Source organism: Pseudomonas sp. NY8896, assembly GCF_039634505.1.
In genome coordinates this window covers 3,557,421-3,672,763 of record NZ_CP132350.1, presented here as the reverse complement: position 1 = coordinate 3,672,763, position 115,343 = coordinate 3,557,421, and the positions used below count along the sequence as shown (strand labels likewise).

100 protein-coding genes and 4 pseudogenes (2 of these 104 cut by a window edge) are annotated in these 115,343 nt (G+C 62.5%); 59 read left to right on the top strand and 45 right to left on the bottom strand.

The features are described from left to right. The 5 genes from Q9451_RS16430 to Q9451_RS16410 all read right to left on the bottom strand — a co-directional run. Positions 1-768: the start of a TonB-dependent receptor gene (locus Q9451_RS16430; RefSeq protein WP_345960686.1), read on the bottom strand. It extends 1,293 nt beyond the left edge of the window; 768 of the gene's 2,061 nt are visible here — the first part of the coding sequence; its start codon is at positions 766-768; its stop codon lies beyond the left edge, outside the window. A 103-nt stretch (positions 769-871) separates the two neighbouring features. Next, a complete protein-coding gene (locus Q9451_RS16425; RefSeq protein WP_012272381.1) occupies positions 872-2,221 on the bottom strand; it encodes an aromatic acid/H+ symport family MFS transporter in 1,350 nt (449 codons plus the stop codon). 34 nt (positions 2,222-2,255) lie between these two features. After that, on the bottom strand, positions 2,256-2,579 hold the full coding sequence (locus tag Q9451_RS16420; RefSeq protein ID WP_012272382.1) for an NIPSNAP family protein: 324 nt from the start codon (positions 2,577-2,579) through the stop codon (positions 2,256-2,258). Continuing rightward, positions 2,579-4,297 (bottom strand): FAD-dependent oxidoreductase, encoded by a 1,719-nt coding sequence (locus Q9451_RS16415; RefSeq protein WP_012272383.1) that lies wholly within the window; start codon positions 4,295-4,297, stop codon positions 2,579-2,581. Before Q9451_RS16415 ends, Q9451_RS16420 begins: the two co-directional genes overlap by 1 nt. Next, the gene (locus Q9451_RS16410; protein ID WP_012272384.1) at positions 4,294-5,121 is read right to left on the bottom strand and encodes an SDR family oxidoreductase; all 828 of its coding nucleotides are present in this window, start codon (positions 5,119-5,121) and stop codon (positions 4,294-4,296) included. The genes Q9451_RS16415 and Q9451_RS16410 overlap by 4 nt, the downstream gene beginning before the upstream one ends. Positions 5,122-5,298: 177 nt before the next feature. On the opposite strand from Q9451_RS16410, the gene Q9451_RS16405 reads away from it, so the two are divergent. Continuing rightward, a complete protein-coding gene (locus tag Q9451_RS16405) occupies positions 5,299-6,171 on the top strand; it encodes a helix-turn-helix domain-containing protein (protein WP_012272385.1) in 873 nt (290 codons plus the stop codon). 26 nt (positions 6,172-6,197) lie between these two features. On the opposite strand, the gene Q9451_RS16400 is transcribed toward Q9451_RS16405, so the two are convergent. The 13 genes and pseudogenes from Q9451_RS16400 to tre1 form a co-directional block, all read right to left on the bottom strand. Beyond that, on the bottom strand, positions 6,198-6,971 hold the full coding sequence (locus tag Q9451_RS16400) for a helix-turn-helix domain-containing protein (protein WP_012272386.1): 774 nt from the start codon (positions 6,969-6,971) through the stop codon (positions 6,198-6,200). Between the two features lie 65 nt (positions 6,972-7,036). Further along, positions 7,037-8,494 (bottom strand): amidase, encoded by a 1,458-nt coding sequence (locus Q9451_RS16395; protein WP_012272387.1) that lies wholly within the window; start codon positions 8,492-8,494, stop codon positions 7,037-7,039. Further along, on the bottom strand, positions 8,491-9,801 hold the full coding sequence (locus Q9451_RS16390; protein WP_345960685.1) for a citrate-proton symporter: 1,311 nt from the start codon (positions 9,799-9,801) through the stop codon (positions 8,491-8,493). The genes Q9451_RS16395 and Q9451_RS16390 overlap by 4 nt, the downstream gene beginning before the upstream one ends. Before the next feature lie 83 nt (positions 9,802-9,884). Beyond that, entirely contained in the window at positions 9,885-11,060 is a 1,176-nt protein-coding gene (locus Q9451_RS16385; RefSeq protein ID WP_012272389.1) for a M20 aminoacylase family protein, read from the bottom strand. Between the two features lie 197 nt (positions 11,061-11,257). Next, a pseudogene (locus Q9451_RS16380) lies at positions 11,258-11,665 on the bottom strand (hypothetical protein); the annotation flags it as partial. Between the two features lie 849 nt (positions 11,666-12,514). Further along, positions 12,515-13,661: pseudogene (locus Q9451_RS16375) on the bottom strand (hypothetical protein); the annotation flags it as partial. Between the two features lie 147 nt (positions 13,662-13,808). Beyond that, on the bottom strand, positions 13,809-14,528 hold the full coding sequence (locus Q9451_RS16370) for a hypothetical protein (protein WP_012272390.1): 720 nt from the start codon (positions 14,526-14,528) through the stop codon (positions 13,809-13,811). Positions 14,529-14,539: 11 nt separating this feature from the next. Continuing rightward, complete coding sequence (locus Q9451_RS16365) at positions 14,540-14,782, bottom strand: GH-E family nuclease (protein ID WP_069942597.1); 243 nt, start codon at positions 14,780-14,782, stop codon at positions 14,540-14,542. A 174-nt stretch (positions 14,783-14,956) separates the two neighbouring features. After that, positions 14,957-15,760: pseudogene (locus Q9451_RS16360) on the bottom strand (PAAR domain-containing protein); the annotation flags it as partial. Continuing rightward, positions 15,757-16,350, bottom strand: coding sequence for a DcrB-related protein (locus tag Q9451_RS16355; protein ID WP_012272392.1), 594 nt, complete (start codon positions 16,348-16,350; stop codon positions 15,757-15,759). The pseudogene Q9451_RS16360 and the gene Q9451_RS16355, both read right to left, overlap by 4 nt. Before the next feature lie 21 nt (positions 16,351-16,371). After that, a complete protein-coding gene (gene tssI / locus Q9451_RS16350; RefSeq protein WP_012272393.1) occupies positions 16,372-18,213 on the bottom strand; it encodes a type VI secretion system tip protein VgrG in 1,842 nt (613 codons plus the stop codon). A 192-nt stretch (positions 18,214-18,405) separates the two neighbouring features. Beyond that, positions 18,406-19,521 carry an ADP-ribosylarginine hydrolase Tri1 gene (gene tri1 / locus Q9451_RS16345; RefSeq protein WP_012272394.1) on the bottom strand — a complete coding sequence of 372 codons (1,116 nt, stop codon included), beginning with the start codon at positions 19,519-19,521 and terminating at the stop codon, positions 18,406-18,408. Further along, the gene (gene tre1, locus Q9451_RS16340) at positions 19,518-21,005 is read right to left on the bottom strand and encodes an NAD(+)--protein-arginine ADP-ribosyltransferase Tre1 (RefSeq protein ID WP_012272395.1); all 1,488 of its coding nucleotides are present in this window, start codon (positions 21,003-21,005) and stop codon (positions 19,518-19,520) included. The genes tri1 and tre1 overlap by 4 nt, the downstream gene beginning before the upstream one ends. Before the next feature lie 907 nt (positions 21,006-21,912). On the opposite strand from tre1, the gene Q9451_RS16335 reads away from it, so the two are divergent. The 19 genes from Q9451_RS16335 to Q9451_RS16245 all read left to right on the top strand — a co-directional run bounded on the left by Q9451_RS16335 (position 21,913) and on the right by Q9451_RS16245 (position 49,315). After that, complete coding sequence (locus Q9451_RS16335; RefSeq protein ID WP_012272396.1) at positions 21,913-22,662, top strand: hypothetical protein; 750 nt, start codon at positions 21,913-21,915, stop codon at positions 22,660-22,662. A 64-nt stretch (positions 22,663-22,726) separates the two neighbouring features. Further along, on the top strand, positions 22,727-23,266 hold the full coding sequence (gene tssB, locus Q9451_RS16330) for a type VI secretion system contractile sheath small subunit (RefSeq protein WP_012272397.1): 540 nt from the start codon (positions 22,727-22,729) through the stop codon (positions 23,264-23,266). Between the two features lie 14 nt (positions 23,267-23,280). Next, positions 23,281-24,783 carry a type VI secretion system contractile sheath large subunit gene (gene tssC, locus Q9451_RS16325; protein WP_012272398.1) on the top strand — a complete coding sequence of 501 codons (1,503 nt, stop codon included), beginning with the start codon at positions 23,281-23,283 and terminating at the stop codon, positions 24,781-24,783. A 26-nt stretch (positions 24,784-24,809) separates the two neighbouring features. After that, positions 24,810-25,292, top strand: a complete 483-nt coding sequence (tssE, locus tag Q9451_RS16320; protein WP_012272399.1) for a type VI secretion system baseplate subunit TssE — start codon at positions 24,810-24,812, stop codon at positions 25,290-25,292. Then, positions 25,292-27,112: a type VI secretion system baseplate subunit TssF gene (gene tssF / locus Q9451_RS16315; RefSeq protein ID WP_012272400.1), complete on the top strand. Its 1,821-nt coding sequence runs from the start codon at positions 25,292-25,294 to the stop codon at positions 27,110-27,112. Before tssE ends, tssF begins: the two co-directional genes overlap by 1 nt. Beyond that, positions 27,076-28,146, top strand: a complete 1,071-nt coding sequence (tssG, locus tag Q9451_RS16310) for a type VI secretion system baseplate subunit TssG (protein ID WP_012272401.1) — start codon at positions 27,076-27,078, stop codon at positions 28,144-28,146. Before tssF ends, tssG begins: the two co-directional genes overlap by 37 nt. After that, positions 28,143-30,740 (top strand): type VI secretion system ATPase TssH, encoded by a 2,598-nt coding sequence (gene tssH, locus Q9451_RS16305; RefSeq protein ID WP_012272402.1) that lies wholly within the window; start codon positions 28,143-28,145, stop codon positions 30,738-30,740. The genes tssG and tssH overlap by 4 nt, the downstream gene beginning before the upstream one ends. 24 nt (positions 30,741-30,764) lie before the next feature. Then, entirely contained in the window at positions 30,765-31,487 is a 723-nt protein-coding gene (gene tssJ / locus Q9451_RS16300; RefSeq protein WP_012272403.1) for a type VI secretion system lipoprotein TssJ, read from the top strand. After that, positions 31,484-32,827 carry a type VI secretion system baseplate subunit TssK gene (gene tssK / locus Q9451_RS16295; protein WP_012272404.1) on the top strand — a complete coding sequence of 448 codons (1,344 nt, stop codon included), beginning with the start codon at positions 31,484-31,486 and terminating at the stop codon, positions 32,825-32,827. The genes tssJ and tssK overlap by 4 nt, the downstream gene beginning before the upstream one ends. Then, positions 32,824-33,540, top strand: a complete 717-nt coding sequence (gene icmH / locus Q9451_RS16290; RefSeq protein WP_012272405.1) for a type IVB secretion system protein IcmH/DotU — start codon at positions 32,824-32,826, stop codon at positions 33,538-33,540. Before tssK ends, icmH begins: the two co-directional genes overlap by 4 nt. 30 nt (positions 33,541-33,570) lie before the next feature. Further along, positions 33,571-37,368 (top strand): type VI secretion protein IcmF/TssM N-terminal domain-containing protein, encoded by a 3,798-nt coding sequence (locus Q9451_RS16285; protein ID WP_012272406.1) that lies wholly within the window; start codon positions 33,571-33,573, stop codon positions 37,366-37,368. Beyond that, positions 37,365-38,273, top strand: coding sequence for a type VI secretion system-associated protein TagF (gene tagF, locus Q9451_RS16280; RefSeq protein WP_012272407.1), 909 nt, complete (start codon positions 37,365-37,367; stop codon positions 38,271-38,273). The genes Q9451_RS16285 and tagF overlap by 4 nt, the downstream gene beginning before the upstream one ends. Then, entirely contained in the window at positions 38,270-40,765 is a 2,496-nt protein-coding gene (gene tssM / locus Q9451_RS16275; RefSeq protein WP_012272408.1) for a type VI secretion system membrane subunit TssM, read from the top strand. The genes tagF and tssM overlap by 4 nt, the downstream gene beginning before the upstream one ends. Before the next feature lie 143 nt (positions 40,766-40,908). After that, on the top strand, positions 40,909-41,427 hold the full coding sequence (locus Q9451_RS16270) for a type VI secretion system tube protein Hcp (RefSeq protein WP_012272409.1): 519 nt from the start codon (positions 40,909-40,911) through the stop codon (positions 41,425-41,427). Positions 41,428-41,511: 84 nt separating this feature from the next. After that, positions 41,512-42,609, top strand: coding sequence for a type VI secretion system protein TssA (tssA, locus tag Q9451_RS16265; protein ID WP_012272410.1), 1,098 nt, complete (start codon positions 41,512-41,514; stop codon positions 42,607-42,609). A 114-nt stretch (positions 42,610-42,723) separates the two neighbouring features. Continuing rightward, on the top strand, positions 42,724-45,240 hold the full coding sequence (locus tag Q9451_RS16260) for an excinuclease ABC subunit UvrA (RefSeq protein WP_012272411.1): 2,517 nt from the start codon (positions 42,724-42,726) through the stop codon (positions 45,238-45,240). 87 nt (positions 45,241-45,327) lie between these two features. Next, positions 45,328-45,834: a sigma-70 family RNA polymerase sigma factor gene (locus Q9451_RS16255; RefSeq protein WP_012272412.1), complete on the top strand. Its 507-nt coding sequence runs from the start codon at positions 45,328-45,330 to the stop codon at positions 45,832-45,834. Next, complete coding sequence (locus Q9451_RS16250) at positions 45,834-46,796, top strand: FecR domain-containing protein (protein ID WP_012272413.1); 963 nt, start codon at positions 45,834-45,836, stop codon at positions 46,794-46,796. The genes Q9451_RS16255 and Q9451_RS16250 overlap by 1 nt, the downstream gene beginning before the upstream one ends. 101 nt (positions 46,797-46,897) lie before the next feature. After that, positions 46,898-49,315: a TonB-dependent receptor gene (locus Q9451_RS16245; protein ID WP_012272414.1), complete on the top strand. Its 2,418-nt coding sequence runs from the start codon at positions 46,898-46,900 to the stop codon at positions 49,313-49,315. 116 nt (positions 49,316-49,431) lie between these two features. Here Q9451_RS16245 and Q9451_RS16240 read toward each other — a convergent pair whose 3' ends face one another. Next, positions 49,432-50,307 carry an AEC family transporter gene (locus Q9451_RS16240; protein WP_012272415.1) on the bottom strand — a complete coding sequence of 292 codons (876 nt, stop codon included), beginning with the start codon at positions 50,305-50,307 and terminating at the stop codon, positions 49,432-49,434. A 426-nt stretch (positions 50,308-50,733) separates the two neighbouring features. On the opposite strand from Q9451_RS16240, the gene Q9451_RS16235 reads away from it, so the two are divergent. The 15 genes from Q9451_RS16235 (at position 50,734) to Q9451_RS16165 (ending at position 68,333) form a co-directional block, all read left to right on the top strand. Next, the gene (locus Q9451_RS16235; RefSeq protein ID WP_012272416.1) at positions 50,734-52,029 is read left to right on the top strand and encodes an MFS transporter; all 1,296 of its coding nucleotides are present in this window, start codon (positions 50,734-50,736) and stop codon (positions 52,027-52,029) included. 112 nt (positions 52,030-52,141) lie between these two features. Further along, positions 52,142-52,450, top strand: coding sequence for a hypothetical protein (locus tag Q9451_RS16230; RefSeq protein ID WP_012272417.1), 309 nt, complete (start codon positions 52,142-52,144; stop codon positions 52,448-52,450). A 48-nt stretch (positions 52,451-52,498) separates the two neighbouring features. Next, positions 52,499-53,050 carry a YbhB/YbcL family Raf kinase inhibitor-like protein gene (locus tag Q9451_RS16225; protein WP_012272418.1) on the top strand — a complete coding sequence of 184 codons (552 nt, stop codon included), beginning with the start codon at positions 52,499-52,501 and terminating at the stop codon, positions 53,048-53,050. A 554-nt stretch (positions 53,051-53,604) separates the two neighbouring features. After that, positions 53,605-54,666, top strand: coding sequence for a 3-deoxy-7-phosphoheptulonate synthase (locus tag Q9451_RS16220; RefSeq protein ID WP_012272419.1), 1,062 nt, complete (start codon positions 53,605-53,607; stop codon positions 54,664-54,666). Between the two features lie 78 nt (positions 54,667-54,744). After that, the gene (locus Q9451_RS16215) at positions 54,745-55,026 is read left to right on the top strand and encodes a peptidylprolyl isomerase (RefSeq protein ID WP_003258780.1); all 282 of its coding nucleotides are present in this window, start codon (positions 54,745-54,747) and stop codon (positions 55,024-55,026) included. An 11-nt stretch (positions 55,027-55,037) separates the two neighbouring features. Continuing rightward, positions 55,038-56,966 carry an extracellular solute-binding protein gene (locus tag Q9451_RS16210; RefSeq protein ID WP_171577249.1) on the top strand — a complete coding sequence of 643 codons (1,929 nt, stop codon included), beginning with the start codon at positions 55,038-55,040 and terminating at the stop codon, positions 56,964-56,966. Then, a complete protein-coding gene (gene yejB / locus Q9451_RS16205) occupies positions 56,963-58,021 on the top strand; it encodes a microcin C ABC transporter permease YejB (protein WP_012272421.1) in 1,059 nt (352 codons plus the stop codon). The genes Q9451_RS16210 and yejB overlap by 4 nt, the downstream gene beginning before the upstream one ends. Continuing rightward, complete coding sequence (locus Q9451_RS16200) at positions 58,021-59,037, top strand: ABC transporter permease (protein ID WP_012272422.1); 1,017 nt, start codon at positions 58,021-58,023, stop codon at positions 59,035-59,037. The genes yejB and Q9451_RS16200 overlap by 1 nt, the downstream gene beginning before the upstream one ends. A 19-nt stretch (positions 59,038-59,056) precedes the next feature. Then, complete coding sequence (locus Q9451_RS16195; RefSeq protein WP_012272423.1) at positions 59,057-60,445, top strand: sigma 54-interacting transcriptional regulator; 1,389 nt, start codon at positions 59,057-59,059, stop codon at positions 60,443-60,445. A gap of 269 nt (positions 60,446-60,714) precedes the next feature. Further along, positions 60,715-62,106: a GntP family permease gene (locus Q9451_RS16190; protein ID WP_012272424.1), complete on the top strand. Its 1,392-nt coding sequence runs from the start codon at positions 60,715-60,717 to the stop codon at positions 62,104-62,106. A 10-nt stretch (positions 62,107-62,116) separates the two neighbouring features. Further along, positions 62,117-62,887 carry a 3-hydroxybutyrate dehydrogenase gene (gene hbdH, locus Q9451_RS16185; RefSeq protein ID WP_012272425.1) on the top strand — a complete coding sequence of 257 codons (771 nt, stop codon included), beginning with the start codon at positions 62,117-62,119 and terminating at the stop codon, positions 62,885-62,887. Positions 62,888-62,942: 55 nt separating this feature from the next. Then, positions 62,943-63,422, top strand: coding sequence for a serine protease inhibitor ecotin (gene eco / locus Q9451_RS16180; RefSeq protein ID WP_012272426.1), 480 nt, complete (start codon positions 62,943-62,945; stop codon positions 63,420-63,422). Positions 63,423-63,489: 67 nt separating this feature from the next. After that, the gene (locus Q9451_RS16175) at positions 63,490-65,448 is read left to right on the top strand and encodes an acetoacetate--CoA ligase (protein WP_012272427.1); all 1,959 of its coding nucleotides are present in this window, start codon (positions 63,490-63,492) and stop codon (positions 65,446-65,448) included. 32 nt (positions 65,449-65,480) lie between these two features. Continuing rightward, the gene (locus Q9451_RS16170) at positions 65,481-65,756 is read left to right on the top strand and encodes a peptidylprolyl isomerase (protein WP_012272428.1); all 276 of its coding nucleotides are present in this window, start codon (positions 65,481-65,483) and stop codon (positions 65,754-65,756) included. Between the two features lie 120 nt (positions 65,757-65,876). Continuing rightward, a complete protein-coding gene (locus Q9451_RS16165) occupies positions 65,877-68,333 on the top strand; it encodes an autotransporter outer membrane beta-barrel domain-containing protein (RefSeq protein ID WP_012272429.1) in 2,457 nt (818 codons plus the stop codon). Here Q9451_RS16165 and Q9451_RS16160 read toward each other — a convergent pair. After that, positions 68,330-68,953, bottom strand: coding sequence for a LysE family translocator (locus tag Q9451_RS16160; protein ID WP_012272430.1), 624 nt, complete (start codon positions 68,951-68,953; stop codon positions 68,330-68,332). The genes Q9451_RS16165 and Q9451_RS16160 overlap by 4 nt on opposite strands. 131 nt (positions 68,954-69,084) lie before the next feature. On the opposite strand from Q9451_RS16160, the gene Q9451_RS16155 reads away from it, so the two are divergent. Both Q9451_RS16155 and Q9451_RS16150 read left to right on the top strand, forming a co-directional pair. After that, positions 69,085-69,894: an AraC family transcriptional regulator gene (locus Q9451_RS16155; RefSeq protein WP_345960664.1), complete on the top strand. Its 810-nt coding sequence runs from the start codon at positions 69,085-69,087 to the stop codon at positions 69,892-69,894. 115 nt (positions 69,895-70,009) lie between these two features. Next, positions 70,010-70,624, top strand: a complete 615-nt coding sequence (locus Q9451_RS16150) for a LysE family translocator (RefSeq protein ID WP_012272432.1) — start codon at positions 70,010-70,012, stop codon at positions 70,622-70,624. On the opposite strand, the gene Q9451_RS16145 is transcribed toward Q9451_RS16150, so the two are convergent. Then, positions 70,572-71,297: a metallophosphoesterase gene (locus Q9451_RS16145; RefSeq protein ID WP_012272433.1), complete on the bottom strand. Its 726-nt coding sequence runs from the start codon at positions 71,295-71,297 to the stop codon at positions 70,572-70,574. The genes Q9451_RS16150 and Q9451_RS16145 overlap by 53 nt on opposite strands. A 75-nt stretch (positions 71,298-71,372) precedes the next feature. On the opposite strand from Q9451_RS16145, the gene Q9451_RS16140 reads away from it, so the two are divergent. From Q9451_RS16140 to Q9451_RS16130, 3 genes are all read left to right on the top strand, one after another. Continuing rightward, positions 71,373-71,888 (top strand): DUF3016 domain-containing protein, encoded by a 516-nt coding sequence (locus Q9451_RS16140; protein WP_012272434.1) that lies wholly within the window; start codon positions 71,373-71,375, stop codon positions 71,886-71,888. Between the two features lie 75 nt (positions 71,889-71,963). Continuing rightward, positions 71,964-72,707 (top strand): carbon-nitrogen hydrolase family protein, encoded by a 744-nt coding sequence (locus Q9451_RS16135; RefSeq protein ID WP_012272435.1) that lies wholly within the window; start codon positions 71,964-71,966, stop codon positions 72,705-72,707. Continuing rightward, entirely contained in the window at positions 72,704-72,946 is a 243-nt protein-coding gene (locus tag Q9451_RS16130; protein WP_012272436.1) for a hypothetical protein, read from the top strand. The genes Q9451_RS16135 and Q9451_RS16130 overlap by 4 nt, the downstream gene beginning before the upstream one ends. 4 nt (positions 72,947-72,950) lie before the next feature. On the opposite strand, the gene Q9451_RS16125 is transcribed toward Q9451_RS16130, so the two are convergent. The 9 genes from Q9451_RS16125 to Q9451_RS16085 all read right to left on the bottom strand — a co-directional run bounded on the left by Q9451_RS16125 (position 72,951) and on the right by Q9451_RS16085 (position 85,412). Beyond that, positions 72,951-73,451 (bottom strand): methylated-DNA--[protein]-cysteine S-methyltransferase, encoded by a 501-nt coding sequence (locus tag Q9451_RS16125; RefSeq protein WP_012272437.1) that lies wholly within the window; start codon positions 73,449-73,451, stop codon positions 72,951-72,953. A 70-nt stretch (positions 73,452-73,521) separates the two neighbouring features. After that, complete coding sequence (locus tag Q9451_RS16120) at positions 73,522-74,322, bottom strand: LPS biosynthesis protein (protein ID WP_041166498.1); 801 nt, start codon at positions 74,320-74,322, stop codon at positions 73,522-73,524. Positions 74,323-74,485: 163 nt separating this feature from the next. Continuing rightward, on the bottom strand, positions 74,486-76,126 hold the full coding sequence (locus tag Q9451_RS16115) for a fatty acid--CoA ligase (protein ID WP_012272439.1): 1,641 nt from the start codon (positions 76,124-76,126) through the stop codon (positions 74,486-74,488). Positions 76,127-76,137: 11 nt separating this feature from the next. After that, positions 76,138-77,916 carry an acyl-CoA dehydrogenase C-terminal domain-containing protein gene (locus Q9451_RS16110; RefSeq protein WP_012272440.1) on the bottom strand — a complete coding sequence of 593 codons (1,779 nt, stop codon included), beginning with the start codon at positions 77,914-77,916 and terminating at the stop codon, positions 76,138-76,140. Then, complete coding sequence (locus Q9451_RS16105; RefSeq protein WP_012272441.1) at positions 77,909-80,374, bottom strand: MMPL family transporter; 2,466 nt, start codon at positions 80,372-80,374, stop codon at positions 77,909-77,911. Before Q9451_RS16105 ends, Q9451_RS16110 begins: the two co-directional genes overlap by 8 nt. Positions 80,375-80,389: 15 nt before the next feature. Beyond that, on the bottom strand, positions 80,390-81,385 hold the full coding sequence (locus Q9451_RS16100; RefSeq protein WP_012272442.1) for a YCF48-related protein: 996 nt from the start codon (positions 81,383-81,385) through the stop codon (positions 80,390-80,392). Positions 81,386-81,406: 21 nt separating this feature from the next. Further along, complete coding sequence (locus Q9451_RS16095) at positions 81,407-82,765, bottom strand: DUF1329 domain-containing protein (RefSeq protein ID WP_012272443.1); 1,359 nt, start codon at positions 82,763-82,765, stop codon at positions 81,407-81,409. A gap of 38 nt (positions 82,766-82,803) precedes the next feature. Then, positions 82,804-84,759, bottom strand: coding sequence for a DUF1302 domain-containing protein (locus tag Q9451_RS16090; protein WP_012272444.1), 1,956 nt, complete (start codon positions 84,757-84,759; stop codon positions 82,804-82,806). A gap of 74 nt (positions 84,760-84,833) precedes the next feature. Then, positions 84,834-85,412, bottom strand: coding sequence for an alpha/beta hydrolase (locus Q9451_RS16085; protein ID WP_012272445.1), 579 nt, complete (start codon positions 85,410-85,412; stop codon positions 84,834-84,836). Positions 85,413-85,605: 193 nt separating this feature from the next. Here Q9451_RS16085 and Q9451_RS16080 point away from each other — a divergent pair, with 193 nt between their 5' ends. After that, the gene (locus Q9451_RS16080; protein ID WP_012272446.1) at positions 85,606-86,613 is read left to right on the top strand and encodes an AraC family transcriptional regulator; all 1,008 of its coding nucleotides are present in this window, start codon (positions 85,606-85,608) and stop codon (positions 86,611-86,613) included. Positions 86,614-86,637: 24 nt separating this feature from the next. Here the strand turns inward: Q9451_RS16080 and Q9451_RS16075 are convergent, their stop codons facing one another. The 7 genes from Q9451_RS16075 to Q9451_RS16045 all read right to left on the bottom strand — a co-directional run bounded on the left by Q9451_RS16075 (position 86,638) and on the right by Q9451_RS16045 (position 92,602). Continuing rightward, positions 86,638-86,961, bottom strand: coding sequence for a Rieske 2Fe-2S domain-containing protein (locus tag Q9451_RS16075; RefSeq protein WP_012272447.1), 324 nt, complete (start codon positions 86,959-86,961; stop codon positions 86,638-86,640). Next, on the bottom strand, positions 86,958-87,611 hold the full coding sequence (locus Q9451_RS16070) for a DsbA family protein (protein ID WP_012272448.1): 654 nt from the start codon (positions 87,609-87,611) through the stop codon (positions 86,958-86,960). The genes Q9451_RS16075 and Q9451_RS16070 overlap by 4 nt, the downstream gene beginning before the upstream one ends. A 4-nt stretch (positions 87,612-87,615) precedes the next feature. After that, the gene (locus Q9451_RS16065; RefSeq protein ID WP_012272449.1) at positions 87,616-88,896 is read right to left on the bottom strand and encodes an MFS transporter; all 1,281 of its coding nucleotides are present in this window, start codon (positions 88,894-88,896) and stop codon (positions 87,616-87,618) included. 192 nt (positions 88,897-89,088) lie between these two features. Then, positions 89,089-90,141 carry a 3-keto-5-aminohexanoate cleavage protein gene (locus Q9451_RS16060; protein WP_012272450.1) on the bottom strand — a complete coding sequence of 351 codons (1,053 nt, stop codon included), beginning with the start codon at positions 90,139-90,141 and terminating at the stop codon, positions 89,089-89,091. Positions 90,142-90,186: 45 nt separating this feature from the next. Beyond that, positions 90,187-91,035 carry a TauD/TfdA family dioxygenase gene (locus Q9451_RS16055; protein ID WP_012272451.1) on the bottom strand — a complete coding sequence of 283 codons (849 nt, stop codon included), beginning with the start codon at positions 91,033-91,035 and terminating at the stop codon, positions 90,187-90,189. A gap of 13 nt (positions 91,036-91,048) precedes the next feature. Further along, positions 91,049-92,029: a quinone oxidoreductase gene (locus Q9451_RS16050; protein ID WP_012272452.1), complete on the bottom strand. Its 981-nt coding sequence runs from the start codon at positions 92,027-92,029 to the stop codon at positions 91,049-91,051. A gap of 156 nt (positions 92,030-92,185) precedes the next feature. Continuing rightward, the gene (locus tag Q9451_RS16045) at positions 92,186-92,602 is read right to left on the bottom strand and encodes a MerR family transcriptional regulator (RefSeq protein WP_012272453.1); all 417 of its coding nucleotides are present in this window, start codon (positions 92,600-92,602) and stop codon (positions 92,186-92,188) included. Between the two features lie 112 nt (positions 92,603-92,714). Here Q9451_RS16045 and Q9451_RS16040 point away from each other — a divergent pair, with 112 nt between their 5' ends. Both Q9451_RS16040 and osmE read left to right on the top strand, forming a co-directional pair. Then, positions 92,715-93,950 carry an NADH:flavin oxidoreductase/NADH oxidase family protein gene (locus Q9451_RS16040; protein WP_012272454.1) on the top strand — a complete coding sequence of 412 codons (1,236 nt, stop codon included), beginning with the start codon at positions 92,715-92,717 and terminating at the stop codon, positions 93,948-93,950. 65 nt (positions 93,951-94,015) lie between these two features. After that, entirely contained in the window at positions 94,016-94,372 is a 357-nt protein-coding gene (gene osmE, locus Q9451_RS16035; RefSeq protein WP_012272455.1) for an osmotically-inducible lipoprotein OsmE, read from the top strand. Position 94,373: 1 nt separating this feature from the next. Here the strand turns inward: osmE and Q9451_RS16030 are convergent, their stop codons facing one another. Continuing rightward, positions 94,374-94,733: a hypothetical protein gene (locus Q9451_RS16030; protein WP_060493086.1), complete on the bottom strand. Its 360-nt coding sequence runs from the start codon at positions 94,731-94,733 to the stop codon at positions 94,374-94,376. A 259-nt stretch (positions 94,734-94,992) separates the two neighbouring features. Here Q9451_RS16030 and Q9451_RS16025 point away from each other — a divergent pair, with 259 nt between their 5' ends. From Q9451_RS16025 to Q9451_RS16015, 3 genes are all read left to right on the top strand, one after another. After that, positions 94,993-95,307 (top strand): hypothetical protein, encoded by a 315-nt coding sequence (locus Q9451_RS16025; RefSeq protein WP_012272457.1) that lies wholly within the window; start codon positions 94,993-94,995, stop codon positions 95,305-95,307. Positions 95,308-95,418: 111 nt separating this feature from the next. Next, positions 95,419-95,619, top strand: coding sequence for a hypothetical protein (locus tag Q9451_RS16020; RefSeq protein WP_012272458.1), 201 nt, complete (start codon positions 95,419-95,421; stop codon positions 95,617-95,619). Positions 95,620-95,722: 103 nt separating this feature from the next. Then, on the top strand, positions 95,723-95,938 hold the full coding sequence (locus Q9451_RS16015; RefSeq protein WP_012272459.1) for a hypothetical protein: 216 nt from the start codon (positions 95,723-95,725) through the stop codon (positions 95,936-95,938). Between the two features lie 238 nt (positions 95,939-96,176). Here Q9451_RS16015 and Q9451_RS16010 read toward each other — a convergent pair whose 3' ends face one another. The 5 genes from Q9451_RS16010 to Q9451_RS15990 all read right to left on the bottom strand — a co-directional run bounded on the left by Q9451_RS16010 (position 96,177) and on the right by Q9451_RS15990 (position 98,594). Then, positions 96,177-96,485, bottom strand: a complete 309-nt coding sequence (locus Q9451_RS16010) for a hypothetical protein (RefSeq protein WP_041166499.1) — start codon at positions 96,483-96,485, stop codon at positions 96,177-96,179. Between the two features lie 94 nt (positions 96,486-96,579). Then, positions 96,580-97,101 (bottom strand): DapH/DapD/GlmU-related protein, encoded by a 522-nt coding sequence (locus tag Q9451_RS16005; RefSeq protein ID WP_223296379.1) that lies wholly within the window; start codon positions 97,099-97,101, stop codon positions 96,580-96,582. Positions 97,102-97,263: 162 nt separating this feature from the next. Then, entirely contained in the window at positions 97,264-97,632 is a 369-nt protein-coding gene (locus Q9451_RS16000; protein WP_012272463.1) for a hypothetical protein, read from the bottom strand. Positions 97,633-97,789: 157 nt separating this feature from the next. Continuing rightward, the gene (locus tag Q9451_RS15995; RefSeq protein ID WP_171577247.1) at positions 97,790-97,930 is read right to left on the bottom strand and encodes a hypothetical protein; all 141 of its coding nucleotides are present in this window, start codon (positions 97,928-97,930) and stop codon (positions 97,790-97,792) included. A gap of 376 nt (positions 97,931-98,306) precedes the next feature. Continuing rightward, positions 98,307-98,594: a hypothetical protein gene (locus Q9451_RS15990; RefSeq protein WP_012272465.1), complete on the bottom strand. Its 288-nt coding sequence runs from the start codon at positions 98,592-98,594 to the stop codon at positions 98,307-98,309. A 244-nt stretch (positions 98,595-98,838) separates the two neighbouring features. On the opposite strand from Q9451_RS15990, the gene Q9451_RS15985 reads away from it, so the two are divergent. The 4 genes and pseudogenes from Q9451_RS15985 (at position 98,839) to Q9451_RS15970 (ending at position 102,775) form a co-directional block, all read left to right on the top strand. Continuing rightward, on the top strand, positions 98,839-99,528 hold the full coding sequence (locus Q9451_RS15985; protein WP_012272466.1) for an SOS response-associated peptidase family protein: 690 nt from the start codon (positions 98,839-98,841) through the stop codon (positions 99,526-99,528). Between the two features lie 5 nt (positions 99,529-99,533). Beyond that, positions 99,534-99,778: pseudogene (locus Q9451_RS15980) on the top strand (site-specific integrase); the annotation flags it as partial. Positions 99,779-99,798: 20 nt separating this feature from the next. Further along, positions 99,799-101,385: an ABC-F family ATPase gene (locus Q9451_RS15975; RefSeq protein ID WP_012272468.1), complete on the top strand. Its 1,587-nt coding sequence runs from the start codon at positions 99,799-99,801 to the stop codon at positions 101,383-101,385. Between the two features lie 196 nt (positions 101,386-101,581). Then, positions 101,582-102,775, top strand: coding sequence for an MFS transporter (locus Q9451_RS15970; protein WP_012272469.1), 1,194 nt, complete (start codon positions 101,582-101,584; stop codon positions 102,773-102,775). Here the strand turns inward: Q9451_RS15970 and Q9451_RS15965 are convergent. Then, the gene (locus tag Q9451_RS15965; protein ID WP_012272470.1) at positions 102,737-103,783 is read right to left on the bottom strand and encodes a dienelactone hydrolase; all 1,047 of its coding nucleotides are present in this window, start codon (positions 103,781-103,783) and stop codon (positions 102,737-102,739) included. The two genes, Q9451_RS15970 and Q9451_RS15965, sit on opposite strands and share 39 nt — an antisense overlap. 199 nt (positions 103,784-103,982) lie before the next feature. Between Q9451_RS15965 and yghU the strand changes: the two genes are divergently transcribed. The 6 genes from yghU (at position 103,983) to Q9451_RS15935 (ending at position 111,000) form a co-directional block, all read left to right on the top strand. Beyond that, entirely contained in the window at positions 103,983-104,822 is an 840-nt protein-coding gene (yghU, locus tag Q9451_RS15960; RefSeq protein ID WP_012272471.1) for a glutathione-dependent disulfide-bond oxidoreductase, read from the top strand. Positions 104,823-104,962: 140 nt separating this feature from the next. Continuing rightward, a complete protein-coding gene (locus Q9451_RS15955; protein WP_345960635.1) occupies positions 104,963-106,666 on the top strand; it encodes an amidase in 1,704 nt (567 codons plus the stop codon). Positions 106,667-106,850: 184 nt separating this feature from the next. Next, the gene (locus Q9451_RS15950; protein ID WP_012272473.1) at positions 106,851-107,525 is read left to right on the top strand and encodes a PAS domain-containing protein; all 675 of its coding nucleotides are present in this window, start codon (positions 106,851-106,853) and stop codon (positions 107,523-107,525) included. Next, positions 107,522-108,439, top strand: coding sequence for a pyridoxal-phosphate dependent enzyme (locus tag Q9451_RS15945; RefSeq protein WP_012272474.1), 918 nt, complete (start codon positions 107,522-107,524; stop codon positions 108,437-108,439). The genes Q9451_RS15950 and Q9451_RS15945 overlap by 4 nt, the downstream gene beginning before the upstream one ends. Before the next feature lie 185 nt (positions 108,440-108,624). Next, positions 108,625-109,722 (top strand): carboxynorspermidine decarboxylase, encoded by a 1,098-nt coding sequence (locus Q9451_RS15940; RefSeq protein WP_012272475.1) that lies wholly within the window; start codon positions 108,625-108,627, stop codon positions 109,720-109,722. A 33-nt stretch (positions 109,723-109,755) separates the two neighbouring features. After that, positions 109,756-111,000 carry a saccharopine dehydrogenase family protein gene (locus tag Q9451_RS15935; RefSeq protein WP_016394970.1) on the top strand — a complete coding sequence of 415 codons (1,245 nt, stop codon included), beginning with the start codon at positions 109,756-109,758 and terminating at the stop codon, positions 110,998-111,000. 57 nt (positions 111,001-111,057) lie between these two features. On the opposite strand, the gene Q9451_RS15930 is transcribed toward Q9451_RS15935, so the two are convergent. After that, positions 111,058-112,104, bottom strand: coding sequence for a class I SAM-dependent methyltransferase (locus Q9451_RS15930; protein ID WP_012272476.1), 1,047 nt, complete (start codon positions 112,102-112,104; stop codon positions 111,058-111,060). Positions 112,105-112,348: 244 nt separating this feature from the next. On the opposite strand from Q9451_RS15930, the gene Q9451_RS15925 reads away from it, so the two are divergent. The 3 genes in view from Q9451_RS15925 to Q9451_RS15915 are tightly spaced (at most 34 nt apart) and all read left to right on the top strand, a layout consistent with a single transcriptional unit that may run on beyond the window. Continuing rightward, positions 112,349-113,686, top strand: coding sequence for a UDP-glucose/GDP-mannose dehydrogenase family protein (locus Q9451_RS15925; RefSeq protein WP_345960630.1), 1,338 nt, complete (start codon positions 112,349-112,351; stop codon positions 113,684-113,686). Continuing rightward, a complete protein-coding gene (locus tag Q9451_RS15920; RefSeq protein WP_012272478.1) occupies positions 113,674-114,648 on the top strand; it encodes an NAD-dependent epimerase/dehydratase family protein in 975 nt (324 codons plus the stop codon). Before Q9451_RS15925 ends, Q9451_RS15920 begins: the two co-directional genes overlap by 13 nt. Positions 114,649-114,682: 34 nt before the next feature. After that, positions 114,683-115,343 carry the 5' portion of a glycosyltransferase family 2 protein gene (locus Q9451_RS15915; protein WP_012272479.1) on the top strand. The gene runs 83 nt beyond the window's last position, so the window shows 661 of its 744 coding nt (coding positions 1-661); it begins with the start codon at positions 114,683-114,685; its stop codon lies off the right edge, out of view.

The following is a 115,343-nucleotide window of genomic DNA, read 5'->3' as shown; positions in this document are numbered from 1 at the left end:
CCCCTTGCGGCTTTCACCGTGGGCGTAGGTCAGCAGGATGTCGAGGTCGTCGCTGGGCAGGATCAGCAACTTGCCACGGGCATTGGCGGTACGGGTGGGGTTGGCATCGTCATGCAGGGTGGTGTTGTCGATGTAGCCATCGCCTTCCTGATAGTCCACGGCAATGCGGCCAGCGACCTTGTTGTCGACCAACGCACCGCCACCGGCCACGGCCGCCCCGCGTTCGCCGTAATTCCCCATGTTGGTCTGCGCCGAAAAGCTGGGGTCGAAGGTTGGGTTACGGGTCTGGATCACCACCGCACCCGCCAAGGAGTTGCGGCCCTGGGTCGTGGATTGCGGACCGAGAAACACTTCAACCTGCTCGGTATCCCATAGCGGCATGGGGCTCAAGGTCAAGGCGCGGTTGGGTTGTACAGCGCCGTCGACAAACACCGACACCGCACCATTGAGTGTGGCAGGGCCCTGGTCTTCGAAGCCGGATACGGGTACGCCGCGGATCCCCCAGTTTTCATTGCCAGACTGGTTGTACACACCGGGCGTGCGCGCAAACACATCGACCAGGTTGTGGTCTTCCTTCTCGCGCAGTTGCTTGTCGGTGATCACGACTACACTCGACTGGGTCTGCTCCAGGGTGCGGTTGATCTTTTCCCCGGTCACCGTGATCTGTTCCAGCTCCACCGCCCCAACCGGTGCTGCTGCCCAGGCATTGTTTGCCAGGCACAGGGCCGAGCCCACTGCCAGTGCCAGTGTACTTTTCTTGACGTCCACGCCCCGCTCCTTCGACAGATTGCTGTTGTTATTTGCCGTATGCCTGCACGTTCCTCCCTGCAGGCGGAGCGGAGTCTGGAGTAAAGGTAATGGGAAGTAAATACTATTGGTAATACGTCGCATTTGTGACAGGTGAAGCCCTGCTCACATGCCACCCTTGCAGCAATACGGCCAAAGCCGCCAACCCGGCAGGGACCAGTAATGATGCAAACACTTGTGCAAAACTCCAGCCCAACGCCAGCATCTGAGCCCCGGCGAAGGCGCTGAGCACGGCGCCGATGCGCCCAATGCCGCTCATCCAGCTGGCCCCGGTCGCCCGCGCTTGCGTAGGGTAAAAGGCCGCCGCCAATGCATTCATGCCAACACTCGCGCCGTTCAGCCCAAAGCCCACAGCGCAGGCTATGGCGCACAGCCAGGCGAAATCCCCCACCACTTGGCCAATCGTGAAGATAACCGCGCCACTGAACAGAAACGTCAGCATCAACACCCGCTGCGGATTGCAACGGTCCATGGCCCAACCCACTGAAATCGCCCCCACCGGGCCGCCTATCTGGAAACAGGCCGTGACAATGGCCGCTTCCGAGACCGAAAAACCACCGCCCTCCTTCACCAGCGTCGGCAGCCAGCCGCTGAACAGATAGACCAGAAACAGCGCCAACACATAGCCCGCCCAGAGCATGCAGGTACCAAAGCGATAGCGCGGTGAGAGGATGGTGCCGATGGCTCCACCTGCAGCCGGGGCGTTGCCGGGCATGACAAAGGTGGTGTCGGCGTTGACATGCTCAGGTGCCAAGCGGCGGACAATGGCCATAATGCGCTTGCGCTCTGCACCTTTGCTGACCAGGAACGTTACCGATTCCGGCAGGCGCCAATACAGCAACGGCAGGACCAGCAGCGGCAACACCCCACCCAGCACCAGAACACTGCGCCACCCCAGGTTGGGGATCATCCAGGCGCTGACGAACCCACCCATCGCCGCCCCCAGGGAGAACCCGCAGAACGCCAGGGTAATCAGCAGTGAGCGGCTGCGTGCTGGGGCGTATTCACTGACCAAGGTGCTGGCATTGGGCATGGCCGCCCCCAGGCCCAGGCCCGTGAGAAAGCGCAGCGCAACCAAGGTTTCCAAGTTGGGTGAAAAGGCCGAGGCCAAGGTCCAGATGCCGAACAGCAGCACGCTGTACAGCAGCACCGCCTTGCGCCCGTAGCGGTCCGCCAGGGGCCCGGCAATCAGCGCGCCAAGCGCCAGGCCGATCAGCGCGGCGCTCAAAACCGGGCCCAGGCTTTGCGCACCCAGGTGCCAATCGCTTTTCAGTTGTGGGGCAATGAAGCCGATGATGGCGACGTCCAGGCCATCCAACGCAATGATGAGAAAGCCGAGGAACACCACCCATTTCTGGTAGCGGCCGATGGGTTGCTGGTCGATCAGTTGGCGCACGTCGAGCGTGTTGTTCATGGGTATCACCTGTTGTTGTTTTTATGACGGTGTTTCAGCCCAGGCTGGGCAAGCGCACAGGCCTTATGATCCGTGTCTCCTGCGCTACCACAAGGTCGCGGGTGGCATGCAGATAGGCAGCAAAGTCCGGGTCGGCATCCCGCGCCGCGCTGCGCTTTTCAAAATCATCGAGGCTGTCATAGCCCCACAAGTGCACCACCTGGTTCAACGGGCCGATGCTGCTGGTGTAGAACGCCAGGGGTGCGCCTAGGTGGCGCAGCAGGATCGGCATCGCCAACTGGTCGAAGGCTTCGAGAAAGGCCGCCATGCAACGCGGGCGAATGGTGTAGATGCGGTGGTCGACTACAGGCTTGTCCATCACGCCACCTCCCGCGCTTTGCCCGCAGCCGCCAGGCCCTGCTCGACACCCGCCAGATGGCGCCCGGTGATGTAGCCAAAGGTCATGATCGGCCCCAGGGTGATGCCGGCACCGGGGTAGTTGCCGCCCATGATGCTGGCTCGGTCGTTACCCACCGCGTACAGGCCGTCGATGGCCTGCCCATCGGCCGCCAATACTTCACCGACCACGCTGGTGCGTAGCCCGTCGAAGGTGCCCAGGTCGCCCATGATCACCTTCACGGCAAAGTACGGCCCTTCGCCCACCGGCGCCACGCACGGGTTGGGCTGTTGCTGCGGGTCGGCCAGGTAGCGATTGAAGCTGGTGCTGCCGCGACCGAACTGGCGGTCTTCGCCCTGCACCGCGCCAAGGTTGTATTCGCGCACGGTCTGCTGCAGCCCTTGCGCGTCGATACCGGCCTTGCCCGCCAGCTCGGCCAGGGTCTTGCCCTTGAGCAGGTAACCATTACGCAACAAGGGCCCCAACGGCATCGGTGCAGGCTTGGCAAAGCCCAGGCCATACTTGGCCAGGGTGCGGCGGTCGCACACCAGCCACATGGCGGTTTCTGCCTGACCGGCGCAGGCTTCGATCAATGCTGTGCCCACGTCATGGTAAGAATTCGACTCGTTGGTGAAACGCTGCCCCGAACGCAGCACGCCGATCACACCTGGCTTGTAGCGGTCGAGCAAATGCGGAAAGGCAATGTGCCGCCCGCCAGCCACTGGCACCTTCGATACCGGCATCCAGGCGGCTGCTGCCTGCAGGCGGATATCGACCTTGGCCCCCAACGCCTCGGCCATGCGCGCACCGTCACCGGTATTGCCCGCCGGCACCGGCGAAAAATGCTCGCCGCCACGCCGCACATGCGGGTAGGCCTGGCGCAGCCGTTGCAAATCATGGGAGAAACCGCCACAGGCCAGTACCACCCCACGCCGGGCCTGAATGCGCTGCTCGCTGTCAGCCTGCCCGACCAATGCCCCTGTCACTCGACCCTCTTCATGCAGCAGTTGCCGCGCCGGTGTACCTGTGAGAATCGGGATGCCCAGGTCCAGTGCCGAGCGTACCAGCCGCGCTGCCAGGGCATTGCCGCTGGTGACCTGGGTGCCACGTCGGTACAGGGCAAGCTCCTTCAAATGGGTTATCAGGCGCTTGGCCACATACACGAACGAAGTCAGCGAGCGGGTGACATTGAAGAAATGCTTGAGGTCGGCATTCGACGAATTGAACATCATGCCAATGAACGTGATGGTCTTCAGCGGCGGGCGCAGGCGCGCCATGTCCGGCCCCAGGCCACGAATGTCGTAAGGAGCGGCCAGTATCGAGCGGCCCACATCGACACCGCCCTCCACCTGTGGGTGGTAATCGGGGTACAGCGTGGGCACGAACTTGACCGCCGTTTCGCGCTCGAAAAACGCCACCATCTGCGGCGCGTAGCGCAAGAAGGCTTCCACCCCCGCCGCATCGAAACAGGCACCGGCTTCGTTGCGCAGGTAGGTCATGGCCGCTGCATGGCTGTCCTCGGCCCCGTGCGGGTTGCCCGGCACCCACAACACGCCACCGGAAAACGCCGTGGTGCCACCAAAGCAGTCGTCCTTTTCAATGACGATGACATCCAGGCCAAGCTTTTTCGCCGTGATGGCTGTCGCCAGGCCGCCAGCCCCCGCACCGATCACCAGTACATCGCAGCTACGCGTATTCATTGGCCAGCCCCCTCGAAGCCCGGGCGCGGGATCAATGCCATGGGCATGCACTCCAGCCCGCCATCCACGGTCAGCTCGGCGCCGTTGATATAGTCGGCGCGGCGGCTGGCCAGAAACAGCACGGCCTCGGCGATATCCAGCGGCTCACCAATGCGACGGTTGGCGGTCATGGCGCTACGCTGGCGTTCCACCTGCGGGTCGGCATAGAACGCCGCCGACAAGGGCGTGCGGATCAAGCCCGGGCACACGGCGTTGCTGCGCACACCCCGCGGCCCCCACTCCACGGCAAGCTGCCGCGACAGCATGCTCACGCCAGCCTTGGCCGCGCTGTAGGCACCGCTGTTGGGTTGCGGGTAATGGGCGGCAATCGAGGCTACATGCACGATGCGGCCCTGGCCGCGAGCCAGCATCGAGCGGCCGAAGGCCTGGGCACACAACAGGTAGCCGCTGAGGTTGACCGCCAGCACCTGGTTCCATTGCTCCAGGCTCAGCGTGTCCAGCGCGCCGGGGCGCAGCACGCTGGCATTGTTGACCAGCACATCGCAGCGCCCATGCAGTGCCTGCACCTGGGCAGCCGCTTGCCCCACGCTGGCCGGGTCGGCAATGTCACAGGCCAGGGCGCTGACTTCGCCCGTGCTGTGCTCACCCAAGGTGGCCGCCAGTTCGCGGCATTTGTCCAGGTCGCGGTCCAGCAGCACCACGTGGGCCTGCTGCTCCACCAAGGCTGCGGCCAGCGCGGCACCAATGCCGCCGGCGGCGCCGGTTACCACGCATACGGCCGAGTCCAGGCCCAGCCACTGAGAGGCAATCTTATTGTTGTTCATGCTGTTCTCCAGAGTGTCGCTTGTTCTGGACAACAGCCTATGGCCGGCAGGCCCATCGGCAGAATGGACAAAACCTGCAACCAGCCCCACATTCCCGTCATTTTTTCCTTTGTGCCCTGAAGCCTGCGTACAGCTGTGGCACAGTGATCAGGTACCGAACAGAACAATTACAACAACATGAACAAAATCCCCAATTACGCCCTGTACGGTGAAACCGCACAGCCGGTGTGGCACGAAGCCCTGCACGTGGAGCAGATTTCCCAGCGCTCTGGCGCGCACAACTGGGAAATCGCCGCACACCGTCACGAAGGCTTGCTGCAGCTGCTGTACCTGCAAAGCGGTGGCGGTGAAGTGCTGTTCGACAGTGACCGGTTGCAGGTTCATGCGCCTTGCGTGGTGTATGTGCCGGCGCAAGTGGTGCATGGCTTTCATTGGGCCGGCCAGGTCGAGGGCCAGGTGATCACTGCCGCGCAACACCCGCTGGAGAGCATCGCCCAGGTGCTGGCGCCCAACCTGCTGGTGCAACTTCGCAAACCGCAGGTGGTCGCCCTGCCGAAATGGGCCGCTGATGAAGACCCGTTGCTGCCACTGTGCCGGGCCCTGCGCGAGGAATACCACAACCGCGCCCGCGAGCATGTGGCCAGCAGCATGGCGCTATTGCTGACGCTGATGATCCAGGTGCTGCGCCATGAGCCGCACTTGCCCCAGGGAGAGCAGCGCCCGGTGTCCAGGCGCAGCCAGCAGTTGACCGCTTTTCGCGAGCTGGTGGACCTGCACTACCGCGCGCACAGGCCACTGGCAGACTACGCCGCCGAACTGGGCATGACCCTGGCGACGTTGGGGCGGTTATGCCAGGAGCACCTGGGCATGACCCCCATGAACGTGATCAATGCCCGCCAGGTGCTGGAGGCCAAGCGCATGCTTGGGCATTCGAGCCTGAGTGTGAAAGAGATCGCCCACGAACTGGGGTTTGCCGATGTGGGGTATTTCAGCCGGTTCTTTCGCAAGCAGGCTGGGGTGAGCCCGAGTGCTTTCCGTGAAGGCCATTGACACCTGCAGGGCCGGTGCAGGAACGATCAAACAGCCAAGGCCCGCTGCACCTCGCCGACGGTGGTCGCCAGGCTGCTCAAGTGTAAATTCAATACCCGCTCCACCGGCGCCTGGTCCAGCGGCCAGTGCAAGGCAATGCTCCCGGCAAGGCGCCCTTCGGCATGCACCGGCAAGGCAATGGCGCGGATCAGGAACGGCAGGCGCACCGGGTACTCCCAGTGCCCCTCGGTCCGCTGACCAAAGCCCTTGTGGGCTTCTTCTTCAATATCGCGCAGCAACGTGTCGTCACCCAGCCGCGCATGGGCCGCCAGGCGCTGCACTTCGTCCTCCGCCAGCTCACCCAGGCAGGCCCGCCCCATCGCCGAATGGAACAGGCTGGCATGGTGCCCGACGATCTGGCAGGTGTGCGGGTAACGCTTGCGCAACACCTGGGGAATGGCGCTTTCCATCACTTCCAGCCGCTGGCCGTCGAAGCACGACAGGTCCGCTACCAGCCCAGTGCGTTCACTCAGCTCCAGCAGCATGGGCGCGGCGCTTTCCACCAGGCGCCGCTTGAAGCGCAACTGGCGGTCACCGAACAGCCGCCGCGCGCACAGCCGGTAGCGCCTGTCGCTCAGGCCACGGTACACCCAGCCTTGCTCCTGCAGGGTGGCAAGCATGCGCGACACCGTGGCCTTGGGCAGCGCCGTCAGGTAATGCAGTTCTTCCAGGCCCAGTGCCTGGTGTTCGCCCAGCAGGTCGACAATGGCCAGCGCCCGCTCCACCGAACGCACGCCGCCGCTGTCTGCCGTGATGCCCATGGGTATGACCTCCTTGTAGCGGGATGGTCAGGATAGCCAGCAAGAACCGCGCCTGCCCAGTGCTGTCATGAACCCTGCAGGCATTGTGGCGGGCAACGCTGCACCCAGCGGGTGAGCTGCTCATGGGCATATGCCAGCTGCAACACGGCATGGTCCGCCTGCGCCGGGCCTATGATCTGCAGGCCCATGGGCAGGCCGCCAGCATTGAACCCGACCGGCACGCTGATGCTCGGCAAGCCGGCCAGGGTTGGCCCGATCACCACCTCCATCCAACGGTGATAGGTGTCCATCGCCCGCCCGCCGACCGCCGTCGGCCATGGCTGGCGTGCATCGAAAGGGAACACCTGGGCCGAGGGCAACAGCAGGAAATCGTAACGTTCGAACAGCTTGGCCAAGGCGCGGTACCAATCGCTGCGGTCCAACGAGGCCTGGTACAGCGCCGCCGCACTCATCTGCAAGCCACCTTCTACCTCCCACTGGGCTTCGGGCTTGAGCAGTGCGCGCTTGGCTGGGTCGGCATAGGCCGCGCCGAGGTTGCCGTGCACCAGGAAGTGGCGATGGCTCAGCCAGCATTGCCACAAGCGTGCCAGGTCGAATGCCGGCTGGCAGGCCTCGACCTGGCAGCCCAGTTCGGCAAAGTCGGCCAGCGCCGACTCGCACAGGCTCATCACCCCGTCATCCATCGGCAGGTAACCGTTGTAGTCGCCCAGCCAGCCGACCCGCACACCTCGGAAGTCGCGCTGCAAGGCGTCGGTGAAATCGCGCCGGCCTTCGCTTAACGACAGCGGCACCCGCGCGTCGACGCCAGCCTGTATCGACAACAACCGCGCTACATCGACCACACTGCGGCCCATCGGCCCCTCGGTGGCCAGCTGCTGCACGAACAACTCCGGCGCCGGCCCATGCGGCACCCGGCCTTGTGACGGGCGCAGGCCGAACACGTTGTTGAACGCCGCCGGGTTGCGCAGCGAGCCCATCATGTCGCTGCCGTCGGCCACCGGCAGCAAGCGCATGGCCAGTGCCGCAGCCGCCCCGCCGCTGCTGCCACCGGCCACCCGCCCTGAGTCGTAGGCATTGGTAGTGGTGCCAAACAGGCTGTTGTAGGTTTGCGAGCCGAGGCCGAACTCAGGCACGTTGCTCTTGCCCACGATCAGCGCCCCGCTAGCCCGCACCCGCGCCACGCTGATCGCATCCTGCTCGGGCACCTGCTCGGCGAACAGCGGCGAACCCAGGGTGGTGCGCAGCCCGGCGGTGGCGGCCAGGTCCTTGATCGCCTGCGGCATGCCATGCATCCAGCCGCGCGAGTGGCCACGGGCACGTTCGCGGTCGCGCTCGTCGGCCTCGGCCAGCAGCACCTCGGCCGGGCGCAGCGATACCAGCGCATTGACCTGCGGGTTGAAGCGTTCGATATGCGCAAGGTAAGCCTGCATCACCTCCCGGCACGACAGCTGGCCGCCATGAATGGCCTGGGACAATGCCTCTGCATCGAGGGCAACGATGGGGTCGATGGCTAGCGGCTTCACGGTTTTACTCCAAGGTTGAAAGTGGCAGGCTGGCCCGCTCGGGGTGCTTCTTTCAGGCAGTAGGTAGCCAACAGCGTCAGCAGGCAGGCGAACAGCACGTAGAACGATGGCGCCACCGGGGTTCCCAGCACTTTGCTCAGCCAGGTCAAGATCAACGGGGCAAAGCCGCCGAACACCATTACCGCTACGTTATAGGCCACCGACACGCCAGTGGAACGCACCTCGACCGGGAACTGCTCGGCCAAGGCGGTAGGTGCCGGGCCAAAGAAGCCGCCAATGGCGGTGCACAGCAGCAGTTGCATGACCAGCAGCCGCTCCACGGAGGGCGCGGCGGCCACCCACACATACAGCGGGTAGACCATCACGAAGAACGCCAGGGTGAAGGCCATCAGCACCGGGCGCCGACCCAACCGGTCAGACAGCGCGCCAGACAACGGAATCACCACGGTCATCAGCCCGACCGCGAGCATCTGTACCAGCAGCACCTGGTCCAGCGGCAGCCCAAGGTTTTTGTGGGCGAAGGTCGGCATGTTCACCAACACCACGTAGAACGACACCGTCGCGCCACAGGCCAGGCCCATCGACACCAGCAGGCTACGCCGATGTTCACGCAGTACCTGCCACAGGCTGGGCGACTGCCCCTTGGCCTGGCGGCGCGCCTCGACGAACTCTTCGGGCTCTTCCATGTGTTTGCGAATCCACAGCCCCACCGGGCCGATCAGCAGGCCCAGCACGAAGGGAATACGCCAGCCCCAGCTGTCCAGCGCTTCAGGCGTGCACAGGTGAGTAACCAGGGCCACCATGGCCGCGCCGGAGAACACCGCCAGGCACTGCCCTACCAATTGCCACGAGCCATATAGCCCCTTGCGGTGGGCCGGCGCGCTTTCCACCAGAAACGCCGTAGCGCTGGCATACTCGCCACCCGTGGCAAAGCCCTGCAGCATGCGCGCGACCACGATCAACAGCGGCGCCGCCATGCCGATGGCCAGGTAGTCGGGGGCAAAGGCGATCATCGCGATCGACACGGTCATCAGGCGGATGATCATCTGCATGGCCGCCTTGCGGCCCTTGCGATCGGAATACATGCCCAACAACACGCCACCCACCGGGCGCATGAAAAAGCCGACGCCGAAGGTGGCCAAGGCCATCAGCAGCGAAGCGTATTCATCGTCGGACGGGAAAAACTGCCGGGCAATGATACTGGCCAAAAAGCCGTACACGATAAAGTCATACCATTCCAGGGCATTGCCGATAACGGCGGCGACCACTTGCCGGGTACGCGACACGCCGGTGCTCGAAGTCTGCATAGGGAACACTCCACACAATGATTGGGTGATCGCCCAGGCGCGGGCGCGCCCAGGTTCCAGCGGCAGTCGTCAAAAAAGGCCGATCAGGCGGGCGCGAGCCAGCGCTCTGCCAGCGCGCCCCAGTAGGCGGCGCCGGTCAGCAGAATGTCGTCGTTGAAGTCATAGGCCGGGTTGTGCACCATCGGCCGCGATACCCCATTGCCAATGAACAGGTAGGCGCCCGGGCAGCGCTGCAGCATCCAGGCGAAGTCTTCACTGCCCATCAGCTTGCGGGTGTTGCCATCCACCGCCTCGGCACCGAGCAGCTCTACCCCTACCTGCGTGGCGAAGGCATTTTCCGCTGCATGGTTGACCAGCACCGGGTAAGCCGGGCGGTGTTCGATACTGGCGCGGCAGCCAAAGCTTTCGGCCTGGCTGACGATGATCGCCCGCACCCGTTCCAGGGTCTGCGCCCGTACTTCGGCGTTCAGCGCGCGCAGGCTCAGGCGCAGTAGCGCCTGTTGCGGGATCACGTTGGCCGCTTCGCCAGCCTGCAACGCACCGACGGTGACCACCGCCGCCTCCTGCGCATCGATATTGCGCGCCACCACGGTTTGCAGCGCCATCACCACACTGGCCGCTGCCACCAGCGGGTCGACGGTCAGGTGCGGCATCGAGCCATGGCCGCCCACCCCGTCGAGGGTCACCGTGAGCAGGTCTTGCGAGGCCATCATCGGCCCCTCGCGAAAGCCAAGGTGCCCGGCCGGCAGCCCAGGCATGTTGTGCATGCCGAACAGTGCATCGCAGGGGAAGCGTTCCAGCAGGCCGTCGGCCAGCATTGCCTCGGCGCCACCCTGGCCCTCTTCGGCCGGCTGGAAGATCAGCGTCAGCGTGCCGTCGAACTGCCGGGTCGCCGCCAGGTAGCGCGCCGCGCCCAGCAGCATGGTGGTGTGCCCGTCATGGCCACAGGCGTGCATGCAGCCTTGATGCTGGCTGCTGTAGGCCGCGCCCGTTGCTTCGTGGATGGGCAACGCGTCCATGTCGGCGCGCAGGCCCAGGCGGCGTGGGCTGCTGCCATTGCGCAGCACGCCGACCACACCGGTTTTGCCGATGCCGGTGTGTACTTCATAGCCCCATTCCAGGAGCAGCCGGGCGACCAGCGCCGAAGTGCGGCTTTCTTCGAACCCCAGTTCCGGGTGGGCATGGATATCGTGACGGATCGCGTGCAGGTCGCTGGCCACATCGTTCAGCCAGGCCAGAATGTGCTGATGTCGGGACATGTAGAGTCTCCTCGCGCGGGTGGTTTCCCGTTCTTGTTGTTCGCCTTGAGGTCACGACGGGTGAGGCAGGTCGTGCTTGGCTGACAGATAAGCGCGAGTGACGAGGGATAACAAACGAATGTGGTTCCACCCAGCGGAACCAGTCGCGGAGGCGGGAAGTGGTGTGAGCAATGGAGTGGTCAAATTTCCGGGGCTTAGTAGCTGAAACACCGGGGCAGGTTGTCCACCCGCACCTCTTCGCTCAGCCGGTCCGACACGTCGTAGGCAAAGCTGTAGGTGGCGTTGTTCTCGTTGACCAGTGCGGTCAGGCGGACGGCCTTGTCGTACTCGTCCTGCTAACGCTCCACCTGGGCCAGGGTGTTCCACCACAGGTGCTTGGACTTGTCGGTCGCATCGATGATGGTGTGTGGCAGGCCGTCGTCGCTGTTCAGGTACTCGGTGATCTGGCCCAGTGCATCGATTTCGGCGAGCAGGTTGCCCTTGTCGTCGTAGCGTGCCTGCCAGGTGCTGCTATCCAGATAACTGACCTTGGTCACCAGCGTGGTCAGGTGGTGATAGTCATAGGCAGTCTTGCACCCCAACGGGTCGCCGTTATGATTTATCACGGCGGTCAGCTGGCCGTGTTCGTAGTAGAGATACTGCGCGAGTGTCTCGACCGCCTCATTGTTGACCAGCCGTTTGATGTCGGTCAGGCGCCCCTGCGGGTTGTCATAATGCAGGTGCGCACGGAGGCCGCCGGTAGCGCTTAACCTTGGGTTCCACCTTGAGTAGGTGTGGTTCATGGCTCGCACTAAATATTTTCGCAAAATAACTAAAAATTACGCCCGAAAGTTCTCGTTTGACTCTGAATTCTCCAAAAATATTGACATCCACGAATCCATTACATCCCAAACATCGATTCCTTTCGTAGGAGTATCTGGCTTTTCATGCCACCAAATAAACGCCTCACCCTTAAATGCCCCCTCACCTATAGCCAAGTAATCACCAGCCCCGCTAGAAAATACGCCTAACATATCGGGAAGCGCTGGATACTCTTCGTCACACAGGTCCTTTATTTGAACGAAATCCTCCAGTCTCGATGGACCCATGGTACAACCGATGTAAAAACCAAAGCCATTATGCAGCTTTGAGTAAAACTGCTTAAAATCCGCAGGCAGGTCAGGACAGTCATCTAAACTCGAACTTTCAATACCTACTGGAGCGCCCCCCATATAGAAGCACAAATCACCACCATCGACGTAAACATACATAAGATACGGCTTATCACTTACGGCCAAAACAGTGCCTAGCACGCACTTATCAAGCCACGCGCTTACCCATGGTAACTTTTCAGAAAAATCGACCCACTCCGCCGGGATATGTTTTTTTTCATCATCTAAAAAACCAAAGCCAAGCCACTGCTTGGGAAATTTTACTTCAAGGGGCACGTCACAAGATGCGAAATACACATCATAGCCATTTAACTCAGTCACAATACGCTGCTTTAAAGACTCAGACCAATTCATTCCCACCCTCCTTAACAGTTTGCCATTGACCAGCGTCTCCGCTCGCACCAGCCGGTTTTCGCAGTCATAGCTGAAATGCTGCAACTTGCTGTGCCCCGAGCGCTTCTCGATCAGGTTGCCCCACGGGTCGTAGCGGTACTCCTGATCGCGCCACTGCCTGATCCGGTTGTCCTTGACCTTGTCAAACTGCCGCGCAGAAGTCCAGGCGGTTCGCCGCCGCGTCATAACGAAACTCTTCACTGCCGATCAGTGAACCGGTATCGCGGCTGCGCAACTGGCCGTTGGCTTCGTACTCGTACTTGATCTCGCCATGCAGTTTGTCGAGCGTGCGCACCAGTTCTCCTGCTGGGTCGTACTGGTAACGCCGGTGGATCGGGTTATACGCGTGCTCCACCAGCAGCGACGTATTGATGCCGGTGTTGTGTACCTGGGAAAGCTTGTCAGCGGGTAGCGTCGAGGCAAACTGCCAGGCCTTGCGCCCCATGGTGTCATAACCAAAGCAACTGGTGAGCTTGCCCTGGGTGCGGTACACCTCGCGATGCAGGTCGTCACGCTCCATGTCGCTGATCACCTGGCCGTCCAGGTTCAACTGGTGCAGATGCCCGCTGCCGTAATACAGGTGGTTGACCTGACGGCCATCTGGCAGGGTCAGCGTGGTCAGGTTGCTGAGTGGGTCGTACGCATAGCCGAGCGTGCCGTCGGGCGTAATCTCTTGGGTCAGCCTGCCCAGCAGATCGTAGGCATATTCAAGCTTTTCCTCAGTCACCCCAAGCTGCTTGCCGACAGTGCTGGGCTTGCGCTCGATGCTCAATAAACGGTCGCCATCGTCATAGGTGAACTGCTGCTGGGTGTCGCGATTGAGCTTGCTGATCAAGCGGCCGATAGCATCGCGCTCGAACAGCGTGTGACGCTCTGGACCTTCAGCGTTTTCGCCATAGCCAATCTCATCCAGCCGCGTGAGGTGGCCGCCAACGTTGTAGCTGAAACGCCGGGTCAGGTTATCCACCCGCACCTCTTCGCTCAGCCGGTCCGACACGTCGTAGGCAAAGCTGTAGGTGGCGTTGTCTTCTTAGACCAGTGCGATCAGGCCCAAGGCATTGGCGAGTTTTCGGCTGTTGATGACAACGCTGGGTGAGACCTTGGTAATTGCCCCAGTAGAGGTCGCATCGAACTTAAAGCAAACGAGTCAACTAGAGTGGGAATACCCACCCCAGAATTCGGCCAAATCGAACATCAACACTGATCAAGCGAAAGCGAAAATTTTAACTTCATCAAGCAGACCTTTAATTGGCAATGGCTGCTCATCCTTTCTATCTCTAATCAAGACATACTCACCTTCGCCGGGAGAGATAATCTCAATGATTTCATCGGACCAATTAGTCACTTCAATAAAACCACTAGAAACTCCGTTAAGAGCGTCAATTTCCCTCAATAAATCTAGCCACTTGAGGAATGCCCCGGCCTCATCGGTACCACCACCGGTTTTGGGATTATCAAAATAAACCCGAAGTTTAGGGCAAGGCTGCCTCTGCCAATTTAATGTTGGCACGTAATGCAGACGCAACTCTTTGAACTCTTCAACAGTCTCGCGCCCGGAAAATTCGCACCTAAAGATTGGCAAGCATAAAAAAAGATCATCTCTAACCACCCCATCATTACCTTTCAGGTAACCATGGAAATTGCTAGGAACAACGATTACATGAGTGAAGCCTCTTTCAGATGAGCACAACTCAAATATTGAGGGAGATACTCGACTTACCTCTGGCGCAATAGAATTTAAAACATTGAGCGCTAGCGAATCTTTTATCTCGTCTTGAGAAACAACAATCAAATCTAGATCATCGGATGATTTTAACCAATAATTGTATGTATAATCCCGCATTTCATCCTGAAAAAAGCAAACGCCACCAACAAGATCTCTAACGGAATCGTATTCTTCAAGTAGATCATTTCGTGATATCATAGCAATATGCCTCACTCGTAGTTTGGACCAACGTCTTGCCTATATCTAACCCCGCTAGCCCCCATCTTGGCACCCTCGGAACTGTTAGCGGAGCGTAACTTCAGGCTCATATTGCCGGTATCATTATAGAAGTCATTTCTCTCAGCTCGAGTTGAATTATAGCCGACTTCATTCCAATGCTCAACAACAGGTTTGTTATGCTCTATGGTCAACCTCGGGTCGTTCCTGTATACCTTATCACCATCCGCAGTCATTACTTTTCCAGCATGTTTTCCACTTTGGATTGTATTAGCATCTAAAACTTCTTCTTTTACACCTGCTCGATAGCCACTGGGGTATTCTGTCTTCCTATTAAGCCTGGCGCCATCTGTTGACTTTATAAATCTACCATCTGGCCCACGCACAGGCCTGGACATGGGTGGAGCTTCAACATCTGGCTTAGATCTAGGAACAATTTTTACATTTCCTAAGTTTGAGCCAAAGCCTTGGACTTTAATTTCATAGCGAGCATCAAACGCCTTCCCGCCCTTGGCGCCGATCCCCCCTCCAAGCAGAGCACCACCAAACGCCATCAACTTCTGGCCGTCGGAGCCCTCTCCAAACAGCTCGCCGCCGGCCCAATGCCCTGCCATGCCACCCGCTATACCACCCACCAACCCTGCGACCACCAAAACAGGACTTGCCAGCACAAATGCACTTGCCAGTCCCACCCCCATGACTGCACGCTCCAACCAGACAGGGACCTCCGGGTCAATGGCATCCGTCGTCTCGGTGCCCCCACCTATATATACATTGGGAGAGCCCGCACTTATTTTCGCGTCGCAAACTGTTCTGTCACCTACTCGAGCCGCAGGCTGACCATTTATATATACCGAATCGCTGCCCTGAGCTAATATCTTAGGGATCCCGGGATGATCAGAGCACTCGGCATTATCCAGATGCGCCCTCGCAGCAGGTTTCCCATTTATATAAACGTTGCCCGACCCTGATCGTATTTGTCCCGTTTCACTACAGGCGAACGATAAGCTACCAATCAGTTGACCAATTCCAGCACCAGTAGCGGCTCCCGCGCCCACCATCGCAGCGAGGGCTACCGCCCCAAGCCCGCCGGTGCCAACCACAGCAATACCGATGAGCACTGCACCTGCACCAATCGCCAAACCAGCAAGTAATCCGCCTAAGGCGCTAGAGTGCTCGATTGGATCGTCTAATCTCGCGGCAGCCGCAGTCATGCCGACTCGACCTGTTGCGCATCCCCCTCTCTCGCAGGCGGAAGGCGCAATTGAAGACTATCAACTAAAGTATTGAAAGCACTACGCTCATCTTCTGTCATGCCTTTGGCATTGTTACTCGTACCGGTAATCTGCATGAGCAAAGGGCGCTTGTGCTCATCGTGATGCAGAAAAATCAGCTGTACTTGATGAACCGGTTGGCCTTGTTGCCGCCAGCGAAACTCTACACGCCGCGCCTCCAACCCAGCCACCTCTACCGGGGTAACCGGCTCGATCCACTGAACATGGGACAACGTCTTTTTCAATTCACCCAGCAGTTGTTGTGCAAGCGTCTCCAAGTCTGCATCCTGCTCCGCAGGCGAACGCCCAACAACGAGCGAGAACGGGCTTGGCCCTATATCCGTCAATGTAAAAACATGAAAAGTCTTGTCTTTTAAGTTCTCTGGACGAACGAAGCTCAATTCATTTGTAAGAAAGCGCTCCGGCGGAGGAGGTTCTACATTGAGAGCGCCCTCTTCCAGACGCTCACGTTCAACGCGCTCTTCGCGCTCGCGTCGCTCAGCTAATCGGTCGTAGATATTACCGCGCATGGGACCTTTCCTTGTCGCTAATCAAGACTTGTTCAGATTAATTATCGTGCTGCCTGCAACGTCCACAGTGATACCTGACAGGGTAATCGTGCCATCCGACTTCATCTCCAGCTTGCTGTTTCCGACCTCAAGCGTAATAGACGTTGCCGCCTTAATTTTCACCGCCCCTTGATCCACGGTCACAAAGTACGACCCCTCTTCCACCGCAATGCTGGTTTCCAGCTTGATCGTCTCGGAATGCTTACCTTCGACATTGATCGTTCGATTGCCACCCACCTTGAGACTCTCATCTGCCTCAACCTCGGTATCCAGGTTGCGCTCAGCATGCATGATGATTTGCTCGGCGCCGGCCTTGTCTTCGAAGCGGAAGAAGTTGGCATTCGACCCTTTGCCTTTGGTAGAGCGCGTCAGGAACCCACTCTGGGTCTTGTTCGCCGGCAGTGCCCACGGCGGGGTGTTGCTGCTGTTGTACAGGCTGCCCATGATCAACGGGCGGTCCGGGTTGCCGTCGAGGAACACTACCACCACTTCATCGCCCACACGCGGGATCTGGATGCTGCCGAAGCCGCCACTGGCGCCGGATTGGGCGACGCGTACCCAGCACGAACTGTGGTCGTTGTGCTGGCCTTTACGGTCCCAGTGAAACTGGATTTTCACCCGCCCCAGTTCGTCGGTGAATATCTCTTCGCCGGGTGGGCCAACGATGATGGCAGTCTGCGGGCCGGCGATGGTCGGCCGGGGAGTGCTCAGTTGCGGGCGGAACGGGATCTTCTTGCGCACGCAACTGAACGTGTTGAAATAGCTCGCCTGTTGGCCGCTGAGGTAGTTGTTGTGGCCTTCGCTTTCCACGCTCATCAGCAGGAACTGTCGGTCCTCTACGGCGCCTTGATCGTGGCTGTAGTGCTGCAGCAGTTCGAAGGTATAGCCGGGCTTCATGGCGCGGCAATTACTGGCGCCTTCGAACTTTTTGCCGCGCAGCTCCAGCGCTTCGATACGTAGGCGCAGCAGGGTTTCGCCTTCATCGTAGGTGCCGTGGGTGTACTGACCGGGGAAGTCGTAGATCTCGAAGTTCTCGACATCGCCCTGCTTGTTCACGCTGTTCAGCGCCACCGGCAGGCGGTTGTTGGGCTGGCGGTAATCGAAGGTCTGCGTGGCCATCTTGCCGGACTGCAGCTGGCGGTTGCCGCTCCACTGGGTGATGGAGTCGGCGGTCTCGGTAACCGAGGCGCTGTGGAAACGGATTTGCGGCTGCTCGGGGATGTCCACCAGTGTGCTGGAGTCATCGCAGATGATCATGGTGTGGCCTTCTGCGGTGTGCTCGAAGTAATAGAACATCCCCTCTTCCTCCAGCAGGCGCTGGACGAAATTGAAGTCGGTTTCGCGGTACTGGGTGATGTAGGTGTAGCGCTTCTGCGGGCGGGTCAGGCGGAACTCGTGGCGGGAGAAAGCCGGACACAGGGCGAATACCTCGGTGACCACTTCCTCGACCGTGTTGCCTTGGAAGATCCGCGTGTCGAAGCGGTTCTTCAGCATCGAAAACCAGGGGTTGAGGGTGGCGGTGTAACGGGCCATGCCGCCATCGCTGCCAATGCTGGCAAAGCGCGTAAGGTAACCGGTGATGTGGCGTGGAGCACCTTCGGCCAACTCGATCTCGATGCTCACGTGCTGGCCCATCATGGATTTAAGCGGCACGCCAGAGTCTTCGCAGATCAGCAGCAGTTCGTAGTTGAACGCCCGCGAAAGGCCCTCGACGCCCTTGAAGGTTTCCAGCAACAGTTCCTGCTCAGGGTTGGCCAGGTTGTGAAACTTGAACAGCCGGCGGTTCTGCGGCGATAGCAGCGCGGAGGCCAGTTCCATGATCATGCGAAATCTCCTTGAAAACAGGGCCAGCACGCGCTTGCGATGCTTAGCTACAACTTTGTTCATGCGGGATGCCAGGCAGGCGCACCGCGATTTCATGCGACCGACAGCACCCGAAAAAGTGCCGCGGCGCGTTGACAGAAACGCGACAACTGTCACGCTTTTGCACGTCAGGGCAATTTCCTGAGCCTGCCGTTATCGCTTCCCGTACAACAGTGCATCCAGTTCATCCACCTGCGGTGCGCGGTCGAACAGTTCCTGTGCCAGCTTCTGGATATGCTGCGACCAGGCGACCTTCTCCACCCACTCCGGTGGCATGCCTGACACACCGTACAGCGCGCCAGCCAGCTGGCCGGCTGTGGCCGCGACGCTGTCAGCATCATCGGCAAGGTTGGCGGCCAGAAGAATCGCGTCATGGAAGTTGTTGCTGTTCCATACAGCCCACAGGGCTGCCTCCAGCGTGTCGACCACATAACCAGAAGAGCGGATCTGATCGCGGCTCTTCTGTTTGTACTCGCCAGCATTGATGATCATCGGGCGCGGACGCAGCGAGCGCACCGCAGGTGCAAGGGTTTCTTCCTTGTCTGCACCGTTCAGTGCCAGATGCAGTTGTGCGGCGAGCAACTGGCAACAGTTCACCGCTTCATCGGCGTTATGGGTCACGCTGCTCTGCGTGACGCTTTCCCACCAACTCGCAGACAGTGAATGTCGACGAAAGATGGCCGTGGGCGCGAGGCGTATGATCGAGCCATTACCTGCAGTGGACGGGTCGTAGTTGCCTTGCCAACCGATGCCTTCGCGCAACCAGCCTTCAAGCGCGTTACGTGTAGCGTTGCCGATGTCGAAACAACGGCCATTGACACTGTTTTCCCCGTGTCGATACCAGCGCACCAAGGCATTTGCGTAGGTGGCGTAGTCGAACTTGCCCTGGCTTACATACGTATCCGCCAAGCAAAGCGCCATGCTAGTGTCATCGGTCCACTCGCCGGCAGCAAGCCTGAATGGCCCGCCACCGACCATGTCGTTCACATGCTCCCGGTCGCGCGGCAGGAACTCGAGCGTGGTGCCTACCGCATCGCCAATGGCCAGGCCCAGCAACGCGCCTTTGGCGCGGTCCAGTGCCTGTTCTGGCGTCAAGGTACAGGCCCTGGACTGCAACCAGCGCGGCTTGCTCGCCGGCTCTGCTGGGGCGTCTGCCCGCACGTTGTAGTCCATCCTCTGCTGCAGCTGCCGGGAGGGCTCCGGCGACAGGTGCGCGTAGCGCTCGACGTAGTCGGACAGCAATGCGTTTGGGCTTCTTAGATCGATCATGGGATTTCTTTGAGAATAAATTGAGTGACGGAGCCATTGTCGACCCTGTCGACAACATTGAAGCGCGTGCCTGGCCCAAACAATACCTCAGCTTCCCTGTGGCCAGACAGAAAGCTGATATCTTTGCCAGTCACGCCCTGCAAGGTCATCTTCACATTACCGTTGAATGCCAGGGCACGGTCTGCAGAAGTACTCAGGAACGCTGCATCACTGGTTGGCAGACCGACTTGCATCCTCGACATGACATCCTCCGGCAACGTAGTACCGCGGAAGGTATCCCCCAACGTGTAGGACGGTAGCTTTGCGAGGCCTTCGTTGGCATGCGTGACGAAGGCCTCCATCTGCGGGCTAAGCGGGGTCTGCCCGCGCAGCGCCGGGTTGATCCACTGATAGCCTTCGTTGGTGGTGTAGCCATGCAGCGCGCCGATCTGATCGTCCGTGAGCAAGGCTGAACGCTTAGGGTCGGTGAAGTCGGCGATGCGCCTGCCCGTGGATATCCAGCGGTCTGCAGTCTGATTGCCCACGGCTTCTCGCAAAGACATGACTGCCGGTTTTGCTACAGGCTTCGGTGCCGAGGCTTTTTCCGGTTGACGAGCGGGCTGCAGCGGCTCAGGTTTCTTGACGGGGGTGGGGCCCTTGATCTGCAGGTCTGGGTGAGCCAGCAGCTTGGCTTCGTTCTTGGCAAGCCAGGCACCAAACTGCTTGTTGGCAATGTCGGCCTGCAGCTTGGCACTGCGCGTGGCAATGTTCTCCATGCTGCCCATGATGCCGGCCTTCATCTGTCCGCGCAGCAGGTAGGTGACGATGGCCATCAGTAACAACAACACCAGCTGTTCCTGCCCGCGGGCCAGCTGCCGCGCGGCGCGTTCGGTTCGCTCCTGGATAACGGCCACCGACCCTCCAGTAGGGTCCAGCCCGGCAGGCTTGACGCCTTCTTCGGCATTCCAGGCCGTAGCGATACCCTCCTGAAGAGTGGCCAGGCAAACCGGCAGCCCTTTGATGAAGTATTCGGCGATCGCCGACAGGCCCAACGCAAGAAGGATCAGGTTACCGACCTCCAGACCGATGCCCGCCCCTGCCACGGCGCCGGGCGCCGCGCCGACGCCAAAGGCCAAAGCACCGATCGCACCGCCTGCAGCAGAGCCCACGGCAATACTCCCACCGAGGATCATCGACACTTCCTTCACCAGTTGCAGCAGCACCGGCAAAATCTGTTCGATACCGATCGAAGCCCATTTGCGCTTGAGGTCTTCCTGGAAGATCGGATACGACATCGCCAGTGCCTGTTGCACATTGTCGATGCGATGGCCACCCAGGTAGCCATAGGCTTGGCCGGCGCCATCACTAACGCGCCGAGAGAAACCGTGCCAGCTGTCATTGGCGCTCTGCAGCCCCTGGTGGATGCTCTGGTTCACCGCGCTGAATTTCTGATCGAGGCTGCGCTCGATGTCACTCCAGCTAGGGACGTTAGCTAAAAGGTCCATTTTCTAGATCACAGTCCGTTGAAGAATGGCGTAATTGACACACACCTTGGCGAGCCTGAAGGAAACACAACTGAGCCAACTGATAGCGTATGCCTGCTACGCGAAGTCTGCCGCGTGAGCACCGATTCGAGGGCGTCCGTAATCATGTCAATGCATCCTGCATCAAGCTGGAAATCGCCCAATGAAAACGTGCTTGACAGAGGCTGTCAAATGATGGCCTTGCGCTATAGGGCCATGGAGCTAACGTCAAAATGCCTTTACCAAATGGCGTATTACGGGTTGTTGGAGCAGTAGACGCGTCCGCGATTAAGTAAGTCGGATTGTGTCCGTTGGGTTGGAGAACGCGTATTACGTGGCCATTCAGTCCGGTCGCGGCGTGAAGATCCAACGCCCCGATTGAATGTCGCCGCACAGCCTCGACAGCTATGAACGCCTCTCGCCTCTAGTTCAACAGGTTGACGGGCGATAGCATTACTTCACAGGTGCCTCTGGCCACGCCATATTCCGTCGCACTGCCATCATTCCACCTTGCCTTGTCATCACCCCGCCAAGCACTCGGTCGCCGCAAAAAATGGGACCTGATTCACTTTTTGAAAAATATTTTTGCCGCTAATTTTCATCGATATCCGGCCCCACTCGCCCCCCTGATTTAGGGCTTGAACCGCCGTTTTCCGCGCCCAGGACACCCCGCCAATATCACAGCGCCATTATTGCGCCGCATCACAATACGGGCAATAAATCGCCCCCCTCGCCGGAACTTCTTGTGCAGCGAGGTGCCCTACTCGGCATTGCTGGCAACACAATATTCATGTGCCAGCACTCAAATTTACCGCCGCCGAAGGCTCTATTTCAGGTCCGCGCCATTGGCGTTTCAGGACGATCAAGCAGGCACATGGACGATGCACCGATGACCCAGACATTCGATGTCGAAGCACTGATCAAGCTGCGTAGCCAGACGCGGGCGATCTCCGATGCGCTGAAGGCGCAGGCGGCGGATTACCTTGCCACCGTGGCGCCGCTGATCCGTCCACAAACCCTGTTTGGCGAATACTTGCAAGGCGCCCAGCGCAGCAGCGGGCGCGAAACGCAGGGCCATTTCCAGTCCCTGATCGAACTCTTCGATCGCATCGGCTCGGCCGCGCCGTTTCAGCTGGTCAACGAACTGGAAGTGCCGCTGAACCTGATCAGCACCACCCCCGAACTGTTCCCGCTGGAGTACGACAAGGCCCTGGCACAGAGCGGCCAGGTCATCCGCATCACCAGCCCGACGCGCTGGGTGGTGGGCTTCCACGCCTTTGAACTGGCGCGGTTTCGCAACGTCATCAAAGACCCCAACCGCAGCAGCGCCGAGCTGTACCGCTTCGTGGTGCACTATCTGGTGCTGTTCTACTGCCTGAGCAAGTCGCCAGGCCTTGGCCGGCTGTTCGACGGCCTGCGCTACAGCCTGAGCTTCGAGCGCCTCAAGGGCTTTGGTGACCTGCCGTTCTGCGTCATCAGCTCACCGGTGCGTTCGGAACTTCCCGACGACTCGGTCATCCGTAGCAGCACGCAAATTGCCGGCAATACCAGCTTCGAAGAGCTGGTGGGCCGCGACAACATTCTGGAAATGAACGACGACATCCGTCAGCGCCTGCTGCTGACGATCGAAGGCCTGTAACCCGCAACGCCCCTTACCGGGCCGCGCAATGATTCGCAGCGAACTGCTCGCACTGGAGAACACGATGGCGAAGAAGGAAAGCACTCAGCACAAACTCGACCGCGTCCGCGCGCCTCGGGTCCATATCACCTACGACGTGGACATCGGCGATGCCATCGAGAAAAAGGAGCTGCCCTTCGTCGTCGGCGTACTGGGCGACTTTTCCGGCAACCCGCTGGAGCCGCTGCCCAAGCTCAAGGACCGCAAGTTCGTCTTCATCGACCGCGACAACTTCAACGGTGTGCTCAAGGGTATCAAGCCACGCCTGACCTACCGCGTCGACAACACCCTGGCCAAGAACGGCACCCAGCTGGGCGTGGAACTGAACTTCAACAGCCTCGAAGACTTCGAGCCACAGAACGTGGTCAAGCAGGTGGAGCCACTGCGCAAGCTGCTGGAAGTGCGCAACAAACTGGCCGACCTGCGCAACAAGATGGGCGGCAACGACAAGCTCGAAGAGCTGCTGATGGACGTGCTGCAAAACACCGAAAAGCTCAAGACCCTGGGCAAGGAATTCGGCCGTGAAGCCGAAGTGAAAGACCCATCCAGCAGCGATCGCGCCTGAGCAGGAGCCTTAACATGACCGACAAGCAAACCGCACCGCAACAGGCCGGCGAACTGGTCGAAGTGGAAAACTTCGCCCCACAGCCCTCGCTGCTGGACAGCATCATTTCGCAAAGCCGCGTGGCCCGTTCCGACACCGAGCGCAACCGCACCCGCGACCTGATCGGCGAACTGGTGAACCAGGTGCTCGAAGGCGAAATGACCCCGAGCAAGGACCTGATCGCCGTGCTCGATTCGCGTATCGCCGAAATCGACGCGATGCTCTCCGAGCAGATGAACGAAATCATGCACGCTCGCGAGTTCCAGCAGCTGGAAGCTTCCTGGCGTGGCCTGAAGTACCAGGTAGACCAGACCGAAACCAGCACCACGCTGAAGATTCACCTGCTCAATGCCTCGAAGAAAGACCTGGTACGTGACCTGAAGGCCGCCAGCGAATTCGACCAGAGCGCACTGTTCAAGAAAGTCTACGAAGAAGAATACGGCACCTTCGGTGGTGCGCCGTTCGGCATGCTGATCGGCGACTACGAGTTCAACCGCAACCCCGAAGACATGTACCTGCTGGAAGAGATCTCGCACGTGGCCGCAGCGGCGCACGCGCCGTTCATCTCCGCCGCCTCCCCTGAACTGTTCGGCTGGGACTCGTTCACCGAGATGTCCGGCCCGCGTGACCTGGCGAAGATCTTCGACACCGTCGAATACGCCAAGTGGAAGTCGTTCCGCGCATCGGAAGACTCCCGCTACGTCGGCCTCACCCTGCCCCACGTGCTCGGCCGCCTGCCGTATGGCCCCGATACCACGCCGGTGGAGGAATTCAACTTCGTCGAAAGCGTCGACGGCCGCGACCACAACAAGTACCTGTGGATGAACGCCGCCTATGCCCTTGGCACCCGCGTCACCGATGCCTTCGCCCGCTACGGCTGGTGCGTGGCCATCCGCGGCGTGGAAGGGGGCGGCCTGGTCGAAGGCCTGCCGACCCACACCTTCAACACCGACGATGGCGAAATCGCCCTCAAGTGCCCTACCGAAATCGCCATTACCGACCGCCGCGAAAAAGAGCTGTCGGACCTGGGCTTCATCCCTCTGGTGCACTGCAAGGGCACCGACTATGCCGCCTTCTTCGGCACCCAGTCGGCGCAGAAGCAAAAGCAGTACAACACCGACATCGCCAATGCCAATGCACGCCTGTCGGCCCAACTGCAATACATCTTCGCCACCTCGCGTATCGCCCACTACATGAAGGCGATCATGCGCGACAAGATCGGCAGCTTCGCCTCGCGCATGGACGTGGAGCGCTTCCTCAACCAGTGGCTGGCCAGCTATGTGCTGCTCGACGATACCGCCAGCCAGGAAGCCAAGGCCAAGTTCCCGCTGCGTGAGGCCCGCGCCGAGGTGTTCGAGGTGCCAGGCAAGCCAGGCGTGTACAAGGCCGTCACGTACCTGCGCCCGCACTACCAACTGGACGAACTGACCGCCTCGCTGCGGCTGGTCGCCGAGCTGCCACAAGGCGCGCGCGGCTGACAGCCCGCTGTGTACAGGGATGACACATGAGTAACCAGGCCCGCCTGCTGCCCTCGCTGCTCGACCGACTGCTGGACGACCGTCCCTATCAGTCGGCCGAGCCGGCCGCGCAGCGTACCTGCTCGCTGGCCGAGTACAAGGCCAGCATCGTCCGCGACCTGGAAGTGCTGGTGAATACCCGCCAATCGCTGGTCGCCGAGGCGCTCGACGGTTTCAGCCAACTCGGTGGTTCCATCCTTGAATACGGCATGCCTGACTTCATCAGCCGCAGCGTGCTCGACCCACACGATCGTCGTCTTATTCAGCAGCAGCTGGAGCGTGCGATAAGCACCGGCGACCGGCGCTTTCGCCGGGTCCGTGTGCAGCTCTTGGCCCAGCAGGACGGCCACCGCATGTTGACCTTCCGCGTGGACGCCGTGTTGCGTCTGCAGGACATCAGCCGCCAGGTGTCGTTCGACGCCGTGCTGCAGGTCAACACCCAGGAATACAAAGTGCAGAACCTCAACTGATGCTCGACGAACTGCTGCCCTACTACGAAAAGGAACTGTCGCACCTGCGCTTCCTCGGCCAGGAGTTTGCTGCGCAGTACCCGAAAATCGCTTCTCGTTTGCTGATCGAGGGCGACAACTGCGAGGACCCGCATACCGAGCGCCTGATCGAGGCGTTCTCGTTCCTTTCTGCGCGGGTGCACAAGAAGCTCGATGACGAGTTCCCGGAAATCGTCGAATCCTTCCTCGAGGTGCTGTACCCGCATTACCTGCGCCCGACCCCGTCCATGTCGATTGCCGAGTTGAGCCTGGGCAGGCATGAGAAAGTCACCGAGGCATACCACGTGGCGCGCCATACCGAAATGCATGCCAATGCCGTCGAGGGCGTGGTGTGCAAGTTCCGCACCTGTTACCCCGTAGAGCTGTGGCCGATTGCCGTGCAACAGGCCTCGTTCGCCGAAATGGAACGCTCGGCATTCAATGGCCACAGCGCCGACCTGGTCGCACGCCTGCGTATCCGCCTGACCGCCACAGGTGATGCCCTGTTCGGGCAGATGGAAATGGACCGCCTGCGGTTTTTCCTCGACGGCGAAGCCACGCTGATGCTGCATCTATATGAGTTGCTGTTCAACAACCTGGCCAAGGCCACCCTGAGCTTCCACGACGAGGGCCGCAGCCGTGAAGTCGCGCTGCCAGCCGGTGCGCTAAAGGCCGTGGGTTTTACCCGTGACGAAGGCCTGGTGGATTACTCCGAGCGCTCGTTCCTGGGCTACCGGCTGCTGCACGAGTATTTCACCTTCCCCGACAAATTCATGTTCTTCGACCTCAGTGGTTTTGCACGCATCCTGCAAGGCAAGGCTATCGAGCAGGTCGAGATCAATTTCTATTTTTCCGACTACGACCTCAGCGAGCGCCTGGCGCGGCTGACGCAGAACATCGGGCGCAACAATTTCAAGCTCAACTGCACGCCAATCATCAATCTGTTCCGCCAGCAGGCCGAGCCGATCAAGCTGACCCACACCCAGCACGAGTACCCGGTCACGCCTGATACCCGGCTGCACAACGCTGCCGAAGTGGTGTCGATCGACCGCGTGCGCCGGGTGCGCAAACTTGGCGGCATCGACCAGGTCACCACCTGCCTGCCGTTTTTCGAGCCCCGTGGCGAACAGGACCCGCACAGCAGCTTCTGGGTCGCCCGTCGGCGCAATCAGGGTGACGCCACGGCCATGAGCATCCGCGTGGTCGACCGTGACCTGGAGCTGATCGGCGCCAGCAGCGACACCCTCAGCATCGGCCTCACCTGCAGCAACCGCGATGTGCCGCTGATGCTGCCGTTCGGTGGCGAGCGTGGCGATTTCAACATTCCCGCCAACTCGGTAATCAAGGACATCCGCTGCCTGCGCAAGCCCACTGCCACCGTGCGCGTGCCCTTGGGAAAAGGCTTGATCTGGCGGCTGATCGCGCACCTGTCGCTGAACCATATGTCGCTGGTCAGCCAAGGCCGCGAAGTGCTGCTGGAACTGCTGTCGCTCTACAACTACCGCAACGTGTCGGCCATCCGCAAACAGATCAATGGCATCAAGGCCATCAGCAGCGAGCCAGTGGTTGCGCGCATCGGCCATCCGCGGCCGAATTTTGTGCGGGGCGTAGGCATTACCCTCACCCTCGACGAGCACCAATACACCGGCAGCGGCGTGTTCCTGTTCGGCATGGTGCTGGACCACTTCTTCGGCCAGTACTGCTCGATGAACAGCTTCACCCAACTGACCCTGCGTACCCAACAACGAGAAAAGAGAATCGTCCAATGGCCAGCACGCACTGGCGATCAGCCCCTGGTCTGATCGATCAGGCCCGAGCCGAGCCGCACCGATTCGAATTCTTTCAATTGGTGCGCCTGCTCCGCCTGCACTACAGCCGCACCGGTCGCATGGACCTGGCAACCCGGCCCCATGAAGACCCGCTGCGTTTCCGCACCCAGTTGTCGCTAGCATTTCCGGCCAGCGAGGTCAGCGACCTGCACTTTGAGCGCGAAGGCAAGCTATCGCCGGCTGGCCTGCCACTGTCGGAAGTGCAGGTTACCTTCATGGGCCTGGTCGGGCCGTCGGGCGTGCTGCCGCGCCCGTATACCGAGTTGCTGCTCGAGCGCCATGTGCAATACCGCGACGATGCCGCCCATGCGTTTCTCGACATCTTCTCGCACCGTATGACCACGCTGTTCTACGAGGCCTGGCAAAAATACAAGTTCCATATCGAGCACGAGCGCAATGGCACCTCGGGTTTCGATGGCTACCTGCTCAACCTGGCGGGCTTCGGGCCGCGCGCGCAAAAACTGAAGTTCGAAGAACAACCGTCAGTATTGCGTCGTGAGCTGTTCAGCTATTTTGCCGGCCTGCTCAGCCAGAAGCCGCGCAATGCGCTGAACCTCGAACGGATGCTCGGCTTCTATTTCTCGTTGCCGATCCACGTCAAGCAGTTCGCCGGTCGTTGGTTGCACCTGCCGCCTGAACAGCGCACCCAGCTTGGGCGGCGCAACGCCCAGCTCGGCCAAAGCGCCGTAGCGGGCAAGCGAACCTGGGATTACCAATCGTGCATTCGCATCGAGCTGGGCCCACTGAGCCTGGCCGATTACCAGCGTTTTCAGCCGGGCACCGAGTGCTATCGCAAGCTGGTCGAGTTGGTGCGCTTCTATATAGGTGCCGGGCTGGACTTCGAAATCGCCCCGCGCCTCAAGCGCGAGGCAGTGCCACGCGCCCAGCTCGGCCGCAAAGGCAATGTCGCCTTGGGCTGGCTGGGCTGGCTCAAACGCCCTGGCCGTGACGCGGAGCCTTCGCGTTGCGCCGTTTTCCACATTCCTTACGATGGGGTCGCCTTGTGAACCTGAAGTCTCTGTTCGCCAAGCTAAACGAAACCAGCCGCACGGCCACCGAAAGCGCGGCGGCCCTGTGCCTGTCGGAGCATCACTACGATGTCGAGGTTGAGCACCTGCTGCTGCAACTGCTCGACAGCAGTGACAATGACCTGGCACCGATCCTGCGCCACTATGAGGTCGTCACCGAGCGCCTGCAGGCGCAACTGGTCACCGCCCTGGGCACCTTCAAGAAAGGCAATACCCGTACCCCAGCGCTGTCGCCGCACATCACCCGCATGATCGAGCAGGCCTGGTTGCTGGCATCGATCGAGTATGGCGTTGGCCAAGTACGCAGCGGCCACTTGCTGCAAGCCCTGCTTGATGATGCCGAACTGCGCCGAGTGGTGATGGCTTCGGCACCGGAGCTGGAAAAGATCAATGCCAATGACCTGCGCCTGAACCTTGCCGCACTGGTCGAAGGTAGCGCCGAGTCGCGGCAGGCCAGCCCCCTGGCCAGCCCCGCAGCACCGATTGCCAGCAGCACTAAAGCTGGGGGCAAGACCCCAGCGCTGGACCAGTACACCGTCAACCTTACCCAAAGTGCCCGCGAAGGCCGCATTGACCCAGTCCTGGGCCGCGAGTTCGAAGTGCGGCAAATGGTCGACATCCTCACCCGTCGCCGGCAAAACAACCCGATTCTCACCGGTGAAGCCGGGGTCGGCAAAACCGCCGTGGTCGAGGGCCTGGCCCTGAGAATCGCCCAGGGCGATGTACCAGCGGTGCTCAAGGATGTGGCCCTGCACACCCTTGACCTGGGCCTGCTGCAGGCGGGCGCCGGGGTAAAGGGCGAGTTCGAAAACCGCCTGAAAGCGGTCATCGAAGAGGTCAAGCGCAGCCTGCACCCAATCATCCTGTTCATCGACGAAGCCCACACCCTGATCGGTTCTGGCGGCCAGGCCGGGCAGAACGATGCCGCCAACCTGCTCAAGCCGGCCCTTGCCCGTGGCGAACTGCGCACCATCGCCGCCACCACCTGGGCCGAATACAAGAAGTACTTCGAGAAAGACGCCGCCCTCGCCCGCCGCTTTCAGGTAGTAAAGGTCGAAGAACCTGATGAAGACAAAGCCATTCACATGCTGCGCGGGCTACTGGGCAAGATGCGCGAGCACCACAAGGTGGCGGTGATGGACGAAGCGCTGGTACAAGCGGTGCGCCTGTCCAACCGCTACATCACCGGCCGCCAGCTGCCCGACAAAGCCGTTAGCGTGCTCGACACCGCCTGCGCCCGCATCGCCCTGGCGCAGTCGTCGCAGCCAGGCTTGCTGGAAGACTGCCGTCGGCAGATCGACAACCTGCAGGCAGAAATCGCCGTTCTTGGCCACGAAGCGGGCAAAGGCCATGACCATGCCCGTCGCCTAGGCGAGCTGCAGGCCGCGTTGCAGACCGAACAGCAGCGCGAGCAGCAGCTCATCGCGCAGTGGCAACAGGAGCTGGAACTGGTCGAGCAACTCAAGGCACTGGATGCCGCCAACGACACCGACGCCGAGCAGCTCAATACCCTGCGCGCCGAACTGGCCCGTGTGCAAGGTGACCAGCCACTGGTCCACGCCCTGGTCGACAGCGGCGCCATTGCCCAGGTCATCAGCGGCTGGACCGGCATCCCGCTGGGCAAGATGCTGCGCGACGAAATCGATACCGTACAGCGCCTGCCGGCCCTGCTGGGCGAGCGCGTACTGGGCCAGGACCATGCCCTGCAGGAAATCGGCAAACGCATCAAGATTTCCCGTGCGCGCATGGAAGACCCCAACAAACCCATCGGCGTGTTCCTGCTGCTCGGCCCCAGCGGCGTCGGCAAGACCGAAACTGCCCTGGCCCTGGCCGATACGCTGTACGGCGGCGAGCGCAACCTGATCACCATCAACATGTCCGAGTACCAGGAGGCCCACACCGTGTCGAGCCTCAAAGGCTCGCCCCCCGGCTACGTCGGTTACGGCGAAGGCGGCGTGCTGACCGAGGCGGTACGCCGCAAACCCTACAGCGTGGTGCTGCTGGACGAGGTGGAAAAAGCCCACCCCGACGTACTCGAACTGTTTTTCCAGGTCTTCGACAAGGGCGTGCTGGACGACGGTGAAGGCCGCGAGATCAACTTCCGCAACACAGTGATCATCCTCACCTCCAACACCGGCACCGAACGCATCATGCAAACCTGCCTGAATGCCACCGAGCTGCCAACGCCAGAGGCCATCGTCGAAGGCCTGCGCAACGAGCTCAACCAAGTGTTCAAGCCGGCGTTTCTCGGCCGCCTGAACATCGTGCCGTTCTACCCGGTGCAGGACCAGATCCTCGAGCGCATCGTCGCCCTCAAGCTCGAGCGTATCGCCAAGCGCTTCGCCCGCAACCACCAGGCCGAGTTGGGCTACGACGAGGCGCTGGTCAAAGCCATCGCCGCCCGTTGCACCGAGGTCGACAGCGGCGCACGCAACATCGACAACATCCTGTCGCAAACCCTGATGCCCGAGCTCGCCCAGCGTGTGCTCGAACGCATGGCCCAGGACACACCGATCGAGCGCCTTGTGATCGAACTGGGCAGCGATGGCGATTTCGCCTATCGCCTGGCCTGACCAGTACCCGGAGGTTTAGCCGTCATGCAACACAAGCACATCGCCTTCAAGCGCCTGACCACCGCCGCCCTGCTGCTGGCGCTGGCGGGCTGCGGGGTCACCGACCGTATCGGCAAACGCATGGAGGACAGCTGGGCGGCCGACATGCTGGCTGACAGCGAGAAGGTCATCCTGACCTCCGACGGCGGCAACCAGCTCAACCCCGATACCGAGGGCAAGCCGCTGTCGGTGGTGATGCGCGTGTACCAGCTGACCGACCTTGAGCGCTTCGCCGCAACCGATGCCGAAACCCTGTGGGATACCCCGGAAAAGGCACTGGGCAATACCCTGGTGGAAGCCCGCGAGATCACCCTGCTACCGGGCATTGGCCAGATCGACCAGTGGCCTCTGGCCAATAGCGCTCGCTACGTCGGCGTGGCGGCGTTCTTCCGTGATGAACAAGGCGCACGCTGGAAAGTCGCCTTCGACGCAAACTCGCTGCGCAAGGACGGCATCTGGTTCTCATCCGACGGGCTGCGGGTACTGGTGGATAAAACCGAAATCAGTGCCATGCGGGGCGTGGATGTGCTGAACAAACCCCCGACTGCCGACCAGCTCGCGGCGGCGCAGAAGGCCAAGGATGCCGCCCCGACGCTCACCGACAAGGTGCAGGACGCGGTCATCCAAAAAGCCAGCGACGCCGCCAGCCAGTCGGCCAGCAACGCCATGGATTCAACCTTCAACTCTTTAGTGGATAGCGTCAAATGAGCAAGCAGAGCCGGGTGATGTGGTCGGAAGGCATGTTCCTGCTGCCCCAGCACTTCCAGTACCAGGACGAGTTCCACCAGCACCAGTTGGCTGAGGCGACCCTGCGCAGTACTCCTTTCCATTGGGGTGTACAGGCGCTGCAGGTGGACGAAGACGCCCTGGCCAACGGTTCGCTGCAGCTCAAGCGCCTGAAGCTGGTGTTCCCTGATGGCAGCCTGTACGACGCTCCGCAGCACGATCCGCTGCCGGCCGCGCGTGACCTCAAGGACCTGCTCAAGGCCAACGACCTGAAGGTTTATGCCGCGCTCAAGCTGCCCGAGCCATTCGGCCTCAATTACGTCGAGGATGGCCACGAGCACAAGGCCGCACGGCGCTTTCGCAAGCAGTTCGACACCCTGCCCGACCTTAATGAAGGTGAGCTGGAGAACGAGATCACCAGCCTGCGCCTGAACGTGGTCATGCTGGTCGACGGCGACAGCCTCGATGGCTACAGCTACTGCCCGCTGGCGAAGCTGACACGCAACAGCATGGGCGGCTTCAACCTCGACCCGCATTTCGTCCACCCTACCCTGCACCTGGGCAGCCACGAAACCATCACCAGCCTCGGCAAACGCCTGCTCGGTGCCCTGCAGGCCAAGAGCAAGGCGCTGTCCGGCCGACGCCGCGAGCGCGCCGACCAGATCGCCGAGTTCGGCTCCAGCGACGTCACCTTGTTCTGGCTGTTGAACACGGTCAACCGTGCCCACCCGCAATTGGCGCATCTGCTGGCCCATCCGCGCCTGCACCCGGAGCGCCTGTACCTGTTCCTCGCCGACCTGGCCGGCGGGCTCCTGACCTTCACCCTGGACACCCAGCTCAGCGACATCCCCGAGTACGACCACCAGGACCCTGCGGCATCGCTGGTGAAACTGGACGAAATGATCCGCGTAATGCTCGACAACGTGGTGCCCAACCAGTGCATCGTCATCAACCTGACCCAGACCAAACCGTCCCATTGGCAAGGCCAGCTGCACGACCCACGCCTGGCCGAAGCCGACTTCTATATTGCCGTGCACGCCGACATGCCCGGTGCCAGCCTGCTGGAACTGGTGCCCCGAGCGTTCAAGGTCGGCTCGCCGGAAGACATCGAGGTGGTGGTCAACAGCGCCATGCCTGGCGTCACCCTCAATCATGCCGCGCGGTTACCGAACGCGATTCCGGTGCGCCTGGATAACCAGTATTTCGCCATCGAGCCGCACGGCACTGTGTATGAGCGAATGATCAATGCCCAGGCCATCTGCTTCTATGCGCCCAGCGCCTTTACCAACCTCAAGCTTGAACTGATGGCGGTGCTCAAATGACCGAAGCCGTACTGCAACAGGGCGCCGTCGCGGCCGCCAACGACAAACCGACGCTCAAGGACCTGGTCCAGGACTTCATCAGCATGGCGCTGATCGTACGTCGCGGCCGCCAGGTCACCTCGGTGCCGGCCTTCGAGGGCAGCGTAGAACGCTTCTTCGCCAACCTGGAGCGGGATGCCCGCGCGGCCAACTACAGCGTCGAGCAGGTCAAGGACACTCAGTACGCGCTGTGCGCGTTCCTTGATGAAAGCGTGCTGCGCTCAGGCGACAACGCGCTGCGTCGGCATTTTGAGCTGCAGCCGTTGCAGTTCCGCTATTTCGGTGTGCACCTGGCCGGGGAAGGTTTCTTCGAAAAAGTCCAAGCGCTGCGTGCTGACACCAAGCAAAACGTCGATGTGCTCGAGGTCTACCACCTGTGCCTGGCCCTGGGCTTCGAGGGCAAGTTCAGCCTTGGCCAGAAAGACCAGCTGCGTTACCTGGCCAATACCCTGGGCCAGGACATTGCCCGCTACCGCAAGGCGCCCAAAGCGCTGTCACCGGACTGGGCACTGCCCGACCAGGTGTCGCAGATGCTGCGCCATGAAGTGCCGCTGTGGGTGTATCTGGCGCTGATCGCGCTGGTCTGCGTCGCCGTGTACCTGACGCTTGACTGGTTGCTGGACAAGGACGTTGCCGCCCTGTCCGAACAAATCCGCCAGCTGTTCAGTGCCTGAGCACACATCAGGTAGCCGAGTCAGGAAGACATGAAAACATTACTGCGTCTGTTGAAGAGTTTCTGGGTGCTGCTGCCATTGCTGTGGCTGGCGAGCCTGTTGATTGGCTGGCTGGTCGCGCCGCTGGTGCCGTGGCTGCGTCATCACGTACCTGAAGCGCTGGCCATCATCAGTGCCTGCTTCCTGCTGGTGATCGTGCTGCGCCAGTACCAGCGCATCCGCGCCGAGCACAACCTGGAGAACCTGCTGCAAATCGAAGTCGACCGCTCGTGGAACGCCACGGGTGAGTTCCGAGACCAACAGGTATTGCGCGAGCGCCTGAAGCACGCCATCGCCATGCTGCGCACCGATCGCTCAGCCGGTGGCGGCGGCAAGGCGGCGCTGTCCGACCTGCCCTGGTACCTGGTGGTGGGCATGTCCGCTGCCGGCAAGACCTCGCTGCTGACCCATTCCGGTCTGTCGGCCAGCATCGCCACGGCCAACGACAGTGAAAGCGGTACCCAGCATTGTGACTGGTACTTCAGCCCCGACGCCGTAATGATCGACACCGCCGGGCGCTACTTGCGCGACGACCAGTCAGCCAGTGAGTTCTCGGCCTTCCTGCGCATGTTGCGCAAGCAACGCGGCAAGGCGGCGATCAATGGCTTGGTGCTGGTGGTCAGCCTGCCCGAGCTGCTGGCGGCCAACAGCGATGAGCGCAATGCCCTGGCGGCGCAGCTGGTGGCACGGGTAGAAGAATACGCCGAATGCCTCGACGCCAACCCGCCGGTCTACCTGATGCTGAGCAAGACCGACCAGTTACCGGGCTTCAGCCAGGCATTCGACGGCCTCGACCTGCATGAGCGCCAGCAACCGCTGGGCATGACCTTTGGCCTGTCGGAAATCCGCAACAGTGGCCTGCACGCCGTGCTGCAGACGCGCCTGAAGAACTTGCAGGGTCACGTTCGCCAGCACGTCGATGCGCAGATGATCGCCCTCGGCGCCGAGGCCGACAGTGCGCTGTTGAACTTCCCGCAGTACTTCGCCGCCCTCAGCGATGTACTCGAGCAATTCCTCGACCACTTCACGCGTGGCCATCGCGGCGGGACCCCGCTGCTGCTGCGTGGCCTGTACTTCACCAGTGCGCTGCAGACCGGGCAGCAGCTGGGACAAGTCTATGAAGACGTCATCGCCGACGAGTTCGCCTTGCAAGCGGCCTACGATGAGCCTGCCGAACGTGCTGGCAAGCCCGTGGGCAACCGCAGCTACTTCATCACCGACACCTTCCGCCAGGTGATATTCCCGGACCGCGACCTGACCTTGTACCAGTCACGCCTGGGCCGGCAGGCCACGTTCAGCCCGCTGTTACTGGGCCTGGCCGTTGCCACGGGTGTCCTGTTCATCGGCTGGCAGGCATTGTCGTTCATCAACAACCGGCAGTGGCTCGATGGCTTGCGCGGGCAACTGGCGCAGATCGAACATGCGCAGGATCGCGAGCAACTGCTGGCCGCAGGCAAGGGCCTGGAAGTGCTGCGCGGACAGATGGCGGTAGTCGAAGCCCATCGCCTGCAAGGCGTCCCCCTGCTGTTGGCTGCTGGCCTTTACCACGGTGAAGCAGTCCATCAGGTGAGCAGTGCCGCATACCTGGCGCAATTGCGCAGCCAGGCGCTTGAGCCGATCACCCGCAGCCTGCAAGTGCAGATGCGCGCGTTCAACACATTCGCCAACGGCATCAACCAGGAACTGGAGTTCACCCCAGCGCCGCTGCCTAAAAAACGCAACGGCAAGCCTCTCGCCCCTGCCTTGGCCGCCAAGGCCACAGCAGCCAACACCCGCCTGGGTGGCTACGCCGCCAAGGTCAACCTGGCCACCGCCAGCGATGCCGCCGAGCTGTCCGCCACCACCGGTGGCCTGTCGTTGTCCGAAGAAATGCTCGGCCGACTTGACGAACAGCAGGTGGCCTCGATCATCGACGCCTACAACACGCTCAAGATGTACCTGCTGCTGACCGAGCCCCAGATACATCCAGATCCGGCCTTCGTCGCTGCCAGCCTGCCCCAGGCCTGGACAGGTGCAGCCGCTGAAGGGGCCCCGGCCGACGCCGGGGTAATCGAAGAAAACGCACCGCTTTACGTGCAGTTGCTGGAGCAAGGCCAGGCGCCGGCACTGCCGCGCAACGAGCAACTTATCGACGAGACCCGGCAGAACCTCAAGGCATTCATGATCTCCAGCTCGCTGGTCGATCGTGAATACCTGCGCCTGCAACTTGAGTCGAGCCGCCAGTTCCCGACGTTGAGCCTCAACGACCTGGTGCCGCAACCGGGCCGTGCGCTGCTGTACGGGTCCGCTGGCGTGCCAGCAATCTACACGCGCCAGGGCTGGGACACCTTCGTCAAGCCCGAACTGATCAAGCTGGTGTCGGGCAACCTGCGCAACGAGTCGGACTGGGTGCTGGACGGTGAAGGCGGCGACGCGCTCGTGCAAAAAGCCAACTTCGTGCGCGAGTTCATGACCCGCTACAAGCGCGACTACACCCAGGCCTGGTACAAGATGGTCAGCAGCGTCGGTGTGCGCCACTTCACCGACCTGGCCTCGGCCACCGAGCAACTGGGCCTGCTCAGTGACGTGCAGAACTCGCCTGTGAAAAACCTGCTGGCGGCGGTCAATGACAACACCCAGTGGGACCTGCCGACCAAGCACGCGATCCCGGCCCCTGGCGCCGCCCGCGATGACGGTTTCTGGAGCAAGGTCACAGGCTTGTTCGACACCGAGAACGCCCTGCCCACCAGCGTCGCCCCGGCCCTGCCGGCGGTGGACGATGGCAGCCTGGCCAAACGTTTCGAGCCGGTGGCGCGAGTGTTTGCGCAAAACAACGCCGAAGGCGCCGACAGCACCATCATGGACCGCTACCTGGCCGCCTTGCGCAAGCTCAAGGTACGCATGAACAACATCCAGCGTTCGCAGGATGTGGGCAAAAGCAGCAAGCAGCTGATCAGCGAAACCTTGGAAGGCCAGCCAAGCGAAGTCACCACCGTACGCAACTATGTGGAGAGCAGCGTCGACACCAGCCAGGACGGCTTGTCCCGCTCACTGCAGGGGCTGTTCAGCCTGCCCATCCAATACGCCTGGGCGGCCCTGCGTGACCCGGCCGGCCAGCAGATCGCCAAGGCCTGGGCGCAACAGATTGCCAAACCGTGGGAACAGGTCATGGCGCACCGTTACCCGATTGCCGGCGGCAGCAACAATGAAGCGTCGGTGAAAGACCTGCAACGCTTCGTCGACCCGGACAGCGGCCTGCTGCCCGCCTTCAAACGTAACGAAATCGGCAACCTGGCCGGCGGTGAGGGCCTGGGTGTGGGCGACAGCAAGGGGCCAGCGCTGGTCAACCCTGGCATGCTCAACAGCATCGACAAGGCCAGCTCGGTGGGCCAGGTGATTGCCAGCCTGTCTGACCGTGACAACGGCTTCGAGATCATGCTGGAGCCGTCGGCCAACTTCACCGACATCGTGTTCACCCTCGACGGCCAGGAGCAGCACTACCGCAACGGCCGTAGCAGCTGGAACCGCTTCGCCTGGCCGGGCACCAGCAACGCACCTGGCGCACGCCTGGACGTAGTGACCCTGAGCGGTGCGCGGGTGACCGTGTTCGACTTCCCGGGGCGCTGGGGCTTGCTGCGTATGAACGAAAGCGCCCGCGTAGACGACCTGGATGGCATTCAGCAACGCTTCAGCTGGAACACCGCCAGTGGTCGCGTGAGCCTTGTGGTGCGCAACTTTGGCGGGGTCAAGCTGACCGACCTAGGTGACGTCAAGGCGCTGAGCGCCCTGAACGACAGGGGCGGCCAATGATCGGTTGTTTCGGCAAGCTACCGTCGAGCGCGGACTTCGTCAGCCTGCATGGCGCGGCGGAGGAAGTCTGCGAGTTCGACGCCTGGTTGCAGTCATCGCTGGCGGCCATGCGCCACTGCGATGACTGGCAGGCGTTGTTCGACGCGCTGCCGGTGTGTTTCTTCAACTACCGCGCACGCAACGGCAACTGGCTGCTGGGTGGCCTGCTCAGCTCGCGCGATGCCAGTCAACGGCGCTACCCGTTTTTCATCTTCCAGTTGCTCAAGGGTGAAGCAGGCACTGCACTGGTCAACCCGTACACCCTTGGCGAGCTGTTCAGCGCACAGATCAAGCCATTGCTGCACCAGGCCGTGCAAGGCGCTGGCAGCGCCAGCCTGTTCGAGCGGATCAAGGCCTTGCGCCCGCTACAGGGCCAGGACCTTGACCTGTTCCGCCGCGTGCACACCAAGTTTCTCCACGATTACAGCCTGACTGATGTCGCCCGAGCCCTACACGGTTCCTGGCCAAATTTCGACAGCGCCACCGCCCTGGCCCAGCTGCAGATCAGCCGGGCCGCGCTGCATGGCGATTTTGCAGGCGGTATCGAGTTGCCGCTGCCGGCCGAACGTGGCCTTAAAAACCCTACGGCCGACCTTTGGCTGACCTGGCTCACCCGCATGAGCCGGCAACCCGACGTGCCGGCGGTAAGCCTGCTGGTCGACGATTTCATGCACCCGCGGCTGTACTGCTTCCCGTCGCGCCACGCCAACAGCGCCTACCGCCTGCTCAGTGAATGCGCCGACACACATCAGCACCTGAAGCTGCTCAACCCGCTACCAGGCGCACCACGGCAGCACAATTACGACCGACCTCTTGAACACGTCATCGACCAGTTCGTCGATGCACTGGATGCGACGCCTGTATGAACAAGATCAAGTACTACTGCCTGCGCTACCAACCCTACCTGCTGGGTGTGGCATTCTTCCTGGCGATCTTCCTGGTCTGGGCCATCGGCCGTGCATTGGGCTTTGCCTCGCTGCACAGCTTGCTGGCGGGTATCGGTGCGTTTCTGCTGCTGTCGGCGGGCTATGTACTGTTGCTGTACCGCGGTGCTGGCCAGCACCACAACCTCGAAGGCCTGCTGCGCGACGACGCCGACCAGGCCGTACTCAGCGCCACCCCGGCCGACCGGGAAGAGGTCAGCCTGTTGCGCGAGCGCCTGCTGCAGAGCATCGAGCGCCTGCACAGCAACAAAGCGCGCGGCGCCTCGGCCAAGGACGCGCTGTATGCCCTGCCCTGGTACCTGGTGATCGGCCAGCCGGCCGCGGGCAAGAGCACGATGATTCTGCAGTCGGGCCTGAACTTCCCCTACGCCGAGCGCGAAGGCGCACGGGTCGCAGGCCTGGGCGGCACGCGCAACTGCGACTGGTTCTTCAGCTCCGAAGCGGTGCTGCTGGACACCGCCGGGCGCTACATGAACAGCCCCGAAGAAGCCGGCAAGTGGCGTGGCTTCTTGCAACTGCTGCGCCAGCACCGCCAGCGCCGCCCGCTCAACGGTTTGATCGTCAGCGTCAGCATCGCCGACATCCTGCATGGCTCGGCCGAGGACCAGGAGCGCGTGGCCAAACGCCTGCGCGAACGCATCCAGGAAAGCTGCGCACTGCTCGAAGTGCGCCTGCCCATCTATCTGGTCTTCACCAAGTGCGATCTGATCCCCGGTTTCACGCCGTTCTATCGCCAGCTGGACGACGCTGCGCGTGGTGAAGTGATGGGCAAAACCTTCTCGCACAAGGGTTACGAGCAGGCCGACTGGGGCCAGCGCTTTGGCAACGCGATGGACGAGCTGGCCAGTTACTGGCGACAGGTGGCTGGCCAACAACTGGTACACCAGGACATTCAGGTCACTCGGCAGAACAACGCGGCCTATCGCTTCCCGCTGGAGCTGGCCGCGCTCAAGCCGCGCCTGCAGCAATTCGTCGACAGCCTGTTGCGTGCCAACCCCTACCAGAATGCAGAGTTGCTGCGCGGGTTCTATTTCACCGCTGCGCTGCAAGCCGACGAGGCCCAGTGGGGCAGCCACGGCCAGCATGTGGCCGAACGCTTCGCACTCGAGCAGGTTGAAGGTTCTGGCACTGCCGGCAGCCAGCCAGCCCCCCTGTTCATCAACAGCCTGTTCCGCAAGGTCATCATTCCCGACCAGCACCTGGTGGCGCTGTACACCAGCAACCACCGCGAGCGCCGGCGCAAGGCCGGGTGGGTTGGCGCCGCCGGCCTGGCAGCGCTGGTGCTCTGCAGCCTGTGGGGCTGGTCGTACCTGAACAACCGCGCCACCCTAGCCAGCATTGCCGGCGAGCTGGCTCAGGCCAAGGCCGACGACCAGGCTGGCAGCGGCCAGTACACCGCCTGGAGAAGCCTTGACCGCTTGCGCTTCTGGGCCGCGCACTACTATCAGCAACACCACGAGCAGGGCGTGCCGCTTGGCATGCGCCTGGGCTTGTACCAGGGCCATGCGGTCGAGCCGCTGCTGCGCAGCCGCTACTTCGCCACGCTGCAGAACGTGATGCTCAAGCCCACGGCCGATAACCTGACCCGTACCCTGTACCTGTTGACCACGCTCAAGGTCTACCAACGCAACACCCGCGAGCTGCAGCCGGTAAGCGGCGTCGACAGCGTCGAGGCCGAGGCGCTGCCGCATGACAACCGCGCCCAGTCGATCGCCGACTTCGGCAAAGCGACCCTGGACACCTACGTGATGCTCTCGCAGGCAATGCGCGAGAAGGCTGACCCTGCGTTCCTCAAGGCGCACCTACCGGACTACTGGTACCCGGCCATCGCCCGCCACACCGGCAAGCGCATGGCCGCAGCCGGTAGCGACGCCAGCGGCGACCAGGACTACCTGTACGCCAGCCGCCAGATCACCTTCTACAGCGACCAGATCCGTGAGCCGGACGTGCCACGCATCCTCGACAACGCCTTCCTGATGTCCAGCTCACGCAACTACATCGACAGCCTGCGGGCCCAGTCGCTGCGCTCGATCGAGACCATCACGCTGGAATCCGACACCCTGTTCGCCTTTGGCCGCGCCGACTTCCAGAGCCTGAAGAACGAAGGCCAGAACCAACTGAGCGCGATTGCCAGCAAGCTGTTGAACACCCCGAACATCGGCAAGGTGGTCATCTCTGGCCACGCCGATCAGCTCGGCGACAGCCAGGGCAACCTGCAGGTTTCGAAGCAACGGGCGCAAACCATCCGCACCTACCTGGTCGGCAAGGGCGTGCCCGCCGAGCTGGTGGTCGCGCAAGGCGAAGGCAGCCGCAAACCACTGGTCAACTGCGACATGCAACAACCGCGGGCGCAATTGATCAAGTGCCTGGAGCCCAACCGCCGGGTGGAAATCGAAGTGCGTGGGCTGAACTGAGCCACGCCGCAAGAACCGGTCGCCCGGGCCTCACAGGAGGAGGCCCGGGTGGCGGCAAGCTACCTCTGCCGGTATGCCCGGCGAGGTCAAAACCAAGGGGCGCATGAGCAACCCTTTACACGTTGTTAATGGAGAGTTTCACAATGGCATTTGACGCGTATATCCAAATCGACGGCATCCCAGGCGAAGTACTGGATGAAAAACACAAGGACTGGATCGAAGTGCTGGGCTACGAGTACGGCGCCACCCAGGCAACCTCGGCTACCGCCAGCTCCTCGGGTGGTGCGTCTTCCGAGCGTGTTGCCCTGAGCGACTTCAAGATCCGCAAGGCCGTCGACAAGGCTTCGGCCAAGCTGTTCGAGCACTGCTGCACCGGCAAGCACATCGCCAAGCTGAAGCTGAACGTGAACCGCGCCGGTGGCGACAAGGTCACCTACCTGACCATCGACATGGAAGAAGTCGTGGTGTCGTCGGTCAAGTTCATCGCCGGTGGCAATCAAGGCGGTGAAGACAAGGCGGTCAGCGACCTGCCTGTAGAAGAAATCAGCTTCAACTTTGCCCGTATCAAGACCACCTACACCCAGCAGAACCGCACCGACGGCCAGGCCGGCGGCAACATCGTCGGTGGCTGGGACCGTACCGCGAACAAAGTGTTCGCCTAAGCCATGGGCCGCTTCGGCGGCCTGTACTGCGCGGCGTGCCAGGTTTTCTGGCACGCTGTTCATCAGCCATGTCCAGAGTGTTATATGCCTGAAATCCTCAATGACCTCTCGCTGGCCACACTGGCCGCACCCATCGAAGGTGGCAGTGGCGAAGACTTGAGCTTCTCTGCCTTGTTCGACCAGATCAAGGAAGCCCGCCGGGCGGACCCTGACTACCTGACCCAGGGCGACTGGCAAACCGACTTGAAGACTGCCGACTGGGAGCAGGTAATCAACCTGTCGGCTCAAGGGTTGGCGCAGCAAAGCAAAGACTTGATGCTGGTGGCCTGGCTCAGCGAGGGCCTGGCCCAGCGTGAGCACTTCGAAGGCATCACTTTTGGCCTAGAGCTGACCGAACAGCTTCTGGATACCTTCTGGGACACCCTGTTCCCAACGCTTGAAGACGGCCTGGACGAGCGCGCGGCGCGGCTGTCCTGGCTGAAGACCACGCTCACCGACATTGCCGGTGGCTTGCCCATTACCCAAGGGCAGCATTTTGGCGTGTTGCGCTATGACGAGTCACGCCACGTCGAAAACCTCGCCCTGCAGAACCCCAAGGCAATGCAGACAGCACTGAACGAAGGCAAGATCAACGCCGAGATTTTCCAGCGCTCGGTAGCGCTGAGCGACACTGATCACCTGCGTGCCAAGGCGCTGCAGATCGGCACCAGCCTGAATGCGTGCAAACGCCTGCAGGCCAGCGCCGACCGCCTGTTCGGCCACGAGGCGCCCAGCTTCGCCAGCCTTGCCGACATGCTGTCGCGCGCCAGCCAGCTGGCGGAGAAACTGCTCAAGGATCGCGGCGTCGAGCTGCACCCCGCAGCGGTGGCGGTAGCAGAACCCGAGGCCATCTTTGTCTCTACTGACGCAGCAGGTGAACCGATGAACACGCCCGTCCAGGCCTCTGCGCCTGCCCCTATGCGCACGACACCACTGACCCGCGACGAGGCTTTCACCATGCTTGCGGGCATCGCCCAGTTTTTCAAGCAAAGCGAGCCGCAGAGCCCGGTACCTTACTTGATCGAACGTGCGATCAAGTGGGGCAACATGCCGTTGGAGGGCTGGCTGAGCGATGTGATCAAAGACAGCAACGTGGTGGACAACATTCGTGATGTGCTAGGCACTCGCGAACCAAGGTCCTGATACTCGTTCGGGCCGACCCGGCCTCTTCGCGCACCGACTTGCCAGGGCGCAGGCCAGTACAGCCTCGGCAAATGCTGCTAACGTGAGCGCTCCAAACTGCCAAGGACCGCTCAGATGCCGCCACGCTCACCCTCTCCCACCGGTTTCGTCCGCGTCCGTGGCGCCCGCGAGCACAACCTGAAGAACATCGATGTCGATATCCCTCGCGACGCCTTGGTGGTGTTTACCGGCGTGTCCGGTTCGGGCAAGTCATCGCTGGCCTTCTCCACGCTTTATGCCGAGGCCCAGCGCCGCTATTTCGAATCGGTAGCGCCCTATGCCCGGCGCCTGATCGACCAGGTTGGCGTGCCCGACGTGGATGCCATCGACGGCCTGCCGCCGGCAGTGGCCCTGCAACAGCAACGTGGTACGCCAAGTGCCCGCTCTTCGGTGGGCAGCGTCACCACCCTGTCCAGCTCGATCCGCATGCTCTACTCGCGCGCGGGCCACTACCCGGCCGGGCAAGCAATGCTGTACGCCGAGGACTTTTCACCGAACACACCTCAGGGCGCCTGCCCGGAGTGCCACGGCATGGGCCGGGTTTACCAAGTGACCGAAGCGACCATGGTCCCCGACCCGTCGCTGACTATCCGCGAGCGGGCGGTGGCCGCGTGGCCGATGGCCTGGCAGGGGCAGAACCAGCGCGACATCCTGGTGACGCTGGGCTATGACGTGGACATTCCCTGGCGCGACCTGCCCCAGGCGCAACGCGACTGGATCCTGTTCACCGAAGAAACGCCTACCGCGCCCGTGTATGCCGGCTTGACCCCAGCGCAGACCCGCGACGCACTCAAGCGCAAACTGGAGCCCAGCTACCAAGGCACGTTCATGGGTGCACGGCGTTACGTGCTGCATACGTTCATGCACTCGCAAAGCGCGCAGATGCGCAAGCGCGTGGCTCAGTACATGCGCCCCAGCCCCTGCCCGCTGTGCCAGGGCAAGCGCCTGAAGCGCGACGCGCTGGGCGTGACCTTCGCCGGCCTGGACATCGCCGAGCTGTCGCACCTGCCGTTGCAGGCGCTGGCCGAAGTGTTGCGCAAGGTGGCGGCGGCAGACTACCTGACACTGCAGCAGGATGAGCTGACGCTGGAAAAGCGCCTGGCCGCCCAACGCATCGCCAACGAACTGCTGGAGCGTATCGACACATTGCTCGGCCTGGGCCTTGGTTACCTGGCACTTGAGCGCAGCACCCCGACGTTGTCCTCCGGCGAGCTGCAACGCCTGCGCCTGGCTACCCAGCTGAATTCACAGTTGTTCGGCGTGATCTACGTGCTCGACGAGCCATCGGCCGGTTTGCACCCAGCCGACAGCGAAGCGCTGTTCGAAGCCTTGCAACGCCTGAAGCATGCAGGCAACTCGGTGTATGTGGTGGAGCACGACCTGGATACCATGCGCCGCGCCGACTGGCTGGTGGATGTAGGGCCGGCTGCCGGCGAGCATGGCGGTACCATTCTTTACAGCGGGCCGCCTGCGGGCCTGGCCGAGGTCGAGCAGTCATGCACCCGTGCCTACCTGTTCAGCGCCCCGCCCCAGACCAAACGCGCCCCCCGTCAGCCCTGCGACTGGCTGAAGCTTGAAGGCATCACGCGCAACAACCTCGATAACCTCAGCGCTGCCTTCCCGCTGGGCTGCTTCACCGCCGTTACCGGTGTTTCCGGTTCTGGCAAGTCCAGCCTGGTCAGCCAGGCCCTGCTGGAACTGGTAGGGGCACACCTGGGTCATGCCGAGCAACGTGGCGAGCCCGAAGAACACAGCCTGGAAGACGAACCTGATCAGGCCAGTAGCGGCCAGGTGAGTGCGGGGCTTGGCAGCATCAAGCGCCTGGTGCAGGTCGACCAGAAGCCAATCGGCCGCACACCGCGCTCCAACCTGGCCACCTATACCGGCCTGTTCGACCATGTACGCAAGCTGTTCGCCGCCACCGAGCAGGCCAAGGCGCAGGGTTTCGACGCTGGGCGTTTTTCTTTCAACGTTGCCAAGGGCCGCTGCGCCAACTGCGAGGGTGAAGGTTTCGTCAGCGTCGAGTTGCTGTTCATGCCCAGTGTCTACGCGCCCTGCCCAACCTGCCATGGCGCCCGCTACAACCCCGAAACCCTGGCGGTGAGTTGGCAAGGCATGAACATCGCGCAAGTGCTGCAGATGACCGTCGACCAAGCCCTGCAGGTATTTGCCGAACAGCCACCGGTGCGACGTTGCCTGCAAGTGCTGCAGGATATCGGCCTGGGCTACCTGCGCCTGGGCCAACCGGCCACCGAGCTGTCCGGTGGCGAGGCGCAGCGGATCAAGCTGGCTACCGAACTGCAACGCATCGCCCGCGGGGCAACGCTGTATGTGCTGGATGAGCCCACCAACGGTTTGCACCCGCAGGACATCGACCGGCTGCTGGTGCAGTTGAACCGCCTGGTCGAGGGCGGGCACAGCGTGGTAGTGGTCGAGCACGACATGCGTGTGGTGGCGCAAAGCGACTGGGTGATCGATATTGGGCCGGGAGCTGGCGATGCCGGGGGCAAGGTGGTGGTCAACGGCATCCCGCAAGTCGTGGCTGGCTGTAGCGAAAGCCGTACAGCGGCGTTTCTGGCCAAAGCCTTGTAGTGCCTGCGCATTGCCAGGCTCCGTGGATGGCGCTTAGAATGCGATCAATTCTTAATTGCACCCTTCGCCCGGAGCCTCGCGCCCGTCATGCCGCCCGCCGACCCTACCCTGAACCTGCAAGTCCAGACGCTGTACACCGAGCACCATGGCTGGCTGCAGGGCTGGCTGGGGCGAAAACTGGGCAATGCCTGCGATGCCGCCGACCTGGCTCATGACACGTTCGTGCGCCTGCTCAGCCGGCAGGGCAACAGCTTTTTCGGCAATGAACCCCGGGCCTTGCTGACCCACATCGCAAAGGGCCTGGTGATCGACCGCTGGCGCCGCCAGGAAGTCGAGCGCGCCTACCTGGAAGCCATCGCACACTTGCCGCAACCCGAGGTGCCCTCGCCGGAAACGCGCTGGCTGATCCTCGAAACCCTGTACCGCATCGACGCCATGCTGCGCGACATGCCGGCCCGTGTACGTCAGGTGTTCCTGCTGTCGCAGCTGGACGGGCTGACCTACGCACAAATTGCAGAACAGCTGCAGGTTTCGCTGATCACCATCAAGCGCGACATGCGCACGGCTTTCCTTGCCTGCCTGAGCATCGACTGATGGTGCAGCGCATCGACCCACTGATCCTTGGCGAAGCCGCTGACTGGCTGGTGCAGCTGCAGTCGGGCAACGCCACCGAGGACGATCGCCGTGCGGTCCAGGCCTGGTGCCAACGCAGCGCCCAGCACGCCCAGGCGTGGCAGCGTGCCGAGGCCATCCTCGGTGATTTCCGCCGCCTGCCCACCCCGGTTACCGGTGAAACCCTGCGCCGCCTGAGCCGCAACGGGGCGGTAAGCCGTCGCCAGGCCCTGCAGCGCCTGGGGCTGTGGCTGCTGGCAGCACCCACGGCCTGGCTGGCCTGGCGTGAAACGCCTTGGCAGCAATGGACCGCCGATGCGCGCACCGCGGTCGGCGAGCAACGCGCATTGACACTTGCCGACGGTAGCCAGGTGCTGCTGAACACCGACACAGCCATCGATATCACCTTCGACGCCCAACAGCGCCGCATCGACCTGCTGGCGGGCGAGATTCTGCTCACCAGCGCCAAGGACCCTGCCACCCTGGCGCGGCCGCTGCTAGTGCGCACCCTGCATGGTCAGGCGACTGCGCTGGGCACACGCTTCAGCGTGCGTATCGATGGCGCGCTGACCCGCGTGGCCGTACTTGAAGGCGAAGTGGCTACACGCCCGCTGCATGCCGCAAGCCTGTTGCTCAAGGCTGGCGAGCGCACCGCTTTCGATGCCGACCGAGTACTGCCCGCCTCAGCGCTGGAAACCGGTGACCTGGCCTGGGAGCACGGCATGCTGCTGGCGCGCGACATGCGCCTGGCCGACCTGTTGCTGGAGTTAGGTCGCTATCGCCCAGGCGTGCTGCGCTGCCACCCGGCAGTGCGCGAGCTGAAGGTATCGGGCGCCTTTCCACTGGCAGACACCGACGCCAGCTTGCGGCTGCTGGGTGACACCCTACCCGTATCAATCCAGGGTTTGACCCGTTACTGGGTGACGGTGGAGCCCCTAAGCTGACACGCCCCTACAGGGACCGCGAAAAAGTCAGTGATACCTTTACCTGCGTCGTCCGGTGATGAGTGCAGAACCTTCATTTTCTGCACCCACAGGATGCTTGCATGACGCCCCGCCAGCCGTACCGCCTGCCCTTCAAGGCACTGAGCCTTGCCATCGCCATGGCCGCCCTGGCCCCCACGGCGATGGCCGCCGACACCACCCCGCGCACCTATCACCTGGCCGCTGGCCCACTGGCCGACGTGCTGGCGCGCTTCGCCGCCAGCGCCGGAGTACCATTGTCGTTCGACCCGGCCCTGCTCAACGGCCTACAAAGCCAGGGCCTGCAGGGTAACTACAGCGTCCCGGAAGGTTTCACCCGCCTGCTGGCCGGCAGTGGCTACAGCCTGATCACCACCGACAGCGGCGGTTATACCCTGGCGCCGACGGTCGACCTGGGCAATGCCCTGGAACTGGGTGCGACCACCATCAACAGCGACCTGGCCGCCAGCAGCGACACCTGGCAAGGTGGCCAGGTAGCCCGCAGCGCGCGCCTGGGCGTGCTCGGCGACCAGGCCATCAGCGACGTGCCGTTCAGCGTTACCAGCTACACCGCCAAGACCATCGCCGACCAGCAGGCCCGCACCCTGGGTGACGTGTTGCTCAATGACGCGTCGGTGCGCCAGTCGGCGGGCTTCGGCAACTTCTCGCAAGTGTTCACCATTCGCGGTTTGCCGCTGAACACCGACGACATCAGCTACAACGGCCTTTACGGCGTACTGCCGCGGCAGATCGTGACCACCGAAGCGCTCGAGCGAGTCGAGGTGTTCAAAGGGTCCAGTGCCTTCCTCAATGGGGTCGCACCCCAAGGCAGCGGCATTGGGGGTGCAATCAACCTGGTGCCCAAGCGCGCCGAAGATACCCCCACACGGCACGTTACCCTCGACTATGCCACTGGCGACAACATTGGCGGCCATCTCGACCTGGGCACGCGGTTTGGTGAGGACAATCGTTTCGGCGCCCGCATCAACCTGGCCCAGCATGACGGCGGCACTGGCGTGGACGACGAAGCCCAGCATTCCACCCTGGTTGCCGTGGCCCTTGATTACCGTGGCGAGCGGCTGCGCTTGTCCACCGATCTGGGCTACCAGAAGGAACGCATCAACCAGGGCCGCGCGGTGATCTACCCCACCGGCAGCAAGGTGCCCCACGCGCCTTCAGCGCGTGACAACTATTCGCAAGCCTGGAGCTGGTCGCAGCTGGAAGACACCTACGGCATGCTCAACGCCGAGTACGACCTGAACGACAACTGGATGCTGTATGCCGGCGCCGGCGCCAAGCACACGCGTGAGAACGGCGAATACTCCTCGCTGTACGTCAGCGACGCGAACGGCACCGCGCGCGGAGGTTTTCTGTATTCGCCCCACGACGAGGACAACAAAAGCGCCGTCGCCGGGCTCAATGGCCGCTTTGCCACCGGCCCGGTCAGCCACCGGGTCAATTTCGGCCTGTCAGGCATGTGGGGTGAACAGCGTTCGGCCTACGAGGCACTGGCTGCCAGCAAGCGTTATGACAGCAACCTGTACAACCCGGTGAAAGTGCCGCGCCCCACCGACACCTACTTTGGCAGCGACCTGCACGACCCGCGCATCGTCGGCAAAAACCGCAACAAGAGCGTCGCATTGTCCGACACCCTGGGTTTTCTTGATGACCGCGTCCTGTTGACCGTGGGTGTGCGCCGGCAATCGATCAGCGTCGACAGCTGGGCGACCGCCACGGGGGTGCGCAACACGCCGTACGACGAGTCGATCACCACACCGGTGTATGGCTTGGTGATCAAGCCTTGGGAGCATGTGTCGTTCTATGCCAACCGCATCGAGGGCTTGGCCCAGGGCCCGACGGCACCGTCGAGTGTCAGCAATGCCAACGAGGTGTTCCCGCCCAAGCGCAGCAAGCAGGTCGAGGCTGGGGTGAAACTGGACTGGAACAGTTTTGGCGCCACCTTGGGCGTGTACCGCATCGAACAGCCCAACAGCGTCACCTACCGCGCTCCGGGCGCTGCGCTGGACACATTCAGCATGGACGGCGAGCAGGTCAACAAAGGCGTGGAACTGAACCTGTTTGGTGAGCCCGTCGACGGCTTGCGCCTGCTGACAGGCGCGGTATTCATGCACACCGAGCAGAAGCACACGGCCTATGGCAGCAACGACGGCAACCGCGCCGCTGGCGTGCCACGCTTCCAGTACAACCTGGGTGCCGACTGGGACGTGCCTGGCATTCAAGGCGCCGCGCTCAGTGCCCGCTTGCTGCGCACGGGTGGCCAGTATGTGAATGCGGCCAACAGCCTGAGCATTCCGGCCTGGACCCGAGTGGACCTGGGCGCACGCTACCGTTTCAAGGTCGATGACAAGCACGTGACATTGCGCGCCAACGTGGAGAACGTGGCGAACAAGGCGTACTGGGCTTCGGCGTCGACTTCCAACAACTACTTGACCCAAGGTACGCCGAGAGTGCTGCGATTGTCGGCCAGTGTAGACTTCTGAGCCATTCGCGGCACAGGGCTGTTCCTACAGCGACGGCATCGCCTGCAAATGCGAGGCAGTGCGTGTAGGAGCAGCTTTGTGCTGCGAAAGGGCCGGAAGATGTCGTGGCCACTGCCCTACATCCACCAGGCCAACACCACCGGCAACCAGGCAAACGACAGCACTGTCGAGCACATCACCAGGTTTGCCACCTGCTCCGGCTCACGGTTGGCCCGTACCGCCATCAGGTAGTTGAACACGGCTACCGGCATCGCCGACTGCACCACCAGCACTGCACGCTCCAGGCTCTCCATACCCAGCGCTGCGCCCACCGCCCAGCCCACCCCGGCCCCCAGGCCAATGCGCAAACCACCCAGCAGCATGCCACTGCCAACATGGCGCAGGCGAATGCTGGCCAGCGATACCCCGAGGGTCAGCAGCATCAGCGGAATGGTCATGCCACCCAGCAAGTCCGCGGTATTGGCCAGCCAGCGCGGCAGCTCGAAGTCCAGAAATATGATCGGCATGGCACCGGCCAGGCTGATCACGATGGGGTTGCGCAGCAAAGCCTTGAGCGAAGCGGCAGTGCCGGAAATGGCCATACCAATGGTGAACTGCACGATCGAGAGGGTGAGAAAGAACGCCACGGCCAGGGCCAGGCCATGTTCACCAAAGGCGTACAGGCTGATCGGCAGCCCCATGTTGCCGGTGTTGGGGAACATGAACGCCGGCAGCAGTACCCGCCAGTGCATCCCCGAAATGCGGCACACCAGCAAAGCGGCCATGGCCATGCCCAGGGTGCACAGCAGACAGGCCATGGCCATGCTGGTGAAGGCGGCGGGGTCCAGCTCGGTGCGGCTGAGGGTGGACAGTACCAATGACGGTGTGCCAACGGTCATCACCACCCGAGCGATGAACTCGGTGGGGTAGTCCAGGCCCTTGCGGGCCCAGATATAGCCGATGCCGGCGACGATGAATACCGGGGCCAGGACTGCAAACAACGACGCGAACATGGGGGCCTTCCTTGGTGTGGGTTCAGCATTATGCAGCAGTCTGCAAGATTGCCCAGATAACCTCACCCCTGTCGGAGCAGCCCTCAAGATTGTCTGTAAAAGACGCTTTCATGTCGCCCACAGACTGCGGCGTCTCGTCGCATACCGTTGCCCCTTGGGCAAAAGCTTCCAAGCCCGTAGAATCCCGCTTCCTTTTCGCCCGTCGCCTTGAACGGTGGCAACCAGCAGCAAAGACAGAGTCAGCGCCTGAACACATGAACGCACATGTGAAATAGGCTCAACCCTCCCCGCCCGGCCCCTTCCCAAAAGGCCCAGCGGTTGAGTCTTGCCCAGGTCGCATCCGTGTCGCCACTCGCCCCTTGTTGGGCCGAGCCGGTGTGCGCGTCCGAGAAGGCGCTCATTCCGCTCATCCAACTAGAGGTACGTATGTCTCCGCGTTTGCTGGCCATGGCGCTGGCGCCCCTGCTCGGGCTGTTCATCATCGCCCTGGGCAACGGCTTCATGTCTTCCCTGACCACCCTGCGCCTGGGCGCTGCCGGTGAGTCCGCCACCACCATTGGTATCGTCTCGTCGACTTACTTCATCGGCCTGACCCTTGGTGCCATCTTCAACGACCGGCTGATCCTGCGCATCGGCCACATCCGCGCCTATACCAGCTTCGCCTCGCTGATCGCCGTGACCATCCTGCTGCAGGGGCTGTTCTATGACGTCACCTGGTGGTCTGTGCTGCGCCTGATCAATGGCTGGGCGGCCGTCGGCGTGTTCCTGGTGATCGAAAGCTGGCTGCTGCTGGCCGGTGACGCGAAAATCCGTGGTCGCTTGCTGGCGCTGTACATGATCGCCTTCTATGGTGCCGGGGTAATCGCCCAGGCCGGCCTTGGCGAAATTACCCAGTTGGGCGAAACCGCACCCTTCATGCTGGCTGGCGTGCTGGCCGCCCTGTCGGTGCTGCCAATCGTGATCCTGCCGCGGGTGTCGCCGCTGTTGGACCAGGTCGAACCCCTCAAGCCCCGCCAATTGCTGGGTGTGGCGCCGTCGGGCCTGGTCGGTTGCTTTGGCTCGGGCGTGGCCATTGCCGGTATTTATGCGCTGCTGCCGCTGTACCTGCAACGCATCGGCCTGGAGGTAGGGGAAGTTGGCAACATGATGGCCTGGGTGATCCTGGGTGCCATGCTGCTGCAATACCCGGTCGGGCGCTGGTCCGACCGCAAGGACCGCCAAGATGTGCTGATTGCCCTGGCTGCGCTGTGCGTGGTGCTGTCGCTGATCACGGTGTTCCTGCCGTCGGACTCGTTCCTGCTGCCGGCCATGCTGTTCCTGCTCGGTGGCGGCGTGTTCACCCTGTACCCGGTGGCGGTCAGCCACGCGGCCGACCGCGCGCCTTCCGATGCGCTGGTACCGATGATTCAGGGCCTGCTGCTGATCAACTCGCTGGGTTCGGCCATGGCGCCGGTGGCCATTTCGCCGATGATGAGCGAATTTGGCGAGGCCGGGCTGTTCTGGGCCTTTGCCGTGGTCAACCTGGCCATGGTGTGCTTCTTCATGTGGCGCCGTGGCAAGCGCCCGGCCGCGGAGCACCCAGCCCCGTTCACCGCTTCGACGACCTTCTCGCCAACCGGCGCCGAGCTGAGGGTGACCGAAGACCTGATGCATGCGGCCCAGGAGCATCCGCCGCTGGAGCCAGTGGAGCCCGTGCAGGCTGCCCGTAGCGAAACGCACTGACCCCAGGGGCCGCACAGCGGCCCCTCCCCTGCGACCACTCGTCGCCCAGAAGGCACCCCTCCTCACACCCCCAGCCAAACGAATGACAGATCATCCGCAAAGGAGACGTCCCATGATCCGCATTCGCCCGCTCTCCCTGTGCCTGGCGCTGGCCCTGACCAGCCTCGCCGGCACTACGTTCGCCGCCACCGATACCCATACCGACAGCCGCCCGCAAACCGACCAGTCTGGCGGCAAGACCGCCGGTGATGACAGCAGCGTCAACAGCCCCGGCAGTGGCAAAAGCAACGACAGCAGCGACACCGGCAGCAATACCGATGCCGCCGACGGCGCCAGCGGCGGTTCCAACAGCACTGGCGAAGCCACGGGCTCCGGCGCCGGGTACAGCGGTGGCACCGCCGAGGACCAGGACAGCCACTGACGCGGGCCTGGGCTACACTGCGCTCCAACGCCCTGCCAAGGAGTTGCCATGAACCTCAAACCCTGGCTGCTCGCCGCCCTGATGCCTTGCGCGGCCTTGGCTAACAGCAGCAACCAAGGCGCACTGTCGATCAGCTCCTCGTCGTTCACCGATGGTGGCGTGATTGCGTTGCAGCAGGTTGGCCTGGACCCGGCCTGCGGTGCCGGCGAGGAGCGCACCCCGCAACTGAGCTGGGACAACCTGCCCGAAGGCACCCAATCGCTGGCCCTGATCATGTTCGACCCAGACGGCGGCAAGGGTGTCGGCGTAGTGCACTGGGTTGCCTACAACATCGACCCCGAACAGGATGGGCTCAAGGAAGGTATGGCCGGGCTGAGCGGGCAGTACCTGACCGTGGGCCGAAACTCGAGGGGCACCCGCAGCTACCGTGGCCCCTGCCCACCCGCCGGCGACAACCCGCACCACTATGCATTGACCCTGATCGCCACCGACCTGCCGTTAGGTACATTGCCCGAAGACCTGGACCGCAACGGCCTGCTGGAGCTGCTGCAAGGCCACGCACTGGGGGCGCAGAGCCTGGTCGGGCGCTACGGCCATTGAACCATTCAGTACAAAAATAAATGATCAGCTCCATAGCATTTATCCATTGAATGGCCCGCACCAACTGAAGTAAGCTCGGGGTCATTCACTGGAGAGCAACATGCCGAAACACACCCGCAACCACGCCAACCACACCGGTCGCAGCCTGCGCCCTGTGCTGGCCGTTGCCGGCTGCGTGGCACCTGCCAGCTATTACTTTGGGTATTGGTTTAGCCACTAGGCGCCGATACCCACACGGCGCCCACCTTCGAGGGGCCGCCGAACATGAGAATACTCAAACCCCCGGTCGGCTCCCCGACCGGGGGTTTTGCTTTTCAGGCCTTTGAACAACACCGATTCACATTGAGGACAGATTCATGAACTACGCCACTTACTACTACGCAAACACCTATGCCTGGCGATTTAGCCAATCCCGTTCGGGCCAGCCTGCCGCCTCCGATCGGTCCTCTACAGGTGGCAATGCAGCAGCCAATACGAATTCAACGATCTGTCGAACACCTCGATAGGGCCGACCACGCGGGCTTGAACCCGCCGTCCGCCCAGGGAAAAACGCCATGCAAGCTTCCAACCTCGCCCTGCCTCTGACCCAGCCGCAAGCGGCCAACACCACCGTCAGCAAACGCCTGCCCAGCCCGCACCTGCTCAAGCAGCAGATGCCACTGCCCAGCGAACTGGCCCAGCAAGTCCAGGCCCATCGCCAGGCTATCCGCAACATCCTCGAAGGCCGCGATCAGCGCCTGCTGGTCATCGTCGGCCCCTGCTCGATTCACGACCCTCGCTCAGCCCTGGAATACGCCGACCGCCTGGCCGCCCTCAGCCGCGAAGTCGATGACAAGCTGCTGCTGGTGATGCGCGCCTACGTCGAAAAACCGCGTACCACAGTGGGTTGGAAAGGCCTGGCCTACGACCCGCACCTGGATGGCAGCGACGACATGCACTCGGGGCTTGCCTTGTCCCGTGGGCTGATGCTGAGCATGATCGAGCGCGGCCTGCCCATCGCCACCGAGCTGTTGCAACCGATGGCCGCCGGCTACTTCGATGACCTGCTGGCCTGGGCCGCGATTGGCGCACGCACCACCGAATCGCAAATCCACCGCGAAATGGTCAGTGGCCTGGAGCTGCCGGTGGGCTTCAAGAACGGCACCGACGGCGGTATTGCCATCGCCAGCGACGCCATGCGCAGCGCTGCCCACTCGCACCGCCACTTCGGCATGGATGCGCAGGGCCACCCGGCAATCATCGATACCCTGGGCAACCCGGACACACACCTGGTACTGCGTGGCGGCCACAAAGGCCCGAACTACGATGGCGACAGTATCGCCATGGCCCGCCAGGCATTGGCCAAAGCCGGCCTGCAGGCACGGATCATGGTCGATTGCAGCCACGCCAACAGCGGCAAGGACCCGGCGCGCCAGCCGGCCGTCTTCAATGATGTTTTGGCGCAGCGTCTGGCCGGCGACCGTTCGCTGGTCGGCGTGATGATCGAGGGGCACCTGTTCGAGGGTTGCCAGGCGCTGGGCAAGGGCGCACTGAAATACGGCGTGTCGATTACCGATGGCTGCCTGGGCTGGGCCTCGACCGAATCCCTGTTGCGCGAGGCGGCACAAAAACTCTAGGCCGATGGTTGCAAGCCTGGCGAGACATACCCCAAGCAAGTGCGCTAGGCTTGCCTTTTACCCCAAGGAGCAGTACCCATGGCCCGTGCAACCGCCCGCCACATCCTGGTCAGCAGCGAAGAGAAATGCAACGAACTGAAAGCCCAGATCGAAGCAGGCGCCGACTTCGCTGAAATCGCCAAAGCCAACTCTACCTGCCCGTCCAGCCGCCAGGGCGGCGACCTGGGCTCGTTCGGCCCAGGCCAGATGGTCAAGGAATTCGACACCGTGGTGTTCAGCGCCCCGGTCAACACCGTGCAAGGCCCGGTGAAGACCCAGTTCGGCTACCACCTGCTGGAAGTGACCAGCCGCCAGGACTAAGTAGCCAGTAGCTGCTCATGTCCCCTGTGGGGGCGGGTTTACCCGCGAATGCGCCAGATCAGGCAACAAGATTGCATGGATGGACGCATTCGCGGGTAAACCCGCTCCTACAGGTTCTGTGTTACCTGTTCCTGCTTTGTTTCGCATTCAACACGCAGGCCGCCCCCTCCCACGCCCTCACCGTCTACGGTGAAGCCCCCCGCTACAACGCCAGCTTCCAGCATTTCGACTATGTAAACCCCAACGCCCCCAAAGGTGGCATCCTGCGCCGCTCGGCCATCGAGATTGGTCAGTTCGACCACATCCTCCCCTACATCGACAAGGGTATCGGCGTCAGCGAAGTCGATGGCTTGCTCTACGCGCCTCTGGCCGTGCGCTCGTTCGATGAACCCTACACCGTGTATGGCCTGATTGCCCGACGCATGGAGCGCGGGCCCGATGACGTCTGGCTGCGTTTCGAAATAGACCCGCGCGCCACCTTCGCCGATGGCAAGCCGGTGCGTGCCGACGATGTACGTTTCACCTTCGAACTCTTGATGAGCAAGGGCAGCCTCAAGTACCGCACCCAGTTCGCCGAGGTCACCGGCGTTACCGTGGAAAGCCCGCGCAGCGTGCGTTTCGACTTCAAACCCAAGCACGGCCGCACCCTGGCGCTGGACCTCGCCAGCCTGCCGGTGCTGCCCGAGCACGACTGGCAACAGCGCGACTTCGCCAACGGTGCCGGCTTCGACAAACCGGTCGGCAGCGGGCCGTACCGCATCGGGCGCATCGACAATGGCCGCAGCATCACCTTCGAGCGCGACCCGAACTGGTGGGCGCGTGAGCTGCCCGCCAGCCGTGGCCGCTACAATTTCGACAAGTGGCGCATCGAGTACTTCGGCGACACCGAAGTGGCGCGCCAAGTGCTCAAAGGCGGTGGCTACGACTACAACCGCGAGTTCTCCGCCACCGCCTACACCTTGGGCTACAACGGCGTGCAACTGGACGACGGCCGTCTGCAACGCGCCCACCTGGGCCCGGCCAAGCCGCAGGTGGCCCAAGGCTTCGTGTTCAACCTCGACCAGCCGCAGTTCAAGGACCGCCGTGTGCGTCAGGCGCTGGGCATGTTGTGGGACTATGAGTGGAGCAACCGGCAGATGATGCGCAATATGTACATCCGCCAACAGAGTGTGTTCTCCAACACCCCGTTGGCTGCCCGCAAGCTGCCCGATGCCAGCGAGCTGAAGCTGCTTGAGCCACTGCGCGGCAAGGTGCCGGACGAAGTCTTCACCACCGTGTTCACCGCCCCGGTTACCGATGGTTCGGGCATCATCCGCCAGCAGCAGCTGCAGGCCCTTGCCCTGCTCGAACAAGCCGGCTGGCACCCTGAAGGCGACCGCCTGGTGAACAGCCAGGGCACACCGCTGGCGTTTACCTTCCTCAACGGCCAGTCGGGCATGGAGCGCCTGCTGTTGCCGTGGAAGCGCAACCTGGCCCAGATCGGCGTCACCCTGAACATCCGCAACGTCGATTCGGCCCAGTACGTCAACCGGCTGATGGCGCGCGACTACGACATGATCGTCACCGGCTACCCGGTCACCCTGTCGCCGGGTGCCGAGCTGTACAACTACTTCGGCTCGACGGCCGCGCACGACCCTGGCTCGAACAACCTGATGGTGTTGCAGGACCCCGCCGTGGACCGCCTGATCGACGGCCTGGTGCGGGCCGAAACTCAGGCCGACATGCTGCATCATGCCCATGCGCTGGACCGGGTACTGCAATGGAACTACTACTGGATCCCCAACTACTACCCACCGGGCAGCTCCACCGCCTGGTGGAACCGCTTCGGCCTGCCCAAGGTACAGGCCGCCTATGACGAAGGCCTGGACACCTGGTGGGAGGCAAGCCCCACCGCGCTGACCAATGAGCAAATGGCCGAACGCCGGAAGGCCTCGCCATGACCGCCTACCTGCTGCGCCGCCTGTTGCTGATCATTCCGACGCTGCTGGCAATCCTGCTGGTCAATTTCGCCATCGTCCAAGCCGCGCCGGGTGGCCCGGTGGAGCAGGCCGTGGCGCGCCTGCAGGGCCTCGGTGGCAGCGCACCCGGCGCGCGGGCTGAGGTTGTGCATGGTGAATCCCGCGCCACCCGTGGCCTGGACCCGAAACTGATCGATGAGATAAAGCGCCAGTACGGTTTCGACAAGTCCGCCCCCGAACGCCTGTGGCTGATGCTGGGTCAGTATGCCCGGCTGGATTTTGGCAACAGCTTCTTTCGCGGAGCGAAGGTGACCGACCTGATCCTCGACAAGTTGCCGGTTACCTTGTCGCTGGGTTTCTGGGCCACGCTGATCACTTACCTGGTGTCGATCCCGCTGGGTATTCGCAAGGCAGTGCGCCACGGCAGCCGTTTCGATGCCTGGAGCAGCGCGCTGATCGTGATTGGCTACGCCCTGCCCTCGTTCCTCTTCGCCCTGTTGCTGATCGTGCTGTTCGCCGGCGGCACCTCGCTCAACTGGTTCCCGGTGCGTGGCCTGGTCTCGGACAATTTCGACGAGCTCAGCCTGCTGGGCAAGGTCGCGGACTATTTCTGGCACCTGGTGTTGCCGGTCGGCGCCCTGGTGATCGGTGGTTTCGCCACCCTCACGCTGCTGACCAAAAACGCCTTCCTCGACGAGATTTCCCGCCAGTATGTGGTGACTGCCAGGGCCAAGGGCCTCAGCGAGCGCTGTGTGCTGTATGGCCATGTGTTGCGCAATGCCATGCTGCTGGTGGTGGCTGGCCTGCCGCAGGCATTGATCACGGTATTCTTCGCCGGCTCGCTGCTGATCGAAGTGATCTTCTCGCTCGATGGCCTGGGCCGCATGAGCTATGAAGCAGCCGTGTCGCGAGATTACCCTGTGGTGTTCGGCACGCTGTTCATCTTCACCCTGGCTGGCCTGCTGATTCGCCTGATCGGGGACCTGTCGTACACCCTGCTGGACCCGCGCATCGACTTCGACACGAGGGCGCACTGATGCTCTCGCCCATATCGCGCCGTCGCCTGCAACGCTTTCGCCGCAACCGCCTGGGCTGGGTGTCGCTGTGGCTGTTCGCCGGCCTTCTGCTGTTGAGCCTGGGGGCGGAGCTTGTGGCCAACGACAAGCCACTGCTGCTGGGCTACAAAGGCCAGCTGTATGTACCGGCGCTCAAACGCTACACCGAGCAGCAGTTTGGCGGGCAACTGCCGTTTCAGCCCGATTACCGCAGCGCCTATGTGCGCCAACTGATCGAGGGCCAGGGCGGCTGGATGCTGTTCGCGCCTATCCCGTTCAGCGCCGATACCCCCAACTACGACCTGCTGGTACCCACCCCCAGCCCGCCCAGTGCCAGCAACTGGTTGGGCACCGACGACCAGGGCCGTGACGTGCTGGCGCGGGTGCTGTACGGCACGCGGGTATCGCTGCTGTTCGCCTTCGCCCTGACCGTGGTCAGCGTGCTCATCGGTGTGGTGGCCGGCGCTCTGCAGGGCTACCACGGCGGCTGGGTCGACCTGCTCGGCCAGCGTTTGCTGGAGGTATGGTCGGGGTTGCCGGTGTTGTACCTGCTGATCATCCTCAGCGGCTTTGTCGAGCCGGATTTCTGGTGGCTGCTGGGGATCATGGCGTTGTTTTCCTGGCTGACCCTGGTCGACGTGGTGCGCGCCGAGTTCCTGCGTGGGCGCAACCTTGAGTATGTAAAGGCCGCCCGGGCGCTGGGGCTGCCGGACAGCCAGGTGATGCTGCGGCATATCTTGCCCAATGCCATGAATGCCACGTTGACTTATGTGCCGTTCATGCTGACCGGGGCGATTACCACACTGACCGCGCTGGACTTTCTTGGCTTTGGCATGCCGGCGGGCAGCGCCTCGCTGGGTGAGCTGGTGACCCAGGGCAAGCAGCACCTGGAGGCGCCATGGCTGGGCTTTACCGCGTTCTTTGCGCTGGCGGTGATCTTGTCGCTGCTGGTGTTTATCGGGGATGCCCTGCGCGAGGCGTTCGATCCTCGAGGATGATTTTTCAGGATTTTTACCCATGCACGACAGCGACAGCCTCAAGGACTACCCACAAGTACGGCAACTGGCGATCCGCTCGCTGTTCGAGATCATCGAGCAGTCCAGTGAAGGCACGGTGATCGTCGACCGCCAGGCACGCATCGTCTGGATGAACGAGCGCTACGCCCGACGCTTTGGCCTGGCCGACGCGGCCAGTGCCATCGGCCAGCCGTGTGAAACAGTGATCCCCGGCAGCCTGATGCGCGAGGTGGTGAGTAATGGCCGGCCGATTCTGCTGGACATGCTCGACACCCCGAATGAGCCGCTGGTGGTAATGCGCCTGCCCATCCACGATGACCAAGGCACGCTGATCGGCGCTATCGGCTTTGCCCTGTTCGACGAACTGCGCAGCCTGTCACCGCTGCTCAAGCGCTACTCCAGCATGCAGCAGGAACTGGCCTCGACCCGCTCGCAACTGCGCGCCCGCCAGGCCAAGTACAGCTTCGCCCAGTTCGTTGGCAGCAGCGCTGCCTGCCTGGAAGCCAAGCGCCGCGCCCGGCGTGGCGCGGCCAGCGATTCGCCGGTGTTGCTGCTGGGCGAAACCGGCACCGGCAAAGAGCTACTGGCCCACGCCATCCATGCCGCATCAGCGCGGGCACACAAAGCCTTTGTCAGTATCAACAGCGCGGCAATCCCCGAAACGCTGCTGGAAGCCGAATTCTTCGGCACTGCGCCAGGTGCATTTACCGGTGCCGACCGCAAAGGCCGCAGTGGCAAGTTGCAGCTGGCCGAGGGCGGCACGTTGTTCCTCGACGAGATCGGCGACATGCCGCTGGCCCTGCAGAGCAAGCTGCTGCGGGTGCTGCAGGAGAAGGAATACGAACCGGTAGGCTCGAACCAGATGCTGCGCAGCGACGTGCGCATCATCGCCGCCACCTCCATCGACTTGCAGGCCGCCATGGCCCGTGGGGCGTTCCGGGCCGACCTGTATTACCGACTGAATGTGCTGCCGATCGATGTGCCGCCGCTGCGGTTGCGGCTGGAGGACCTGCCGGCGCTGTGCGAGGCCATACTGGGTGAACTGGGTAGCCGGTACGAACTGGAGGCAGACGCGCAGCACCTGCTGGCGATGCATGCGTGGCCGGGGAACATTCGCGAACTGCGCAATGTACTGGAGCGCGCAACATTGCTGGCGGACCAGCCCCGGTTGGAAGCGGCGGATTTGCGGGCGGCGCTGGGGCCTTTGAGCCCGCTGGCGGATGCGCCTGCGCCTGTGCGGCAGACCTACCGCGAGGCGTGCGAAGCGTTTGAACGCCAGCTGATTGGCCAGGCATTGGCAGAGCATGGGGGCGTTGTGCCGCAAGCTGCGGCAGCGCTAGGGCTGGGTCGGTCAACGCTGTACAAGAAAATGGTGGCACTCGGTCTCTGATTGGAGATTTATGTTTCAATTTTGAGATTGTCTCGAGGGCTTCGCCCTCGGTCGCGACACAAGGCCGCTCCTACAAGGGAAACGCGCCCTTCTGTAGGAGCGGCCTTGTGTCGCGATGGGCCGCAAAGCGGCCTCAAAATCTCAAAAGAGAGACAAAACGCTCAACAAAAACAATTTTTCTTTATATTTCAATGACTTAAAAACTGGCACGATTCCCGCTACCTCCTGCAAACCGATAAAAACAAGACTCACCCAGGAGACCCACCCCGATGACCGTGCTCATCGCTCTCGCCGCTCTGGCCCTGCTGATGCTGGCTGCCTACCGCGGTTACAGCGTAATTCTGTTCGCCCCCATCGCCGCCCTCAGCGCCGTCCTGCTTACCGACCCATCCGCCGTGGCCCCCGCATTCACCGGGGTGTTCATGGAGAAAATGGTCGGTTTCATCAAACTGTATTTCCCGGTATTCCTGCTGGGCGCGGTGTTCGGCAAGCTGATCGAGCTGTCCGGTTTCTCTCGCTCGATCGTCGCGGCGGCCATCCGCCTGCTCGGCACGCGCCAGGCGATGCTGGTGATCGTGCTGGTTTGCGCCCTGCTCACCTACGGCGGTGTGTCGCTGTTCGTGGTGGTGTTCGCGGTGTACCCGTTCGCCGCCGAAATGTTCCGCCAAAGCAACATCCCCAAACGCCTGATCCCGGCCACCATCGCCCTGGGCGCCTTCTCGTTCACCATGGACGCCCTGCCCGGCACCCCACAGATCCAGAACATCATCCCCAGCACCTTCTTCAACACCACCGCCTGGGCTGCGCCGTGGCTGGGCCTGATCGGCACGTTGTTCGTGTTCTTTACCGGCATGGCCTACCTGCAGCGCCAACGCAACAAGGCCCAGCGCGCCGGTGAAGGTTATGGCACCGACTTGCGCAACGAGCCAGAAACCGCTGCCGACCTGACCCTGCCCAACCCTTGGCTGGCACTCTCGCCGCTGATACTGGTGGGGGTGATGAACCTGCTGTTCACCCACTGGATCCCCCAGTGGTACGGCCCCAGCCACAGCCTGCAACTGCCAGGCATGAGCGCGCCGGTACAAAGCGACGTGGCCAAGCTCACCGCCATCTGGGCCGTGCAGGCGGCGTTGCTGGTGGGTATCCTGATGGTGCTGGTGTGCGCCTTCGGCGCCATTCGCACACGCCTGGCCGAAGGCACCAAAAGCGCGGTGAGCGGCGCGCTGCTGGCGGCGATGAACACCGCGTCGGAATACGGCTTTGGCGCAGTGATCGCCTCGCTGCCGGGCTTTCTGGTACTGGCCGATGCCCTGCGCGGCATCCCCAACCCACTCGTCAATGAAGCCATCACCGTGACCTTGCTGGCCGGCATCACCGGCTCTGCTTCGGGCGGCATGAGCATCGCCCTGGCGGCCATGGGCGATACCTTCATCGCCGCCGCCCATGCCGCCAACATCCCGCTCGAAGTGCTGCACCGGGTAGCCGCCATGGCCAGTGGCGGTATGGACACACTGCCACACAACGGCGCGGTGATCACCTTGCTGGCCGTTACCGGCCTGACTCACCGCGAGGCGTACAAGGACATTTTCGGTATTACTCTGATCAAGACCCTGGCGGTGTTCGTGGTCATCGCCACGTTCTATGCCACCGGCATCGTTTAAGGAGCTTCGCATGACCCTCAACGGCAAGACTGCACTCGTCACCGGTTCCACCAGCGGCATCGGCCTGGGCATCGCCCAGGTGTTGGCCCGCGCGGGTGCCAACATCGTGCTCAACGGCTTTGGCGACCCGGCACCGGCCATGGCCGAGATTGCCCGGCACGGGGTGAAGGTGGTCCATCACCCGGCAGACCTGTCGGACGTGGCCCAGATCGAGGCCTTGTTCAACCTGGCAGAAGGCCAATTTGGCGGCGTCGACATTCTGGTCAACAACGCCGGTATTCAGCATGTGGCGCCGGTGGAGCAGTTCCCCACCGAAAGCTGGGACAAGATCATTGCCCTGAACCTGTCGGCTGTATTCCATGGCACCCGTTTGGCGCTGCCGGGCATGCGCACGCGCAACTGGGGGCGGATCATCAACATCGCTTCGGTGCATGGTTTGGTGGGTTCGACCGGCAAGGCAGCCTACGTGGCGGCCAAGCACGGTGTAGTCGGGCTGACCAAGGTGGTAGGCCTGGAAACCGCCACCAGCAAGGTCACCTGCAACGCGATCTGCCCAGGTTGGGTATTGACCCCGCTGGTACAGAAACAGATCGACGATCGTGCCGCCAACGGTGGCGATCCACTGCAAGCGCAACACGATCTATTGGCAGAAAAGCAACCGTCCTTGGCCTTCGTTACCCCCGAGCACTTGGGTGAACTGGTACTATTCTTGTGCAGCGAGGCCGGTAGCCAGGTTCGCGGCGCCGCCTGGAACGTCGATGGTGGCTGGTTGGCCCAGTGACGGGCGGCCTGGGCCTGGCGGTGGTCTCGCATTCGTTTATCTGCAAGGAGGCCCTATGCGCCCAACCCCGATGACCGCGATTCTGGCCCTGACCCTGGCTGCCGCCGCACCTGCGATGGCTGCCAGCCTGAAGGACGTCGCCCCCTACCCAGAAGCGGAAAAAGGCTTCACCCGGCAGGTCATCCACCTGCCGGCCCAGGCCGATGAATCGGCCTATAAACTCGAAATCCTCGCTGGCAAAACGCTGAAGGTCGACTGCAATCGCCAGCGCCTGGGCGGCAGCCTGGAAGAACGCACCCTGGAAGGCTGGGGCTACAACTACTACCGCCTGGACAAAGTCAGCGGCCCGGCCAGTACGCTGATGGCCTGCCCAGATGGCAAAAAGACCGAAGCCTTCGTACCGGTGGTCGGTGACGGCTTCCTGCTGCGCTACAACAGCAAGCTGCCGGTGGTGGTCTATGTGCCCAAGGATGTCGAAGTGCGCTACCGCGTGTGGTCGGCGTCGCAGGATGTGCAAAAGGCCAACGTAGAGTAAATCTTGAGGGTGCCCTCATCGCCGGCAATCCGGCGATGAGGGCTTTGCAGGCTTCAGGAGGTTCGGCATGAACGATGTGCTCTGGCGCCCCTCTACGGCGCAAATCGAGGCCAGCCGGATGGATGCCTTCCGCCGCCGGGTCAACCTGCGCTACAACCTGCAACTGAACGACTACCATGCGCTGCACAGCTGGAGCATCGAGCAGCGGCCCGCCTTCTGGCAAACCCTTGCCGAGTATTTCCACGTTCATTGGCATACTCCGCCGAGCCAAGTGCTAAGCGAAGGGCCGCAGATGCCCGATGCACAGTGGTTCGCCAATGCCACCCTGAACTTCGCCGAACACCTGCTGCGCCGCCGTGACGACCGCCCGGCCGTGGTCGCCGTGCGCGAAGACGGCCAACGTGAAGTGTTCACCCATGCTGAACTGGCCGCACAGGTCGCCGGGCTGCAAACGGCGCTCAAGGCCATTGGTATCGCCCCCGGCGACCGGGTGGCCGCCGTCATGCCCAACACCTGGCAAACACTGGTCGCCATGCTCGCCTGCAGCAGCATTGGCGCGGTCTGGTCCACCTCTTCGCCCGAGTTTGGCGTGCACGGCATCATCGACCGTTTCGGCCAGATCGAACCCAAGCTGCTGATTGTCTGCGCCGGTTACCAATACGCCGGCAAGGCCATCGACCAAGTGGCCAAGGTCAACCAGGTGTGCGCTCAGTTGCCCGGCCTGGAGCAGCTGATCGTGGTGCCCCATACCCGCAGCGGTACACGCGCCGACGAGTTCCAGGCAACCAACGTCAGCCTGTGGGATGATTTCTTCCAGCCCGGCGGCGAGCCCCGCTTCACCCCGCTGCCTTTCGATCACCCGCTGTACATTCTCTACTCCAGTGGTACCACCGGCGTGCCCAAGTGCATTGTCCATCGTGCCGGTGGCGTGCTGTTGCAGCACCTCAAGGAACACGGCCTGCACAATGACCTGAAGGCCGATGACGTGCTGTTCTACTACACCACCTGCGGTTGGATGATGTGGAACTGGCTGGCCAGCGGCCTGGCGGTGGGGGCCACGCTGGTGCTGTACGACGGCTCACCGTTCCACCCTGGCCCCGAGCGCCTGCTGGACCTGATCGAAGCCGAAGGCATCCACGCCTTTGGCACCAGTGCCAAGTACCTGGCAGCACTGGAGCAGGCGGGCCTTGAACCTGCCGCCAGCCACCGCCTGGGCAGCCTGCGGCTGCTGCTGTCCACCGGTTCGCCGTTGTCACCTCACAGCTATGACTACGTGTACGGCAAGATCAAGGCCGATCTGTGGCTGGTGTCCATGTCGGGTGGGACCGACATCGTTTCCTGCTTCGTGCTGGGCAACCCGACTTTGCCGGTGCGCCGTGGCGAAATTCAGTGCAAGGGCCTGGGGATGGCGGTGCAAGTGTGGAACGAGCAAGGCCATGCCGTGGTGGACGAAAAAGGCGAACTGGTGTGCGCGCACCACTTTCCCTCCATGCCGCTGGGGTTCTGGAATGACCCGGACGGTAGCCGTTACCACGACACCTACTTCAGCCAGTTTCCGGGGGTGTGGGCCCAGGGCGACTATGCCGAGCAACGTGCCAGCGGGGGCATGGTGATCCACGGTCGCTCCGACGCCGTGCTCAACCCTGGCGGCGTGCGCATTGGCACGGCGGAAATCTACCGCCAGGTGGAGAAAGTCGAGCAGGTAATGGAAAGCGTGGCCATCGGCCAGGACTGGCACGGGGATGTGCGGGTGGTGCTGTTCGTGCGCCTGCACCAAGGCCTGCAACTGGATGACGCCCTGCGCCAGCGCATTCGCCAGGTGATACGTCAGTACACCACACCCCGCCACGTACCTGCGGTGATCGCCCAGGTCAGCGATATACCGCGCACCATCAGCGGCAAGCTGGTGGAGCTGGCGATTCGCAACGTGGTGCACGGGTTGCCGGTGAAGAACACCGATGCGCTGGCCAACCCAGAGGCGCTGGAGCAGTTTCGTGATCGCGTGGAGTTGCGCGAGCAGGCATAATGCCGTCCTTTTTCCCGATGCACAGGTACCCCATGAAAGCCCAAGCCCGCCACATTCTGGTCAAGACCGCTGACGAAGCCGAAAAGCTCAAGCAGCGCATCGCCAATGGCGAGGCTTTCGATGTGCTCGCGAAAAAGTTCTCTCTCTGCCCTTCGGGCAAGCGCGGCGGTGACCTGGGCGAAGTGCGCCCTGGGCAAATGGTCGGCGCTATCGACCAGGTGATCTTCAAAAAGCCTTTACGCGTGGTCCACGGGCCAATCAAAAGCAAGTTTGGCTACCACCTGGTGCAAACCTTCTACCGCGATTGACAGCAACGGGCACCTAGCATTTTTGCCAGTTGTGCCATCACGTCACATTACATACAACACAGGCAGGGCCGAAGCGTCGCTTCAGGTTGTGGCTCCTTCAATGGGCACGGAGACCTGTGTATGCGATGCCACCGCTTGCTGCTGCCTGTCGCATTGCCGCTACTGACGTTGCCTTTGTTGGCTCACTCCCAATCCCTGACGGTTTCAGCCGGTGAAAACCTTGGCGCCCTTGTGCAGACGAATGCCGCTGATGAATTTACGCTCACGGGCGGAACGGTTCAGTCATTGCAGCAAGGCAATGGCCAAGACACATTCAACATGTCTGGCGGCACGCTTGGGTCGTTGAATCAAGGCGGTGACTTCGACACGTTCAGCATGACCGGCGGCACCATCACGGGCGCATTCGAAGACGGTGACTCGGCCTTTTTCAAAGGCGGCAGCATTGGCCGAATAGACCTCAAGCTCGCTGACAACTTCCTTGAAATATCCCAGGATCTCGGGGTCGAAACCCTCGTTGTTGGCAATGTTGTCAGCGGGCTTGGCAACGACACGATCATTATGACTGGCGGCACCATCGGCGGTGATATCAGTACCAGCAGCGGCGTTGACAAGATAACCATCAGCGGCGGCACGCTCAAAGGCGAAATACGGACTGGCAACGATGACGATGTGTTTACCTGGACGGGGGGACAGGTCGGTAAAAGAGTCATCTTGGAGAACGGCAATGACACAGCCACGGTACGCACCCTGGACCTCGGCAACTCAACAGTTACCCTGGACGGCGGCACCGGTACCGACACGTTGACGTTCGAGCAGGCTCAGGTCGGCAAAGGTGCGTTGTACGTCAACTGGGAGTCCATCGCCCTCAAGCAAGGCAGCCAGCTTACCCTCAACGACACGCTGACATTGGGAGACGTGGGCGCCACCCAGCCACGCGTGATCCCCGCCACGGGCACCGGCACCTTGCAAATCGATGCAAATAGCACGCTGATCAGCCGCCAGGGCAGCATCGTCAGTATTCAAGTTGAGAACAAGGCATCGGTCGTGAACGCCGGCACCATCGACCTGAGCAGTGGCAACGACGCGCGGGGCCGCCTGACCCTCCAGGGCGACTACACCGGCAACAACGGCACCCTGCGCCTGAACAGCGTGCTGGCAGGCGATGACGCAGCTTCCGACCGCCTGGTGGTCAGCCGGGGGGCCATTGGTGGCTCCACCCAGATGTTCATCAACAACTTCAAGGGTGCAGGTGCGGCAACCACGCAAAACGGCATCCAGGTGGTCGAAGCCCGCGATGGCGCTACCAGCACGGCCACCGCATTCGTGCAGACCCAGACGCTTTTGGCCGGTGCCTTCGACTACCGGTTGTTCAAAGGGGGCGTGACGGCAGGTAGCGAAAACAGCTGGTACCTGCGCTCCACCCTGGTCGCGCCACCTGCTCCGGCTACTGTACCGGAACCCGTGCCGGAACCTGGCGAACCTACACAGCCAACCGAACCCAGCCAGCCAAACGAACCGGGCACGCCACCGGTGGTCGCCCCAGCCGCCACTCTACCCGTTGCTGCGCCAGCGCCCGGCCAGGTCGACCTGCCTGCTCCAGTGCAGGGCGAAAGCCTGCCGCTGTATCGCCCAGAAGTCCCGGTGTATGCCGCGGCGCCAAGAGGTGCCGCGATCATCGCCCGTCAGGCATTAGGAACATTCCACCAGCGCCAGGGTGACCAGCAGTTGCTCAAAGCTGACGGCGCCCTGCCCGCCAGCTGGGGCCAGGCCTATGGCGGCGCACTGCGCCAGCAATGGAGCGGTACGGTCAACCCGAGCCTGGATGGCGACCTGTACGGTTTCAAGGTGGGCCAGGACCTGTATGCCAAGGTGGGCGACAACGGCTACCGCCAGCATGTCGGCCTGTACGTCAGCCACAGCCGCCTGGATGCCGACGTCAAAGGTTTCGCCCTGGCCGTGCAGGACCGCCGGGTGGGAGACCTCAAGCTCGATGGCGACAGTGTGGGCGCCTACTGGACGCTGGTTGGGCCGCAAGGCGAATACCTGGATACGGTGCTGCAGTACACCCGCCTGGATGGCCGGGCGCGCTCCGACCGTGGCGACAAGCTGAACATCGATGGCCATGCCTGGACCGCTTCGCTGGAGTCTGGCTACCCTATCGCCCTGTCCGAACGCTGGACCGTGGAGCCGCAAGCTCAGTTGATCGCGCAAAAGGTATCGCTCGACAGCGCCAGCGACAGCGTCTCGCGCATTAGCCATGACGCCCAGGTTGAGCTGACCGGCCGCCTGGGTATGCGTATGGAAGGTGCGTTCACAGGAAGCAGCGGCCGCCTGTTGCAGCCCTATGCGCAGGTCAACCTATGGCACGGCGACGGTGGCCGCGACACCTTGACCTTCGATGGGGTAGACAAGATCAAGACCGACTACCGCTATACCGCGGTGCAACTGGAAAGTGGCGTGGTGGCGCAGGTCAGCGAAGCACTGAGCCTGCATGGCGGCGTGCAGTACACCGCCAACCTGGACAGCCGCCAGCAGGAAGCCAGCGGCGTGAACCTGGGTGTTCGCTGGCAGTTCTAGCGCCGCGCCGCCAGCAAACCGAGGCCAGCGCAACCTAGCAGGGAGGCGCTGACCCGGTTGAACATGCGCCGTGGCCCGGGCTGGCTGAACCAGCGCTGCATGTAGGCGCCCAGGCCCGAGTAGATGGCGATCGCCGCCCATTCCAGCAACAGGAACAATACGCCCAGCCAAAGGAACTGCTCGCTCACAGGCGTAGTGCTGCCAACCGAAACGAACTGCGGCAGAAAGGCGGTGAATATCAGGATGGCCTTGGGGTTGCCGGCCGCCACCCAGAATTCCTGCCGCGCCAGGCGCCAGGTGCCGCGTGGGTGATCGCTGGCCACCACGGCCTTGCCCACCGGTGCGCGCCACAGTTGCCAGGCGATGTAGAACAGGTACGCCGCGCCCACTACCTTGATGGTCAGGAACAGGTATTCGCTGGTATGCAGCACCACCGCCAGGCCCATGGCGGCCAGGGCGATCATGCCGCTGAAGGCGAGGATGCGCCCCCCACCAGCCACACAGGCGGTGCGCAGGCCGTACCGGCTGGCATTGTGCAGCGACAGTAGGTTGTTCGGCCCCGGCGCCATGTTCAGAGCGAAGCAGGCAGGGATGAAAAGCAGCAGGCTTGAAAGGTCCATTCTTGTTTTCCTCTGACAACAGGCGCCTATTTCGGCGTGTGTCGCGCCTTGCGGTCAAGTTACAGCCAGCGATAAAAACTGTACGGGTATGCGCCAGCTGTTACCCTGCCGACACTACCGAGGAGCCTGTAATGCCCCGTTCCGACGCCGTCGTGTGGCGCGACCCGGCCCTGGCGCATGTCGAAAGCCGCCGCGCCTGTAATAGCCGCGCCTGTTACAAGGCCCACAGCCACCCGACGTTTTCCATCGGTGCGGTGGATGCCGGCCACAGCCATTTCACCGGGGCTGCCGGTGGGCAAGAGCGCCTGACACCCGGCACGTTGGTACTGGTCCCGGCCCGCCGTGTGCATGCCTGCAACCCCGAGCCTGGGCAGGCCTGGAGCTACCAGATGCTGCATGTGGATGCCGACTGGCTGACGCAGCTGCGCCTGGAGTCGGGGCTGAGCGGCACCGAGGCCGGCGAGCCAGCACGCATTTGCCGGGCGCCGCAGGTCTATCGGCAGTTCTGCGAGCTGAACAGTTTGCTGTTTTCCCGCGCCAGCAACAGTGAGAAGGATGCGGCGCTGGTTGCCTTTCTGGGGGACCTGGATTTTTCCGCGCACCCACCACTGGTAGCGGCCCCTGCCCTGGAAGCCGCGACATTGAGTGAGGTGCTCGAGCGTATCGAGCACCTCGACCCAGCGCGATTGAGCCTGGGAGCACTGGCGCGGGAGGCTGGGCTTGGGCGCTATCAGCTGATCCGAGCATTTCGCGCAGCGACCGGATTTACGCCCCATGCTTATGTACTCAATGCCCGGGTCAATCGCGGCCGACAGCTGTTGAGTAAAGGGCTGGCACTGGCAGAGGTGGCCTACCAGCTTGGGTTTGCCGACCAAAGCCATTTCCAGCGGGTGTTCAAGGCCCATGTGGGGGTGACACCGGGGCAGTACCGAGGCGATTGAAGGCGTGCGCGGTCCATAAGGGGCCGCGTTGGCTTTTTGGGGTTTGCAATATTCTTCAATACGCCCAACACGCGGGGCAGCAGACTGCGGTTTTTTCCGCAGAGCAGCCCCACCCATGCAACAGTTTCTGATCATCGCCCTCGCCCACTTTCTCGCCCTGCTTTCTCCCGGCCCGGACTTCTTCCTGGTCGCGCGCAGCTCGATCAACAGCGGCTGGTGCACTGCCAGCGGTGCTTGCCTGGGCATCGCCCTGGCCAACGGCGCATTCATCGCCATGGCCTTCACCGGCCTTTCGGTACTGCAGGAAGGCAGCCTGTTGTTCACCACGCTGCAGCTGGCCGGCGCCAGCTACCTGCTGTACATCGGCGTGCTGTTTCTGCGCCATGCCGGGCAAACCAGCCTGGGCACAGTCGCTGGCAGCCAGCGGGCTCAAGGCTGGTGGCGCAATGTGGGCATGGGCTTCTTGTCCGGCGTCCTCAACCCCAAGAACGCGCTGTTCTATGCCAGCCTGGCCAGCATGGTCGCCAGTGCCAGCGTCGGCTGGAAAACGGCCTACGCCGTGTGGATGTTCAGCATCGTACTGCTCTGGGATCTAGCGGTTGCCGTGGCCATTGGCAACCAGCGAGTATTGCGGCGCTTCGCCCGCAGCCTGCCGTGGCTGGAGCGGGCCTCGGGGGTCATGCTGGTGGTTTTGGCGGGGGCGTTGTTGCTGCACCTGGCGCGGGGCTGATCAGTTTCAGGGTACGCATGTCCATCAAGGTGAAATGGCCACTGGCCCACCCGCCTGTGTCCAGGTGCCAGACATTGCCCAACTGCTTGGCCTCCAGCACCGGCGTGTGGCCGACCAGCAAGGCACGCAGGCCCTGCACCGGCTGGGTGTCGCCTTCCTTCAGCCGCCGCCGCGACCACTGGCACACTTCCCGCACCTTGGGGTCGTCCTCCAGTTCCAGCCAGGTGCGCAGTACTGCCCAGTCGGCAAACGGGCTGTCGGCATGCAGCAGGCCCACCAGCCCGGCCGCACTTTCTACTTCTATCGCAATCGGCAGTTGCTCGAAGCGCTCCACGAAGCGCAATTGCTCGCCCCGTGGCAGGTCGAGAAACCAGCTACCTCCAGCGGCGCGGTACATGTCCAGGTCCAGCCGCCCACCGCGCACGCGGGTAATTGCCAGGGCCTCGTGGTTGCCTTGCACGGCATGGAACCAGGGCTGTGCCAACCATTCCAGTGCTGCCTCGCTATGCGGCCCACGGTCGACCAGGTCACCCACGCTGAACAGGCGGTCCACTGCCGGATCGAACCCGACCGCATCCAGGCACTGTTGCAGGCGCTGGAAGTGACCATGGATATCGCCGACCGCCAGGTCCCGTCCCCGGATATTGGCGATCAGCCGCCGAAACCGTCCCATTACAATCTTCCTCTGCTGGTAGCGCCACGCCAGGGGTAAAATGGGAGCACACGCAATCTGCCCCGGAGGTGCATCATGCGTACCGCCCTCGTGTGTGCCGTGCTCATGGCGCTGTCACTGGACAGCATGGCACAAGGTGCCCCGGCCGCGCAGGTCGAGGTGCGTTTCGACCACCCGGAAAAATTCCGCGATGCCAGCCTCGACAGCCACGGTTATGAACGTGGTGCCGACGCCTATGTCATGAAAACCCTCAGCCAATACCTGCAGCAGCTCGGCCAGCGCTACCTGCAACCGGGCCAGCAACTGGTCATCGACATCCGCGACATCGACCTGGCCGGGCGCTTCGAGCCCTGGCACAGCCAGGCCTACGATGTGCGCTTCATGCGCGAGATCACCTGGCCGACCATCGACCTCACCTACACCCTCAGCCAACCTGGCAAACCCGATCAGCAGGCGCAGGAGCGGGTCAGCGACAAGATGTACCTGAGCCGCCCGGGCCGGGTCGCCAGCAGCAGTGACCGCCTGTATGCCGAAAAGGCCATGCTCAGCGACTGGTTCCGCCAACGCTTCGCGACGCACTCGGCTTCCTGAAAAACCCTTCACTGGTACAGGTGTTGGTGCCGATAGTATGCTCGGCCCTTCAACCTGTACCAGGGAATGGTTCTCATGAAACTGTGCGCCGTACAACTGGCATCGCTCAAGGGCGATTTGCCAGGCAACCTCCAGCGTCACCTGGCCTGCATCGAGCAGGCTGCGGCCCTGGGTGCCGAACTGGTGGTGTTTCCCGAACTGTCGCTGACCGGCTACGAGCCGAGTGTGGCGCGCCAGGCCGCCCTGCCGGTGGCCTCCACACGGCTGGACCCGCTGCAAGCCGCTTGTGACCGCCTGGGCATCACTATTGCCGTGGGCCTACCACTGCCAACGCCGGACGGCATACGCATCGGCATGCCGATCTTCAGCCCTGGGGCACCCCGCCAGGCCTATGCCAAGCGGCGCTTGCACGATGATGAACTGCCCTACTTCACCCCAGGCGATCAGGCCTTGCTGCTGGAGATGGGGGAGCACCGGGTGGCGCCGGCAATCTGTTACGAATCGATGTTCATGGCACATGCGGCCATGGCCCGCGAGCACGGTGCCGACCTGTACCTGGTCAGCGTGGCGAAAACCGCCAAAGGCATCCGCGAGGGACACGCGCATTACCCAGAAGTGGCGCGTGAGCTTGGCATGCCGGTATTGATGGCCAACTGCGTGGGGCCGGCTGACACCTTCATCGGCGCCGGCGGCTCCGCTGCGTGGGACAGCCAGGGGCGCTTGCTGGCCAGCCTGGATGAGCACAGTGAAGGGCTGATCGTACTCGACACCCGTAATGCCAGCGCAAGCGCGCTGCCTTTGGACCCGCACCCTGCATGATCTATCTGTTTCTTGCGTTGCTGAGTTATGCCTGCACCTACTACCTGGTCGGCTTGCTGATTCAGGGCCAACTTGCCGATGTGGCCGAGGGTTTGCGCCATCGGCCCGATGCACCTACGCCCGGCGAGTACCTGCGGGAGGTCGAGCCCCTTGCGCGTCGAGCGCATCGGCACTACACCCTGATGGCCGGCTCGGTGCTGGCCGTACTGGTCTGCCTGGTCGCCAGCTGGTTCGGCTGAAGCCTTAGAAGTCCAGCGCCAGGCTTTGCCGGCCCTCCAGCGCCAGCAGGTACTGCTTGGCCGCGAGGCCACCGGCAAAGCCAGTCAAGCTGCCCGACGCGCCGATTACCCGATGGCACGGGGCGATGATCGAAATCGGGTTGCGGCCATTGGCGGCGCCTACGGCACGCACCGCGCTGGGGTTGCCGATTTGCCGGGCGATATCGCCGTAGCTGCGGGTTTCGCCGAACGGTATCGCCAGCAGCGCGGCCCACACCTGCCGCTGGAACTCGGTGCCGGCAAAGTCCAGCGCCAGTTCGAAACGCTGGCGCTTGCCGGCAAAGTACTCGCCGAGCTGGCGAGCGGTTTCCACCAGTACCGGGCACTGGTCATCACGGTGCAGGGCGCCCAGGCGTACGCGGTTTTCCCGCTCCTCTTCCCACAGCACAGCTGCCAGGCTGTCGCCACGGGCCACCAGGGTCAGCGTGCCGACGGGCGATTGCATGAAAGTGAAAGCGCTGGACATAGCGGGCTCCTGCTGGTTGCGATCAACTTACTGTACGCATCCACAGTTACTGATGCACCCGCTTTCTTGCTCAAGTCATTGCGCAGCCGGCAATGTACCGCGCCTGGCTGAGGTTGACCTTGGGGATCAGATCGTCAGGAATACGCGACGTCGCCGACAGGTTGTAGACATGAAAATGTTCGTTGACCACTTCTCTGGCCATCAGTGTCAACGACGGCAGAATGCGGCTGTCCCAATGCTGGTCCAGCCCGCACGGCGAACACTCGCCGTTGCCGTTCTCGTAGAAGCGCCCGACGCTCTGATCGAGGTCTACCCCTACCAGCAGCACCTCTTCGAAGCCCAGGTGGTAAGCCAGCTGCAAGGCCACGTACGCCACTGTGCGAGCATCGAAGAAACCATGGGCCAGGTCTTTGCTGAAGGCAATCGAACGGCTACGTTTGCTCCACAGTGCGCGGTTGCACACGCAGCTGTCACCGTGGCCACGCAAACCGTCCAGCAGGCCTGGCGTGTCGGCTTTGTGCAAGGCATAACACTCGGTATCCGCTGGCACATTGGCACCCGCATACTGCTCGGGCCAAAGTGCCAGGCGCTCGCTGTCGCGCAAGGCCGTGGCGAACAAGGCCGGCTGTTGCAGGCGAAAACTTTTGTCGGTGCACACGTAAAAGAACGGTTTGATACCGTGTTCGGCGGTCATGGCAACCGAGCCGTTCATGGCGATGATGGGCAAATGGGCGAATTCGCCCAATGGAAAATGCTTGGCAGACGCACCGGAGGCAAGTATCACCACGGGGCCCTGCTGGGTGTTGCGACACGCCTCGAAATGGGAGAACGCCCCGCGTTCAGCGCTTGGCTGCGACGGAAGTGTGTTCATCAATGGCATCTTTAACTGGACAGTACAAACCACAATACTGATCCGTGTATACGCCGTGGCCGCTTTTACCTAACTTTACCTAGCTGAACATCAGTCAACCGCCATCCCTTGTTTGGCGGGGTTTTGGGGCCGCTGCGCAGCCCCAGAAAAACGCAAGCCAACGCTAGACTTCCGTCTGGCGGATGCGTTTCTTGTCGATCTTGCCGACACTGGTCCGGGGGATTTCGTCCACACAACGCAACTGCCGTGGTATCGCCCACTTGTTCAAGTGCCCGCTGTCGACAAACGGCTGCAGGTGCCTGGCCAATGACGGCTGGTCCAGTTGCACACCCTCACAGCAGACCACCAAGGCCAAGGGTTGTTCCCCCCACTGTGGATCAGGAACACCGACGACAGCCACCGAGGCGACAAACGGGTGCTGGCTGATCAGGTTTTCCAGCGCTACCGAGCTGACCCACTCGCCACCGGTCTTGATCACGTCCTTGATCCGGTCGCGGATACGCACCACGCCCGCCGCATCGATACAAGCCAGGTCACCGGTGTGCATCCAGCCCCCCAACCACAGTGCTGCGCCTTGCTCCGGTTCGTGCAGGTAGCCTTGGGTCAGCCAAGGCGCGCGCACCACGACTTCACCCAGGCTTTCACCGTCGTGCGGCACCTCCCGGCCCTCGCTGTCGACGATACGCAGGTCCACCATGGCAATCGGCACACCGGCATCGATGCGCAGCGGCAATTGTTGCGCCATGGGCTTTGCCAGCAGCTCGGCACTCAGGTAGGTGATGCTGAGCAGCGGGCAGCTTTCCGACATGCCGTAACCACAGTGCACGCTGATGCCGCGCTCGCTGGCGCGCTGGGCCAGGCCCAGGGTCAGCGCGCTGCCGCCCAGCAGCATTTTCCAGCCGGCAAGGTCGGTGCGGCGCCCTTGCTCGCTGTCGAGCATCATCTGCAGCACCGTTGGCACGCAATGGGAGAAGGTCACCCCCTCCTCATGGAACAGGCGCACCAGGCGGTTGGGCTCGTAGCGCCCCGGGTAGACCTGCTTGATGCCAAGTGCCGTCGCCACGTAAGGCACGCCCCAGGCATGCACATGGAACATGGGCGTGATCGGCATGTACACATCGCCGGTGCGCAGCAGCGGTACCTCACCGCACGCGGCCAAAGTGCCCTGCTCGACCAGGGTATGCAGCACCAGTTGCCGGTGACTGAAGTACACACCCTTGGGGTTGCCGGTGGTACCGCTGGTATAGAACAGCGTGGCCAGCGAGTTTTCGTCGAAGTCCGGGAATTCGAAGTACGGTTCTGCAGCCGCCAGCATGGTTTCGTACTCGCCCAGCAGAGGCACGCCTTGCGCGGCGTGACCGCCGTCACTCAGGCGGATGAAGCCCTCCACTGTCGGCAGGTCGGCGCGCAGCTGCTGCATCAACGGCAGGAAGTCGTCGTGCACCAGCACCAGCCGGTCCTCGGCGTGGTTCATGGTGTAGCGCACCTGCTCGCTGGACAACCGCACGTTTACCGTATGCAACACTGCGCCCAGCATGGGTACGGCGAAGAAACACTCCAATGCGCGGTGGCTGTCCCAGTCGAGCAAGGCCACGGTGTCGCCAGGCTGGACCCCGGCAGCGCTCAGCACGTTGGCCAGCCGTTGAATACGCTCCAGCAACGTGGTGTAGGTGTAGCGCAGCTTGTCGGCGTAGACGATTTCCTGGTTGGGCTGGTAGCGCACACCCGACAACAGCAGGCGCTTGATCAGCAGCGGGTACGCATAGGCCTGCTCGGCCGGGGGCATGACGCGGGTAGTGATCATGTGGGTGGCCTTCACAGTTGCCCGGCCTCGAGCAGGTACAGGCTATCGCTGCCGGCCCTCACGCTGGCGCTGAGCGAGTGGATGCGTGGCAGCAGGCGGGCAAAGTAGAAGCGCGCGGTGCCGAGCTTGCTCAGGTGGAACGGTTCAGGTGCCGCATGGGCCAGGCACACCACAGCCATGCGCGCCCACAGGTAGGCGTAGAGGGTGTAGCCAAACACCTGAAGGTACTCCACCGCCGCCGCGCCAAGCTCGCGCGGGTTGCCTTGGCCACGGTCGAGCAACCAAGCGCTCAGTTCGTCGAGGTTGTGCACGGCAGCCAGCAGTGGCGCAGCGAACTCGGCGTGCTCCACCGGCAGCGCCTCGGCAAAGGCGACCATTTCGTCAGACACGCCAAGGTAAGCCTTGCCACCATCACCCAACAGCTTGCGCCCGACCAGGTCGAGGGCCTGGATGCCGTTGGTACCTTCGTAGATCTGGGTGATGCGGCAGTCACGTATCAACTGCTCCTGGCCCCACTCACGGATATAGCCGTGGCCACCCAGTACCTGCTGGCCGTGCACGGTGGTCTCCAGCCCCATGTCGGTGAGGAAGGCCTTGGCCACCGGTGTAAGCAACGCCACCTTGGCTTCGGCCTTGGCGCATGCAGCCAGGTCATCGCTGTACTTGGCCAGGTCCAGCTGCAACGCCACGTAGGTTGAAAACGCCCGCCCACCTTCGTTCAGCGCTTTCATGGTCAGCAACATACGGCGTACGTCCGGGTGGACGACAATCGGGTCGGCATGCTGCGCCAGTGCTTCGGCGCCTGTCGGCGCGCGGCCTTGCAGGCGATCACGGGCATAGGCGATGGCGCCCTGATAGGAGCGCTCGCCCAGGGCCAGGCCCTGGATGCCCACGCCCAGGCGCTCGTAGTTCATCATGGTGAACATGGCATTGAGGCCCTTGTTCGGCTCGCCGACCAGGTAGCCGGTGGCGCCATCGAAGTTCATCACGCAGGTGGCCGAGGCCTTGATGCCCATCTTGTGCTCGATCGAGCCGCAACTTACCGCGTTGGCCTCGCCCAGCGCACCGTCGGCGTCGACCAGCACCTTGGGCACCAAAAACAGCGAGATACCTTTGGGCCCGGCGGGCGCATCGGGCAGCCGCGCCAGCACCAGGTGGATGATGTTTTCGGTCAGGTCCTGCTCGCCGCCAGTGATGAAGATCTTCGTGCCGCTGATGCGGTAGCAACCTTCGGCGATGGGCTCCGCGCGGGTGCGGATCAGCCCCAGGTCGGTGCCAGCGTGCGGTTCGGTAAGGCACATGGAGCCGGTCCAGCGGCCTTGGTACATCGGCGGCAGGTACAGCGCCTTCAGCGGCTCGCTGGCATGGTTGAGCAGTGCCAGGCAGGCCCCGGCGGTCAGCATTGGGTACAGGCCGAACGATAGATTGGCGGCATTGAGCATCTCCTCGAGCTGAGCACCGATCACCTTCGGCATGCCCATGCCACCGTATTCCGGGGCCCCGGCCACACCTACCCAGCCGTCGGTGGCGAATGCCCGATAGGCATCGGCGAAACCATCGGGAGTACGTACCTGGCCAGCCTCCCAGCGGCAGCCCTGCTCGTCGCCACTGCGGTTGAGCGGCGCTACCCGCTCGGCGATCAGCTTGCCGGCCTGTTCGAGTATGGCCCGGGCCGTGTCGCCGTCGACCACCTCGGCCAGTGCGGGCGTTTGCGCCCACCAGGTCGGGATGTCGAACACTTCGTTCAACAGAAAATCCATGTCACGCAGTGGCGGAAGGTAATCAGACATGAGGCGAACACTCGCTTTCTTGGGTTTTCGAATGGGCTTTGGCCTGGGCTTCGGCAGTTGCCTGGGGGCCCACGCCGCGCAGAAGAAAGTGCGACAGCGCCGGTATCAGCACCAGCGCGCCGAGCATGTTCCACAGGAACATGAAGGTCAGCAGCAAGCCCATGTCGGCCTGGAACTTGATCGGTGACCAGGCCCAGCCGACCACGCCGGCCGCCAAGGTGATACCGACCAGCCCTACCACCCGGCCTGTGAAAGCCACGGCTTTCTGATAAGCCTGGGCCAAGCTCAGGCCGGCGCGCTGGTAATGCAGCTGCACGCTAAGCAGGTACAGCGCGTAATCCACGCCAATACCCACGCCCAAGGCGATGACCGGCAAGGTGGCAACTTTGACACCAATGCCCATGGCCACCATCAGCGCCTCGCACAACACCGAGGTGAGCATCAACGGCAGAATCGCCACCAGCGTGGCACGCCAACTGCGGAAGGTGATCAGGCAGAACAGCGTCACCGCCAGGTAAACCAGCAACAGCATGCGGTGGTTGGCCTCGCGCACCACCACGTTGGTGGCGGCTTCGATACCGGCGCTGCCGGCCGCCAGCAGAAACTGATGCTCGGCGCTGCCGTTGGCCTGGGCGAAGCGCTCGGCCGTTGCGGCGACCTGGGCCAGCGTGTCGGCGCGGTGGTCCTTAAGGTAGGCGATCACCGGCATCAGCGAGCAATCGTTGTTGAACAGCTCCGGTGCGTTGACCGAGGCTTGCTGCGCGGCGTAGTTGAGCACGTCCTGGTTGCGCTGCAGGCTGTTCAGGCGCGGGTTGCCTTCGTAGGTACCGGCGGTGATCTGGCGCACGGCGTTGGCCAGCGACACGGTGGTCTGCACACCCGGCAACTGTTGCAGCTCCCAGGCCAGGCGATCAGCGAGGATCAAGGTCTGGTATTGCAGGCAGCCTTCGGGGGCGGTCTTGACCATGACCGCGAAGGTGTCGCTGGACAGTGCGTAATGCTGGGTGATGTAGGCGTTGTCGAGGTTGTAGCGCGAATCCGCGCGCAGCTCGGGGGCGCCGCTGTCGAGGTCGCCGATTTTCAACTGCAGACTGCCCCAGATGCCAAGGGCGGCCAAGGCCAGGGCAACCAGCAGCGCAGCGCTGGCCCACCTGCGTTGCGTGAAGCGGTCAAGCAAGTCCCACAGCCGGCCGAAGCCACGGTGTTGATCCGCGCGGGCATCGATGCGCAGCGCCCGCTCGGCAGCCTGGCGGCCCACACCGACATAGGACAGTGCCACGGGCATCAACAGCAATGAGGTGAAGATCAGCACCGCCACACCAATGCTGGCGGTAATAGCCAGGTCCTGGATCACCGGAATGTCGATCAGCATCAGCACGGCAAAGCCCACGGCATCGGCCAGCAATGCAGTGACCCCTGCCACGAACAGGCGGCGGAACGTATAACGGGCGGCAATCTGCCGATGGGTACCACGGCCTATGTCCTGGAGGATGCCATTCATCTTTTGCGCGGCATGCGACACGCCGATGGCGAAGATCAGGAACGGCACCAGGATCGAGTACGGGTCGATGGCATAACCCAACCAGGCGACGATACCCAGCTGCCATACCACCGCAGTCAGCGAACACAGCACCACCAGCAAGGTGCTGCGCACACAGCGGGTGTAGCAGTAGATGATCACCAGGCTGGTGAGCACCGCCAGGGCAAAGAACGCCATCACCTGGATCAATCCGTCGATCAGGTCGCCCATCAGCTTGGCAAAGCCGATCACATGAATGCGGTACTGGCCGCTGGCCTGGTACTGGCTGCGCAACTGTTCGAGCTTTTGCGAAAAGGCATGGTAGTCCAGGCCTTTGCCGGTGGCTGAGTCCTGGTCGAGCAGCGGCACCACCAGCATGCTCGACTTGAAGTCGCGCGCTACCAGGCTGCCGACGATGTTGGCGCGCTCGATGTTTTGCCGCAGCTGTTCGATGTCGCCAGCCGCGCCCTGATAGCCGTCGGGCATGACCGGGCCACCTTGAAAACCTTCCTCGGTAACCTCGGTCCAGCGCACCGCCGGGCTCCACAGCGACTTCACCCAGGCCCGGTCCACGCCCTGGCTGAGAAACAGCTCGTCGTTGATGTGGCGCAGGGTCTGCAGGTAGCCGGGGTCGAAGATATCGCCCTGGGTGTTTTCCACCACCACTCGCACCGCATTGCCCAGGCCGCGCAACGAGGTGCGGTTGGCCAGGTAGTTCTGGATGTAGGGGTGGCTCTGCGGCAGCATCTTGTCGAAGCTGGGGCGCAGCTCCAGGCGGGTCAGCGCCATGAAGCCCAGCACCAGTGTCGCCAACAGCATGCACAGCAGAAATGGCAGGCGGTGGTTGAACACCAGGCGTTCCAGGCCATTGCCCGAGCGCGGGTCGAAATCGGCAAGGTTGCGGATTACCGGAAGGGTATCTTGGCGGTTAGCGGCCATCAGGGTCTTCTCTTGTTATGGGTGCGGCGTGGGGTTACCGAACAGGTTGCGCACGCCCCGCTCGCCCACCAGCACCAGGCCGTTGTCGGCATCGCTGGCGAGTGCGGTCACCGGGCCACGGGCGCTTTGTGGCACCGGGCGGAAGCTGGCGCCGTCGTCGCGGCTGAGCAACAGGTCGCCGGCCTGGCTGGCCAGCCACAGCTGCCCGTCGCGATCGATACCGGCGGCGGTGAGGCTGGTATTGACGCCCGTGTCGACCGGCTGCCACTGCTCGCCGCCATCGGTACTGCGATAAGCGTGGCCGCGCAGGCCGTATATCAGCAGCACACCGGGCTTGCCGATGGCGCCGAACAGAGTGCCGGCGTAGGGGGTATCGACGCGGCTGAAGCGCTCGCCGTTCCACTTCAACAGCAAGCCCTGCTCGCCCGTGATGTACAGGTTGTCAGCCACTGCGGCCAGGCTGGTCAGGTGCAGGCCTTGCGGGTTGTCGCTGTGGTCGAGCCAGGGCTGCCAGTGCTCGCCGCCGTCCGTGGTGCGCAGCAGCAGGTTGAACACGCCCACCGCGTAGCCATGACGAGCATCGCTGAACCACACATCGAGCAAGGCATTGTCGGTGCCAGCGCCGGGCAGCTGTTCAGCCAACGCTCGACCATCCAGCTGCCTTTGCCAGTGCACGCCAGCATCACGGGTGTGCAGTACCACGCCATCATGGCCGACCGCCCAGCCCAGTTCAGGCGTGGCAAAGCTCACCGCATTCAGGTCGGCGCTGACCGGCACCTGGGCCTGCTGCCAGTGCGCGCCGTGGTCGTCGGAATAGAGGATATGCCCGCGTGGGCCGACCGCGACCAGGCGCTGCCCGGCCAAGGTCACATCACGCAGGGCGCTGCTGCTGGCCAGGGTGCTGGGCATGGCGGGCACATCCAGCACATCGGTGAATGGCGCCGCCTGCGCCGCGCCCTGCAGCGCGGCCAGGGCCAACATCACCAGGCTGCATCGTTTGAAGACAGACATTGGCAACCTCTGCTCCATGGTTCAGCGAATGCCATTGCCGGCCAGTGACTCGGGCGACCACTGGGTTTTCGACAGCGGCTCGATGTAGCGGATACCACCATAGGCACCGACCACGCCGTTGAGGTTGTAGGTGCCGCCGATCAGGTCGTAGATCATGAACGGCGTGGCGTCCGGGGTCTGCTTGTCGTAGCTCTGGGTCAGGAAGGCGAACGAGCCCCGGTACAGCTGGCCACGGGCGTCGTACTGGTCGGAGGCAAGGGCGATCCAGCTGTCTTCGTCAAGGTAGAAGCGGCGCTTGTGGTAGATGTGGCGTGCGCCGTCCTTGAGCTTGCCTTCCACCACCCAGACGCGGTGTTTTTCCCAGCGCACGAACTGCGGTGCCAGGTGGTTGGGCGTGATCACCTGCTTGACATCGGTGTTGTAGGTCAGCTGGTAGGTGTTGTACGGCACGTACATTTCCTGCTTGCCCACCAGGGTCCAGTCGTAGCGGTCCAGCGCGCCGTTGAAGACGAACACGTCGTCGTAGGTGCCAGAGCCGGAGGTGCCCGGGTTGGGCGTGTCGTAGGCCAGGTTGGGCGCCAGCTTCACCCGGCGTTGGCCTGGCAGGTATTGCCAGGCGTTGCGTGGCTGCACCAGCGGGTTTGCGGCGTCGCGCAGCATCATCGCTTCACCGGCACGGCGTGCGGGCCCGGTGTACACTAATTTCATCTGGTAGTAGGTGTCCTTGGCGCCGATCGGCTTGGCCATGTCCTCGTAAATCGGGTAACTGATGTTGGCCTGTCCAGTGGTCGACAGCGACGGTTTGCCGGCGGCGTCGACGTTCCACGAGTCGTACTTGGCGGTCATGCTCACGCCCTGGTAACGCAGCAGGAAGTTCCACATGGCTTCGGCGCCGTTCTGCGGAATGGGGAACGGGATACCCGGCAGCACGTTGTCTACCGCAGTGCCGCCCTCCTGGCTTTTGGCAGCGGTGGCGTTCTTGCGGGTGTTGTCGAGCACCGCCTGCGGCAGCGCTACGCTGCGATGCGTCGGGTACACGTCGACGCGGTAGCTGGGATAGCGCTTGAGCAGTTCCAGGGTGGTGGCGGTCAGCTGAGCCTTGTACTGATCGGCATTCTTGCCATCGATCACCAGCAGCGGCTTCTCGCTGGCAAACGGGTCCGGCCGCATGCTGGCACCGCTCTGGTAGCTGGCCGGGGGCGTTTGCAGGCCGCCCTGGTAGGCCGGGATCGAGCCGTCGGCATTGCCGGCCTTTTCGGCGCCGATGGCGGTCAGGTTGCTGCCCAGGTGTGCAGCCTGGTCAGGGGAAACGGCCGCCTGGGCGGCATTGAGCGCGGCCAGCGACAGGCACGAGGCAAGCAGGGTACGTACGAAATTCATGATGGTTGTCTTCCTGTGTAGGCGGTAGGAAACATGACTCAGAAGGTCGTCTTGACGGTCAGGTACAGGGCGCCACGGTCTTCAGTGGTGGCACCACCCCCCGAGAAGGAGGCGTAGCCGCCGCCGTAGCAGGTGTAATCCTGTTCGCCGTCCAGGGCATTGGGGGTGCTGCCGTCGGTCTGGCCGTCCTTGCAGGCCTTGGTCTCACCGAAGCTGTCGACGTACTTGAGGTCGACGAAGTACTGGTTGTAGATCGCAGCGCTGAAACCCACCGCGTAGTTGCCAGTGTTCTCGGCACCGCCACCCTGCACCGGCGATACACCGTCGATGCCGACGTTGACCGAAAGCGGCATGCTCAGGTCCATGCCCGGAAACACCTGGTACCAGGTAGGGGTGAAATTGACGGCGATGCCCCAGTTGTCGCGGGTGGCCTTGTCGATGCCGCGGTAGCTGCTCTTGCCTTTGTACAAAGCTTCGTTGTGGCTATCGAGCTTGAGCAGGTTGCTGTAGAACAGCTCGCCCAGCAGGGTTGCCGAGTCGAACAGCGGTGTGTCGCCAATCGTCATCAGGCCGTTGAGGGTGAAGTGCAAGGTGTCGCCGGTGGCGCTCAGGCTGTCGCCATCCTTGGGCACGTCGTAGATCACCCCGCTGCTGGGCAGCCGTGCCGGCAGCAGGCCAAAGCCGCCGCCCAGGCCGCCTTGGCCGGGGGCGCTGACGATTGCCGGAATGCTCGCCAGCGGCATGTTGTGGCGGATGTTCAGGTCGCTGCCGACGCTGATGCCCGCCACATCCTTGGAGAGGCTCAGCCCATAAATGTCGATGTTGTCGGCGTAGGCGAACTGGTAAGTGGTGCTTTGTAGCGAGTTGTAGAGGTTGCCGATCGCGCCTTGGCGGCTGCCCGGTGGGTTGCCGAATGGGCCGTTGGCCACGGTCATGCCGCGCGCATCGAGCCAGGCCTGGGGCAGGATCTCGGACGTCTTGCGGTAGTAGAAGCCGAGGGTGCCGCCCAGCCACTCTGGCGACCACTTGGCCATGATGCCCCAGTCACCGCTTTTGCCGGGGGTCAGGTCATGACCGCGGCGAATGGTGGTGAGCGCACCGCGCACCGGGATCAACCCCGGCGTACCGGTGTGGCCCAACAGGAAGCTCTGCGCGCCCTCACCCACCACATCAGAGCCGCCATAGTACGTGCCGGCTTCAGGCAGCCGGGCGGCATCCCAGTCGAAGAAGTACTGGGCACCCAGGGTGAGCTCGGAGTTGACCAGGAACGCGGTCGACAGCTGGTTGCGGGGTACGAAAAGCTCCTTGGCCTCGGTGCCCGGCGAGGCCGCCAGCTTGGCCAGGTCCAGGCCTGATTGGCCATAACTAAGCGAATGCACCGGGTTGAGCAAGGTTTCACCCCAGAACAGGTTGTGCTGGCCCAGCTTGGCGCTGACCTGCGACGCTTCGCCCACGTCACGGCTCATGAACACGAAGGCATCCAGCACTTCGCCAGACGGGCCGCTGTAGTAACGCTGGGCGTAGTTGCTCAGGTGTGGGCTGCCTAGCGGGATGCCGGTCCCAGGCAGGCCATTGAGGCTGGGGTTGATACCCGACTGGTCACCGTTGCCGTTGACGAATGGGTTGCTGTTGGAGCCGGTGTTGTCATAGGCCTTGTCGTACCAGCTGGCAGTGCTGACGCGAAAACCGCTGTTGCCCTGGTACACCACATCCAGCTCGGTCAGCAGGTCGACCCGGTTGGTGATGTTGGTGCCGGCCTTGCGGAAGTTGTAGTCGCCGTCGTTGCTGTTGGGCGTGCCCAGCAGGCGCTTGTCGGCACTCTCGGTACGCACGCCGTAGTTGTATTTGACGGTATTGTCGAAGCGCACGGCCCAGTCTTCATGGCCGGTATCGACTTCGAACGCCTGGGCGGCGGGCAGCGTGAGCAAGCCGATGGCGCAGGCGAGCAGGCAGCGCTGTGGTTTCACAGCACGGTGAATGCGGTGTTCTGGCATTACGATGGCTCCACGTATTGTTATTGTTTTTTACGCCGCCCGTCTGTTGCGGGCGTGGCTGGGGCGTCCATGCGTTACTGCAGGTTTGCGGCGTCCAGTCGGCGGATCAACGCCTCGGCCAACGGCCAAGGGCCGAAACCGGAAGCCGGGTTGAGGTGTCCAACGGCGCCCAGGTTGACCAGCTCGCTGCCCCAACGCCGGGCCAGCTCACCGGCAGCGGCGTAGCTGGCGAGGTGGTCATTGCTGCTGGCCGCGACAATGCTGGGAAAGGGCAGCGGCGTAGGTGGAAGTGGCGACCAGCCCATCTCGGCCAGGCTGGCCGGGCTTGGGTAATGCTCGGGCCAGTGGGCGTCGAGGTCAGGTGGGGCCGCCAGCAATGCGCCCTTGATCGCCCGCCCGTAGCGCGCCGCCCAGTGGGCGACCATCAATGTGCCGGCACTGTGTGCCACCAGCAGCACCGGGCCATCGACCTGTTCCAGCTCGCGCTGGATTGCCTCGACCCGCGCGTTACAGCACAGGCCGTCGACTTCCAGCGGCGGTACGCTGCGCACCTTGGCCAGGCGGCCGGCAAGCAGGGTCTGCCAGTGTTCGGCCACGTGGCCGCGCAGGCCAGGGACAATCAGCACGGTGGCTGTGGTTTGCATTTTTTCCACGGTGAACCTCGTGTGCGGTTTAGCGCTTGAAGTTCACAGTAAACAGGCCTCCACCGGGGTGCTTTACATTGGGCGTCAGGCGCTTTTCATTTGATGACAACCACATAAACAGGGCTTTGCTTTTCAATTGATGACACGCAGGCTATAAAACCAGTGGCCCTGCAAACCCCGGCTTTAGGGACAACAATAAAAAATGCCTGCTCTCGTTCGTGCCGCCAGCTTGACCAACTACCTGGAAGTGTCCCGCCATCTGGGCCTCAACCCCCATGCACTGCTTGCGCAGGTCGGCCTTAACGCCGCCTTGCTCGACGACCCCAACCGGCGTATCCCGGTGGCCAGCGTCATCAGTTTGCTGGAAGCTTCCGCCAGCGCCACGAAGTGCGAGAGTTTTGGGTTGCGCATGGCCGAGCTGCGCCAGCTATCGGACTTCGGCGAAATCAGCCTGTTGCTCAGCCACCAACGCAACCTGCGCGATGCGCTGCAGGTGATCGTGCAATACCGCCACCTGCTCAATGACGCGCTGGCCATTCATATCGAAGAAGCCGGCAAGACCGTGATCATTCGCGAAGAGGTGATCAACGAACGCGCGCCCTGCAGCCGCCAGGCCACCGAGTTGGCCATCGGCGTGATGATGCGCTTGTGCGCGGCACTGCTGGGCGCCCACTGGCACCCGATCAGTGCCAACTTCACGCATGCGGCCCCCGCCGACCCCGCCATTCATCGGCGCATCTTCGGCTGCACGCTGGTGTTCGGCAGCGAGTTCAACGGTATCGTCTGCCCCGCCGCCGACCTCGACAGCGCCAGCCCGCAGGCCAACGAAGCCATGGCCCGCCTGGCACGGCGCTACCTCGACACGCTGCCGGCCAGCGGCGTACCGTCGCTGGAACTGGAACTGCGTAAAACCATCTACCTGCTGCTGCCCATGGGCCGTGCCACCATCGAGCAGGTGGCGCAGACCCAGGGCATGAACGTGCGTACATTGCAGCGGCGGCTGGAAGAAAATGGTTTGACGTTCAAGGACCTGATCAACAACGTGCGCCGCGACCTGGTGATGCGCTACCTGGAAAACCCCGGTTACTCGCTGGGGCGCATCGCCGACATGCTCGGTTACTCGATGCCCAGTTCGTTCACCCGTTGGTTCATCGCCCAGTTCGGCATGCCACCGGCTGTTTGGCGGGCTCAGCACACGCCGCAGCCATGAGCCCATGGTGGTCTTGGCGGCGGTTCAAGACGCCGCTTCGCCGTCCAGCACGATAAAGACCTGCCCATCCTGTTGCTCGATCGGGTAGCTGGCGACTTTCAAGGCCTTGGAGTTGATCAGGTAGCCGCTGGCCAGGTCGAAGCGCAGACCATGCGCACAGCACTGAATGACCCGCCCTTCCAGGCGACCACCGCACAACGACGCGCCCTGGTGCGGGCAACTGTCGTCGATGGCGTATAGCGTGTCGGCGACATTGAACAAGGCCACGCTGCGGCCCTCGCAGGCCAGCAGCACCCGGCCATTGCGCTCCGGCAGTTGCTGAGGGCTCAGTGCGATACGCCGGTTCATGCCTGCACCACCGCTTGCAAGGCGTCATTCATGGCGGCAAACAGCGCCTCGGCTGGCCGCACCCCGGCAAGCAGCGGGCCCTGGTTGAAGCGATAGCGTGGTACGGCGCTGCCCGCTCGCCCTGCACCGTCAAGGAACGGGCTGCCATCGTCACGCAAACAGTCGATCACCTGCCCGGGCTCAAGCCCGCAACCCTGGGCGATGCCGAGCAATGTGCGGCTATCACCCAGGTCGCGGCCCTGGTGGAAATAGGCAATGAACAGTTGCGCCAGCAACGCTTCCTGCTGCGGCGCGCTGAGCAGGCTGCCGGCCCGTTGCATCAAGCGGTGGGCATTGCCGGTATTGGGCATGCGACGGATGCGCGAAAAATCGATGTCCTCGCCCACCACACTGGCAGCAGCACGCACCTGAGCCTGGCGCTCGCGTACCGCCTGCTCGCTGCCCAGGCGTTGCAGGTAGAAGGTATTGAAAGGCACCCCGTTGGCAGGCAGCCCCGGCAGCAACTGAACGCCCCGCCAGTGTATCTGCACCTGTACCTGTGGCTGCTCACGCTGCAGCAGCAACAAGGCCGCTTGCAGGTGCCGCTGGCCAATCAGGCACCAAGGGCAGACGAAATCGAAAAACACTTCGATGGACAACAGCTGTTTCACAGTTTCAACTCCTGGAGCGCAGACGGTCCATGTCGCGGTGGTAGTGACGCTTGGCGATAAAGAACACGGCCGCCGCCGCGATGCTGATCAGCGGCACCAATTGCAGCGCGGCCTGCAGCCCGATCAAGTCGGACACCCGACCCGTGATCAGTGGCCCGGTGGCCAGGCCCAGCAGGTTGTTGGCCAGGGTCAGGGTGGCGAATGCCGTGCCATGCACCGATGCATGGGTAAGGTTGGCAACCATGGCGCTGGACGGGCCATTGGTACCGGCGGCGATCATCATGCCCAGGCAAATCAGTACCAGTTGCGCGGTGCCGGCAGGCAGCGCAAAGGCAATGCTCAGCAGCATGCAACTGCCCAGGCAGTAGGCGATGGCCAGGCTGATCTTGCGGTCCGGGCGCTGTCGCCCAAGGCGGTCGCAGAGCATGGCGCAAAGGATCATGCCGATACCGCTGCACAGCACGATGACGGCGGCGATTGCCCCGGCACGGTCGGTACCCATGGCGTAATAGCGGTTGAGGTAACTGGGCATCCACACGATCAGGGTGCCACCGACGAACAGTTGCAGGCCGCTGCCGACATAGGCGGCGATGACCGATCGGCTGCTGTACAGCGTGCGCAGCGGGCGGCTGGCCTTGTCGAGCGCCTGCTGCGCGCACTTGGGTGCAATGCGCGCCTCCTTGACGATCATCGGATACACCATCGCCAGCACCAGGCCGAACAATGCCATGCCAGCAAATGCCCAGCGCCAGCCCAAATGCTGGGCCAGCACGCCGCCCAAGGCCATGCCCAGCACCGAACCGAACATGCCGCCGGCCATGAACGCCCCGGCCAGCGTCGAGCGCATGTCGCGGGGGAACACTGCGACCACCACGGCAATGCCGACACTGCCATAGGCTGCCTCGCCAACCCCGACCAAAAAGCGCGCAATGAACATTTGCGGGTAGTTTTCCGCCAGGGCACAGCCGAGCGTGGCCAGGCTCCACAGCACCGCCATCAGCACCAGGCTGCGTACCCGGCCGAAGCGGTCGGCCAACAACGACAGCGGAAAGGTCAGCAGGCCGACCATCAGCGCGACGATGCCGCTGAGCAAGCCGAGTTGGCTGTCGCTGAGCGCCCATTCGCCCTTTAGCAGCGGGAACACCGCATTGAGCACCTGGCGCGACATATAGTCGGAGATCAACAGGCCGAAGGTCAGGGCAAACACCACCCAGGCATAGCGCCGGGGGACGCTGTGGGCAGTGTCGGTGCCGGAGTCTTCGGCACTGGCGAGATAGGTGGCCATGTTGCCTCCTTGGGTGTGGTGTGGGTTTTTCTTGTTGTTATGCACTACTGCTCAAGCTTGGTCGGCCCCTGTGGGAGCGGCCTTGTGTCGCGATAGGGCTGCAACGCAGCCCCAGGATTTCAGTGCAGATGCACCTTTTGCAGCCCTATCGCGACGCAAGGCCGCACTCATCTGGCCGTGCCAACGTTTGTATCAAGTACGCTGCGGCACACCCTTCTCACCCGCCTGGCGGTTCGGCGCCATGCCATTGGCTTTAAGCGTCTGCTCGATACTGTCGTACTGCTGCCCGATGCGGTAAATGGCCCGGGCCTCCTTGCCGCTGGCAATCTCGCGCCCCAGTTCGTGGGCCACGCGCACGGTCTGCTGGATCTGCTGCACCGAGGTGAAGCGTTTGCCGTGCTGGTCGATGATGGTGTCTTCGTTGCCACAGCGCGGGTGCAGGCCCATGGCCAGGGCCATGGTGTTGAACGGCAGCACGTTCTTCAGCAACGATTCGGCGGTCAGGGTGCAACCGTCCGGTGCGCGGTGGATGAAGTTGAAGAAGTTGAACGGGTTGGGGCCGTCGAAACCGCCGCCAATGCCGATCCAGGTCAGGTTCAGCGGGCCCATGTAATCACCACGGCGCACGATGCGCTCGAGGGTTTCCAGGGCATGCATGCCGGTCAGTTGGAAATGCGGCTGGATGTTGCTGGCCTGCAGGCGGCGCAGGTGCTCACGGACCCAGGCCGGGCCGGCCGGTACGGTCATTTCGCTGTAGGCGGCGTGGATTGCGGGGCTGGCCAGCGAGGTACCTTCGAGGTATTCGGGGTACAGCAGCTCCATGATGTTCATCTGCGTGGTGTTGATGGCCACGGTGACCTGATCGGGGCGCGGTGTCAGCTCGGCGAGCATGTGCCGGGTGTCGTCCGACAACCACTTGGCTGCCTCGCCTTCGCCTTCCGGGGCGAAGGAAATCGAACCGCCAACCTGAATGATCATGTCCGGCACCGCTTCGCGGACTCCGGCGATCAGCTCGTTGAACTTGGACAGCCGCTTGGAGCCTTTGCCGTCCAGCTCACGCACGTGCAAATGCAGCACGGTTGCGCCTGCCTCGTAGCAGTCGACGGCCTTTTGCACCTGCTCGTCCATGGTCAGCGGAATGTCTTCAGGGAAATCTTCGGGCATCCACTCAGGGCCATAGGGGGCCACGGTGATCACCACCTTTTCCATGTTTTCCGGGTGCAACGAATCGTCGAAGAATTGCATGCTGTAGTCCTCGCTATTGTTTTTGTGCGGTTGCCAGCGGCTGGCTTAGAAGGTGCGGCTGCCTTTGATCCCGGCGCGCTCCATCTTGCGATGGCACGGTGGGTAATCCATGACGGCGTAATGCTGGGTGCTGCGGTTATCCCAAATTGCCACGCTGTTGGGCTTCCAGCGCCAGCGCACCTGGTATTCGGGCAAGTAAGCCTGGCTGATGAGGTAACGCAGCAGGTCGCCTGCGCCGGGGTTGGCGTCCTGGCCGAAACGCACCCGCTGCGGCGTGTGGTAGTTGCTGAAGTGGGTGGTGAAGGCGTTGACGAACAGCACCTGCTCGCCGGTTTCCGGGTGGGTGCGTACCACCGGATGCTCGGCATCGGGGAATTGCGCCTTGAGTGCCAGCCGTTTTTCCAACGGCATGGCGGCGCCGAAGCTGGCCTCGATGCTGTGGCGGGCGCGCAGGCCTTCGATGTTGGCCTTCACCTCGCTGGGCAGGTTTTCGTAGGCCAGCACCATGTTCGCCCACAGGGTGTCGCCGCCCACCGGTGGGCATTCGACGCAGCGCAGCACGCAACCCATGGGCGGTGCTTCACGCCAGGTGGCATCGGTGTGCCAGGCATTTTCGTAGCGGTCATTGGGCTGGTCCGGGCGCTTGTAGATCTGCACCAGGCCCGGGTGCTCCGGGTCGCTTCCTGCCACCGGGTGGTCCTCCAGCTCGCCGAAGCGACGGGCGAAGGCCACGTGTTCGGCACGGCTGAAGTGCTGGTCGCGCAGGAACAGCACACGGTGCTGAAGCAACTGCTGGCGCAGCTGGGCGAACAGGTCGTCGTCGTGAATCGCGTCGGCCAGGTTGACGCCACTCACCTCGGCACCGATCGCGCAAGTCAGTTGTTCGATGTGCATGCTGTTGCCCTCTTCAGATGACGAAGATCGACGAGCCGGTGGTTTTGCGGGCTTCCAGGTCACGGTGGGCCTGAACCGCGTCCTGAAGGGCGTAGTGCTGGTTGATTTCGATACGGATGCGCCCGCTGCTGACGTGATCGAACAACTCGCCGGCCAGGTCGGCTTTTTCTGCCGGGTCGGCGATGAAGTCGGCCAGGGCCGGCCGGGTGAGCTGCAGAGAACCCTTGATCGCCAGCAACTGCGGGTCGAACGGCGGGATGGTGCCCGACGCCGTGCCAACGCATACCATCAGCCCGCGGCGCTTGAGCGAGTCGAGCGAGCCGGTGAAGGTGTTCTTGCCGACACTGTCGAACACCACGTTCACCCCAACCCCGTCGGTCAGCTCGCGTACACGGCTGGCCACGTCCTCGACGCTGTAATTGATGATGTGGTTGCAGCCATGGGCGCGGGCGACCTCGGCCTTGGCTTCGGTGGACACGGTGCCGATCACGTTCAAGCCCAGCAGCCGTGCCCACTGCGCGACAATCAGGCCCACGCCGCCAGCAGCCGCATGCAGCAGCACGCTGTCACCGGGTTTGAAGGCGTAGAGGCGGCGCAACAGGTAGGCCGAGGTCAGGCCGCGCATGGTCATGGCGGCAGCGGTCTCGAAGGCAATGGTTTCCGGCAGTTTGATCAGCGCCGCAGCGGGGATCAGGCGTTCGGTGCAATAAGCACCCAGGGTATTGAGGAACCCGGTGTAGGTGACCCGATCACCGACACCCACCTGGGTCACCCCCTCGCCCACCGCCTCCACTACCCCGGCAGCTTCCACGCCGATGCCATTGGGCAGCGGGATCGGGTAAGTGCCGTTGCGAAAGTAGGTGTCGGCGTAGTTCAGGCCAACCGCCACCTGGCGCAATCGCACCTGCCCCGGGCCGGGCTCGCCCACTTCGGCGTCCTCATAGCGCAGTACCTCGGGGCCACCGGTCTGATGGAAACGTACGACTTTGGACATGCTTGTCTCTCCAATCATCGATCTGGACGCCAGGCGTCAGTTCTGGGTGATTGGACTGTATGCCCTTGGCTTGCAGGGTGCTTCGCATCGGACGACAGCGGGTTTTCATTTGATGACAGCGCGTTCATCGCCCAGCGTTCGGCCAACCTGCTTTATTCATGAGCCTGCTGGATGCTTGTCAAAGCCGGCAATCAGACGCTGGGCATTCTCTTCGCAATCCATCCCCTGCGGCTTGTCTTCGATACCGGCAATCACCGCCAGCAGCTGTGCCCGGTTCTGCGCCAATCGCTGCTGCATCGCCTCGATCTCTGCCACTTTGCGCTTGAGGCTTGCCAGCAACAAACCATGATCAGCCGGGGCTGCACCGGAGGCGTCGGTCAGCTTGCGCATTTCATCCAGGCTGAACCCCGCCTGCTGGCCACAGGTAATGATTTCCAGCGCCCGCACCACCTGCTCCGGGTAGTCCCGGTAACCATTGCCCAGGCGCCGGGCGGCAATCAACCCGGTGGCTTCGTAGAAGCGGATACGCGACGCACTGAGCCCCGTACGTCGCGCCAGTTCACCAATTTTCATCTCGATACCCTTGCGCTATTGACCTTAAAGTTGACTTTAACCTTAGCCTTCTCCCGAACCTAGCCCACGCGTGCAGTAACCGATGCGTGGTAGCCACCATTCGGAGATCGCCATGACGCCGTTCCAACCCCTGCTGCTGCCCAATGGCAGTGTCATACCCAACCGCATCGCCAAGGCGGCGATGGAAGAGAACCTGGCCAACCCGGACCAGACCCCTTCCGACTCATTGCTGCGGCTGTACCAGGCCTGGGCCGAAGGCGGTGCCGGGCTGTTGCTCACCGGCAACGTGATGGTCGACCCCTGCGCCATGACCGGCCCGGGCGGTGTCATGCTCGACGCCAGCCAGCCGCTGCAGCGATTTCGCGACTGGGCCCGTACAGGCCGTGCCCATGGCGCGCAGTTCTGGATGCAGATCAACCACCCAGGGCGGCAGATGCAGGCCAACCTTGGGCAGCCCACGGTAGCGCCATCGGCCATCGCCTTGGACATGGGCGGCCTGTCCAAACTGTTCCCTCTGCCCAAGGCACTGGACGAAGCCGAGATCGCCGCACTGATCGAGCGCTTCTCTCGTACTGCGGCCCTGGCCGAAGAGGCCGGCTTCAGTGGTGTACAGGTGCACGCCGCCCATGGTTATTTGCTGAGCCAGTTTCTGTCGCCGTTGAGCAACCAGCGCCGGGACCGCTGGGGCGGCAGCCTGGAGAACCGCGCGCGGTTATTGCTGGAGGTGGTCAAAGCCGTGCGCAAGGTGGTTTCGCCCGGCTTCGCCGTGGCCGTGAAGCTGAATTCAGCGGACTTCCAGCGCGGCGGCTTTGAACCTGCAGATGCCCGTCAGGTGGTGCTGTGGCTGAACCAATTGCCCGTAGACCTGGTGGAGCTGTCCGGTGGCAGCTATGAAGCACCGGCCATGCAGGGCGACGCCCGTGACGGCCGGACCCTGGCCCGCGAGGCGTACTTCCTGGAGTTTGCCCGAGAGATCGCCGCCATTGCGAAGATGCCGGTGATGGTCACCGGCGGTATTCGCCGCCTGCCGGTGGTCGAGCACGTGCTCGCCAGTGGCGTGGCCATGGCCGGAATAGCGACAGCCCTGGCTGTAGAGCCTGGCTTGCCCCAGCGCTGGCTGAACGGCGAAGCGACAGCCAGCGCCGAACTGCAGCCGATTCGCTGGAAGCGCAAGGCGTTTGCCGCACTGGCGTACATGGCCTTGGTGAAACTGCAGATGCGCCGGCTGGCAGCAGGCAACAGGCCCAAGGCGCATGCGTCACCGTTGCGCGCCTTGTTGCTGGAGCAAGGCTGCACGTTACTGCGGGTAAGGCAGTACAGGCGTATGATGAGAAGCCGGGCTGGATGAGGGGCTACCTGCCGCCTCAACTCGCCTGGCCTGCCTTCATCGCCGTTCTCTACCGGAGCACTGCCATGAACAAACCCCATCACGCGCTGCTCTTCGCCCTGGCTGCGCTTGCTGCCTGCTCATCCAACTCTGCGCAGTACCAAGACCAGCCACTGGTGGCCAAGGTCGGTACCGGCATGAGCAAAGACCAGGTCGTGCAAATAGGCGGCAAACCTGATGCCGAGACCGACCGTACCGTGGTGCCCGGCACCTGCTTCGACTACATGCTGACCCAGGCCGGCAAACGGCAACCCTACAGCGTCAGCTTCGACGGCAACGGCAAGGTGGACAAGACCGCCTTCATGACCTGCGCCGAATGGAGCAATGCCCAGCACAAGGCCCGCCTGCCCAGCATGGGCGGCTCAAGCGGCTCGGGCTACTGATTCAGTCCAGGCAGTCCTTGGCAGCTTGACGCAATTTGTCGCCAGACAGAAAGCTGCCCTTGTAGAAAGTCGCGCGGCTGCCATCGCGGGAGTCGACCACGTCCAGCACATCGTCACTTGCCACCGCGCTGGATGCCGTCAGCCGGTAGCCATGGGCTATCGACTTCTGCGTGGCCTGGGGCGCCAGCGCCTGCCATTTGGGCAATACACAGGCGGCGTACTGCTGCGGCGTTTTTTTGGTCAGTTTGCTGGCAGTGGGCTTGCCAGGCGTTGCGCAGCCGACAAGGCTGGCGACTAGCGCAGAAGCGACAAAGATACGAAAAATAGGCATTTGCAATTGGCCATTAGGGATACGCCGCATTCTAACGGGGGTTGCGCCGAGTTTCTAATCAACCAAGGTCTTGCTGCGTTTTTTTCGCGCAGTTGACACAGTCACAACGCGCCAACGACAACCAAACAACACGCCGGCTGATTAACTAAGGCTGGTTGAAAGTAATGAATTGTTTTAAGCGAGGGAACGAATTCGTTCTTCCCTGCTTCTGATTAGCATCCGGCAACGGCAATCACCGGCCGGCTTCACCCACCCGCATTGATCAGCGCGCTTCGCCAAGGAGAATCCCATGTTGTGGTGGCTGGAAATACTCGCCCAATACGTAACTTCCACCGGCTTGGCGGTACTCTGTATCTTCGTGTTCTGGGCTTATGGCCTGGCATTCGGCAGGGGCTACATGAAGGTCCTCTCTGGCCTGCTGGCCGCCATGCTGCTAATGATCGCCGCATGCCCACATGGCGTGGACTTTGCGTTGGGCAATCACATGGCGCCTGGTGACGTCAGTGCCCTACTGCTGTTCCTTGCCGATGCAACAGGGGTGATAACAGCGGTGGTAGTGGCCTCGTTTTTCTTCAGCCCCGGGCGTTTGCAAGACGAAGCCTGAGCGCGATGACTGGCGCACACCTGATATTTCTGCCAGTAGCGTGGGCGGCGGAACGCTGAGAAAGTGAAACTGCCCATGGGGCATCACTACGACTCGGCAAGGAAACCTACCATGCAAAATAACGCCAATAGCACGCTGTTCTTCTATCAGAACGGCAAACTCATCACCCTTAAAACCGGTGAACAGGGCCGTAGCATCTTTCGTTCTTCGGATGTGCCACTGGCCGAGCAACAATCCAACGGCACCCACACCAGCGGCTTGCTGGTGACCGACGACAAGGGCTCGGTGCTGCAGGTGCAGGAGAAAAGCTGAAGTTCCAAGCAAGCGCCTTTCACACAGCTATTGCGTTTCACCCCGCCCTGAGGCGATGCTCACAGGCCCGTCGAAGCAGAAGACAAGGAAGGCCTTTAGCACTATGGAGACGCTGCACAACATCAAGTCAGACCTGGTCAGAACTGCCGAGCACCTGGACAAACTCAGCCAAGCCATGAGTGGCCACGCCAGGTTCATGGAGGCGCGAGGTAGCTCTCCGAGCGAGCTCGATGTCACCGCGCACATCAGGTCCATCGATGTGGTGGCGCACGAGTTGCGCGCCGTGGCCGCAAGAATCGACGACATTGAAGGTGCTTGATGATAGGCATCTGAACGGGAAATCTACCCGGTTCAAGGCGCCGCCCCCAAACGCGGGGTCAGGGCTTGGCTCCCCGGTACAGTACGATGGCCGCAACATCCAAGGCCAGTACACTGCCTACAAACAGGGCCATGACGTACAGGTCTTCAGTAAGCATTGCCGTTTCCCCCAAATGCACCACTTTCTCTGGGGGCTTGCAATTAATGCTCCAGTTACCATGTGGTAACCGGACAGCGACTCAGCTGAACTTGAGCTTCAACACTTTGCTCAGCGCCCAACCACTGAAGACATAGAATGCATCGAGGTAGAAGCGCCCTGCATAGTTGGGCAGCGGTGCGTGATTCAACAGCACATCCGGGTCAGGCGCGGGCGGAAACAGGGCATAAAAGCCGTTGGGCAGCACAGCCAGCGCCAGCAATGACAAGTAGGTCGAGGCTTGCAGCCAAGTGGCACGATTGCCGAGCCTGGCGGACCACTTCAGGCCGTAGTAAGCAACCAGGCCAGCAACCGGCAACACCCAAAAATGCGTCGGGATCCCAATGAACATTTCGGCGACAACGCTTCTTGCTTCCACCCGCTGTTCTCCATTCAAATGCGACGATTATCGCGGGCGGGGCCAGCAAATGCAAAAACGGCGCGGTTCAAGCCAGCTCCGGCTCCACCAGCCACTTCTTGAACTTTGCCGGTGAGCCGGCATACAGCGCATTGGGCGGAACATCCTCGGTTACCACGCTGTTCGCCGCGATCACGCTGTTATGGCCAATATTGATGCCAGGCAATACCACGGCACCCGCGCCAATCCAGGCATTGTCGCCCACGGTAATCGGGGCGATGTAGTCATTGTCCTTGCGCCGCTGGGGGTTGATATCGTGGCTGGTCGTACACAAACGCACCTGCGGGCCAAGCATGGCCATGCGGCCGATGCGGATAGTTGCTTCGTCGAGGAGCACGCACCCGCTGTTGATGAAAGCGCCCTGCCCCAATTCAAGGTTGCCGCGCTCGAAGTAGAACGGCGGGCGAATGACTACATGGCTTTGGGTACGGACACCGGTTTTGGCCAATAGGCGATTCAACTGTTTTTTACCCAGGTCATGGGTATCCAGCAGGCGCATGAACTGACGCGGAGACAGGTGTTTTTTGAGTTTTGCGACGAATAGGAGCAAGCGAGACATCCGACAGTGGTAATGGTGTTGATCGCGTCAGCGAGACACTAGCAGGCAGCTTATCGGTGCCTCCTGCCATTTCTTGAGCACGCGAGTTTACGCGGCCCATTGGCAAAAAGCCCGCTCTGGACGGCGGGCTTTTTTGTTTCGGCGGTTGAATGATCACGCTTTTGAACACATCAGCGCGGCATCCAGCAACCTGCCGTGGTCGTACCAGGCATCACGTTGATAAGCCGTGAACTGGTGCTGGGTTCCCGTGCCGCGCAATTCTACAAGACCATTAGCCTTGTCGGGGTCGGTGCTTTCGATGAACAGCTTGACCGAGTTATCGCCATCGACTTCATAGGTTTTCACATGTCCTGGAAGTTCGCCTTTGACGCACCCCAGATACGCGGGTGGGCTTTTCGCGGTCGTGCCAGCGGTATAATCGTGGCTGTCACGCACATCAGGGTTTTGTGCGCAGCCTGCCATTAACAACGTGGCAAACCCGGACACCAGTATTGCGCCGGCAAGCGATCTTGAGCTCTTCACGCGACACGCTCCTGCCCCCCATCGAAAACTGGGAAAGTGTTGCCAAGCAGCCTGCCCATTTTTTGGTTTTCGTATGCCCATGTTACTGCTCAATGACAACCGGGCATTAGGTTTGTTTGCTATATAGGTTCTGGGGCGTACCCCCTCGCGCCCTGCATCAGTAGCGACGGTATTCCTGCCCGCCACGGTCTCCGTCATAGTAATGGCGGTGATGCCTGCCGTCGTGCCAGTACGGCCAACAACCACTGAGCAACAACAAACCGGACAACACCACAACCCATGCAGTCTTGCGTTTCATGTGCGAACCTCCGGCGGGCGAAGCCATGCCTTCCCTGAGTTGGACCGCACGGGGTTGGGATGTTCAGGCAGGCGCAGGCCGTTGGTCATCTTCCATGCATAATTTCATTTACCCGGCGGCCCTGGCTGCGGTTGGCCCCGATTACGCGTATGGCGTACCCATAACCGGGGTCAGGCAATGGCATTGAGAAACACGTAAGTTGCCGCCAGGTCCAGCACCAACACAGCAACCACGCCGAAAATCATGTAATAGCGGTCATCCTGAGTCATTTCTGCGTACTCCGCATGATCAATGTCTCAGGACTACAGCAATTCCCGTTCCATCTACTGGGTGGAGCCTGCGGGCGCCGGTGGAGCCAAGCAAACAGGTGGGGCAATTAGTTCTTGACCTGGCATACACCATTGGCTCTGTTCTTGCCGGTATATGAGACGTCAGGCGAGCCATCCGGATTGATCGACAACGATACCGTTAACCCGCTGCCTTTGGCTTCGTAGTAGTTGTCGTTGAATTTTTTCAGCTTGCCTTCCTTGCCATTGATATAGATCGGCCCGCCCTTGTCGGCATGAACCTCGATGTTTCCGGGGCACGTTGCGCTCAACAGCGGAATGCCGGCGTGGGCAGTGCCCGACGCTACGAACAGGATGCCAAGTAACAAACGCTTCATCTGCGGTGTCCTCCTGAGATTGTCGGGGTGCGAGTGATAAACCACGCTGCACTACCTGCACGGCCTCATTGTGCAGAAGGCCCACCCGTTTGACGAGCCTGCCATGGGGCAAATGGCTGCTACCCGTGGCTCCAGATAACCTGCGTCTCAACGTGCAGCCATTTCCAGCCGGCTCAAAAACTATTGCGAGCAGGCCAGTACCGCCTGGCGGGCTATCCTTTGTGCTCCAGTAGGAGGAATGGGAATGTGCGGAAGGCTGAGCCAGTACCGCGGGATCCATGACTTCGTTGAGACCCTGAGCATGCCAGAGGCCTGGCGCAACAATGTCGGCGACCAGGCGCTCGGACGGTACAACGTCGCGCCGACCATGCCGGTGGCAGTGCTGCGGGAGGATGATGCAGGCCCGCGCGCTGACTTGGTGAGGTGGGGATGGCGGCCGCACTGGGCGACTGACCGTGCTGCGCCGATCAATGCTCGGGTCGAAAAGGTGGCGCACGGCGCGTTCTTCCGTGCGATCTGGCCACACCGGGCAATCACGCCAGTGGACGGATGGTTTGAGTGGAAAGATGAAGGCGGCCCGAAGAAGCAGCCGTACTTCATCCATCGGCGTGACGGGCGCCCTGCCCTTTGCGCGTCCATCGGCCAGTTTGCTGGCAACGAGCACGACGGCTTCGTGATCATTACCGCCGACGCCCAGGGAGGAATGATTGACGTGCACGACCGCAGGCCTGTCGTGCTTTCGCCAGAACTGGCATGCGAGTGGATCGCAGCGGGCATGCCAAGCGAGCATGCAGAGCAACTGGTGCTCAACCTAAGCGAACCGGCCGAGGCCTTCGAGTGGTATCGGGTGAGCACTGCCGTCGGCAATGTGCGTAATCAGGGCGCCGGACTGATCCTCCCGATTGATCGGCCCCTATCAATGCCGAATACGTAAAACCGTGGGTGCCCGAGCTGAATGAATTGGGGATCAGGCGTCGCCCCCATACAACTGCCGTCACACCTATGCGACAATACGCTCAATGTCCGGCCTCAACCCCGCATTTATCGCCCAACAGCTGGGTCACAGCGTTCAGATGCTGCTGTCGACGTATGCCCGTTGGCTTAACTCAAGCTCCGACTGGAGCGAGCTGGAAAACCTCAAGATTGGTATCAAATCGGTATCAGCTGAAAGCCCAGCGTCGTAAGTTACTGATAGGTAAGCCCTTTGATCTCCACCGCTAACATCACCATGCAGTTCGGCTCCAAGCCGCTGTTCGAAAACGTTTCCGTCAAATTCAACAACGGCAACCGCTACGGCCTGATCGGCGCCAACGGTTGCGGCAAGTCGACCTTCATGAAAATCCTTGGCGGTGACCTGGAGCCGTCCGGTGGCCAGGTCATGCTCGAGCCGAACACCCGCCTGGGTAAACTGCGCCAAGACCAGTTCGCCTACGAGGAATTCACCGTGATCGACACGGTGATCATGGGCCACGGCCAATTGTGGAAGGTCAAGGCCGAGCGTGACCGTATCTACTCGCTGCCGGAAATGACCGAGGAAGACGGCATGGCCGTCGCCGAGCTGGAAACCGAATTCGCTGAAATGGACGGCTACACCGCCGAATCCCGTGCCGGTGAACTGCTGCTGGGCCTGGGTATTCCGCTGGAGCAGCACTTCGGCCCGATGAGCGAAGTGGCACCGGGCTGGAAGCTGCGTGTACTGCTGGCCCAGGCGCTGTTCTCGGACCCGGACGTGCTGCTGCTCGACGAACCGACCAACCACCTGGACATCAACACCATTCGCTGGCTGGAAACGATCCTCACGGCGCGTAACAGCACCATGATCATCATTTCCCACGACCGGCACTTCCTCAACAGCGTCTGCACCCACATGGCTGACCTGGATTACGGCGAACTGCGCCTGTTCCCTGGCAACTATGACGAGTACATGACCGCGGCCACCCAGTCGCGTGAGCAACTGCTGTCGGACAACGCCAAGAAAAAGGCCCAGATCGCCGAGCTGCAGACCTTCGTCAGCCGCTTCTCGGCCAACGCCTCGAAAGCCAAGCAGGCGACTTCGCGTGCCAAGCAGATCGACAAGATTCAACTGGCCGAGGTCAAGCCGTCCAGCCGCGTCAGCCCGTTCATTCGCTTCGAGCAGACGAAAAAGCTGCACCGCCAGGCAGTGGTCGTCGAAAAAATGGCCAAAGCCTTCGACGACAAGGTGCTGTTCAAGAACTTCGACATTACCGTCGAAGCGGGCGAGCGCGTTGCAATCATCGGCCCCAACGGTATTGGCAAAACCACCCTGCTGCGCACCCTGGTTGGCGAAATGACCCCGGATGCAGGCTCGGTGAAGTGGACCGACAGCGCTGAGGTGGGCTACTACGCCCAGGACCACGCCCACGACTTCGAAGACGACCTGAGCCTGTTCGACTGGATGGGCCAGTGGACCTCCGGCGAGCAAGTGATCCGCGGCACCTTGGGGCGGATGCTGTTCTCCAACGACGAAATCCTCAAGTCGGTGAAGGTGATTTCCGGTGGTGAGCAAGGTCGCATGCTGTTCGGCAAGCTGATCCTGCAGAAGCCGAACGTGCTGGTAATGGACGAGCCGACCAACCACCTGGACATGGAATCGATCGAGGCGCTGAACCTGGCGCTGGAAAACTACCCAGGCACCCTGCTGTTCGTCAGCCACGACCGCGAATTCGTGTCGTCGCTGGCCACGCGCATCATCGAGCTGTCGCCCGATGGCGTGGTGGACTTCAGCGGTACCTATGACGATTACCTGCGTAGCCAGGGCGTATTGGTCTGATTGACGGGTAAGGCCTGGCCATCTGAGGTGGCTGGGCCGGCCTCTTGGCAGCACAAGGCTGCTCCTACAGGTGAAGTACCTGCTACCAATCCTGAAGGTGGGTATCCCCCGACGAATAATTCGTTAGCCTGCTTTCATTTATTTCGCGCAGCGGCCATGATGGGGCCACGCCCAACCGCCCGCCCGCGAAGAGCCCATGACCGCGCAACAACCCGCCCCCACCAGCAATACGCTGCACATCACACTGCAGATCCTGTCGATCGTTTTCTACACCTTCATTGCCTTCCTCTGCATCGGCTTGCCGATTGCAGTACTGCCCAGCTATGTGCACGACCAACTCGGCTTTGGCGCAGTGATCGCTGGGGTAACGATTGGCCTGCAATACCTGGCCACGCTGCTTAGCCGCCCGTTTGCGGGGAAGGTGGCGGACACCTTGGGTGGTAAACGGGCCATCCGCTTCGGCCTGTTGGGGATTGCCGGTTGCGGTGTGCTGACGTTGTTCTCGGCCTGGACCTTGAGCGCCCCACTGCTGAGCCTGACCCTGTTACTCGGCGGGCGTTTGCTACTGGGTGTCGCCCAAGGGTTGATCGGGGTGGCCACCTTGAGCTGGGGCATCAGCCAGGTCGGCCCCGAGCACACGGCCAGGGTGATCTCATGGAACGGTATCGCCTCCTATGGCGCTATCGCCATCGGTGCACCGCTGGGCGTACTGGCCGTGGACGGGCTGGACTTCAGCGTACTGGGGCCGACCTTGCTGGTACTGGCAACCCTTGCCCTGCTGGTGCTGCGCAAGCGCCCCGACGTGGTAGTGGTACGCGGCGAGCGTCTGCCCTTCTGGTCAGCGTTCGGCCGGGTTGCGCCGTGTGGCCTGGGCCTGACCTTGGCCTCGATCGGCTACGGAACCCTGACTACCTTCGTTACCCTCTACTACCTCGAGCGCGGCTGGGCAGGCGCGGCCTGGTGCCTGAGTGCGTTCGGTGTGTGCTTCATCATTTCGCGGCTGCTGTTCGTCAACGCGGTCAACCGCTTTGGTGGCTACAACGTGGCAGTAGCCTGCATGGCCACCGAAGTGCTCGGCCTGTGCCTGCTGTGGCTGGCGCCCTCGCCGCCCTGGGCGCTGGTTGGCGCCGGGCTGACCGGTTTCGGGCTCTCGCTGGTGTACCCGGCACTGGGCGTGGAGGCGATCAAGCAGGTGCCCAGCAGCAGCCGCGGCGCGGGGTTGGGTGCCTATGCGGTGTTCTTCGACATGGCGCTGGCCATCGCCGGCCCCGTGATGGGGGCCGTAGCCGTGCACTTGGGCTATGCCTCGATTTTCTGCGTGGCGGCCCTGCTCGCCCTGGCCGGGGTCGGCCTAACGTTGCTGCTGGCGCGGCGTGCCCGTCGCAGCTGAGCGTTCGGCGGGCTCTGGTGCCCCCAAAGCCTGGCTGAAAAATGCTGCCGTTTCACGTTGCAGCGAGCGATGGATATGCCGCCTGTCGACGCCGTCGGCGTCCTTGCACAGCGCCGGCATCCGCGCATACTGCTCGGCATCGCAATGGGCCATGAACACGAAATGCCCGGCACCGGCCAACAGGCGATAGTCTGGCGTGACTGGCAGCTTGCGGGCCAAGGCTTCGGCATTTCGGTCCACGGCCACCAGTTGATCGCTGTCGCCGCTGTAGATCAGCGCGGGTATCTGCACCCCGGCCAGTGCATGACGACCGAACAATAGGCTTAGCGGCGCCATCAACATCACGGCACCCACTCGCGGATCAGCCTCAGGCGCGAGCTCGCTGCGGTCGGCGATCAGTATGCCGTGGGTCTTGCAGGCGTCAGCGTCATTCGGGCGCTCTAGGCAATACTGACGCAACCGATCCAGATCAGGGCGCGCGCCAGACAGGATCAACGCGGTTTCGCCGCCTGCCGAGTAGCCGATCACGCCCACCTTGCCTTCATTCAGATAGGGCCCGACCACGGCATCATCGCGTGCAGCGCTAATGGCGGCGCTGACTTGCAGCGGCCGCCCATAAAGATTGCTCAGGGTGCCCAGGCGACTGTGGTCGCGCGCGTTGTCCCCTGGGTGCACCACCGCGACCACCACGAACCCTTGGCGCGCCAACGACGTGGCAAGGTAGTGCAAGGCCAACGGGCTGCCGTTATTGCCGTGAGACAGTACCAGTAACGGGAACCGGCCCATGGCAACGGGCGCTTCTTCGGCCACTTCGACCGGGTACCCATCTATGCGGCTGCTCCGGGTTGCGCCATTGGCCGGGTAGAACGCCAACGCTTGCATCGGGCGGCTATCGACCGGGTCGGCCAGGGTCATGTGGTGCAGGCCGGCAACCCAGGGCGCGGCTTCGGCGCGGGCCAACAGGCCGCCGAGCAGAGCCAGCGCCAACAAGCAGCGAGGAATGGTCATCGGCCGGCGGTTCCTTGCAGGGCGAAGTGATGGCCCAGCATAAAACCGGCCGGGCCTGTGCCGGATGAAAACTGGATGAAAACGCCGTCATGCATGTCGCGCTTGCGCCCTATGCATTTGCGCATTGCGTCGAACCCGTGGCATAGATGCAGGTCCACGTCTTACGTGACCGTTTCGCGCCAATGAAGGAGATTCATGCATGAGCAAGCCCGCCTACGTGCCACCCAAGGTCTGGCGCAACGACGCAGCGTCCGGCGGCCAGTTCGCCAGCATCAACCGCCCGGTTGCCGGCCCGACTCACGACAAGGAGCTACCGCTAGGCAAGCACCCGCTGCAGCTGTATTCCCTTGCCACGCCCAATGGGGTGAAGGTCACCATTGCCCTTGAAGAACTGCTCGCCTTGGGCCACGCCAATGCCGAATACGATGCCTGGCTGATCCGCATCGGCGAAGGCGACCAGTTTTCCAGTGGCTTTGTCCAGGTCAACCCCAACTCGAAGATCCCTGCCCTGCTCGACCGCAGCGTCGAACCGCCTGTACGGGTATTCGAATCGGGTTCGATCCTGCTGTACCTGGCGGACAAGTTCGGTGCACTGCTGCCAAAATCGCCAGCTGCACGTACCGAGAGCCTGAACTGGCTGTTCTGGCAGATGGGCGCTGCACCCTACCTGGGCGGTGGCTTTGGCCACTTCTACGTATATGCCCCAGAAAAATTCGAGTACGCCATCAACCGCTTCACCATGGAAGCCAAGCGTCAACTGGATGTACTCGACCGCCGTCTGGGCGAGAGCCGCTACCTGGGCGGCGAGGAGTACAGTATCGCCGACATTGCCGTGTGGCCTTGGTATGGCCAGCTGGTGCGCGGCAACTTGTACGGCGCCGCTGAGTTCCTGGCGGTGGACGAATACCCCAACGTACAGCGCTGGGCCGAGGAAATTGCCCTGCGCCCGGCGGTACAACGCGGTACCCGTGTCAACCGTACCTGGGGCGATGAAGACAGCCAGGTGCCGGAGCGCCATTCAGCGGCAGACCTGGATTAACTGCTGGCCGGGGTCGCTGCGCGACCCCGACAATGCCCGCCTGCATAAAACCATTTGCCCCTGCGCAAACCTGCGCCCACCAAGCCCTTCTTGTACACTCCTCGCACTAGCCCCCACCTGCACATTTTTTTGGTGAACGCATGATCGAGGTAACCGAGGTTTCCATTGCCGCGCTGCGCGACGCGCTCGAGTCGGGCCGCACGACGGCGGTCGAGCTGGTCAAGGCCTATCTGGCACGTATCGATGCCTACGATGGCGCCGACACGGCCACGGCCCTGAACGCCGTAGTGGTACGCAACCCGGAGGCGCTGAAAGAGGCCGAGGCCTCCGACGCCCGCCGTGCCAAGGGCCAGGTGCTGAGCCCACTGGACGGCATTCCCTACACTGCCAAAGACAGCTACCTGGTCAAGGGCCTGACTGCCGCTTCCGGCAGCCCTGCCTTCAAGAACCTGGTCGCCCAGCGCGACGCCTTCACCATCGAGCGCCTGCGCGCCGCGGGTGCCGTGTGCCTGGGCAAGACCAACATGCCGCCCATGGCTAACGGTGGCATGCAGCGCGGTGTCCATGGCCGCGCCGAAAGCCCTTACAACGCCAACTACCTGACCGCGCCGTTCGCCTCGGGCTCGTCCAACGGCGCCGGCACCGCCACCGCCGCCAGCTTCAGTGCCTTCGGCCTGGCCGAAGAAACCTGGTCCAGCGGCCGTGGCCCGGCGTCCAACAACGGCCTGTGCGCCTATACCCCATCGCGCGGGGTGATTTCGGTGCGTGGCAACTGGCCGCTGACCCCGACCATGGACGTGGTGGTGCCTTATGCACGCACCATGGCCGACCTACTGGAAATTCTCGACGTGGTGGTCGCCGATGACGTCGACAAGCGCGGCGACCTGTGGCGCCTGCAACCGTGGGTGCCGATTCCGGCGGCCTCCAAGGTGCGCCCGGCGTCGTACCTGGACCTGGCGGTAGATGCCAGCGCGCTCAAGGGCAAGCGCTTTGGCGTGCCACGCATGTACATCAATGCCGACACCGAGGCCGGTACCTCCGAAAAACCGGGCATCGGCGGCCCGACTGGCCAACGCATCAACACCCGCGCCACGGTCATCGACCTGTGGCAGCAAGCGCGCCAGGCCCTGGAAGCGGCCGGTGCGCAAGTGCTGGAAGTGGACTTCCCGCTGGTGTCCAACTGCGAAGGCGACCGCCCGGGCGCACCGACCGTTTACAACCGCGGTATCGTCAGCAAGGAGTTCCTCCATGACGAACTGTGGGAGCTTTCGGGCTGGGGCTTCGACGACTTCCTGCGTGCCAATGACGACCCCAAGCTCAACCGCCTGGCCGATGTCGATGGCCCACAGATTTTCCCACACGACCCAGGCACCCTGCCCAACCGCGAGGACGACCTGGCGGCGGGCATGGACGAGTACGTCAACATGGCCAAGCGCGGCCTGAAGACCTGGGACCAGATCGAGACCCTGCCAGATGGCCTGCGCGGCCTGGAGCAGACCCGCAAGCTGGACCTGGAAGACTGGATGGACAAGCTGGGCCTGGATGCGGTGCTGTTCCCAACCGTAGCGGACGTTGGCCCGGCTGACGCCGACGTCAACCCGGCGTCGGCGGACATCGCCTGGAGCAACGGCATCTGGGTGGCCAACGGTAACCTGGCGATCCGCCATCTGGGCGTACCGACCGTGACCGTGCCAATGGGCGTGATGGCCGATATCGGCATGCCGGTGGGGTTGACCTTTGCCGGCCGAGCCTACAGCGACAATGCGCTGCTGAGCTTTGGTGCGGCCTTCGAGGCGACCGGCTCGCGCCGCATGATCCCGCCGCGCACTCCAACTCTGGGCTGAATTTACAGCGGCCGCTTTGCGGCCCATTCGCGGGCAAACCCGCTCCCACAGGTACTGCGCAGGTCTCAAGGCTTGTGGCGATCCTGTGGGGGCGGGTTCACCCGCGAATGGGCCTGAAAAAGCAAATCGCACAATTCAACTTTTTGTGTAAAAATGCACAAAAAGTTGAATTGTGCGATTTGTCATGCCCATTTCCCCCGCTGAAGAACGCCACCTCACCCTCACCGTGCTCAAAGCCGCCATCCAGGCCTTGGGCAGCGTTGCCGCACGCAACATGGAAATCCTGCTGCACGACCTGGACCACCCGGAGCATTCCGTGGTGGCGATCGTCAACGGCCATCTCTCCGGCCGTAGCGTCGGCAGCCCGATCCTCGCCGCCCCGGAGCAGGACCAAGGCTTCAAGGCGCTGATGCAGGCCTCGGCCGAGCAGCATGGCTGCGAGCCGGTGGTACTGCCCGACTACCCCACCACGCTCAAGGGCCGCACGCTGCGCAGCGCCACCGCAATCTTTCGCGACAGCAACGGCCACCCCTTCGCCAGCCTCTGCGTCAACACCGACGTCACCGGCCTGGACGCCGCCATGAGCTTTCTCCAGCAGTTCCAACCGCTGGGGGCCACGCCTGCCGTCAACGAACCCGCCGACATGGAACTGCTGATGAGCGAGATCATTCAGGCTGCCTTGCAACGCAGCGGCCAGGGCCGGATGAACAAACAGGCCAAGGTCGAAGCCGTACAGGTCATGCAGGAGCGCGGCCTGTTCATCGTCAAAGGCGGCGTGGAAAAGGCCGCCAGTGCCCTCGGCGTAACCCGCTACACCATTTACAACTACCTTGAACAACTGCGCGGAGCCAGCCAATGACCTTGCATATCCACACCCCACTGATCGAATCCCGCTCGCTGTCGTTGGTCGCGGGCCGAAACGTCTGGCTCAAGCTCGACGCTCTGCAACCTTGCGGCTCGTTCAAGCTGCGTGGGGTGGGCCACGCCTGCGAAGTGCATCAAGCCCGTGGCGCCCGGCAGTTCATCTCTTCCTCGGGCGGCAACGCCGGCCTGGCGGTGGCCTATGCGGGCCGCAAGCTGGGTGTGCCGGTGACCGTGGTCGTCCCCGAGACCACTACCGAGCGGGCCAAGGAGTTGCTGCGCCTGGAAGACGCCAACGTGGTGGTGCATGGCAGTTCCTGGCAGGAGGCGAACGCACTGGCGCAGACCTTGGTAGGGCCGAATGATGCGTTTATCCACCCGTTTGACGACCCGCTGCTGTGGGCCGGGCATGCCAGCCTGATCGATGAAGTCGCCGAAGCCGGCGTGAAACCGGACGCCGTGGTGCTGTCGGTAGGCGGTGGCGGGTTGCTCAGCGGCGTGGTGGAGGGGCTGCAGCGCAATGGCTGGGGTGATGTACCGGTGCTGGCGGTGGAAACCAACGGCGCCGCGTCGCTGCACGCGGCCCTTCAGGCGGGGCATTCAGTTGAGCTGGAGCGCATCGCCTCGGTGGCGACCTCGCTGGGGGCAAAGCGGGTCGCCGATCGGGCGCTAGCCTGCGCACAGCAACACCCGGTACACAGCCACCTGGTCACCGATCGTGCGGCATTGGAGGCCTGTGAGCGATTCCTGCTGGACCATCGCCTGCTGGTGGAACCCGCCTGTGGCGCAGCATTGGCATTAGCGTATGCGCCGGGCGCCCTGGCGCAATACCAGAATGTGCTGGTGGTGGTGTGTGGCGGCGCTACGGCAACGCTTGAGCAAATTCAGGCGTGGTTGCAGCAGGCAGATTGAAGCTGCCACCTGTCGGCGGTGATTACGATAGTCATATGCACCTGATCTACTAGGCCCGCCGCAACCGAAAATGCCCTCGCAATGGCGTCAACCCTGACGAAATGCGTATCCCACCCTTTCGGTCTGCGGCAAGTGAAGGCACAATGCGTGTCCTTTTTTTGGCCGGCCTGGCCGGGGGCCTTTAAATGATCAAGACGCCGTATTACCTCATCGATAAAACCAAGCTGCTCAGCAACATGGAGAAGATCGCCTACGTGCGTGAACACTCCGGTGCCAAGGCGCTGCTTGCCCTGAAGTGCTTCGCCACCTGGTCGGTGTTCGACCTGATGCAGCAGTACATGGACGGCACCACCTCGTCCTCCCTCTTCGAGCTCAAGCTCGGCCGCCAGAAGTTCGCCGGCGAAACCCACGCCTACAGCGTGGCCTGGGCCGACGACGAGGTCGAGGAGATGCTCGAGAACTGCGACAAGATCATCTTCAACTCGATCGGCCAGCTGCAGCGTTTTGCCGAACAGTCCGAAGGTAAAGTGCGTGGTCTGCGCGTCAACCCGCAGGTCAGCAGCTCCGACTACCTGCTGGCCGACCCGGCCCGCCCGTTCAGCCGCCTGGGCGAATGGGACCCGGCCAAGATCGAACAGGTGATCGAACAGATCTCCGGCTTCATGTTCCACAACAACTGCGAGAACGGTGACTTCGGCCTGTTCGACAAGATGCTCACGCACATCGAAGAGCGTTTCGGCCACCTGCTGCACAAGGTCGAGTGGGTCAGCCTCGGTGGCGGCATTCACTTCACCGGTGAAGATTATGCGGTAGACGCCTTCTGCGCGCGCCTCAAGGCCTTCTCGCAAACCTACGGTGTGCAGGTGTACCTGGAACCCGGCGAAGCCGCCATCACCAACAGCGCCTCGCTGGAAGTGACCGTGCTCGACACCCTGTACAACGGCAAGCACCTGGCCGTGGTCGACAGTTCGATCGAAGCGCACCTGCTCGACCTGCTGATTTACCGCCTCAACGCCAAGATGGCCCCCAACGACGGCGAGCACACCTATATGGTCTGCGGCAAGTCGTGCCTGGCCGGTGACATCTTCGGCGAGTACCAATTCGATCGTCCGTTGACCATTGGCGATCGCCTGTCGTTCATCGACACGGCGGGGTACACCATGGTCAAGAAAAACTGGTTCAACGGTCTGAAAATGCCTTCCATCGTGGTCAAGCAACTCGACGGCAGCGTCGAAGTCGTCCGCGAGTTCGGTTTTGAAGACTACGTTTCCAGCCTGTCGTAAGACCGGCTTTCCAAGTAAGGAGCAAAGGGTAAATTGAAGAAGAACGTTCTTATCATTGGTGCAGGAGGTGTCGCCAAGGTGGTGGCCCACAAGTGCGCACAGCATAACGACGAACTGGGTCGTATCGCTATCGCGTCACGGAACATCTCCAAATGCCAGGCCATCATCGACAGCGTCAAGGCCAAGGGTAGCCTCAAGGTACCCGCCGACATCCAGGCCTTCTCGCTCAACGCCCTCGATGTCGAGGCGACCAAGGCACTGATCCGCGAAACCGAATCGCAGATCGTGATCAACGTGGGTTCCGCCTTCCTCAACATGTCGGTGCTGCGTGCCTGCATCGATACCGGTGTCGCCTATCTGGACACCGCCATCCACGAAGAGCCGGGCAAAATTTGCGAGACCCCGCCGTGGTACGGCAACTACGAGTGGAAACACCTCGAAGAGTGCCAACAAAAGAACATTACCGCCATTCTCGGCGTCGGTTTCGACCCGGGTGTGGTGAACAGCTACGCAAAACTTGCGCAGCAGCAGTATTTCGACAGCATTGATTCGATCGACATCCTCGACGTCAATGCCGGTTCGCATGGCAAGTACTTTGCCACCAACTTCGACCCGGAAATCAACTTCCGCGAGTTCACCGGGCAAGTGTGGAGCTGGCAGAACAGCCAGTGGACCAGCAACACCATGTTCGAGGTCAAGCGTACCGACGACCTGCCAGTGGTAGGCTCGCAAAACCTGTACCTGACCGGCCACGATGAAGTTCACTCGATTTCGAAGAACCTCAACGTGCCGAACGTGCGTTTCTGGATGAGCTTCGGCGAGCACTACATCAACGTGTTCACCGTGCTGAAAAACCTGGGCCTGCTCAGCGAGCAACCGGTGAAAACCGCCGAAGGCCTGGAAGTGGTACCGCTGAAAGTGGTCAAGGCCGTACTGCCAGACCCAGCCTCGCTGGCCCCTGGCTACACCGGCAAGACCTGCATCGGTGACCTGGTAAAAGGCACCAAGGATGGCCAGCCGCGCGAAGTGTTCATCTACAACGTGGCCGACCACGAAGAAGCCTACGCCGAGACCGACAGCCAGGGCATTTCCTACACCGCCGGTGTACCGCCAGTGGCTGCCGCCCTGCTGGTTGCCCGTGGTGAATGGGATGCCAAGCGCATGGTCAACGTCGAAGAGCTGCCAGCAGAGCCGTTCCTCAAGGCGCTGGATGTGATGGGCTTGCCGACCCGCGTCAAAGATGAAAAAGGCGATCGTCCTTGGGACGCTGAAGCCTAAGCCGTAAACAGAAGGGGCGCCAACAGGGCGCCCCTTCTGCTTTTGCAGGCCAGGCCCCTACTTGCGGGCCTCCAGAATCAGGTTGAACGGCGTCTGCGTCGCCCGCCGGAACCGGCTGAACCCCGCCTCCTCGAACACTGCCCGCAAACGCGCCTCGCCGGCCTGCGCGCCCAACCCCAGCCCCACTTCCTGCGACAACGAGTTTGGCGTGCAGATGAACGTCGACGCCGCATAGAACAACCGCCCGACCGGCGTCAGGTTGCCGTCCAGCGAGTCCTCGGCATAAGGCTCTACCAACATCACCGTGCCGTCAGGTTTCAAAGCACGATAGGCATGCTTGGCTGCCCCCACCGGGTCACCCATGTCGTGCAGGCAGTCGAAGAAGCAAACCAGGTCGTGGTCATGCCCTGGGTAGTCCTTGGCGCTGGCCTGCTGGAAACTCACCCGCTCCACCAAGCCCGCCTCACGTGCACGCTGGTTGGCGGTGACGATCGAAGGCCCGTGATAGTCGTACCCCACGAAGGTCGACGCCGGAAACGCCTGCGCCATGACCAGCGTCGAGGCACCATGGCCGCACCCCACGTCTGCCACCTTGGCGCCCGCTTGCAGCTTGGCCACCACACCCTCCAGCGCCGGCAGCCAATTGGCCACCAGAAAGGTGCGGTACCCTGGCCGGAAGAACCGCTCGGTGCCGCTGAACATGCACGGATGGTGGTCGCCCCAGGCCAGACCGCCATCGCCGCGCATGGCGGCTACCAGCTTGTCCTTGTCATGGAACAGCGCCGCCACCACGGCTGCACCGCCGGCCATGTAAGCCGGGGAATCCTCCAGCGCCAGGGCCATGGCCTGCTCTTCAGGCAGTACGAAGCGGCCCTTGTCATGCACCACATAGCCCGATGCCGCCTGTGCATTCAACCATTCGCGCACCAACCGCGGATGACAGCCGGTCTTTTCCGCCAGTTGCTCGGGGGTAACCGCCTGGCTGTCGGCCATGGCCCGGTACAGCCCCAGCTCATCGCCGAGGATGACATTGGCCAGTGTCGCCGCTGCGCCCATGTCGTTCACCAGCTTGCCCATGAAATCGTGAAGCCTTGCCTCGTCCATGACCTGCCCTCCTCTGCAAGAAGGCCATCGCCAGCGAGGGACATCCGCTCCTGGGAGGCGGTGGTCGGTTCAAGGGTTACGGATCGCGTTGAAACACATGACCGCGAGCCGTCTGTAAGTTTAGATGGTCTCCCCAGGTGAAGTGGCATTGCGGCCGCGCAGCCCACGGAATCATCCGCTGGGTAACAATTCCTAAACAACAATGTGACATTTTTTTTCAGCTTTCTTATCAAGGAGCTGTTAGATGAAAGTCACGGTTTTCGGTACTGGCTATGTCGGCCTCACCCAGGCAGTGTGCCTGGCCCAGGTGGGCCATTCGGTGTTGTGCATGGATGTCGATGCCGAACGAGTTGCCAACCTCAGTGCAGGCCATTGCCCGATCTTCGAGCCCGGCCTTGCGCCGCTGCTGGAGAAAAACCTGGCTTGCGGTCGCCTGCGTTTCACCACGGATGCCAGGGCAGCAGTTCACTACGCCAGGCTGCAGTTCATCGCAGTCGGCACTCCGCCACAAGCCGATGGCAGCGCCGACCTGAAGCACGTTTTTGCCGTGGTCGACAGCATCCTCGAACATGCCGACGGCACCAAGGTGATCGTCAACAAATCCACCGCGCCAGTCGGCACGGTGCACCGCATCAAATCGCGTATAGCCCAGGCCGTGGCCGACACCAGTCGTTTCCAGGTCATCAGCAACCCGGAATTTCTCAAGGAAGGCTCGGCCGTGGATGATTGCATGCGTCCGGACCGCATCATCATCGGCGGCGCCGAACCGGCCGAAGTGGAATTGCTGCGCGAACTGTACCTGCCGTTCAGCCGCAACCGCGAAAAGCTTATGACCATGGATGCGCGCAGCGCCGAGCTGACCAAGTATGCGGCCAACTGCATGCTGGCGACCAAGATCTCCTTCATCAACGAAATCGCCAACCTGGCCGAGTACCTGGGGGCCGATATCGAGATGGTGCGCCGTGGCATCGGCTCCGACCCGCGCATTGGCTATGACTTCATCTACGCCGGTTGCGGCTTTGGCGGCTCGTGCTTCCCCAAGGACTTGCAAGCCCTGCGCCGCAGCGCCGAGGCTGAAGGCTTCGAGCCGCAGTTGCTGCGTGCGGTGGAGTCGGTCAACGAACATCAAAAGGGCCGGTTGTTCAGCAAGATCCAGCGGCATTATCCCGGTGGCCTGCGGGGCAAGGTATTTGCCTTGTGGGGGTTGTCGTTCAAGCCCAACACCAACGACATACGCGAGGCCTCCAGCCGGGTCCTGCTGGAGGCCCTGTGGGCCGCTGGCGCGCGGGTACAGGCCCATGACCCGCAGGCGATGGAAGAAATCCTGCGGCATTACGGCCCGCGCGCCGACCTGCAACTGGTGCCCTGCAAGGACGATGCACTGGAGGGTGCCGATGCGCTGGTAATCATCACCGAGTGGCAGGACTACGGCGTGCTCAACCTGGAAAAAGTGCCGCAACAATTGGCCGACCGAGTGGTATTCGACGGGCGCAACCTGTTCGAGCCCGAGCACATGGCCACCGCCGGCCTCACCTATTACGGTATTGGTCGCGGCCAGGTGCAGCCAGCATGCCCGTACTGATTACCGGCGTGGCCGGCTTCATCGGCTTCCATGTCGCTCGCCGCCTGTGCGAGGCAGGCATCGATGTGGTCGGCATCGACAACCTCAATGCCTACTACAGCGTCGAGCTGAAACTGGCGCGCCTGCAACGGCTGTTCGGCTTCGCCAATTTCCGCTTCCAAACCCTCGATATCGCCAACAGCGCCGACCTGCAACAGCTGTTCGCCAGGCAGGCGTTCAGTGAAGTGATCCACCTGGCGGCCCAGGCCGGGGTGCGCTATTCGCTGGACAACCCTGGCGCCTACGGGCAGGCCAACCTGGTCGGTTTCCTCAACATCCTCGAAGCCTGCCGCCAGCAGCCACCACGCCACCTGATCTACGCCTCCAGCAGCTCGGTGTACGGCGCCAATGCCAAGCTGCCGTTCAGCATCGATGACCCGGTCGAGCAGCCGGTTTCGCTGTACGCCGCCAGCAAGCGTGCCAATGAACTGATGGCGCACAGCTACGCGCACCTGTATCGGATACCAACCACCGGCCTGCGCTTTTTCACCGTCTACGGCCCCTGGGGCCGGCCCGACATGGCGCTGTTCAAGTTCACCCGCGCCATGCTCGAAGGACGGCCGATCGAGGTTTACAACAACGGCCTGATGGGCCGCGACTTCACCTACATCGACGACATCGTCGAAAGCATCGTGCGCCTGCGCCTGAAACCACCCCGGCCGACCGAGGGGCAGCCGCCCTGCCAGCTGTTCAACATCGGCCGTGGGCAGCCGGTAAGGCTGCTGCAATTCGTCGAATGCCTGGAAGCCGCCTTGGGCATCAAGGCCCAGCGCGACTACCTGCCGCTACAAGCGGGCGACGTGCTGGAGACCTGGGCCGATGTCGGCTCACTGGCACGCTGGATCGACTACTCCCCAGGCACGTCGCTGGAGCACGGCGTCAACGCTTTCGTTGGCTGGTACCGGGATTTCTACCGGGTTTGATCCACGTAATAACAACATGATCACGGGTAGCCTCATGACAGATCCACTTGACCTCTCGGTACTGATCCCCGCCAAGAACGAGGTCGACAACCTGCCTTCACTGCTGATGGAGATACGCGCTGCACTCACCGCCGAACGCTACGAGGTGCTGGTGGTCGACGACGGCAGCAGCGACCGCACCTTGAGCGTATTGCAGCAACTGAAAAGCCAGGGCTACACGCAATTGCGCATCCTGCGTCACGAACGCTCGCAGGGCCAGAGCACCTCTCTGTGGCATGCCGCCCAGGCGGCCCGCGGCCACTGGTTGGCGACCCTGGATGGCGACGGCCAGAACGACCCGGCGGACATCCCCGGCATGCTGGCCCTGGTGCGTGCCAACCAGGGCCTGGCCGGCGGCGTCAAGCTGGTGGCCGGGCACCGGGTCAACCGGCGTGACAGCGCCAGCAAACGCTGGGCCTCGCGCTTCGCCAATGGCCTGCGCAGCCGCCTGCTCAAGGACGCCACGCCCGACACCGGCTGCGGGCTGAAGCTGATCGAGCGTGCAGCCTTCTTGCGCCTGCCCTACTTCGACCACATGCACCGCTACATTCCGGCACTGATCCTGCGCCACAACGGCCGCATGCTGGTGCACCCGGTCAATCACCGGCCACGCCACGCGGGTGTCTCCAAATACGGCAACCTGGACCGCGCCCTGG

Bases quoted from the DNA above. Each gene is read 5' to 3' on its own strand.
- Q9451_RS16425 (WP_012272381.1), bottom strand. From the start codon at position 2,221: ATGAACAACACGCTCGACGTGCGCCAACTGATCGACCAGCAACCCATC.
- Q9451_RS16420 (WP_012272382.1), bottom strand. From the start codon at position 2,579: ATGGACAAGCCTGTAGTCGACCACCGCATCTACACCATTCGCCCGCGT.
- Q9451_RS16415 (WP_012272383.1), bottom strand. From the start codon at position 4,297: ATGAATACGCGTAGCTGCGATGTACTGGTGATCGGTGCGGGGGCTGGC.
- Q9451_RS16410 (WP_012272384.1), bottom strand. From the start codon at position 5,121: ATGAACAACAATAAGATTGCCTCTCAGTGGCTGGGCCTGGACTCGGCC.
- Q9451_RS16405 (WP_012272385.1), top strand. From the start codon at position 5,299: ATGAACAAAATCCCCAATTACGCCCTGTACGGTGAAACCGCACAGCCG.
- Q9451_RS16400 (WP_012272386.1), bottom strand. From the start codon at position 6,971: ATGGGCATCACGGCAGACAGCGGCGGCGTGCGTTCGGTGGAGCGGGCG.
- Q9451_RS16390 (WP_345960685.1), bottom strand. From the start codon at position 9,801: ATGCAGACTTCGAGCACCGGCGTGTCGCGTACCCGGCAAGTGGTCGCC.
- Q9451_RS16385 (WP_012272389.1), bottom strand. From the start codon at position 11,060: ATGTCCCGACATCAGCACATTCTGGCCTGGCTGAACGATGTGGCCAGC.
- Q9451_RS16370 (WP_012272390.1), bottom strand. From the start codon at position 14,528: ATGATATCACGAAATGATCTACTTGAAGAATACGATTCCGTTAGAGAT.
- Q9451_RS16365 (WP_069942597.1), bottom strand. From the start codon at position 14,782: ATGACTGCGGATGGTGATAAGGTATACAGGAACGACCCGAGGTTGACC.
- Q9451_RS16355 (WP_012272392.1), bottom strand. From the start codon at position 16,350: ATGCGCGGTAATATCTACGACCGATTAGCTGAGCGACGCGAGCGCGAA.
- tssI (WP_012272393.1), bottom strand. From the start codon at position 18,213: ATGATCATGGAACTGGCCTCCGCGCTGCTATCGCCGCAGAACCGCCGG.
- tri1 (WP_012272394.1), bottom strand. From the start codon at position 19,521: ATGATCGATCTAAGAAGCCCAAACGCATTGCTGTCCGACTACGTCGAG.
- tre1 (WP_012272395.1), bottom strand. From the start codon at position 21,005: ATGGACCTTTTAGCTAACGTCCCTAGCTGGAGTGACATCGAGCGCAGC.
- Q9451_RS16335 (WP_012272396.1), top strand. From the start codon at position 21,913: ATGACCCAGACATTCGATGTCGAAGCACTGATCAAGCTGCGTAGCCAG.
- tssB (WP_012272397.1), top strand. From the start codon at position 22,727: ATGGCGAAGAAGGAAAGCACTCAGCACAAACTCGACCGCGTCCGCGCG.
- tssC (WP_012272398.1), top strand. From the start codon at position 23,281: ATGACCGACAAGCAAACCGCACCGCAACAGGCCGGCGAACTGGTCGAA.
- tssE (WP_012272399.1), top strand. From the start codon at position 24,810: ATGAGTAACCAGGCCCGCCTGCTGCCCTCGCTGCTCGACCGACTGCTG.
- tssF (WP_012272400.1), top strand. From the start codon at position 25,292: ATGCTCGACGAACTGCTGCCCTACTACGAAAAGGAACTGTCGCACCTG.
- tssG (WP_012272401.1), top strand. From the start codon at position 27,076: ATGGCCAGCACGCACTGGCGATCAGCCCCTGGTCTGATCGATCAGGCC.
- tssJ (WP_012272403.1), top strand. From the start codon at position 30,765: ATGCAACACAAGCACATCGCCTTCAAGCGCCTGACCACCGCCGCCCTG.
- tssK (WP_012272404.1), top strand. From the start codon at position 31,484: ATGAGCAAGCAGAGCCGGGTGATGTGGTCGGAAGGCATGTTCCTGCTG.
- icmH (WP_012272405.1), top strand. From the start codon at position 32,824: ATGACCGAAGCCGTACTGCAACAGGGCGCCGTCGCGGCCGCCAACGAC.
- Q9451_RS16285 (WP_012272406.1), top strand. From the start codon at position 33,571: ATGAAAACATTACTGCGTCTGTTGAAGAGTTTCTGGGTGCTGCTGCCA.
- tagF (WP_012272407.1), top strand. From the start codon at position 37,365: ATGATCGGTTGTTTCGGCAAGCTACCGTCGAGCGCGGACTTCGTCAGC.
- tssM (WP_012272408.1), top strand. From the start codon at position 38,270: ATGAACAAGATCAAGTACTACTGCCTGCGCTACCAACCCTACCTGCTG.
- Q9451_RS16270 (WP_012272409.1), top strand. From the start codon at position 40,909: ATGGCATTTGACGCGTATATCCAAATCGACGGCATCCCAGGCGAAGTA.
- tssA (WP_012272410.1), top strand. From the start codon at position 41,512: ATGCCTGAAATCCTCAATGACCTCTCGCTGGCCACACTGGCCGCACCC.
- Q9451_RS16260 (WP_012272411.1), top strand. From the start codon at position 42,724: ATGCCGCCACGCTCACCCTCTCCCACCGGTTTCGTCCGCGTCCGTGGC.
- Q9451_RS16255 (WP_012272412.1), top strand. From the start codon at position 45,328: ATGCCGCCCGCCGACCCTACCCTGAACCTGCAAGTCCAGACGCTGTAC.
- Q9451_RS16250 (WP_012272413.1), top strand. From the start codon at position 45,834: ATGGTGCAGCGCATCGACCCACTGATCCTTGGCGAAGCCGCTGACTGG.
- Q9451_RS16245 (WP_012272414.1), top strand. From the start codon at position 46,898: ATGACGCCCCGCCAGCCGTACCGCCTGCCCTTCAAGGCACTGAGCCTT.
- Q9451_RS16240 (WP_012272415.1), bottom strand. From the start codon at position 50,307: ATGTTCGCGTCGTTGTTTGCAGTCCTGGCCCCGGTATTCATCGTCGCC.
- Q9451_RS16235 (WP_012272416.1), top strand. From the start codon at position 50,734: ATGTCTCCGCGTTTGCTGGCCATGGCGCTGGCGCCCCTGCTCGGGCTG.
- Q9451_RS16230 (WP_012272417.1), top strand. From the start codon at position 52,142: ATGATCCGCATTCGCCCGCTCTCCCTGTGCCTGGCGCTGGCCCTGACC.
- Q9451_RS16225 (WP_012272418.1), top strand. From the start codon at position 52,499: ATGAACCTCAAACCCTGGCTGCTCGCCGCCCTGATGCCTTGCGCGGCC.
- Q9451_RS16220 (WP_012272419.1), top strand. From the start codon at position 53,605: ATGCAAGCTTCCAACCTCGCCCTGCCTCTGACCCAGCCGCAAGCGGCC.
- Q9451_RS16215 (WP_003258780.1), top strand. From the start codon at position 54,745: ATGGCCCGTGCAACCGCCCGCCACATCCTGGTCAGCAGCGAAGAGAAA.
- yejB (WP_012272421.1), top strand. From the start codon at position 56,963: ATGACCGCCTACCTGCTGCGCCGCCTGTTGCTGATCATTCCGACGCTG.
- Q9451_RS16200 (WP_012272422.1), top strand. From the start codon at position 58,021: ATGCTCTCGCCCATATCGCGCCGTCGCCTGCAACGCTTTCGCCGCAAC.
- Q9451_RS16195 (WP_012272423.1), top strand. From the start codon at position 59,057: ATGCACGACAGCGACAGCCTCAAGGACTACCCACAAGTACGGCAACTG.
- Q9451_RS16190 (WP_012272424.1), top strand. From the start codon at position 60,715: ATGACCGTGCTCATCGCTCTCGCCGCTCTGGCCCTGCTGATGCTGGCT.
- hbdH (WP_012272425.1), top strand. From the start codon at position 62,117: ATGACCCTCAACGGCAAGACTGCACTCGTCACCGGTTCCACCAGCGGC.
- eco (WP_012272426.1), top strand. From the start codon at position 62,943: ATGCGCCCAACCCCGATGACCGCGATTCTGGCCCTGACCCTGGCTGCC.
- Q9451_RS16175 (WP_012272427.1), top strand. From the start codon at position 63,490: ATGAACGATGTGCTCTGGCGCCCCTCTACGGCGCAAATCGAGGCCAGC.
- Q9451_RS16170 (WP_012272428.1), top strand. From the start codon at position 65,481: ATGAAAGCCCAAGCCCGCCACATTCTGGTCAAGACCGCTGACGAAGCC.
- Q9451_RS16165 (WP_012272429.1), top strand. From the start codon at position 65,877: ATGCGATGCCACCGCTTGCTGCTGCCTGTCGCATTGCCGCTACTGACG.
- Q9451_RS16160 (WP_012272430.1), bottom strand. From the start codon at position 68,953: ATGGACCTTTCAAGCCTGCTGCTTTTCATCCCTGCCTGCTTCGCTCTG.
- Q9451_RS16155 (WP_345960664.1), top strand. From the start codon at position 69,085: ATGCCCCGTTCCGACGCCGTCGTGTGGCGCGACCCGGCCCTGGCGCAT.
- Q9451_RS16150 (WP_012272432.1), top strand. From the start codon at position 70,010: ATGCAACAGTTTCTGATCATCGCCCTCGCCCACTTTCTCGCCCTGCTT.
- Q9451_RS16145 (WP_012272433.1), bottom strand. From the start codon at position 71,297: ATGGGACGGTTTCGGCGGCTGATCGCCAATATCCGGGGACGGGACCTG.
- Q9451_RS16140 (WP_012272434.1), top strand. From the start codon at position 71,373: ATGCGTACCGCCCTCGTGTGTGCCGTGCTCATGGCGCTGTCACTGGAC.
- Q9451_RS16135 (WP_012272435.1), top strand. From the start codon at position 71,964: ATGAAACTGTGCGCCGTACAACTGGCATCGCTCAAGGGCGATTTGCCA.
- Q9451_RS16130 (WP_012272436.1), top strand. From the start codon at position 72,704: ATGATCTATCTGTTTCTTGCGTTGCTGAGTTATGCCTGCACCTACTAC.
- Q9451_RS16125 (WP_012272437.1), bottom strand. From the start codon at position 73,451: ATGTCCAGCGCTTTCACTTTCATGCAATCGCCCGTCGGCACGCTGACC.
- Q9451_RS16120 (WP_041166498.1), bottom strand. From the start codon at position 74,322: ATGAACACACTTCCGTCGCAGCCAAGCGCTGAACGCGGGGCGTTCTCC.
- Q9451_RS16115 (WP_012272439.1), bottom strand. From the start codon at position 76,126: ATGATCACTACCCGCGTCATGCCCCCGGCCGAGCAGGCCTATGCGTAC.
- Q9451_RS16110 (WP_012272440.1), bottom strand. From the start codon at position 77,916: ATGTCTGATTACCTTCCGCCACTGCGTGACATGGATTTTCTGTTGAAC.
- Q9451_RS16105 (WP_012272441.1), bottom strand. From the start codon at position 80,374: ATGGCCGCTAACCGCCAAGATACCCTTCCGGTAATCCGCAACCTTGCC.
- Q9451_RS16100 (WP_012272442.1), bottom strand. From the start codon at position 81,385: ATGTCTGTCTTCAAACGATGCAGCCTGGTGATGTTGGCCCTGGCCGCG.
- Q9451_RS16095 (WP_012272443.1), bottom strand. From the start codon at position 82,765: ATGAATTTCGTACGTACCCTGCTTGCCTCGTGCCTGTCGCTGGCCGCG.
- Q9451_RS16090 (WP_012272444.1), bottom strand. From the start codon at position 84,759: ATGCCAGAACACCGCATTCACCGTGCTGTGAAACCACAGCGCTGCCTG.
- Q9451_RS16080 (WP_012272446.1), top strand. From the start codon at position 85,606: ATGCCTGCTCTCGTTCGTGCCGCCAGCTTGACCAACTACCTGGAAGTG.
- Q9451_RS16075 (WP_012272447.1), bottom strand. From the start codon at position 86,961: ATGAACCGGCGTATCGCACTGAGCCCTCAGCAACTGCCGGAGCGCAAT.
- Q9451_RS16065 (WP_012272449.1), bottom strand. From the start codon at position 88,896: ATGGCCACCTATCTCGCCAGTGCCGAAGACTCCGGCACCGACACTGCC.
- Q9451_RS16060 (WP_012272450.1), bottom strand. From the start codon at position 90,141: ATGCAATTCTTCGACGATTCGTTGCACCCGGAAAACATGGAAAAGGTG.
- Q9451_RS16055 (WP_012272451.1), bottom strand. From the start codon at position 91,035: ATGCACATCGAACAACTGACTTGCGCGATCGGTGCCGAGGTGAGTGGC.
- Q9451_RS16050 (WP_012272452.1), bottom strand. From the start codon at position 92,029: ATGTCCAAAGTCGTACGTTTCCATCAGACCGGTGGCCCCGAGGTACTG.
- Q9451_RS16045 (WP_012272453.1), bottom strand. From the start codon at position 92,602: ATGAAAATTGGTGAACTGGCGCGACGTACGGGGCTCAGTGCGTCGCGT.
- Q9451_RS16040 (WP_012272454.1), top strand. From the start codon at position 92,715: ATGACGCCGTTCCAACCCCTGCTGCTGCCCAATGGCAGTGTCATACCC.
- osmE (WP_012272455.1), top strand. From the start codon at position 94,016: ATGAACAAACCCCATCACGCGCTGCTCTTCGCCCTGGCTGCGCTTGCT.
- Q9451_RS16030 (WP_060493086.1), bottom strand. From the start codon at position 94,733: ATGCGGCGTATCCCTAATGGCCAATTGCAAATGCCTATTTTTCGTATC.
- Q9451_RS16025 (WP_012272457.1), top strand. From the start codon at position 94,993: ATGTTGTGGTGGCTGGAAATACTCGCCCAATACGTAACTTCCACCGGC.
- Q9451_RS16020 (WP_012272458.1), top strand. From the start codon at position 95,419: ATGCAAAATAACGCCAATAGCACGCTGTTCTTCTATCAGAACGGCAAA.
- Q9451_RS16015 (WP_012272459.1), top strand. From the start codon at position 95,723: ATGGAGACGCTGCACAACATCAAGTCAGACCTGGTCAGAACTGCCGAG.
- Q9451_RS16010 (WP_041166499.1), bottom strand. From the start codon at position 96,485: ATGTTCATTGGGATCCCGACGCATTTTTGGGTGTTGCCGGTTGCTGGC.
- Q9451_RS15995 (WP_171577247.1), bottom strand. From the start codon at position 97,930: ATGAAACGCAAGACTGCATGGGTTGTGGTGTTGTCCGGTTTGTTGTTG.
- Q9451_RS15990 (WP_012272465.1), bottom strand. From the start codon at position 98,594: ATGAAGCGTTTGTTACTTGGCATCCTGTTCGTAGCGTCGGGCACTGCC.
- Q9451_RS15985 (WP_012272466.1), top strand. From the start codon at position 98,839: ATGTGCGGAAGGCTGAGCCAGTACCGCGGGATCCATGACTTCGTTGAG.
- Q9451_RS15970 (WP_012272469.1), top strand. From the start codon at position 101,582: ATGACCGCGCAACAACCCGCCCCCACCAGCAATACGCTGCACATCACA.
- Q9451_RS15965 (WP_012272470.1), bottom strand. From the start codon at position 103,783: ATGACCATTCCTCGCTGCTTGTTGGCGCTGGCTCTGCTCGGCGGCCTG.
- yghU (WP_012272471.1), top strand. From the start codon at position 103,983: ATGAGCAAGCCCGCCTACGTGCCACCCAAGGTCTGGCGCAACGACGCA.
- Q9451_RS15955 (WP_345960635.1), top strand. From the start codon at position 104,963: ATGATCGAGGTAACCGAGGTTTCCATTGCCGCGCTGCGCGACGCGCTC.
- Q9451_RS15950 (WP_012272473.1), top strand. From the start codon at position 106,851: ATGCCCATTTCCCCCGCTGAAGAACGCCACCTCACCCTCACCGTGCTC.
- Q9451_RS15945 (WP_012272474.1), top strand. From the start codon at position 107,522: ATGACCTTGCATATCCACACCCCACTGATCGAATCCCGCTCGCTGTCG.
- Q9451_RS15940 (WP_012272475.1), top strand. From the start codon at position 108,625: ATGATCAAGACGCCGTATTACCTCATCGATAAAACCAAGCTGCTCAGC.
- Q9451_RS15930 (WP_012272476.1), bottom strand. From the start codon at position 112,104: ATGGACGAGGCAAGGCTTCACGATTTCATGGGCAAGCTGGTGAACGAC.
- Q9451_RS15925 (WP_345960630.1), top strand. From the start codon at position 112,349: ATGAAAGTCACGGTTTTCGGTACTGGCTATGTCGGCCTCACCCAGGCA.
- Q9451_RS15920 (WP_012272478.1), top strand. From the start codon at position 113,674: ATGCCCGTACTGATTACCGGCGTGGCCGGCTTCATCGGCTTCCATGTC.